We start from the raw sequence: 115343 nt of genomic DNA, 5'->3' as shown, positions 1-115343 counted from the left end.
ACATTATAGGTTACTGTATAAGTTCCTGCTGTAGTTGTATCAACTGTATCTCCTCCAATAGTAACTGCTAATCCTGTCTCACAATCTGTTACCGTAGCTCCTGCTTCTGTATACGTAGCACATGATTCTAAAGTGATTGCTGCTGCTCCTGTTAATGTAATTACCGGTACTGTAGTGTCTTCAACTGTTACAACTCTGGTTACTTCTGTTGCGATATTTCCTGCTGTATCAGTTACATTATAGGTTACTGTATAAGTTCCTGCTGTAGTTGTATCAACTGTATCTCCTCCAATAGTAACTGCTAATCCTGTCTCACAATCTGTTACCGTAGCTCCTGCTTCTGTATACGTAGCACATGATTCTAAAGTGATTGCTGCTGCTCCTGTTAATGTAATTACCGGTACTGTAGTGTCTTCAACTGTTACAACTCTGGTTACTTCTGTTGCGATATTTCCTGCTGTATCAGTTACATTATAGGTTACTGTATAAGTTCCTGCTGTAGTTGTATCAACTGTATCTCCTCCAATAGTAACTGCTAATCCTGTCTCACAATCTGTTACCGTAGCTCCTGCTTCTGTATACGTAGCACATGATTCTAAAGTGATTGCTGCTGCTCCTGTTAATGTAATTACCGGTACTGTAGTGTCTTCAACTGTTACAACTCTGGTTACTTCTGTTGCGATATTTCCTGCTGTATCAGTTACATTATAGGTTACTGTATAAGTTCCTGCTGTAGTTGTATCAACTGTATCTCCTCCAATAGTAACTGCTAATCCTGTCTCACAATCTGTTACCGTAGCTCCTGCTTCTGTATACGTAGCACATGATTCTAAAGTGATTGCTGCTGCTCCTGTTAATGTAATTACCGGTACTGTAGTGTCTTCAACTGTTACAACTCTGGTTACTTCTGTTGCGATATTTCCTGCTGTATCAGTTACATTATAGGTTACTGTATAAGTTCCTGCTGTAGTTGTATCAACTGTATCTCCTCCAATAGTAACTGCTAATCCTGTCTCACAATCTGTTACCGTAGCTCCTGCTTCTGTATACGTAGCACATGATTCTAAAGTGATTGCTGCTGCTCCTGTTAATGTAATTACCGGTACTGTAGTGTCTTCAACTGTTACAACTCTGGTTACTTCTGTTGCGATATTTCCTGCTGTATCAGTTACATTATAGGTTACTGTATAAGTTCCTGCTGTAGTTGTATCAACTGTATCTCCTCCAATAGTAACTGCTAATCCTGTCTCACAATCTGTTACCGTAGCTCCTGCTTCTGTATACGTAGCACATGATTCTAAAGTGATTGCTGCTGCTCCTGTTAATGTAATTACCGGTACTGTAGTGTCTTCAACTGTTACAACTCTGGTTACTTCTGTTGCGATATTTCCTGCTGTATCAGTTACATTATAGGTTACTGTATAAGTTCCTGCTGTAGTTGTATCAACTGTATCTCCTCCAATAGTAACTGCTAATCCTGTCTCACAATCTGTTACCGTAGCTCCTGCTTCTGTATACGTAGCACATGATTCTAAAGTGATTGCTGCTGCTCCTGTTAATGTAATTACCGGTACTGTAGTGTCTTCAACTGTTACAACTCTGGTTACTTCTGTTGCGATATTTCCTGCTGTATCAGTTACATTATAGGTTACTGTATAAGTTCCTGCTGTAGTTGTATCAACTGTATCTCCTCCAATAGTAACTGCTAATCCTGTCTCACAATCTGTTACCGTAGCTCCTGCTTCTGTATACGTAGCACATGATTCTAAAGTGATTGCTGCTGCTCCTGTTAATGTAATTACCGGTACTGTAGTGTCTTCAACTGTTACAACTCTGGTTACTTCTGTTGCGATATTTCCTGCTGTATCAGTTACATTATAGGTTACTGTATAAGTTCCTGCTGTAGTTGTATCAACTGTATCTCCTCCAATAGTAACTGCTAATCCTGTCTCACAATCTGTTACCGTAGCTCCTGCTTCTGTATACGTAGCACATGATTCTAAAGTGATTGCTGCTGCTCCTGTTAATGTAATTACCGGTACTGTAGTGTCTTCAACTGTTACAACTCTGGTTACTTCTGTTGCGATATTTCCTGCTGTATCAGTTACATTATAGGTTACTGTATAAGTTCCTGCTGTAGTTGTATCAACTGTATCTCCTCCAATAGTAACTGCTAATCCTGTCTCACAATCTGTTACCGTAGCTCCTGCTTCTGTATACGTAGCACATGATTCTAAAGTGATTGCTGCTGCTCCTGTTAATGTAATTACCGGTACTGTAGTGTCTTCAACTGTTACAACTCTGGTTACTTCTGTTGCGATATTTCCTGCTGTATCAGTTACATTATAGGTTACTGTATAAGTTCCTGCTGTAGTTGTATCAACTGTATCTCCTCCAATAGTAACTGCTAATCCTGTCTCACAATCTGTTACCGTAGCTCCTGCTTCTGTATACGTAGCACATGATTCTAAAGTGATTGCTGCTGCTCCTGTTAATGTAATTACCGGTACTGTAGTGTCTTCAACTGTTACAACTCTGGTTACTTCTGTTGCGATATTTCCTGCTGTATCAGTTACATTATAGGTTACTGTATAAGTTCCTGGAGTACTCATATCAACTCCACTTGCATCGATTGTTGCTGTTAAGCCTGTCTCACAATCTGTTACAGTTGCGTCTAGTTCTGTATAACTTCCACATGCCTCTAATACCTGTGGGTTAGCACCTACTAAAGTAATTACTGGCGCTGTAGTGTCTTGAACTGTTACTGTACGAGTTACTTGAGTCGCTGCATTTCCTGCAGTATCCGTTACATTATACGTTACTGTATAATTTCCTGGAGTACTCATATCAACTCCACTTGCATCGATTGTTGCTGTTAAGCCTGTCTCACAATCTGTTACAGTTGCGTCTAGTTCTGTATAACTTCCACATGCCTCTAATACCTGTGGGTTAGCACCTACTAAAGTAATTACTGGCGCTGTAGTGTCTTGAACTGTTACTGTACGAGTTACTTGAGTCGCTGCATTTCCTGCAGTATCCGTTACATTATACGTTACTGTATAATTTCCTGGAGTACTCATATCAACTCCACTTGCATCGATTGTTGCTGTTAAGCCTGTCTCACAATCTGTTACAGTTGCGTCTAATTCTGTATAACTTCCACATGCCTCTAATACCTGTGGGTTAGCACCTACTAAAGTAATTACTGGCGCTGTAGTGTCTTGAACTGTTACTGTACGAGTTACTTGAGTCGCTGCATTTCCTGCAGTATCCGTTACATTATACGTTACTGTATAATTTCCTGGAGTACTCATATCAACTCCACTTGCATCGATTGTTGCTGTTAAGCCTGTCTCACAATCTGTTACAGTTGCGTCTAATTCTGTATAACTTCCACATGCCTCTAATACCTGTGGGTTAGCACCTACTAAAGTAATTACTGGCGCTGTAGTGTCTTGAACTGTTACTGTACGAGTTACTTGAGTCGCTGCATTTCCTGCAGTATCCGTTACATTATACGTTACTGTATAATTTCCTGGAGTACTCATATCAACTCCACTTGCATCGATTGTTGCTGTTAAGCCTGTCTCACAATCTGTTACAGTTGCGTCTAGTTCTGTATAACTTCCACATGCCTCTAATACCTGTGGGTTAGCACCTACTAAAGTAATTACTGGCGCTGTAGTGTCTTGAACTGTTACTGTACGAGTTACTTGAGTCGCTGCATTTCCTGCAGTATCCGTTACATTATACGTTACTGTATAATTTCCTGGAGTACTCATATCAACTCCACTTGCATCGATTGTTGCTGTTAAGCCTGTCTCACAATCTGTTACAGTTGCGTCTAGTTCTGTATAACTTCCACATGCCTCTAATACCTGTGGGTTAGCACCTACTAAAGTAATTACTGGCGCTGTAGTGTCTTGAACTGTTACTGTACGAGTTACTTGAGTCGCTGCATTTCCTGCAGTATCCGTTACATTATACGTTACTGTATAATTTCCTGGAGTACTCATATCAACTCCACTTGCATCGATTGTTGCTGTTAAGCCTGTCTCACAATCTGTTACAGTTGCGTCTAATTCTGTATAACTTCCACATGCCTCTAATACCTGTGGGTTAGCACCTACTAAAGTAATTACTGGCGCTGTAGTGTCTTGAACTGTTACTGTACGAGTTACTTGAGTCGCTGCATTTCCTGCAGTATCCGTTACATTATACGTTACTGTATAATTTCCTGGAGTACTCATATCAACTCCACTTGCATCGATTGTTGCTGTTAAGCCTGTCTCACAATCTGTTACAGTTGCGTCTAATTCTGTATAACTTCCACATGCCTCTAATACCTGTGGGTTAGCACCTACTAAAGTAATTACTGGCGCTGTAGTGTCTTGAACTGTTACTGTACGAGTTACTTGAGTCGCTGCATTTCCTGCAGTATCCGTTACATTATACGTTACTGTATAATTTCCTGGAGTACTCATATCAACTCCACTTGCATCGATTGTTGCTGTTAAGCCTGTCTCACAATCTGTTACAGTTGCGTCTAATTCTGTATAACTTCCACATGCCTCTAATACCTGTGGGTTAGCACCTACTAAAGTAATTACTGGCGCTGTAGTGTCTTGAACTGTTACTGTACGAGTTACTTGAGTCGCTGCATTTCCTGCAGTATCCGTTACATTATACGTTACTGTATAATTTCCTGGAGTACTCATATCAACTCCACTTGCATCGATTGTTGCTGTTAAGCCTGTCTCACAATCTGTTACAGTTGCGTCTAGTTCTGTATAACTTCCACATGCCTCTAATACCTGTGGGTTAGCACCTACTAAAGTAATTACTGGCGCTGTAGTGTCTTGAACTGTTACTGTACGAGTTACTTGAGTCGCTGCATTTCCTGCAGTATCCGTTACATTATACGTTACTGTATAATTTCCTGGAGTACTCATATCAACTCCACTTGCATCGATTGTTGCTGTTAAGCCTGTCTCACAATCTGTTACAGTTGCGTCTAGTTCTGTATAACTTCCACATGCCTCTAATACCTGTGGGTTAGCACCTACTAAAGTAATTACTGGCGCTGTAGTGTCTTGAACTGTTACTGTACGAGTTACTTGAGTCGCTGCATTTCCTGCAGTATCCGTTACATTATACGTTACTGTATAATTTCCTGGAGTACTCATATCAACTCCACTTGCATCGATTGTTGCTGTTAAGCCTGTCTCACAATCTGTTACAGTTGCGTCTAATTCTGTATAACTTCCACATGCCTCTAATACCTGTGGGTTAGCACCTACTAAAGTAATTACTGGCGCTGTAGTGTCTTGAACTGTTACTGTACGAGTTACTTGAGTCGCTGCATTTCCTGCAGTATCCGTTACATTATACGTTACTGTATAATTTCCTGGAGTACTCATATCAACTCCACTTGCATCGATTGTTGCTGTTAAGCCTGTCTCACAATCTGTTACAGTTGCGTCTAATTCTGTATAACTTCCACATGCCTCTAATACCTGTGGGTTAGCACCTACTAAAGTAATTACTGGCGCTGTAGTGTCTTGAACTGTTACTGTACGAGTTACTTGAGTCGCTGCATTTCCTGCAGTATCCGTTACATTATACGTTACTGTATAATTTCCTGGAGTACTCATATCAACTCCACTTGCATCGATTGTTGCTGTTAAGCCTGTCTCACAATCTGTTACAGTTGCGTCTAGTTCTGTATAACTTCCACATGCCTCTAATACCTGTGGGTTAGCACCTACTAAAGTAATTACTGGCGCTGTAGTGTCTTGAACTGTTACTGTACGAGTTACTTGAGTCGCTGCATTTCCTGCAGTATCCGTTACATTATACGTTACTGTATAATTTCCTGGAGTACTCATATCAACTCCACTTGCATCGATTGTTGCTGTTAAGCCTGTCTCACAATCTGTTACAGTTGCGTCTAATTCTGTATAACTTCCACATGCCTCTAATACCTGTGGGTTAGCACCTACTAAAGTAATTACTGGCGCTGTAGTGTCTTGAACTGTTACTGTACGAGTTACTTGAGTCGCTGCATTTCCTGCAGTATCCGTTACATTATACGTTACTGTATAATTTCCTGGAGTACTCATATCAACTCCACTTGCATCGATTGTTGCTGTTAAGCCTGTCTCACAATCTGTTACAGTTGCGTCTAGTTCTGTATAACTTCCACATGCCTCTAATACCTGTGGGTTAGCACCTACTAAAGTAATTACTGGCGCTGTAGTGTCTTGAACTGTTACTGTACGAGTTACTTGAGTCGCTGCATTTCCTGCAGTATCCGTTACATTATACGTTACTGTATAATTTCCTGGAGTACTCATATCAACTCCACTTGCATCGATTGTTGCTGTTAAGCCTGTCTCACAATCTGTTACAGTTGCGTCTAGTTCTGTATAACTTCCACATGCCTCTAATACCTGTGGGTTAGCACCTACTAAAGTAATTACTGGCGCTGTAGTGTCTTGAACTGTTACTGTACGAGTTACTTGAGTCGCTGCATTTCCTGCAGTATCCGTTACATTATACGTTACTGTATAATTTCCTGGAGTACTCATATCAACTCCACTTGCATCGATTGTTGCTGTTAAGCCTGTCTCACAATCTGTTACAGTTGCGTCTAATTCTGTATAACTTCCACATGCCTCTAATACCTGTGGGTTAGCACCTACTAAAGTAATTACTGGCGCTGTAGTGTCTTGAACTGTTACTGTACGAGTTACTTGAGTCGCTGCATTTCCTGCAGTATCCGTTACATTATACGTTACTGTATAATTTCCTGGAGTACTCATATCAACTCCACTTGCATCGATTGTTGCTGTTAAGCCTGTCTCACAATCTGTTACAGTTGCGTCTAATTCTGTATAACTTCCACATGCCTCTAATACCTGTGGGTTAGCACCTACTAAAGTAATTACTGGCGCTGTAGTGTCTTGAACTGTTACTGTACGAGTTACTTGAGTCGCTGCATTTCCTGCAGTATCCGTTACATTATACGTTACTGTATAATTTCCTGGAGTACTCATATCAACTCCACTTGCATCGATTGTTGCTGTTAAGCCTGTCTCACAATCTGTTACAGTTGCGTCTAATTCTGTATAACTTCCACATGCCTCTAATACCTGTGGGTTAGCACCTACTAAAGTAATTACTGGCGCTGTAGTGTCTTGAACTGTTACTGTACGAGTTACTTGAGTCGCTGCATTTCCTGCAGTATCCGTTACATTATACGTTACTGTATAATTTCCTGGAGTACTCATATCAACTCCACTTGCATCGATTGTTGCTGTTAAGCCTGTCTCACAATCTGTTACAGTTGCGTCTAATTCTGTATAACTTCCACATGCCTCTAATACCTGTGGGTTAGCACCTACTAAAGTAATTACTGGCGCTGTAGTGTCTTGAACTGTTACTGTACGAGTTACTTGAGTCGCTGCATTTCCTGCAGTATCCGTTACATTATACGTTACTGTATAATTTCCTGGAGTACTCATATCAACTCCACTTGCATCGATTGTTGCTGTTAAGCCTGTCTCACAATCTGTTACAGTTGCGTCTAATTCTGTATAACTTCCACATGCCTCTAATACCTGTGGGTTAGCACCTACTAAAGTAATTACTGGCGCTGTAGTGTCTTGAACTGTTACTGTACGAGTTACTTGAGTCGCTGCATTTCCTGCAGTATCCGTTACATTATACGTTACTGTATAATTTCCTGGAGTACTCATATCAACTCCACTTGCATCGATTGTTGCTGTTAAGCCTGTCTCACAATCTGTTACAGTTGCGTCTAGTTCTGTATAACTTCCACATGCCTCTAATACCTGTGGGTTAGCACCTACTAAAGTAATTACTGGCGCTGTAGTGTCTTGAACTGTTACTGTACGAGTTACTTGAGTCGCTGCATTTCCTGCAGTATCCGTTACATTATACGTTACTGTATAATTTCCTGGAGTACTCATATCAACTCCACTTGCATCGATTGTTGCTGTTAAGCCTGTCTCACAATCTGTTACAGTTGCGTCTAATTCTGTATAACTTCCACATGCCTCTAATACCTGTGGGTTAGCACCTACTAAAGTAATTACTGGCGCTGTAGTGTCTTGAACTGTTACTGTACGAGTTACTTGAGTCGCTGCATTTCCTGCAGTATCCGTTACATTATACGTTACTGTATAATTTCCTGGAGTACTCATATCAACTCCACTTGCATCGATTGTTGCTGTTAAGCCTGTCTCACAATCTGTTACAGTTGCGTCTAATTCTGTATAACTTCCACATGCCTCTAATACCTGTGGGTTAGCACCTACTAAAGTAATTACTGGCGCTGTAGTGTCTTGAACTGTTACTGTACGAGTTACTTGAGTCGCTGCATTTCCTGCAGTATCCGTTACATTATACGTTACTGTATAATTTCCTGGAGTACTCATATCAACTCCACTTGCATCGATTGTTGCTGTTAAGCCTGTCTCACAATCTGTTACAGTTGCGTCTAGTTCTGTATAACTTCCACATGCCTCTAATACCTGTGGGTTAGCACCTACTAAAGTAATTACTGGCGCTGTAGTGTCTTGAACTGTTACTGTACGAGTTACTTGAGTCGCTGCATTTCCTGCAGTATCCGTTACATTATACGTTACTGTATAATTTCCTGGAGTACTCATATCAACTCCACTTGCATCGATTGTTGCTGTTAAGCCTGTCTCACAATCTGTTACAGTTGCGTCTAGTTCTGTATAACTTCCACATGCCTCTAATACCTGTGGGTTAGCACCTACTAAAGTAATTACTGGCGCTGTAGTGTCTTGAACTGTTACTGTACGAGTTACTTGAGTCGCTGCATTTCCTGCAGTATCCGTTACATTATACGTTACTGTATAATTTCCTGGAGTACTCATATCAACTCCACTTGCATCGATTGTTGCTGTTAAGCCTGTCTCACAATCTGTTACAGTTGCGTCTAATTCTGTATAACTTCCACATGCCTCTAATACCTGTGGGTTAGCACCTACTAAAGTAATTACTGGCGCTGTAGTGTCTTGAACTGTTACTGTACGAGTTACTTGAGTCGCTGCATTTCCTGCAGTATCCGTTACATTATACGTTACTGTATAATTTCCTGGAGTACTCATATCAACTCCACTTGCATCGATTGTTGCTGTTAAGCCTGTCTCACAATCTGTTACAGTTGCGTCTAATTCTGTATAACTTCCACATGCCTCTAATACCTGTGGGTTAGCACCTACTAAAGTAATTACTGGCGCTGTAGTGTCTTGAACTGTTACTGTACGAGTTACTTGAGTCGCTGCATTTCCTGCAGTATCCGTTACATTATACGTTACTGTATAATTTCCTGGAGTACTCATATCAACTCCACTTGCATCGATTGTTGCTGTTAAGCCTGTCTCACAATCTGTTACAGTTGCGTCTAATTCTGTATAACTTCCACATGCCTCTAATACCTGTGGGTTAGCACCTACTAAAGTAATTACTGGCGCTGTAGTGTCTTGAACTGTTACTGTACGAGTTACTTGAGTCGCTGCATTTCCTGCAGTATCCGTTACATTATACGTTACTGTATAATTTCCTGGAGTACTCATATCAACTCCACTTGCATCGATTGTTGCTGTTAAGCCTGTCTCACAATCTGTTACAGTTGCGTCTAGTTCTGTATAACTTCCACATGCCTCTAATACCTGTGGGTTAGCACCTACTAAAGTAATTACTGGCGCTGTAGTGTCTTGAACTGTTACTGTACGAGTTACTTGAGTCGCTGCATTTCCTGCAGTATCCGTTACATTATACGTTACTGTATAATTTCCTGGAGTACTCATATCAACTCCACTTGCATCGATTGTTGCTGTTAAGCCTGTCTCACAATCTGTTACAGTTGCGTCTAGTTCTGTATAACTTCCACATGCCTCTAATACCTGTGGGTTAGCACCTACTAAAGTAATTACTGGCGCTGTAGTGTCTTGAACTGTTACTGTACGAGTTACTTGAGTCGCTGCATTTCCTGCAGTATCCGTTACATTATACGTTACTGTATAATTTCCTGGAGTACTCATATCAACTCCACTTGCATCGATTGTTGCTGTTAAGCCTGTCTCACAATCTGTTACAGTTGCGTCTAATTCTGTATAACTTCCACATGCCTCTAATACCTGTGGGTTAGCACCTACTAAAGTAATTACTGGCGCTGTAGTGTCTTGAACTGTTACTGTACGAGTTACTTGAGTCGCTGCATTTCCTGCAGTATCCGTTACATTATACGTTACTGTATAATTTCCTGGAGTACTCATATCAACTCCACTTGCATCGATTGTTGCTGTTAAGCCTGTCTCACAATCTGTTACAGTTGCGTCTAATTCTGTATAACTTCCACATGCCTCTAATACCTGTGGGTTAGCACCTACTAAAGTAATTACTGGCGCTGTAGTGTCTTGAACTGTTACTGTACGAGTTACTTGAGTCGCTGCATTTCCTGCAGTATCCGTTACATTATACGTTACTGTATAATTTCCTGGAGTACTCATATCAACTCCACTTGCATCGATTGTTGCTGTTAAGCCTGTCTCACAATCTGTTACAGTTGCGTCTAATTCTGTATAACTTCCACATGCCTCTAATACCTGTGGGTTAGCACCTACTAAAGTAATTACTGGCGCTGTAGTGTCTTGAACTGTTACTGTACGAGTTACTTGAGTCGCTGCATTTCCTGCAGTATCCGTTACATTATACGTTACTGTATAATTTCCTGGAGTACTCATATCAACTCCACTTGCATCGATTGTTGCTGTTAAGCCTGTCTCACAATCTGTTACAGTTGCGTCTAATTCTGTATAACTTCCACATGCCTCTAATACCTGTGGGTTAGCACCTACTAAAGTAATTACTGGCGCTGTAGTGTCAACTTCTCCTATTGTTATAATTCCTAAATCTATAGGACATTGATTATTCCCCCAACGAACCCAAACATCATAATCACCTGGGGCTAACCCATTGTATGATGTACTTCCAGTATTATCCTGAACATATTTTTTATTATACCCTGAATCTAGATCCCCTTCTATACTAAACTCTATATGTGATCTACTTGGATTATCGGAAAATGTAAACGTAATTATTCCATCATCTTCACCACACTCACTATCCATTTTTGTAACAGTAACATCAGGAATTTTTGTATAAGTTACTTCAACCTCATCAGTATCAGAACAACCATTATTATCTGTAACAGTTACAGTATAAAAAACATTTTCATTAGCATCACCCGACATTACGTAAGGAAAAGAAATATTTTGCCCACTACCTACACCAAATCCTGTGCTAGAATTAGTCCATTCATATGTTAAACCTGTTCCATTTGCAGTTGCAGATAAATTTGTATCTTCGCCTGAACACACTCTAAAATTAGCTCCAGCACTTGCATTAATATCTTTTACAGTAATACTTACAGAATAGCTGTTAACACAAAGAGGGTCTTGACCTACCGAGTCACCAGCAAATAAACTCCATGTCCCTAAAGGGTTGGTACCTATGTATGACGCAAAACTACCTGATGGTGAAAAACTACCACTAACAGGTGTGCCTGAAGGTGTTGCAGCACCATCTAAAAAAGTTGTTGTAACATTACCTATATCAACTCCTCCTGACCAAGTATTTACTGGAGCAATAACCTCTGTATTTGTTGGACCAACTAAAGAAAAGAAAGTCTCATTATGATATGCGTTTCCATTTCTTGGATTCGCACATTGCCTATCTGTTTTTGTCCAATTAATCGTTACTGTTAAACTTTCTATAACACAACCATTAGGAAAATCTGTTGCTGTAAAATTAACTCCAGGTAAATTAGCTGAACTACCATCAAGAGAAATAGTAGCTCCTGAATATGTTTTTGTTACAGTGTAGCTCTGAGAGTAAGAAAATTGCAATGAAAAAACAAAAAACAAGAAAAAAAGCAACAGGGAACTTAATTTTTGAAGGGGTAAAGGGGTAATTTTATTCATAAAAAACACTTTAATTACTACTGCATTTACTTAGCTACTTAATAGCCATATATTATACGTACGCCAAAAGGTAGCAATTGGTTTTACAAAAGCTTTCTTTTATTTGTTAATTTCAAATTGCTTGTATTATAAAAAAGGTGTTTTTACTGAAAGCCACCCTCTTTTAAAGCCACAATACAATGACTAACATACTTTTAAAATTATTTATTTAAAGAGGGAATAAAATAAACAACTAACATAAAACCATGTAGATATATACTAGACACAGATTTTATTACGAGGTCACAAAAATAGTAAAAAAAAAGTTTTTACATTCATTCAAAAATTATTTATAATACTTTTTACTTATATCTCCTCGGTATTAAATAAGATTAAACTATGATTAAACACCGTTTAAAAACACCTTAAAAGCGCTTTTTTAAAAAAAACAAACCATTCTCTAATCGAAATAAAAAAAACCTCTTAAATCAGCTAATTTGAAGAAATAATTATTTTGTAATTTTTAAAAGAATATTTACCAAGGAATCTACTTCTTTTTTGGTATTTAATTTACTTAAAGAAACTCGGAGTGATGTTTTTTCAACATCATCATCATTTAAAAAAACTTGCAACACATGCGAACCTTTATTACTTCCGCTTTGACAAGCACTTCCTCCAGAAACTGCAATTCCCTTTAAATCTAAATCAAATAATAACATATTTTTACGAATAGGCAATCGCAAGCTCGTTATTAAATAACTACTATTATTTACATCAGCGGACAAACCATTAAAAGAGATATTAGTATTCTTATTAATTAATTCAGCAATTAAGTATTTTTTTAGATTTAGAATATACTCTTTATCCTTTTCTAGATTTATATATGCTACTTCCAACGCCTTTTCCATTCCTAAAATAGCATGTACGTTTTCGGTACTAGATCGCACTCCTTTTTCTTGCTCTCCACCATACAGCATTGGCTGTACAGCAATTCCTTTTTTAATATACACAAAACCCACCCCTTTTGGGCCATGGAATTTATGCGCACTTGCTACTATAAAATCGATCGGTATTTTTTGCAAATCTATTTGATAATGCCCTATCGCCTGTACGGTATCTGAATGAAAATAAGCTTGATAGGTTTTACATAAAGCCACAACCTCATCAATTGGTAATATATTTCCGATTTCATTATTTATATACATTAAACTTACCAATGTTTTTTCATCACCTTGCTTTAAAAGCTTTTCTAAGCTATCTAATACAACCGCTCCGTTTTCATCTAACTCCACGAAGTCCACTTTCACCCCATACTGTTTTTGCAAATAGGCAACCGTGCGTAAAACTGCATGATGCTCTATTTTAGAGGTAATAATTCTTGTTACCCCTAAATTTACGACTGCATTTTGCAAAATTAAATTATCTGCTTCGGTACCACCTGCCGTAAAAACAATTTCTCTTGCAGATACATTAAAGTGCTTTGCTATATTTTTTCTTGCTGTTTCTACTGCTGCTTTTGCCTTTCTACCAAACTGATGTGTAGACGAAGGATTTCCAAAATTTTGCAACATTGCTTGTTGCATTACCTCAATAACTTCGGGTAACATTGGTGTTGTTGCTGCATTATCTAAATAAACAGATTCCATAAAATATTCTTAATTTGAATTTTGATAAATATAAACCTCGGTAGCTCCTTGTCCGTATTTTTGGTAAGAGGCATCGTAATATTTTACTTCATAATTATTTAGTAAATAATACAATTCGCTTTTTAACACCCCTTCTCCCACTCCGTGAATTAACACTAATTTAGAGATGCTTTTAGCCATGCAATATTCTAATTTATGTTTAGCTGTTTGCAATTGTAAAGAAAGCACATCGTAATTATCCATACCACGTGTAGATTTTACTAATTTACTTGCATGCAAATCGACTTCCATCACCACTTCGTTTTTATCTTTTACGAATATTGATTTTTTCTTTTTAGGCGCCTGCTGAATCTTCTCTTTTAAAAAGCTATTATTTATGTTAACGTGCCTGCTTAACTCATTTTGATCTGTATGAATTTTAACCAACTCATTCTCAAAAAAGGAATACTCCATACCATCGACATCCTTAACAAAAAACATGTTATTTTCTTTTTTTGTTATGAATCCTCTAATATCGGCATCTAAAACCGCCACTTTATTACCTATTTCTAAACACATCCTTAACCTTTACTTAATTCAACAATAGTCTTTTACAGCGTATTTTTGCAGTATAATACCCTACAAAAGAACTGTAAAAAAATGATAAACACTAAAAATATTAGCACAAAAACATTCTTTGAAGAAGCTAACAAAGATATAACAATTAGTAATGAGCGTAAAGAGCTACTTACCAATATTGCGCTATTAATTAGTAATGAATATCAGGAAAGAGAAAAGATAAATTTAAATTTTATCTGCACACACAACTCTAGAAGGAGTCAGTTTGCACAAGTTTGGAGTTTTTTTGCTATTGAATATTTTAATTTAAAAAATATTTACACGTATTCTGGCGGAACAGAAACCACTGCTTTTCATAGAAATACGGTAAAAAGCTTACAAAAAACTGGTTTTAACTTTAATATTCTCGATTTTTCTCATCAAAACCCAAGGTATTTAATCTCTTTTGAAGGAACTAAAAAATCAATCATAGGTTTCTCTAAAACCTTTGATCATTCTCACAATAGCTATCCGTACATCGCAATTACAACTTGCGATAGTGCCGATGAAAACTGTCCGTTTATTGCGGATGCCATTGCGAGGTTTCACTTACCTTATTCAGATCCTAAAAAGGCAGATACTACTGATTTAGTTTCAGAAACCTATTTAAATACGAGCAAACAAATAGCTGGAGAGGTTTTTTATATTTTTGAAAGCGTTAAAAACAACATCGACACCGTATAAATCTATTTGCAAAAAACCAACCACTCTCTCTAAGATTGATGCGATGCTGAAATAAATTCAGTATAACGTAGAATGATAACATCTATATAAACTGCCATGTAGTTTCGGAAAACTACTTATAAAAACAGTATTAACTCTTTTCTTACTTGATGCGATGCTGAAATAAATTCAGCATGATGTAGAATGATAACACATATATATAAACTACTTATAAAAATCAGCATGACGTAGAATGGTAACATCTATATAAACTCCGATTTAGTTTCGGAAAACTATTTATAAAAACAGTATTAACTCTTTTCTTACTTGATGCGATGCTGAAATAAATTCAGCATGACGTAGAACGATACCATACACATAAACTCCGATGTAGTTTCGGAAACCTATTTATAAAAATAGTATTCGTGCCCTCCTAAATTGATGCAATGCCGAAATAGCTTCAGCATGACGTGAAACATAACAACATCCAAAGATTGCAAATTTTAAAATACAGTAATTTACACTACTGTATTTTTATCGTAAGGAATACTTTTTAAAATATGGTTTATAACATCAATACGCGCTAACGTTTTTCTGTTTGCTCTAATCACTTTCCAAGGAGATATTGACGTATTTGTTTTGGAAAACATTGCTCGTTTATACTCAGTATAATCATCCCAAAGCTCCTGCGCTCTTTTATCTACCGGTGTTATTTTCCATTGCTTTAATGGGTTATTAATAATATCCTTAAAACGTTTTGCCTGTTCTTTTTTATTGATAGACATATATATTTTCACCAATCGGATTCCAGATTCTAAAATCATTCTTTCAAAATCATTTACCTGATTCATAAAAACCTGATATTCTTCTTGCGTACAAAATCCGTTTACAGGCTCTACCACTGCTCGATTATACCAACTACGATCAAAGAAAACAATTTCACCTGCCTTTGGAAATTTTCGTACATACCGTTGAAAATACCATTGCGTTTTTTCATCTTCATTGGGCTTTGGTAATGCCACAATACGCATATGACGCGGATTTATTCTTTCTGTAATTCTACGTATTGCACCACCTTTACCCGCAGCATCTCTACCTTCAAAAATAACAATAATACGTTCATTATTATTAATCCCCCATTTTTGCAAACGAATTAACTCTACCTGTAATTTTTTTAATTTACGCTCATAATCTACATATCTAACCGCCCTTTCTATATTAAAAGGCTTCGACAAAAGTGCTTTAAGCCCTTTGGTAGTATTTAGTTTATTTACATCTTTTTGTGTTAACTTTTCCATATTAATCTAAGTGATTTACTGAGCGATAATAACGCATTACGATATTAGGATCTGGATTTGTTGACATTTTAACATCTTCTCTTTCTTGATAATCAAACTGTGACAACACATGACGCATACACTCAATTCTCGCTTTCTTTTTATCATTTGTTTTCACCACTATCCAAGGACTGTAAGAAGTGTGTGTTTTACTAAACATCTCTTCTTTATAGAAACTATAATCGCTCCACAATTCTTGTCCTTTTTTATCAACAGGACTAAATTTCCATCTTTTTAAAGGATCATCATTACGCGCATCAAATCTGCGCATTTGCTCGTCTTTAGATATCGACAACCAAAACTTAATAATTACCACACCATCTTCATACAACATATGTTCAAACTCAGGCACCTGTACTAAAAACTTATCGTACTCTACCTTTGTACAAAACCCCATTACAGGCTCTACCACAGCACGATTATACCAGCTACGATCAAAAAAAACAATCTCACCTGGATCTGGTAATTCTTTAATATATCGCTGAAAATACCACTGTCCTTTTTCGACAACCGTTGGTTTATTCAAAGCTACCAAACGCATAGAACGCGGATTTAAATGCTCCATAAAACGACGTATATTTCCGCCTTTTCCAGCAGCATCTCTCCCTTCGAAAATAACCGCTACTCGTTTGTTATTTTTAGCTATCCACTGCTGTAATTTCACTAATTCTATCTGAAGTTTTTTCAACTCCTTCTCGTATGCTATTTTCTCTTTAACTTTATCTACAGAAACTCCCTTCTCTTTAATTAAAGACAACAATTGATCGTTTGTTGAAACACTTTCAAAATCATCAATTGTAAGTTTTGCTTTCTTTCCCATGTAAAAAATACGTTGAATTGCTACTAATTTAACCCTAACATTGCTAAAATAAGACGATATTAGCTGCTATGAAACAAAAAATCTTTTTTTTATTCTCTTGTCATCTATCAGCCTTTTCTCACAACGAAAATACGCCAAAGAATTCAGTTTTTTAAACGATAATGATTTATATATCTCCCCTAATCAAGATAGGTATTATACCAATGGTATGTTTTTTTCGTATCGCTATTTAAGCAACAATACAACTGAAAAACTTGAAAAAAAGATTTTCGAGATTCAAATTGGCCATCATATGTATACGCCATTTAAAGCTACTGTTGAGCAAAGCAGTGATCACGATCGCCCATTTGCAGGTTATTTATTTGGTAGTTTTGGTATACATCGTTTTTATAAAAATGAAACTATTCTAAAAACAACATTACAGCTTGGTGCACTTGGTCCGTCTGCGCTTAGCAAACCGATGCAAGATTTTATTCACGAAATATATGGTTTTAAAAAGGCGATTGGGTGGGAAGATCAGATTTCTGATGCTCTCGCAGTGAACTTAAAAATAGCCTACATAAAAAAACTAGCAAACGACAACTACCTTGATGTTAACTGGGTTAACAATATCAGAATCGGAACCGTTTATACTGATTTCTCAACAGGATTTTATGGACGTATCGGACTAAAACCACTTCAGAAAATTATAAACTCCATTGCTTTCAATGCAAACCTAAACAATGAAAACACCAATTTCAACAACGAAATTGAGTCTTTTTTATATATAAAACCTATGTTTAGCTATGTTGCCTATGACGCAACAATTGAAGGTAGTTTTTTAAATGACAGCAGTCCCATTACTTACGACATTGAACCTTTTAAGTTTACAGCTGAAATAGGCATTCGTTTTACTGCCAATCGTTTTAATTTTGGTTATGCTATAAACTACCATACAAAAAAGCTGAAAAGCATGCGCGTACCAAAAGGTAATTTTTACGGAACCCTGCTTTTTAACTACCAGTTTAATTAACTTTTTTGATGATTGAAAAAATAATTTTTATAACCATCAAATTAAGATATATTTGTACATCTAATATACAGAAACTATACTAAATGAAATTTATCGTATCTAGCTCGCAGTTATTAAAACAATTACAAGTTTTAGGAGGGGTTATAAACAGCAATAACACATTACCTATTTTAGACAATTTTTTGTTCGAACTAGCTAACAACGAACTTCAAATCTCAGCATCAGATCTTGAAACAACAATGACATCGGTTATTGAAGTAGAAAGTACTGATACCGGATCTATAGCTATTAATGCTCGTTTATTATTAGACACTTTAAAAACCTTCCCAGAGCAACCACTTACTTTTAAAGCAGAAAGTGATAGTACTATAGAAATTATTTCTGAGCAAGGTAAATACGACATGGCTTATTTTAGCGGTGAAGAATTTCCTAAAGCTGTTGAATTACCTTCTCCTAGCAGTACTGATATTCCGTCTAACATTTTAGCCACGGCAATTTCAAAAACAATATTTGCTGCAGGAAATGATGATTTAAGACCAGTAATGAGTGGTGTATTTTTTCAGTTTAACTCAAAAGAATTAACTTTTGTAGCTACAGATGCTCACAAACTAGTTAAATATACGCGTACCGATGTTACTGCTGATAAATCTGCAGAATTCATTATGCCTAAAAAACCTTTAAATTTATTAAAAGGAATTTTAAGCGGGTCGGATAATAATGTTACCATAGAATACAACGATACAAACGCTAAATTCACTTTTGGCAATGTGGTGTTAGTTTGTCGTTTAATCGACGGGAAATACCCTAATTACGAAGCGGTAATCCCTAAAGAGAATCCGAATAAATTAACGGTAGACAGAGCTTCTTTCTTAAACTCTGTTCGTCGTGTTTCTATTTTCTCTAGCAAAACAACACATCAGATTCGTTTAAAAATGGCTGGAACGGAATTAAATATCTCTGCCGAAGATTTAGACTATTCAAACAAAGCAGACGAACGATTACACTGTGATTATCAAGGAGATGACATGCAAATTGGTTTTAACTCACGTTTTTTAAGCGAGATGTTAAACAACTTAAATGCAAACGATGTATTAATAGAAATGTCTTTACCAAATCGCGCTGGAATTTTAACGCCAATCGACGGAACTGACGAAGGTGAACAAGTTACGATGTTAGTAATGCCTGTGATGTTAAACGCATAAAACAGTTAACATAAAATCATAAAAGCCACATATTCAATTATGTGGCTTTTTTATATTCCTAAAGTTTGGTATTTCTTTTTGTTAACATCTTTCGCTTTTAAAAATGATAAATAATTGTAAATTTACCTCTTTCAAACTTTTTATAAATCACAATGGGTAAAATAATCGCAATTGCAAATCAAAAAGGTGGTGTAGGTAAAACTACTACCTCTATCAATTTAGCCTCATCATTAGGTGTTTTAGAAAAAAAGGTATTATTAATAGATGCCGACCCACAAGCTAACGCCACTTCTGGCTTAGGTTTAGATGTTGAAAGTATTGAGTTTGGAACCTACCAAGTTTTAGAACACACGATATCAGCTAAAGAAACTATTGTAAAAACGAGTTCTCCTAATGTAGATTTAATTCCTGCTCATATAGATCTTGTTGCTATTGAAATAGAATTGGTAGACAAGCAAGAAAGAGAATACATGCTTAAAAAAGCATTGGTAGATATAAAAGACGACTACGACTATATATTAATAGACTGCGCTCCTTCTTTAGGGTTAATTACATTAAACTCTTTAGTAGCTGCCGACGCTGTTATCATACCTATTCAATGTGAATATTTTGCCTTAGAAGGCTTGGGTAAATTATTAAATACGATTAAAAGTGTTCAAAAAATTCACAATCCAGATTTAGATATTGAAGGATTATTATTAACCATGTTTGATTCTCGTTTACGACTTTCTAACCAAGTTGTAGAAGAAGTTAAAAAACACTTTAGCTCAATGGTTTTTGATACAATTGTTCACCGAAATATTCGTTTAAGTGAAGCGCCTAGTTATGGTGAAAGTATAATTTCATACGATGCAACCAGTAAAGGTGCTGTAAATTACTTAAATTTGGCGAACGAAATTTTAACTAAAAACGCATAAGTACTGTAGCATGGCAAAAGCAACTAAAAAAAGAGCTTTAGGAAGAGGTTTATCAGCTTTATTAACTGAAACTGCTGAAGTAAATTCTGCTGATGATAAAAACGCGGATAAATTAGTAGGAAATATCATTGAAATTGGATTAGATTCAATAGAAATGAATCCTTTTCAGCCTAGAACCTATTTTGATGAAGAAGCTTTACGTGAGTTGGCGAATTCTATAGAACAATTAGGTGTTATACAACCTATTACCGTACGAAAGTTAGCCAATAACAAGTTTCAATTAGTTTCTGGTGAACGTCGTTTTAGAGCCTCTAAATTAATAGGTAATAAAACAGTACCCGCTTATATTCGTTTAGCGAACGATCAAGAAATGCTAGAAATGGCATTGGTTGAAAATATTCAGCGTAAAAACTTAGATCCTATTGAAGTAGCACTTTCTTACCAGCGTTTAATTGATGAAATTCAGTTAACCCAAGAAGAATTAAGTGTTCGGGTAGGTAAAAAAAGATCTACCGTTACCAATTACTTACGCTTATTAAAACTAGACCCAATTATTCAAACAGGTATGCGAGACGGTTTTATATCTATGGGACATGGCCGTGCGTTGATTAGTATTTTTAATACCGAAAATCAATTAACGGTTTATGAAAAAATCGTTAGAGATAAACTTTCTGTTCGTCAAACCGAAGAATTGGTAAAAAGTTTAAAATCGGGTATTGTAGCTAAAATCGCAAAAAAGAAAACAGTCCCTACTTTTATTACTGAAAGCGTAAAAGACATGAGTAATTATTTTGGCAACAAGGTAGCTGTTAGTGTAAATAATAAGGGAAAAGGGAAAATTTCGATTCCTTTTACCTCAGAAGAAGACTTTAATCGTATTAAAAAACTATTAAAGTAACTTGAATATTCGCACACTCATATTTGTTCTTTTTAGTTTTTTTTTGAGTCAACTCTTATTTGCTCAAAAAGATTCTACCGCTATACGCGCTAAACAACTACAATTAGGTAGTGATAAATACAATCCGCTATCTCCATCTAAAGCAGCTTTTTATTCAGCTATTTTTCCTGGAGCAGGACAAATTTATAATAAAAAATATTGGAAAGCACCAATCGTTTGGGCGGCAATAGGAACAAGTGCTTATTATTATTTAGATAATAGTAACGAATACGATCGCTATAGAACTGCTTTTAAACTTCGAAAACAAGGGTTAAAAGATGAATTTACCGACGAGAACGGAAACACTATAATTTCTAATGACGGACTTGAAAATGCTCAGAAAGTACTTAGAAAAAATAGAGATTTATCACTTTTAACAGGTGTATTAATATATGTTTTGCAAATTGTAGAGGCTAGTGTAAATGCACATTTATTACAGTTTGACACTGACGACAGTTTATCTTTAAAACCGATGGTATATCCAGATCCGCTTTTTATAGAAGCTCCTAAAGTAGGATTAACATTAAAATACTCTTTTTAAATGAAAATAGCCTTACTTGGTTATGGTAGAATGGGTAAAGAAATTGAAAAAATTGCTTTACAAAGAGGCCATGAAATAGTTATTAAAAGCTCAGGAAAAGACACGTATGATATTACAAAAGCTGATATCGCTATTGATTTTAGCGTACCTGATTCGGCTTACAATAATATCAGTAATTGTATACAAAATAACATCCCCGTAATTTCAGGAACCACAGGTTGGCTTGATAAATACGAATCGATTACCGCTTTATGTAACGAGAAAAAAGGTGCTTTTATTTATGCATCTAATTTTAGTTTAGGGGTTACTATTTTTTTTGAACTAAACAAACAATTGGCTAAAATGATGGATACTTTAAATACCTACAATGTATCTATTGAAGAAATTCATCATACAAAAAAATTAGATGCACCTAGCGGAACCGCTATTACCTTGGCTGACGGAATCGTAGCAAACTCCTCTAAAGAAAACTGGGAATTAGCTACTAAAACATCCGAAAAAAACATCCCTATTACCGCTGTTAGAACTCCAGATGTACCAGGAACGCATACCGTAAGCTACCAATCAGACATTGATACTATTGCTATTAAACATACTGCGCATAACAGACACGGTTTTGCTTTAGGTGCGGTTATAGCTGCCGAATGGCTTGTTCATAAAACAGGTGTTTACACCATGCGAGATGTGTTAAACTTAGGTTAATTGCGTAACAAAAAATAAAAAAAGCTCACTAATAACATTAAATTTTATTCCTTTTAGGAACACAAAATATACATATTATGACATTTACCGAATGGTTTTTATGCTTCTTAATAATTCAGGTTATCCATTTTTTAGGAACTTGGAAATTATACGTTAAAGCAGGAAGAAAAGCTTGGGAAGCTGCAATACCTGTTTACAATGCTGTGGTTTTAATGCAAATTATAAATCGCCCAAAATGGTGGGTACTATTATTATTTATTCCCATCGTAAACCTATTAATGTTTCCTATTATTTGGGTAGAAACGTGTAGAAGTTTTGGTTTTAATGAAAAAAAAGACACTCTTTTATCGATTTTCACTTTAGGTTTTTATATTTTTTATATCAACTACGCTACCGAAACACCTTATATAGCGAATAGAAGTTTACAACCACGCTCTGCTTTAGGTGAATGGGTTAGCTCTATTGCTTTTGCTATTATAGCAGCTACTTTAGTGCACACCTACGTTATGCAACCCTATACAATTCCTACTTCATCTTTAGAAAAAACCTTATTAGTAGGTGATTATTTATTTGTAAGTAAATTTCATTATGGTGCGCGCATACCTAGTACAACTATAGCTGCACCTATGGCACACGATACATTGCCTATTTTAGGAAGTAAATCTTTTATTTCTGATGATAAAAACAAAGAAGGGATTTTAAACAAATTGTCTCTACCCTACATGCGTTTGCCAGGTTTTCAGAACATCAAACGCAACGATATAGTTGTTTTTAGCTGGCCGGCAGATACATTAGCTCTAATGTGGGGAGATAGATCAGGAAAAGCAACTTACAAGCCTATTGATAAAAGAACCAATTACGTAAAAAGAGCCACTGGTATTGCTGGTGACACCTTAGAGGTTCGTGATGGCTATGTATTTATAAACGGAAAGAAAACGGTATTACCAGACAGAGCAAAACCACAATGGTACTTTAAAATTGATACAGACGGAAAAGAATTATCACAAACTATTATAAGAGAATACAACAAGAACAGAGAAGGTAAAATGTCTAACGATGGCGTTTACTATTTAAACCTTACTGATGATGAAGCTGCCTCTTTAAAGAAAAACCCACTGGTAAAAAGTATCGAGAAAAATTTAAGTCCGAAAGGCACATACGATCCTACTGTTTTTCCTCACAACCCAAAATACGCTTGGTCTTCAGACAATTTCGGACCGCTTTATATTCCTAAAAAGGGAGCTACAGTTGCTTTAAATGAAAGTACGATTCCGTTTTACGAGCAAATCATCCGAAGATATGAAAATAACGATTTAACTATTTTTGGTAACGACATATACATCAACGGTAAAAAAGCTAAAAACTACACGTTTAAGCAAGATTATTACTGGATGATGGGTGACAACCGTCAGCGTTCTTTAGATGCTAGAAACTGGGGATATGTCCCGTTTGACCATGTGGTTGGAAGACCTGTTATGATTTGGTTAAGTTGGGACCCAAGTATTTCAATCTTAGATTTTGGAGCAAAAGTAAAATCTATTCGTTGGGACAGAATGTTTACCACTGTTGGCGGTAGCGGAAAACCTACTTCTTATTTATGGCTCGTACTTGTTTTAATTGCAGGTTATAGCTTTTATAGTTACAGAAAAGGTAAAAAGAAAGCATAATGTCACTTTTTATTCCCACATATTTTGCGCCTATTTCACAATACGCAGCAATCAGTACATCTGATTCGGTTGTTTTTGAGCTTGATGATAATTATCAAAAACAAACCTACCGAAACAGGTGCTATATTTTTGGTGCTAACGGCAAGCTAAGCTTAAACGTTCCAGTAAAACACCTGCTTAAAACAAGCCGAAAAAAAACAAAAGACACTTTAGTCGAAAACGATTCACCATGGCAGCAGCAGCATTTAAAATCGCTGCAATCGGCTTATCGTTCTTCACCTTTCTTTGAGTTTTATGAAGATGATATTGTTAAAATATTTACTAGAGATTACAAATACCTGCACGATGTAAATATAGATACTCATTTGTTTATTGCGGATGCTTTGCAAATAGACACTTCTTTTGCTACATCCGAAAACTACGAGGTAAGTCCGACTATTACAGATTATAGAGATTTAGCAATTGCTAAAAAAGGGATTGAAGTAAAGATGGAGTCTTACATTCAGATGTTTGATGATAAACATGGTTTTATTCCCAACTTATCTATATTAGACTTACTTTTTATGGAAGGCCCTAATGCTATTAGCCTTTTAGAAAAAACGAGTATAGAATACTAAGTCGATATTGCTTTATAACCTAACTTTATTACTTGTACCTCATAAAGAAATTAAAAATAAATTTCTTTTGCTTTGATAAAAAATGTAGCTTTGGATAGAACCCAAATACAGTACTTTTATCATGGAATTTTTAAGAAATTTTGTTTACAGCGTCCATAATGTTTCTGAAAGCTCTTTTTTAGAGTTTTATAACATAATTGAAAACAAAACACTCTTAAAAAACCATAAGATAGTAAAACTTGGTCAGGTGCCTGTTAATTTTTATATTCTAAAAAAAGGCATCATGAGGTCTTACATAGTCGATGAAAAAGGCAAGGAACATACAAAGACAATTTTTACACCTATTGTAACTTCGGGGAATTTAGGTGCATTGATACAGAAAAAGCCTTCAGGTTTAATTTACGAATGTCTTACAGATTGTGAAGTTATAGAGTGCCATTATGAATCTTTTTATGATTTATCAAAAAAAAATCATGATGTAGCTATATTTCATTATAAGGTTTTAGAAAGTGTTTATCTAAGAGAAGAAGCTAAAGTATTAGAATTATCGATGCTAAGTGCTACAGAACGCTATGAAAAGTTAAGAAAAAGCCACCCTGGCATTGACAACTTAATTAACCAATATCATATTGCTTCTTTTTTAAATATTACACCAGTACAGTTAAGTAGAATAAGAAAAAACCATCATTTATAACATTATAAACATATGTTAATGCACACAAAGAGAAAACATTATACATTTGTAATGTAATTAACAAGTTACATTAATAAAAGTTCCCCCCAATATGAACTTTAAAAAATAATCAAACTTACTCCCCCTTGTGTAAGTTTGATTTTATGCGTTTATTTTTTTTTGTCGTTATTTTTCCTTAAATTTAAGTATCTCTATTTGAGATACAACTTGTTAATTACGCTTTTTATGAATAACGATATTGAAAAAACTCTTTCTCAGTACATCGACCTACCTAAAAATGTTATTTCAGATTTTTCGGTAGGACTTACGTATTGTGAGCTCGAACCTTTTGAATACTTTGCTAAAACAAACGAACACACTACTAGTTTTTTCATCTTAAAATCTGGCTTAATTAGATCTTTTTTAGAAACTGAAGACGGAAAACAGGTAACAAAATTCTTTTTTACACCTCCTAATTTTACAGGAAGCTTAGCCTCTTTAATAAAAAACATTCCTTATGATTTAAACTACCAAGCTTTAACTAAAGTTACTGGTTATAAAGGTTGTTTTCTGAAATTAAAAGAGCTTACCTTAAAAAATCATGATTTTAGCCTGTTTTATATAAAGGCAATGGAAAATTCTTACTTAAAAGCTGAGAACGTAATTATAGATATCTCTACGCATTCTGCTACTGAAAGATATTTAATTTTAAAGGAAAGAATACCTACCATCGATAATTTAATCGCACAACGCTATATTGCCTCTTATCTTAATGTATCGCCTGTACAGTTAAGTCGAATTAAAAAAAGTTTACTTAAATAACGTCCACATCGCTGTTATCTCTCCTTGAAAATATTATTTACAAAAAACCTAATTATTTAATATACCGATTAGCTAAATTATTCATTTGCTCTGAGACTGTTAGTTTTATTACCACAACTACATAAACCACTACTATTAAAACACTTTTTAAGATAATATTTATTATCGGATCAATCGGTGTGTTTTTAATAGAGAATTGAGGTATCGAGAAATTCCAATAATAAAATCCGAAAAACAATACGGCTATTATTAATAGCATTTTAAGAGTTTTCTTTGTGTACGGAAACATTTTTAATTTGCGATTAACAAACCAAAGCTTAAACGTATTAAAGAATAATACGGTTAACAATGTAGCTAAAGCCAAACCTTCGGTACCCATACCTATATCGTTATAAAAGAAAATATTTAAATAATACACCATAAATGCCATTCCTACTCCTACAGGCATGGTAATTTTATAAAATTTAGAGTTTTGAATTATCGCTCCGTTATTACCTAAAGACATTAAAAATAATTTAGCCGTAGATATTAGTAAAACCACCAATCCGCCACCTGCATAATTTTTATTTGGCATTATTTTAAACAATTCATCTACATTGCAGTTTACCAATATAAAGAACAGCCCACCAACTAATAATAAATTTATAGAGCTTTTTTCATACAAACTCTTTGTTTCTTTATCATTATTCTCATTAATAGATTTAGAAGTAAGCGGTTGTAATATTTGCCCCATTGCCCTACTCGGTGCTTCAATAAAAGTACCAATAAATAATGCAACACCATAATAAGCAGCTGTTGCCAAGCCGTCTTTACCAGGAATCATTACTTTGTCTATATCCAATACAAACGCACCTGCACTACCCGCTAAAACAATATAAAAAGTATACCTAAGAACCTCTTTAAAATTAAACGGTAACGATAGTGTTAACTTAGGTGTATATAGTTTAAGTGCATACAACATCATAAATATAGTTCTCGCCACGTAGGCAACTGTCATATAATACAAAAACTCTTGCTTGGTAATCAGCTCAAAACTTACTGCAAATAGCAATATCATAATCGCAGCTCTATTGTAAAGTTCTTTTAAAACATTACCAAAAACCGACTGCATTTGCACTTTTGCCCAAGAATAAAAAACTTCAAAATAAGCACAAGCTACTGCAATAATATAAATATAAACAGTATAATTCTCAATAATTAAGTTCCCTTCAACATTACTTTTTGCAACATATCCCATAATTAAATCATGAAAAAAGTCCCAACCAAAACCAACGGGCAATGCTATTAAAAGCGGTAAAAATAAAACCGAGCTTAAAAAACTATCTTTTTCTTTTTTAGTTTTGTAGGCTACAAAGAATTTGATAATTGTAAACTGAATACCTAAAGCAATTACAGGCATTAATAAATTTGAAGCAGCAAATACATACATTGCTAAACCATAATATTCATCTTTTAAAAAACGAGCATATAGATATATGGTGTTAATACCTCCTATTAGAAAACCTAAGTAAATTATAATGGTGTTTTTTAGCGACTGTCTTAATACGATTCCCAATTTATTCTTGAATTAATGCTACTATAGCTTTATATATTTTCTCCCCTACATTCTTACCATATAACGCTTCTTTAAATGTTTTTTCTGAATTTAAAAACTCGTTGAAAGCATTGGTTATTTTCTTCGGATGTGTTCCTGTAATTGTAGCATACTTATATGTTACCAGTTCTGTCCATTCGGTTTCCTCTCTCGCTATAATGCAGTGCTTTTTATTAAAAAACGCTTCTTTTTGGAGTCCTCCACTATCGGTAACCACCAAACTACATTTTTTTAACAATTCTAACATATCAAAATAACCAACAGGATCTATAAAAGTAATATTAGGCTGTAAATTATACTCAGCTAACATTTTTTTAGTGCGAGGGTGTAATGGCAATACTACTTTTTTTGTTGTGTTTATTGTTTCTAAAGCAGAAAAAACTTCAGTTAATTTCTCTTTAAAATCGGTATTTTCCTGACGGTGAATTGTCGCCAAAACAAATTCATTTTCTATTAGACCTAAATCGCTTATAATAGTCGATTTCTCTTCAGAAAACTGTCCGTAAAATCCAACAGCATCTTTCATAATGTCCCCATGCTGTTCTATCTTAATATCTAAATTATTAAAACCTTCTTTTTCTAAATTATCCATAGCAACTTGTGTAGGACAACTTAATAAATCAGCAATCCTATCTGTTATGATACGATTCACTTCTTCAGGCATTTGCATGTTAAAAGAACGTAAACCAGCCTCAATATGCACCACTTTTACATGTAATTTCTTAGCAGCTAAAGCTCCTGCAAGTGTAGAATTAGTATCACCATACACCACAACTGCATCCGGTTTTTCTGCTATTAAAATTTTCTCAATTTTTTCTAGCATCTGCCCTGTCATGGCACCGTGACTTAAACCGTTAATATTTAAATTATACTTTGGCTTTGGTATTTTCATTTCATCAAAAAAAACTGCACTCATATTGGCATCAAAATGCTGACCAGTATGTACAATTATCTCTTCAACCTCATTATATTTTTGTATCACTCGGCTTAACACAGCTCCTTTTACAAACTGAGGACGAGCGCCTAATATGGTAACTATTTTCTTCAAGAATTTATTACTTGTTTAAGTATTACTGATAGTTGTTTGGTTAGTTCTTTGCGATGGTATTGCTCGATATTTACAGATGAAACTTCTAACGAGTTTTGTTGGTATTTTTTATACAAATCACTAACTGTATTTTTTAATTGCTCTTTCTCATTAAAATCAACTATACTACCTGCGTTTGTTTTTGCTAAAATCTCCGCTAAATCACCATCTTCCGGACCAATTGCTAAGATAGGGCGTTTTGCTTGTAAATATTCAAAAATCTTTCCTGTTATAATTCCTTTAGCGCTTGGCACTTTATTTACCGCTAATAATAAAACCTGTGAAGCTCGCTGATACTGTTGTACTTCTTTATGAGGCACATAATTTATGCGTGTTACATTTTTAAAGTCGTATTTTTTTAAATCTGCTACAACATCATCAGATAACTTTCCAATCAGTTTTATTTCTAAATCGTTTTTAAAGTCGGTATTTTCTTCGGTTAATTCGGCCAATGCTTTCCATAACGTTTTCGGATTTCTATCTGCATTCATCAACCCGATATGTGTAATGGAAAATTTCGAATCTAAAACAGTTTGATTATTGGTGTTTTCATCAACATCATACCCATTTGTTACCACGTGTATGTTATCTGAAAACACCTCATAATTAGCCTTCATTGTTTTACCAACCACCAAACTTGCATCGGCATTTTTAAGGACTTCTTTTTCTAGTTGATGGTGTTTTTTTATCGCTTTTTTAGTTAATGGCAATTGATGAAAATAATCAATATCCGTCCAGGGATCTCGAAAATCTGCGATCCACTTTACATTTGTTTTTTTCTTTAAATGCAATCCGATTAAATGCAAACTATGTGGCGGACCTGTGGTAATAATTGCATCAATCTTATTTTCTGTCAAGTATTTTTCGAGGTATTTTACAGATGGTTTTACCCAATATTTTCGTGCATCCGGAATAAAATAATTAGCTCTAACGTATTGTAGTATTTTTCCGAAAAAAGTCGGATTCGGATTTAAAAAACCAGCACTTGTTTTGGTTTCTTTCTTTTTAAAGATTGATAAAAGATCATTTGGTTCCCAAATACCTTTTTTTATTACTTCAATATCTTTAGGAACGTCATTTGCTAAAGATTCGTCTATAATAGGATACTTAGCTTCATCAACCGTATATACTACAGGTTCTATATTAAAATCGCGTAAATATTTTACAAATTTTAACCAACGCTGCACACCAGAACCACCTGCCGGAATCCAATAATATGTAATAATTAGTACTTTCAAATTATAAATTATTGTATAAATCGATTAAACCTTCTGAAGTTTTATCCCAAGTAAATTCATTTTTAACAAAATTTTCTCCGTTTTTACCCAATTCTTCTCTTAAAGTAGGATTGTTATATAATGTTAAAACTTTATCCTCAAAATCTGCTACATTTTGTGCTTCATGCACCAAACCTCCGTTAATTTTTTCAATTAAATTTTTCTGAGCAATCGCGTTACTTACCAATAAAGGTTTTGCTAAACTCATATATTGAAACAACTTATTTGCATAAGCTACATCATGTTGAATATTACGTCGTAAAGGTGAAATACAAATATCGCTTGCTTTTATATAAGACGGAAATAACGATACGTTTTGCCAACCTTCAAAATCAACAAAACTCGATACTTTCAACTTTTCAACTTCTGCTTTTAAAATATAATCGGTGGTATTCTTACCTACAATTACCAATTTAACAGTCGGTATTTGTTCTTTTAATTTTACAACAGCTTTTATTGCCGTTAGTAAACCTCTACGAACATGCGTATCTCCCAGATAAAGAATTACAAAATTTTCTTTATACTTTTTGATGATGGCGGTATTCAGCTCAAAGGCATTGTAAAAAGATTTACGAATGGTATTTGGTACTAAAATTACTTTATTTCTAGCAATTTTAGTTCTAAGAACTACTTCATTAACGAACTCTTGAGAAACAGTAATTACTTTATCAGCCTTTTTAATAAATGCTTCTTCTTTTTGCTGCCATTTTTTTGGAGAAATGATATATTTTCCTGGAAATTTCTGCAAGTGCGGATAAAACTTCATCACCTCAGGCATATTATCATGCAAATCTAAAACGACAGGTAATTGCTGTTTTTTATTAGTTAAAAAAACTGAATCAGCGATTCGGATATCATGAATATGTATCGCTTCAATCTTATTTTGAAACAAAAAATCAGCAATCTTCTTTTTCATCAATAATGAATAAAAAGGAACGGTGTACGCTAAAGCGGATAGTTTATACTCCAACTTATTAGATTGGTATCGCTTAACATTAATTTGGTTGATCGTTTCTTCCTGCTGTTCCCCTCCATAAGTCAAACAAAACAAGAACACTTCATGTCCGTTTTTTATCAACTCAATTGCTTCATTCTCTACACGAGGATCTGGCGGAAAAACCTTATCCAATATCATTCCTATTCTCATTTACAACTACTTTCTTTCTGCGTAAACCGCATAATATCTCGGAATAAATTTCCTTAATATAGGTCTGAAACCTATTTTATTAACAGGGCTTGTCCATTTTTCTGACTCAACAATATTCCAGTCCGATTTGTCTAATAACCAATCAAATTGCCAATCTTCAAACTCATGATAATGTCTATCCCAAACATCCGTTTTACTTCTGTAGGCATTTGCGAACCATAATTTCAACGGAACAGTGGTAATTAATTTTGTTGCTTTTATTTCCTTTAAAATATTTAAAGGTGCCAACATGTGTTCGAAAATTTCAAACGATGTTACTGCATCTACTTCGTGCTCTTTTACAACATCAGTAATAAAATCTAAATCCTCACCTTTAGTATTAATCACGGTATAACCATGATTTTCCATAATTTCTGTAAACCTATTTCTAGTTCCTAAATCTAAAATAGTTGCTGGTGCAGGTAACACCTTCTCTAAAAATTTTATCGTGTGGTTATATCTCTTTTGAGGATAATATGTTTTCATTAATTTTTATTTAAAAAAATTGAATTCTAAATTTATTTTTGCTTTTTCTTACGAATTACAAACCAGCCAATCGGAATTAGCAATAATAACGCATAACAACATAATGTAATTATATTTCCGGTTCGTATTACGGTTGGTTCGTATTTAAATACAATTTCGTGTTTTCCTTTTGGTATATTCATACCTCTAAGTACATAATTAACTTGATAATGTTCAGTTTTAACGCCATCTAAATAAGCATTCCAACCATCTTTATAATAGATTTCTGAAAATACGGCAAACTGATTTTCTTGCGCAGCTGTTTTATAAACTAAGGTTGTTACATCATTTTTAATTAATGTAATTGTAGCTGTTGAATCTTTTTTGAATAGATTATTATAATCCATATATCCTTGTGGACTTCTTTTTAATTCTCGTCCATTAATTACAGCTGATGTTTTAGTATTTAAACTATCTAAAGCAAGTATCTCTTCATTTGCTGAATTTACTATTTTTAGAGAATTAACGAACCAAGCATTCCCGTTTGCATCGGTATTTTCCTGAAATTTATCATCACCAACAATAACGTATTTTGCATTTAGCATATTTAATATATTGATGTTATTTTTTGCTATTTGATAATCAAACAACTCTTGATAACGTTTCATTTTAGCAGCATGATAACCACCAATCGAATTATGAAAATACGATGTTCTACCATCTTGCATCGGATTTCCACCAAAATTGGCAACACGGTAATAACTTTTATCTTTTAAAATATCTTTATCAGCTTGGGTTGGTGTAAATGGTTTTAACACCTTTCTTGCTGATGTAAAATCTTCTTTATTTACGTATTTAATATCCACCGATACTAAATCGAAAACAATTAAACTCCCTAAAATAATTAAAAGCGGCACTTCTTTCAGTTTCCCTTTTAGATAAAACCACAACAAAGCTGCTGCTCCTGCAACTAATAAAAATGAGCGAATACTATCGTTAAATAACATTGTTTTTCTATCAGAAATTAAGGCATCTATTAAAGTTGGTAATTCTTGATATTGGCTATCTCTTAATCCTTCAAAAGCAAATAAACTAGATCCGAATATTGCGAAAAACAAAGTAATTCCGCCTAAAACATAAAATGCCTTTTTTAGCGCTTCTTCTTTTTCTTCGGATGTAGGTTTTGATGAAAAGAAATCTCTTAAAGCGATCATTCCTAATAACGGCACACACAATTCTGCAATTACCTGAATAGATGAAACCGCTCTAAACTTATTATATAACGGCACATAATCAATAAAAAAGTTTGTGATTACTGAGAAATTCTTTCCCCAACTTAACATGATTGAAAAAATAGTAGCGGCTACTAACCAATTTCTTAAACGTCCTTTTACTAAGAAAACTCCTAAAAAGAATAAGAAAAATAAAATAGCACCAATATATGCGGGCGCTTCAACAATTGGTTGCGTTCCCCAATAGGTTAAAACCTGATTTGAATAATCTTTGGCGACACTTTTACCTGCGTTTTGTTCTAAGACTTGATAAAAACTAGAATCTTCTCCTAATTTTTCAACCGTTCCTCCGCCCATAAAACGAGGAATTATTAAGTTAAAAGTTTCTGCAATTCCGTAACTATATTCGGTAATGTACGATTTATCTAATCCTGTAGATTTTTCTTTTGGTGATCCGTCAGAAGTAATTGTTAATTCCGATTTTCCTCGCGTACTAAAATCACCGTATTCCTTCATTGATAATAATCGGGTAGAATTTACGCCCAAACCGATAAACATTGCCACCAATAATACCGCTGCTTGTTTTGCGAATACTGGTAATGTTTTGGTTTTAAAAGCTTCTATAAATTCTACAATTGCCAATATCAACAAACAAAAACCTAAATAATAAGTCATCTGCGGGTGGTTTGTATATACCTCCAAAGCCATTGCCAAAGCTGTAATTACAAACCCGACTAAATATCGTTTTCTAAAAATATATAAAACTCCGGCTATTACCATTGGCATATACCCAATTGCATGTGCTTTTGCATTGTGTCCTGCTCCGAAAATAATTATTAAATATGTTGAAAACCCAAAGGATAAACTTCCTAAAATGGCAAGTTTCCAATCTACTTTTAAAGCAGTTAGTAACAAGAAAAATCCTAAGAAATATAAAAATAGATAATCTGCAGGACGTGGTAAAAAACGAATTGCTTTATCAATATAACGCACGAAATCATTCGGATAATACGCACTAACCTGATATGCAGGCATACCGCTAAAAGCATTTCCTAGCCAATAAGGTTCTTCGCCATTGGCAATTCTATAGTCTTTTACCTCTTTCGACATTCCTATAAATTGGGTAATGTCGCTCTGTTTTATTTGTTTTCCGCTTAAAACCGGATTAAAATATAGCAGCGATATAATTGCAAAAACAACAATTGTTATCGCATACGGAATCATTTTTTTATAATTCATGCTTAATCTATTTCTTCAAAATCAACATATTCTCCTACAGAATTATTGCTTTGTTTTGAATCTTGTGGTTTTTTATCTACAACAGTTTTTCCTTCATCAACAGTGCTTTCTTGTTGATTATTATATTGTTGCGCTGCTTTTTTCTGAACTTTATCTACCGCTTTTTTTAATAAATAAGGAGCAAATAACTTCACCAAAAATTTTAGCACGTAATAAACAAGTATAATTATTAATATAGTTCTTAAAAAATTCATAGGTCCAGCTTCATTTATATGTGTCATCTTAACTTTTAATAAAAAATTAATCAAAAATAACAATTTGAAGCAAAACGAAGCGTTAAGACTTTACAAAACTTATATTATATAGTAATTTGTATTTTATGTATGTTTGTACTAATTGTATTAATTGAATTTACAACATGATTAAGAAACTTCTTTTGTTTATTGCTTTTTTGTCAACTTTGGTTGTAAATGCCCAATACACAACGGTTATAAACTCTAACCGTCCGGGGTTTTCTGAAAGTCCGTACAGTGTAGGTTCTGGTGTATATCAGTTTGAAACTAATTTGTTTTTTAGAAAAATAAACGCAACACCTACTTTTAGCAATCCAGAAGCTTTTGGTTTGAATTTATTATTTAGAACTAGTTTTTTTTCTGAAAAATTAGAATTCAACTTAAACACGAGTATTCAAAGAGATAAAATAGCTTTTAAAAACCTATTCGAATCCTCTTACAACAAGGTAGGATTAGGAAACTTAACATTAGGTGCTAAATATTTAATATACGCACCAAAATACAACGACAAGAAAAAAGAAATTAGAAGTTGGAGAGCAAGACATTCTTTTGATTACAAAAGATGGATTCCGCATATCGGTATTTATGCTGGATTAAATTTTGGAAGTCTCTTAAATGAACCACATAAAGAAGGAGGTATTAGTCCGAAGGTTGGATTATTACTTCAAAATGAATTTTCTAGTAAATTAAATGTGGTAACAAATATTTACTATGATAATATAGGAACCGATTTTAGCGAACTGTCATATATTGTTACGGGTACTTATAATTTTAATGATTATTGGTCTGGATTTGCGGAATGGCAAGATATTTTTGAAACCTACGAACGTAAAAATAATATTGGTGTTGGTGCTGCCTATCTTTTTAGTGAAAACATGCAATTTAATGCAGCTGTTAGAAGTAACTTTAATCAAGACGAAATAGGTATTACAACAAGTATTGGAGTTTCGTACAGATTAAACAGACACAAAGACAAATTCCTTGAGGTAGATGAGTTTGGTAATAAAATTGAAGCACAAAAAACTACTAAATACACTCAAAATAAAGGTTTCTTTGGCCGCTTGTTTGATAACATAAAAGGACTATTTAAAAAGAAAGACAAACAAACTATAACGATAAAAGAAGGCGAAAAAGAAGAGGAAATAACTATTGACAAACCAAGAAGAGAACGCTCTAAATCGTTAGTTGATGTTATTGTTAAAGAAGATATAAAACAGAAGAAAAAAACAACAAAAGCAGAAAAGAAAGCAGCTAAAAAAGCTAAAAAAGATGCTGAAAAAGCTGTTAAAAATAAAGAAAAAGAACGTTTAAAGCTCGAGAAAGAAATAAAAAAACTTGAAGAGAAGGAAGCCAAAAACAAAGAAAAAGAGCGACTTAAACTCGAAAAAGAGGCTATAAAAGAAGCCAAACGTAAAGAAGAAGAACGTTTAAAGCTTGAGAAGGAAATAAAAAAATTAGAAGAAGACATAAAGAAGGAAGAAGAAAAAGAGCAGAATAAGGACAATTAAAAATCTTACATTTGCTGTATGATTAAAATTAAAGAAATAACATCAAAAAAGGAAATGAAACAATTTGTTAAATTTCCTTTTTCTCTTTATAAGAATAATAAAAACTGGGTTCCTCCTATTATAAGTGATGAAATTGACAATTTCGACTCAAACAAAAATCCTGTTTTTGAAAACGCAAAAGCTAATTTTTTAATAGCTTTAAGAGATGATAAAATTGTAGGAAGAGTTGTTGCTATTATAAACACGTACGAAGTCGAAAAACAACACATTAAAAAAATACGATTCGGTTGGTTTGATGTTATTGATGATGTAAAAGTTACAGAAGCTTTACTCGATAAAGTTAAAGAAATAGGAAGAGCGCACAACCTCGAATATATGGAAGGGCCTGTTGGCTTTAACAACTTAGATAAAACCGGAGTACTTGTTGAAGGTTTTGATCATATTGGCACCATGATTACTTGGTACAACCACCCTTATTATTCGAAACATTTTGAGCAGCTAGGACTAAAGAAGGAAAAAGAATATTTAGAAAATAAATTTCTTTTTAAAAATGTAGATGGCGTAAAGTACGGAAAAGCAAGTAACATCATTCAGAGAAGGTACGGTTTAAAACCGTTAGATTTTACATCGACCAAGGCTATTATGCCTTATGTTGATGAAATGTTTGAATTGTTTAGCAAAGCCTACTCAAAATTATCCACTTATGTACCTATTTCCGATGCTCAAGTAACACACTTTAAAGAAAAATACATCAGTTTTATCAATCCAGAATACATAAAGTTTGTGGTAGATAAAGATCATAAACTCGTTGCTTTTGCTATTGTAATGCCTTCTTTCTCTGTAGCTTTACAAAAAGCAAACGGTAGCCTTTTTCCTTTCGGACTTTTTCATTTATTAAACGCTAGAAAAAATTCAAAAGACGTTACCTTTTATTTAATAGGTGTAGCGCCTGAATACCAAAACAAAGGTGTTTTTGCTATTATTTTTAAACAATATTGTGATACTTTTTCTAAAAAAGGAATCGTAAATTGTATTAGAACTCCGGAATTAGAAGACAATACCGCTATCCATCAAATATGGAAAGACTTTAATCCGACTACACACAAACGACGAAGAACTTATAAATTAAATTTATAATGCAGTTATTTTTTAATCCCAATATCACTCCAGACACTAAACAGATTAGGTTTGACAAAGAAGAGAGCAGGCATATTGTGCGTGTTTTAAGAAAAAAAGAAGGTGATATATTACACATTACAAACGGTAATGGTTTTTTGTTTTCAGTAGAAATAGCAATTGCAAGTGATAAAAAATGCCTTGCAACGGTAATAAAAAAAGAAGAAAAACCTAATAACAGGGATTATTATTTACACGTAGCTATTGCACCAACTAAGAACAATGACCGGTTAGAATGGTTTTTAGAAAAAGCTACCGAAATTGGTATTGATGAAATTACCCCAATTATTTGTGATAATTCGGAGAGAAAAGTAATTAAGATTGAGCGATTATCTAAAATTGTACAATCTGCCATGAAACAATCTTTACAATTTACCTTACCAAAACTTAACGACCCTGTAAAATTATCAACGTTTATCAAACAAGATTTTACAACACAATTATTCATAGCACATTGCGAAGAAAAAAAGATGAGAACTTCTTAAAAGATGCTGCTACTAAAAGTGCTGAATACACTATTTTAATTGGACCGGAAGGTGATTTTTCAACAAAAGAAATAGCGCAAGCTTTAACGGCTAAGTTCACTCCTATTTCACTAGGAAAAAACCGTCTTCGTACAGAAACTGCTGGTTTAAATGTGGTTCAGAACATTGCTTTTATAAATCAATAATTCTTTTTTGTATATTTGATTTAAAACATTGCTTTTGGATACCTCCACCCTATTTAATTTCTTTTTACTTATTAGTGCTTTGCATGGTTTTGCTTTTAGTATTATACTTTTCTGTTCAAAAAACGGAAGAGAAAAAAGTATGCTTTACTTAAATTTATTGATACTTACCATATCCTTAAATAATATTCAGTCTTGGGCTTTAGAATTAAAACTATTTCAACATAAATTCTCATTAGATTACCTACAGATACCTTGGCATTTTTTAGCAATGCCATTTTTGTACATGTTTCTAATAAACTATTTAAGCCTATCTAAAAAATCATACAATATCTTAAAGGTAATGATTCCTTTATTTTTTGTGATAATAGCGGCACAAATTACTTTTGTTTTCAATTACAGTAATTCTCCTTCTCAAGAAAAGTTAAACTACATATATGAACGCTATACATCTTTCGAAGAGATGTTTAGTCTATTTACTTCTTTAGGTATTTTTATATACTCCTTTTTTATTCTTTATAAAAAAGAAAAATTTTTTACCAAAATACTATCTTTTGATAATTTAAAGTGGATACATACATTTTTTCAACTTACGGCTGTAGGTTATATATTATGGATACTTGCTTTAATTATTAAAGTAAATATGAATTTTACCGGTTTTATATTTTCATATTATCCGCTTAGAGCTTACACTACAGTACTTATTTACTGGTTAGGTTACCAAGGATTTAAGCAAATAAGAATATTAAAAGAACGTAAACACATAAGAAAATCATTATTAATTAATTTAAATAATGATGTTGCTGAAGATTTTAAATTAAAATCAGAAGAAGTATCTTCAGAGAAACACAAGGAGCAATTTATAGAAATAGATGCTTTTATTGATAAAAAAAGAAATACTTATTATCAAAATATACGCTACAAAACCTAGCAAAGGACACTAAATTAAGTTCAAGTACACTTTCTTTAATTATTAATAACATAGCTGGTAAGTCTTTTACCGATTTTTTAAATGAAAAAAGAGTTAAACAAGCTAAACTACTTTTATTAGACACTGATTACGCTAAATATACAATAACCTCTATAGGTTTAGAATCTGGTTTCAACTCTAAATCAACATTTTACACCGTATTTAAAAAACATACAGGTTGCACACCTGTACAGTTTAAAGAATCTAAAATAACAGTAAGTTAGCCTTAAAAAAAGAACAAACAAGTTCGAAATCATCCAAATTGGATGATTTCGAACTCTTATTTTTTAAATTGAAACTATATTTGACGTAGATATGAAATATTTAAGAACTTAAAATTTTTGAAGGGGTTTTATTTTTTAAAAATCATATTTGAAAAACGTATTTGGGGTAATTCTCAAAGATGAAAAAGAACAAGAAAATTAAAACACCAATATCTTTATTGGTGTTTTTTGTTATTTGTAAAACAAACACATTTTAATTATTAAATTAACAAAAAAAAGTTAATAAATTTTTATTTATTCAAAAAAACACATATATTTGACCTATAATTTATATTATATGTTGAAACATTTAAGGGGAATTTTCAACTATGCATAATTCCTTAACAGGAAAAATTTAAACACCAATAGAAATATTGGTGTTTTTTGTTATATTGCTGTTAAAATTCTAAATGAAAAACAGACTAACTCTTATCCTTTTATTTTTTTGCTCTGTTAATTTCTCTCAACAAATTGCTATTTTAAAATACAAAGGAGGCGGTGATTGGTATGCAAATCCAACGGCATTACCTAACTTAATAAAATTCAGTAACACTAACACAAATACATTTATTGATACTGATATTAATACCATAACACTAGAGGATGATACCATTAATAATTATCCTATTATTTTCATGACCGGTCATGGCAACGTATTTTTCACAAATGAAGAAGCCACCAACCTTAAAAACTATTTAATCTCCGGTGGTTTTTTGCACATATCAGACAATTATGGATTGGATAGCTATATACGAAGAGAATTAAAAAAAGTTTTCCCAAAAAGTGAATTTCAAGAAATTCCGAATAACCACCCAATCTATAATCAAACATTTAACTTTACTAAAGGATTGCCAAAAATTCATGAACACGATAAAAAACCGGCTCAAGGATTTGGTCTTTTTCATAAAGGTCGTTTAGTTGTTTTTTATGATTATGAAAGCGATTTAAATGATGGTTGGGAAGATGCTGCAATTCATAACAATCCTGAAGAAACTAGAATAAAAGCTTTTAAAATGGGATCAAACATTATAGAATATGCTTTTAAAAATTAATGACCTACAAATAGATAGTATCAAAATAAATTTTGATACTGAAGGTTTATGGCTTTTAAATATTGCCATTGCTATAATTATGTTTGGTGTTGCGTTAGGTATAAAATTAGAAGATTTTAAACGGCTTTTAAAAAAACCAAAAATTGTTTTTGTAGGTGTACTTTCTCAGTTTATATTGTTGCCTGCTGCTACTTTTTTAGCTATTATTTTAATACAACCACACCCTAGTTTTGCCCTAGGAATGATGATGATTGCAGCCTGTCCTGGCGGAAATGTATCTAACTTCTTTAGTAAGATGGCTGGTGGTAATGCTGCTTTATCTGTCAGTTTAACTGCTTTTGCAACACTTTTATGTATTGTAATGACTCCTCTTAACTTACATTTTTGGGGAAGTTTATATGAACCTACAAACGCTATTTTAAAGACGGTAGAGTTGAATCCGTTTGAGTTATTTAAACTTGTTTCTTTAATTTTAGGTATTCCATTACTATTAGGAATGCTTATAAAACATTATCATTCTGAAATGGCTAATAAGATAGAGAAGGTTTTAAAGCCACTCTCTATGACCGTGTTTATCTTATTAATTGTAATTGCTTTCTCTCAGAATTTATCCATTTTTACGAATTATATTCATCATGTATTATTCTTAGTGGTTTTTCATAATATCTTTGCATATGTACTTGGATACTCAACTGCCAAAATTTTTGGTTTAAACAAATCTGATTCTAAAACAATTGCCATAGAAACCGGCATTCAGAATGGTGGATTAGGTTTACTATTAATATTTGGATTTTTTGAAGGCTTGGGTGGAATGGCGCTACTAGCTGCCTTTTGGGGTATTTGGGATGTTTTCTCTGGAATGCTATTAGCCACCTATTGGGGAAGAAAAAAACAATAACAAATGAAGTTTTTATTATACTATTTTTTAAAAATTTATATTAAAATAGGCTTATTCTTTTATGCTAAAAAGACAACAGTATTGGGTAGGGAAAATATCCCTAAAAAAGGAGCTATTTTGTTTGTAGCCAATCATCCGAATGCCTTAATAGATCCTTTATTAATCGCTACAAATACAAAAAGAAAAATTCATTTTTTAGTACGCGCAGCTGTATTTAAAAAACCAACAATTGCAAAAATTCTAAACGTAATTGGTTTAATGCCTGTCTATCGTATTAGAGATGGTATTAAGCAATTATCTAAAAATGATGCTATTTTTAATAATTGCCAAGAACTACTAAAAAACAATAAAACTTTACTAATTTTCCCTGAAGGAAGTCACAATAGAAAACGAACAATTAGACCTTTAAGTAAAGGTTTCACCCGAATATTATACGGCGCTATAGAAAAATATCCTGACTTAAAAATTCATATTGTTCCGGTTGGAATAACTTATCAAAACTCTTCTAACTACCCATCAAAAGTTGCGCTTATTTTTGGCGAACCTATTCTAGCTAATAATTTTTATGCTATTGATAACAAAAATACGTTGATAAAAGAATTGAAAAATAAAATTAGTGATCAATTAAAAAATTTAACGGTTCATATTAACGATGATGAAAACTACAACACCATAATAACGGCATTAAATAAAACAACTATAGATTATACTGATGTAAATAACAGCAATTATCTTATAAAAAAAGATACCTACCCTAGCAAAAAGAAGATTGAAAAAGAAAACAAGTTGTTATACTACTTCGTTATTCTAAATAGTTTCATTCCTTATTTAATATGGAAATCATTAAGTAAAAAGATTCCAGAAATTGAATTTACCGACACTTTTCGTTTCGCATTAGGTATTACGTTGTTTCCTTTTTTCTACGCTTTACAAAGCTTTGTCATCAGTTTGTTTTTTAGCACAGAAATAGCGCTAACATATTTAGCTGGTTCACTTTTATTAGTATTATTATATACCAAAACAACTGCGACTAATGCAGGATAGCATCTTGAATATCTTGTTGAATTTTAGTACGCATGTTACTTCTAACCAACCCTCTATTATTCATATTAGGATATACTCTGTTTGATAAAAAAACATATAACAAACCCGACTTAGGATCTACCCAAGTATAGGTTCCTGTAAAACCGCTATGCCCGAAACTCTCTTCAGAAACACAACCACAAGTTGCCTTAACTTTAGGATTTAACTGAGGCTTATCGAAACCTAAACCTCTACGCACTTTTTTATCAGCATAATATCTTTTATTAAATTTATCAAGCGTCTCCGCTTTTAAATATTCCGTACCACCGTAAGTTCCTTTTTGCAAATACATCTGCATAATTTTAGCCACATCATTGGCGTTAGAAAACAAGCCTGCATGACCGCCAACACCTCCTAACATAGCCGCACCCATATCATGTACATAACCATGTACTAATTGATTTCTATAGTAATCATCTTTCTCTGTAGGAACAATTTCTGTTTTATAATATTTCTGAAGCGGTAAATACGTCATTCTATCAGCTCCTAATGACTTATAAAACTCTTCATCCACTAACTCATTTAAAGGTTTTTGATATTTTTTTTCTAAAATTTCCTTAAAAATATAATACCCCAAGTCACTATACTTATATCCCACTCTATCTCTTTGATCGGCATCCACAATATGTTTATATATAGTATCTCTATAAGACTTACTTAAATATAATTTTGGAGCTACTTTTATGTTATACTTTCTTGTTCTTTTTTTTCGATAATATTTAAATGAATTTCTTCCAGTAGCTTCATCTATTGTGTTCTTGTAAAAAGGAATCCAAGAAGGAAGACGGCCATAGTGAGATAATATTTCTTTTAATAATAAAGTGTCTTTATTAGATTTTCTGAACCTTGGTAAAACATCACCTAAGCTAGAAAACAAGCTTATTCTTTGAGTTTCTTCTGCCTTCATAATCATAGGTAAAGAGGCTAAGATTTTGGTTAAGGAAGCTAAATCATATATGTCGGAATTCTTAACAGGTTGATTTTTTAATGCGGTATGATACCCGAAACTTTTATTGATAAAAACTTTTCCGTTTCGAGCTACTAAAATTTGCCCTCCTGGTGTCATTTTTTCATTTAAAATAGTATCGATTCTTTTATTTATAATCGATAATTTCTCCGAAGACATTCCTGCTTCTTCCGGAATCGTATACTCTAAAACATTATTATTTTTTAATAAAACACCGTCTCCTGCATTAAATTCGCTATTAATTGACACAGGTAATTTTCCTTTTACATCAAAAGCCCCAAACAACGCTTGTGCAGAAAGTTCTTGTGCTAATTTGCTATTTTGATAAGAAACAACGAGCGCTTCTATATTTGTAAATGATTTTAGTTTTAATAAACTATAAGGACTTGCAAATACATCTAAAATAACTTTTTTCGTTCTCGCTATTTCTTGTAACCAAACCAACTCTTTATTTGAAAACTTATAACTCTTCCATGGATGATCATTCGACTTATGAAAACCAACAATAACCACATCGTATTTTGTTAACTTTTGCATTAAAACACTCAAGTGCTTATCAGAAACAGCTTCTATCTTTGCATAATTCTTTAGCATTCCTAAAAAATCATCTCCTTTAGAGTCTCCCAAAGAAACATAAGCTACTTTCTTATCTTTTAAGTTTCTAATCGGTAAAATAGTTGCTTCATTTTTTAGTACAGTTATAGAGTTTTTAATCAATTTTCTGTGTAAAACCTCATCATAAGGGTTATTTAAATCTTCTTGAAGATTATCTAAAAGTAACGAATTATACTTATTTAAACCAACTAAATATTTTGCTTTTAGTATTTTTTTTACAGAGTAATTTAATCGCGCTTCAGTTAAAGTTCCTTTTTCAATAGCTTCTTTTAACAGTTTTACAGAACCAGGAACATCTTGCGGAATTAATAACAAATCGTTACCCGCCAAAATGGCTGCTAAATCTATTGCTGCTGGAGAAGAATAATTGGCAGCTCCTTTCATATTTAATCCGTCAGTAATCACCAAACCTTTAAAGCCTAGCTTTTCTTGCAACAAATCGGTAACAACACTTTTTGATAATGACGTTGGTAGTTTTTCATTTTTTTCTAAAGCTGGAATACTTAAATGTGCTGTCATAACACTTGCAACCCCAGCTTTAAATATTTTTTTAAACGGATACAACTCAATAGAATCTATTCGCTGCTTACTAAAATTAATCGTTGGTAATGTGTGATGAGAATCTGTTGCAGTATCTCCATGACCAGGAAAATGTTTTGCGTTTGCTAAAACATTAACACTTTGCATTCCTTGACTAAAAGCGATTGCTTTTTTAGTAACATTTTCTTTACTTTCTCCGAAAGAACGATTTCCAATAATTGGATTGTTCGGATTTGTATTTACATCTACTACAGGTGCAAAATTTATGTGAATTCCTACTCTTTTACAATGCTCGCCTATTCTTTTACCGGTTTCTCTTAAAAGCGCTTCATCTTCAATTGCGCCTAAAGTCATATTCCAAGGAAAGCGATAGGTATTTTTAAGACGCATATCTAATCCCCATTCGCCATCAAAACCAATTAGCAAGGGCACTTTAGATTCTCCTTGATACTTGTTATTTAAAATGACTTGTTTTTCTGGTGTTCCTTGCATGAATATTAAATTCCCAACATGATATTTAGTAATCATTTCAGTTATTGATTGTTCATGCTTCTTGTCTTTATTCGAATAGGCTTGTACCATAAACAATTGTCCGATTTTTTCATCAATCGACATTGAATTCATAATACTATCTACCCAAACATTTTGTGCATCTGCATCTTTCGCTAAAAGCGGATCTTGTTGCTGCGCATTTACAAATTGAATAAAAACAAACCCTAAAAAAACTAGTATCTTTTTCATAATGTCTTAATCATCTATACTTTAATGGAAAATCAATTGCTATACCAAAAATCGTTTGTGCCAACTTTTATCGGCAGTAACTTCCCAATTAGTTTCAAAGTCTGCTTTTGTATCTATCATATTGTTAAATACAATTGTTTTTGAGGTTATCTTTTTATCTTTTGCTAATTGCTGAAAATCAGCTAATTTAACAACATTAATATTATCACCGTCTTTAAATGAAACGTTCATTTTGTTCATTAAATCGATTCTTAATTCTTTTTCTAATTCTTGTACAAAGTGTACCGAAGAATCTATAGAACAACCAGATACATTGTTAAAACCTTCATCTACACCCAATACTAAAAATTGATTGTATTTTATGGTAAAAGAGCCTTTTAAGTCGTCTCCATGACGCGTCCAATTATCAATAAAAAGTATTGCTTTTGCGCAAATATATTCGACTTCTTCTATGCTAAATTCTCTATCTGCTTGATAGACCCAAACTCTTGAATTACTTGGTAAATTGTTATATTCTGTAAACATTTTTTTATTCTTTTTTTATAATCTCTAAAGTAAAAATTAATATGATTACTTCGCTTAAACCTATGTTAAAGATTATCTTAAATTAAACTTTTGTTGTAAAGCCTCTAATTTCTCTCCATCTGTCATTTTCTTTTTCGGCACTGCCATTCGTTCTTTAATTTCTCGCAATACTTTTTTTGTGTACAACGGAAAATCTGCATTCTGAATCCATGAATTATACCCTGGGTTTTCTTTAAACACATCTTCAACAGTTCTTCCCTTATATTTTCCGAAAGAGAAAATTTCTTGATCCTTGTCATTCATCAAAATAAAACCAGCAAAATCTGCTCTTTTACCATGTGTTGAATATTCGCTTAAAGCATCAACAGTGTTCTCAATATCTTCATATTTATCTAACTGTGCTAATAAAATTTCGTAAGTAGCATTGGTATCGGCTTCTGCACCATGCGCGCCAATTAATTCTTTGCCACAGTAAAATTGATACCCTGCACTTAAAGTACGCTGTTCTTTTTTATGAAAAATTACTTGAACATCTACCGCTTTACGTTCTTTCATATCAAAATCGATTCCTGCGCGCATTAACTCTTCTGCTAAAACAGGAATATCGAATCTGTTTGAATTAAAACCAGCCAAATCGCAACCAGCAATCATTTCGTTTATACTAACAGCTAAATCTTTAAAAGTTGGCTCGTTGGCAACTTTTTCGTCTGTAATTCCGTGAATTTCTGATGATTCTTTTGGTATTGCTACCTCTGGATTTACCAACCATGTTTTACTTTCTTTATTTCCGTTCGGAAACACTTTTAATATTGATATTTCTACCACTCTATCTTTCGCAATATTGATTCCTGTTGTTTCTAAATCGAAAAATATAATTGGTTTTGTTAAGTTTAATTCCATCTTTTTTTTGGCAATTATTCGTTATTTAACTGAGCTTTAAACTCGTCTAATTTATCTAAATCTTTTTGAGCTAATGCAGGTTCTTTAAAACCGTATTTTTTAAGCTCTTCACTAATTGTTTTACCTACAATATATCTTGCCGTTGGTTTATCATCTGCAGGCACTACATACCAAGGCGCATAATCTGTATTCGTTTTGTTTAATAAATCCTCATAACATTCTTGATATTTACTCCACAACTTGCGCTCTTTTAAATCGCCAGAAGAGAACTTCCAGTTTTTCTCAGGAATATCTAAACGACGTAGCAATCTGTTTTTTTGTTCTTCTTTAGATACATTTAAAAAGAATTTTAAAATAATGGTTCCGTTAGCTGAAATATGTTTTTCAAACTGATTGATTCTTTCCATTCTATCATGATAAAAAGCATCATTTAAATCTTCTAAACTTTTAACTGTAGGAATGTTCTCTCCAAAAACATACTCAGGATGCACTCTTGTTACCAACACATTTTCATAATGTGTTCTATTAAAAACACCTATTTTTCCTTTTGCTGGTAAAGCAATATAATGCCTCCATAAGAAATCGTGCTTCAACTCTAGTTCGGTTGGTACTTTAAAACTATGCACCACTACTCCACGTGCATTCACATCTTTAAACACTTCACGAATTAAGCTATCTTTACCAGAAGTATCCATTCCTTGTAAGCAAATTAACATACTATACTTACCTTCAGCATACATGGTATCTTGTAGCTCACTTATTTCTTTTCGTACTTTTTTAAGTTTCTTTTTTGCCTTTTCATCTACTTCTTTGGTAGTAAAATGACTTAATGTTACTTCTTTCGAAAACTTGTAGGTGTCTGTATTCATTTACAACTGTGCATTGGTAGCATAAAAATACAAAAAATATACTCTTTTAGTATTGATTTTTTCTTGAGAATTATCAATTTTTACAATTGAAGTTTAAATGCTGTTCTAATTAAATTTAAGAAATTTAACTTCTAAATAAGAATACACATGAATACAAAGGTAATTATACAAGCAAGCTCTAAAAGCAACGGAAACACAAATAGGATTGTTCGTTATTTGAATAAAAATAATGATTTTAATGTTATCGATTTAAAGACTAAAAGTATTGGTTCTTTTGAATATGATTTTAGCAATGCGAATGACGATTTTATTCCTTTAATGGAAACTATTATACAAAAATACGACACCATTATATTTGCTACACCCGTTTATTGGTATAGCATGAGCGGAACTTTAAAAACATTTTTCGATAGATTATCCGACCTTTTACACTACAAAAAAGAACTAGGAAAACAAATGAGAGGCAAAAAAATGGCTATGATTAGCAACTCAGGAGAAAATGATTTAAAGAACGGATTTACAATGCCTTTTATAGAAAGCGCCAATTATTTAGGCATGAATTACCTTGGCGATACGCATACTTGGTTTACCAAAGATGGTTCTGAAATTGATTCAAATGCTTTAAAAAATATTGATACTTTTAGAGGTTTGTTCTAAAGAAAAGGTTGCTGGTAAAACAGACAACCTTTTCCTTTTATTGAATCGGAATACAAATATCTACAATACATTTTCCTTCGGGATGCTCTTCTGGGTTGTTATAGTAAATTCCAAACGGATCTTGATCCGCTTTTTTAAAACCATGTTCACTCATCCATACAAAGTTATTTTCCCAAGCTTTTTGAAACTCTGAAGGATGAATCTTTAAATGAGAAACAATACACTTCGTTTTAGTCAACGTTCTTAAATTTATTTCACCATCCGTTTTCACTAACCTATTTAATGTCATACAAGCACTCATACGTATTTTATCTTCGTCAGTAATTTTTGGGCTATCATGATAAATTGTTACCATTCGTAAATCTTTTTGTTGCATTAAACCTTTCGGAAAAGCCCATTTCATTAACCTCTTATAAACACCTTCGATTAAATCCATCTTTCCTTGATGACTTATATATGCTAGCTGCAATTCAGGTACAATTTTAACTTCAGTAGTTGCATTCATTTTTAACCAATTTAAAGAATTATGTATATTACAAATATACTTTTCAAATAACGTTACCACTTGCCCATTCTTGCTTTCTGCTTTACAAATCTTGCTAAAATTATTTTGACTTTCTTTTTTGAACTCTGCAGGACTCATCCCATAGAATTTTTTAAATGCTCTTGAAAATGAAGATAAACTTGTAAACCCTACTTTTTCGGCAACTAAGGTTATTGGTGTTTCTTTTTTATGCAATAAAAATGATGCTGCTTTTTCTATTCGTTTTCTAGTTATAAAATTATTTAATGTTTCTCCTGTTACTGTTAAAAAAAGTCGATGAAAATGAAATCTAGAAAAACAAGCTTTGCTTGCAACCTCTACTAGCATCAACTTTTTATGTAAATTATCTTCAATATAAGTAATTGCTTTAGTTATTCTTATAATTGTTTTTGAAGTTTTTTTTTCTGGATTCATTATTTCTTTTAGGTTTTTTTCTGGAGGATAAAAAAGATGAATCCACTTATAAAATATAAAAATACATCTATTATATCTGCCGTGTATCTCGGATTGTATTTAGGTAAGAAATACTCATATAATAATGCGTAAAAACTACAAATGTATAAAACAATCCAAATAGAAATTTGATAGTTTTTATTGCTTTTACTCCACCTTAAAATAAATAAGCAAACTGATAATACTATCGGAATAATTAAAAAATCATTTACATAAAACTGTACTAATTCTGGTAATTTATAATCGTTTTTTTGCATAAAATAAACACCAGTTCCTATAAATAGCGAAAATACAAAGTAAATATATATTACTTTTTTCATTTTATCCTGCAGCTACCATTGCTATAAACCAAGCTAAAGCACCTCCTATTAAACTTACCAACAAAAAAGCGGAGTACAGAATCCATCCTACAACTTTATACAAGAAGAAAGGGTGTTTTTTTAAACGCTCTGCTAAATTAGGGTTGGCAATTTTATGCTTCACCTTTTCTATTTCTACTTGCTTATATGCCTCTTCTTTTAAAGCTCTTTTTTTTTCATGAGAAATTAAAGTATTACAATTTTCACAATACTCTTTGTTTGTATTAAACAATCCGCATTTAGGGCATTTTATATTTCTTGTAATACTCATTTTCTTATTCTTTAAAACTGTATTTATTTTTATTCTTATAAGGTCTTATTATAAGTCTTGTTTCCCTATCAAATCGAATATAGTTATACATCCAATTCATAAATACAATTACTTTATTTCTAAAACCTATTAAAGAGAATAAATGCACAAACATCCAAACAAACCAAGCAAAAACTCCTTGAAATTTTAATTTTGGTAAATCTACCACTGCTTTATTTCGCCCAATAGTTGCCATGGCTCCTTTATCATTATATTTAAAAGGCTTTAATTTTTTCCCTTTAAACTTGGTTAAGATATTTTTAGCCAATAATGTTCCTTGCTGAATAGCAGGTTGCGCCATCATCGGGTGCCCATATTTATATTTTTCGGTTTGCATGCACGCAACATCTCCAATAGCATATACATTGCTATAACCTACAACTTTATTGTATTCATCAACCTTAAATCGGTTAGCTCTTTCTACCAAACACTCTTGTTGTAAACCGTTAATAGATTCGCCTTTTACTCCGGCAGCCCAAATCACAGTTTCTGCCTTAAAATGGTCATCGCTGTTGGTTGTTACCGTAGTACCGTCATAATTTAAAACCCGAAGATCTTTCCAAACATCAACGCCTAATTTTATTAAGAAATCTTCGGCTTTTTCTGAAGCCTTATTACTCATTCCTTTTAACAACTCGCCTGAACTCTGAATTAAATTAATTTTCATTTGACGGATATCTAAATCAGGATAATCTTTAGGTAAGATTCCTTTTTTCATTTCAGCTAAAGCACCGGCTAACTCAACACCTGTTGGTCCACCACCAACAATTACAAAATTCATTAAAGCCCTTCGTTTCTCTAAATTAGTTTCTAACAATGCTTCTTCAAAATTTTCTAATACCAAGCTACGAATATTTAATGCCTGTGGAACAGACTTCATTTCCATCGCATATTTTTCGATATTCGTATTTCCGAAGAAATTAGTTTTAGATCCTGTGGCTATAATCAACTCATCATACTCTAAATTACCAATAGTTGTTTCTATTCTGTTTTTATCAGCATTGATATTTAAAACTTCTGTTAAACGGAAAAAGAAATTTTCTACATCGTTAAATCGTTTTCGCAACGGAAAAGCAATACTATCTGGCTCTAAACCGCCAGTTGCAACTTGATAAAGTAATGGTTGAAAAGTGTGATAGTTATGTTTGTCGATTAAAACAACTTGAAGTTCTTGTTCTTCTAATCCTCTTGCTGCAGCTAAGCCAGCAAAACCTCCTCCAATAATTATGACTCTAGGAAAACTTGTTTGAGGGATATTCATTTTCAAATGATTTTATTTCAGAATAGCAAATTTACTTAAAAGTTGAATTTTATTCTTTAAATTTGTATATTATCTCATATAACTATTCCCTTACTAAAAACACAATACCATGTTTAAATTTTTAAAAAAGAAAAAAGTAAAAGAATTAGTTATTAAATGTGATACTGATACCGTTCTTATTAATGAAAAACCTATTATTTTCCCTACCAATTACGATACATTAATAGCTGTTTTAGGCAAGCCAGAAAGGGAACTTACCAAAACTAATCATTATATGATTTGGGACCAGTTTGGTATATTTTGTGGCTACACAGATAAAAATGAAATTTTATCTATTAATGTATACCAAAGTAAGCAAGATAGAAGTGAGTATAATAGTAAAAAACAATTTAAGGGTAAACTTCTGTTAAATGACGAAGAGATTACAAATAACGAATTCAGTAAAATTGCTTTAGGTAAAGTTGCCATTCATAGGCTTGGAAGCGAAAATGAAATCCGTTTTGGTTTTAGTTTAGGTATTAATAAAATATACACAAATATTTAAACCTAAAGCTCTCTTTTTAACTGCTGAATCGTTTTAGTGGTTGATATTAAATCATTTATTAATATTTCTCTTAAATCATCTATATCATCCTCATAATAGGCAGCCCATTTATATTCTTTAAACAAGATTTGAATTTGTTTTAAACGTTGGTGTGCAAATTCTGATGTCATTAAAAAAACAATTTTATTTTCTTCTTCTTTTAATCGTTTAATTTTAACTTGTTTTGTTTTAAAATTCACCTCTAAATAAAATACTTTATCAGTATTATTTAACAGATAAAAATCTGACCAATTTGCAAAACCAACATAATAATTTTGACTTTTATATTCTTCTACTTCCTTTATTTTCCATCGACAATTAGCTACACGCCCCCAATGATTTGAGTAACGGTAAACACCTTCATCTGCATAGAAATATAAGCTCCCAGATTTGCTTTGATAATGTGCTGATTTATCTTTAAAAAAATCTATAGATCGCGATTCGAACTCGCAATAGGTATATCTAAAAAAATTATATTTATGAAACTTCATTATTCAAAAGTAAATAAAGAGATTGGGATATAATGAAATATTTTAATCAAAAAACCGAATTACTTTGCAGAAATTCGATTAAGATTAATAAAAATCAAAGAAGTTTTTTTTAAAAAAAACATTCTTAAAATTAATGGTTCCCCCAGAACCTTCTTTAAAATTAAAAACTTATACTTTAAAATAATTCTCTAAAATTTGACACCCATAATTACAACTAACTATAACATTCTATTTACAAGCGTTTTAATAGAAAATGACATTCTTTTAAAAATAGAATTTAACCTTATTTATTTTTAAATCTACATGCAATTAACTTTTTATTATCTTGTAAAGAACACAAAATCTTCCTAATGAAGTGTTTTTATTTCCGAATGAAGAAAACAACCAATATATCTTACTTTAATTACTTTTGATAAGTCTATCAAAACTATATTAATCTTAATAATTTATGCCATCTTATCAATATTTTTACTTTTATTAACGCAAGGTTTAATCTCAACAATATTCTCAAGTCTCTCATTCTATTCTTATTATAATTCAAATATTAATAAAAATTCATAAAAACAGGTTATTTACTTTCCGAAAACGCATTTTATCTTTCCTAACTAAATAAGGGGTACTTATAATTAATTTTATGTATTAAGCATAAAAAAGAATTTCAAAATTTTCTTTATAACTCTTACTTACTGGAACTTTAAATTCAGTTTTCAAGGTTATTTCTTTTTCTTTTTTAGAATATGTTGCTATTTTATTTACATTAATTATCCAAGACCTATGTACTCTTATAAACTGAGTATTATCACATAGTAAACTTTCATAATAACTTAATTTTTTAGCTACCATATATTTTTTATCTTTTTCTATATGTAAGATAGAATACATCCGATCGGCCTCTATACTAACTATATCTTTTGTACTTACAATTGCATAATCTTTTTTATATGGTATTGCAATTTTAGTAATTATCTTTCTGTTATCCTCTAATAGATTAACTCTTAAAGATGCTGTTTTATTTGCTATTTGTTCTTTAGCTTTTTTTATTGCCGACTCTAAATATGACACGTCTATTGGTTTTAATAAATAGTCTATTGCCGCGACTTGAAAGGCTTTTACGGCATAATTATCATATGCAGTTACAAAGATTATGTGAAAGTTAATTTCATCAAATTCTTTCAATAATTGAAAGCCATTTTTCTGAGGCATTTCAACATCTAAGAAAACTATTTGTGGTTTGTATTTTTTTATAGCCTCTATAGCTTCATCTACATTTTTTGCTTCTGCTAAAACATCAACATCATTACAAAATTCGCTTAATAAAAACCTTAAATTTTCTCGCGCATTAACTTCATCATCGACTATTATTGAGCTAATTTTATTCATCAATTAAAATGTGAATTATTTATATTATTACAATTATTAATTAAAACCTACTCTTGTTTCACACTATTATTCTTCTTAAAAACATCTAAATTTCATCATAAAAAAAACCTTTTAGATATGTAAGTATTAACTTTCATTTTAAAGCAATTAATAAAAATTTCTGATTTTCATAAATACTTTTTAACAAACAGTATTTAAAAAGTAAAAGGTATTTTAATAACCAATTTTGTTCCCATACTTATCGCTTGATATTCAAAACCAATATCGGTTCCGTAATGTTTTTTTAAAATTTTTAATTTATCCTTTATCATTTTGGTTGAAAAAGACTCCCTTTCTTCTTTTATCTTTTTATTTATTTTATGAGATTCATCAAGTCCAACTCCGTTATCGGTTATGATGCATTTAATAAAATTCTCCTGAAAGAACTCAATCTTTATTTTACCTACACCATCTACTTTATGAAACAACCCATGCTTTATAGCGTTTTCTATAAATGGTTGAATTATCATAGTTGGTATTTTAATGTTCTCTATAAGTTCTTCTCCTATTATTTCATATGTAAAATTATCTCTAAACCTTAATTTTTCTAGTTCTAAGTATTTTTTTAAAACAGAAATCTCTTCTTCAAAGAAAACAAAACTTTTATTACTTAAAGCAAGACTTTCTCTTAATAATGAAGAAAATTTAGTCAAAAAATTATAGGCATTATTTTTATCACCTTTTAACACTAAATTTTGAATAGAATTCAGCGCATTAAATGTAAAATGCGGATTCATTTGACTTTGTAATGCTTTTAATTTTGATGCGATTAACTCTTTCTGCATGCGTTCATTCGCTATAGCTTCTTCTTGTTTCTTTTTTACTCGTTTTAACCTCAAGTAAAAAATTAACCAATATAAAAAGATAATAAAAACAGTTGTAATTACGTAAAACCATTGCCGTTTATAAAAAGGTTTATTTATTGTTATCTTAATAACCTTCGCTTTAGTTTCTTGCTCTCCAGATAGACTTACCTCCTTTAGCTTAAAAATATAATTTCCGGGTACCAGGTTATTAAAAGTAATTTGATTTATTCCTTTATCTAATACATTCCAATTATCTGGATTAGAATACTCTTTTAAAACATACTTATAAACTACGTCTTCATGTGATAGAAACCCATTAGCATGAAAATTAAATTTTATTTTTTTTACATTTGATTCAAAAGAATAAGTTTCTTTTTTAACTATTTTCTCTCCATCAACCTCTATGGAAGTGAAATAAAAATCTAAAATTTTATTATTTTTAAAAGCTTTTTCTTTATCAATTTTAAACAACCCTTTGTTTGAAGTAAAGAATAATACTTTTTCATCAGGCATAAAGCCTGATATATTAAATGAAGCTACCCCATCTTTTCTAGTTAAGCTTTTAATTTTGTTATTATTTGTATTTAATAACTGTAAACCTTTATTTGTAGATATCCATAAAAATTCTTTTTCTCCTTTAATTTCATCTACCTGATTAGATAATAACCCGTTTTTTTTCTGAAAAATGTTTTACTACTTCACCTCTTTTAAATCCAATAATCCCATCTTTTAAAGTTGATACCCAAACAACATTATTAGTTGTTTCTGTTATATTATTTGCAAATACTGGTTGTTCATTAAATTTAAGTTGTATCGCTTCATTTTTTTGATTGTACATTTCTGTACCATCTGTATAGCCTATATATTTTTCTTTTTTGCTGCTATAATAAACAACTTTTGTTCTAGTAGCCCTAAGTTCTGTTTTCTTCCTTGATCTTATATTAACAGCACTTGCTGTAGAGTGCGTTGCATACAGTAAATTATTTTCATCTAAAAAGGTTACATCTTTCGCATTGTATAAAAAATTATCTCTAGTTAGCTGTTTACTATCCTTATTATAAATTAAAGATCCGTTTGCAAAACTTAAATACATATTGTTTTTACCTTCAACAATAGCGTATAGTTTATTATTTATTTTTTTTATTAAATGTGATATTTCATTTGTATTCTTATCAAGAATCATTAAATCTCCTTTAATAGACCCCATCATTAAAGCATCAGTTCCTAAAGCACTTATTGCCATTAAATTTTCCTTATCTTTTTCAATACTATATTTCTCTATATACAAATTAGGTATAATGAAAACGCCGTCTGTTAATGTTGTAAACCAATAATTATTGTTTCTATCTTTTAAAAACCTACTTATCGGCACACCTTTAAAATAAGTTTTTTCATAATGTAATTTATTATCTAAAAACTGATAAATAAAAACCCCTTTCTTTGTGCAAAACCATAATTTATCGTCTAAACTATAAAACTTTATTACGCCATTATTAAGTACTAGTTCTTTTGGCAACAATACCTCCTTTAACTTTTTATCAACTCCATAGTATAATTTTGGTGTAGCCGATAAGTTTTTAGTGTTATATGCAAATATTAAATCGATATTATTTATTGTAGTTACATCCCAAATATTAAAATTAAATTCTCCGTACTTTTTTAAATCATACTTTACTTTTAACTTTTTATTTTTTGCTCTTACGAGTATTTTATCCTCGTCAAAACTCAATAAGGAATCTTTTTTTGGTAAAGATGATAACAATCGAATATTTTCATCGAGAGTTTTATACTCAAACAAACCTTTAGAATCTACTTCATAAACACCTGTTTCTGTACTCACAACAACATTATTGTCTACAAATGTAAAAACAGCCAGTTGTCCATTTACTTTATCCTGAAAATCATAAAACAACAGTAATTTACCATTATCTAAATAAAAGATTTGTCCTGAAATATTGTTACACCAAACTCTACCTTTGGCATCTAATTTTAAACCAAAAACAGATAAACCTCTTTTTTGCGGGTGTGAAAAGTTCTTAAACTTTTTACCATCATAACTAAAAAGACCTTTATCTGCTGCTAGCCAAATTACCCCTTCATTATCCTCAATTATATCATAAAATTCGATATCTGGTAAGCCGTCTTTTTCGGTTAAATGAGTATAAACCGGATGCTGTGCTATAATTTTATTAGCAAGCAATAAAAAGGTTAAAAACAGGTATATACTTATTTTTTTTACAATATATTTTTAAACATACATTTTCAAATGTAGTTATTATTAAAATAATGAAAATAAAAAAATCCATTACAATTTCTTGTAATGGATTTTATATTTATAAAACGTTATGTTTTAACTTCTATTCAGTAAATTACTTTACTTCTTCGAAATCTACATCCTCAACATTGTCTTCCTGAGCAGTATTTGCTTCTGGTTGCGCTTGTTGAGCTCCTGCGGCACCTTTATCAGCATACATCTCTTCAGACGCAGCTTTCCATGCTTCATTAATAGTAGTTAAAGCACTATCAATTCTAGAAGTATCTCCAGATTCATGAGCAGCTTTTAATTCTACTAAAGCAGCTTCAATTGGCGCTTTCTTATCGTCAGATAATTTTTCACCAAATTCTTTTAATTGCTTTTCTGTTTGAAAAATCATAGAATCTGCTTCATTGATTTTTTCAGCAGTTTCTTTTGCTTTTGCATCTGCATCAGCATTTGCTTCTGCATCAGCTTTCATTTTTTCGATTTCTTCTTCTGATAATCCTGAAGAAGCCTCAATCTTAATATCTTGAGTTTTCCCTGTAGCTTTATCAGATGCAGATACTTTGATGATTCCGTTTGCATCGATATCGAAAGTTACTTCAATTTGAGGAACTCCTCTTTGTGCTGGTGGAATATCTGTTAATTGGAAACGACCAATTGTATTGTTATCTGCTGCCATTGCTCTTTCACCTTGTAAAACGTGAATATCTACAGATGGTTGATTATCTACAGCTGTAGAGAATACTTGAGATTTTTTTGTTGGAATCGTAGTATTCGCATCGATTAACTTTGTGAATACGTTACCCATTGTTTCAATTCCTAATGATAAAGGCGTAACATCTAATAATAATACGTCTTTTACATCTCCAGATAAAACTCCACCTTGAATTGCAGCTCCTAAAGATACTACTTCGTCAGGATTTACTCCTTTACTTGGTGATTTTTTAAAGAATTTTTCAACAGCTTCCTGAATTGCAGGAATACGAGTTGATCCACCTACTAATACGATTTCATCGATTTCATCGATTGTTAAATCCGCATTTTTTAAAGCAGTTGCACAAGGTTCAATAGTTCTTTTAATTAAATCATCGATTAAAGCTTCAAACTTAGATCTTGTTAATGTTCTAACTAAGTGCTTTGGTCCTGAAGCAGTAGCAGTAATATATGGTAAGTTAATTTCTGATGAAGTTGTGCTAGATAATTCAATCTTCGCTTTTTCAGCAGCTTCTTTTAAACGTTGTAAAGACATTGGATCTTTACGTAAATCCATTGCTTCGTCAGCAATAAATTCTTCTGCTAACCAGTTAATAATTCTTTCATCAACGTCATCTCCACCTAAATGTGTATCACCATCAGTAGCTAATACTTCAAATACACCGTCTCCTAATTCTAAGATAGAAACATCATGTGTTCCACCACCAAAATCAAAAACAACGATTTTTTTATCATCGTGAGATTTATCTAAACCATAAGCTAAAGCAGCTGCAGTTGGTTCGTTAATAATTCTTCTAACTTTTAAACCTGCAATTTCACCAGCTTCTTTTGTAGCCTGACGTTGTGCATCGTTAAAATATGCAGGTACAGTAATTACAGCTTCAGAAACATCTTGACCTAAATAGTCTTCAGCTGTTTTCTTCATTTTCTGTAATACCATTGCAGAAATTTCTTGTGGCGTATATAAACGACCATCGATATCTACACGAGGCGTATCGTTATCTCCTTTTACTACTTTATAAGGTACTCTTCCTGCTTCTTTTGAAGAATCAGAAAATTTATTACCCATAAAACGTTTAATAGAATAAACTGTTTTTGTTGGGTTAGTAACTGCTTGACGCTTTGCTGGATCACCAACTTTACGTTCTCCTCCTTCTACGAATGCTACGATAGATGGTGTAGTTCTTTTTCCTTCTGCGTTAGGAATAACAACTGGTTCATTCCCTTCCATTACAGAAACACATGAATTTGTGGTTCCTAAATCAATTCCTATAATTTTACTCATAACTAATAACTATTTATCTTAAATTTTTAATTCAATTTTACGATTAGTAATAGTCAAACTGTGTGCCAACTAGTTTTTACTTTTGTTTTGGCAGAAAAACTAATGAAGTTATTTAGCAACAATGACAGAGTGTCATTTTTTTAATGATTTTACATAAAATTTATAAACCATAACAATGTTAGAAAATGTACTTTTTAACGCTTTATTTGTAGCCTCAGCATCCTTAAACATTACTTTGGTTATACCTTCTTCTAACTGCGGAGTTAGTATACCTTTGTAAGATGAAGACATTAAGTACCAATGTGTTTCTTTTAATCGATGTTTTCCTTTCTGAATAAAAAAGTGATATGTTTTAATTAGTTTTTTATCTATTTTAAGGTTTGTAATACCGCATTCTTCTTCAACTTCTCTTATTGCTGTTTCCTTTATATTCTCTCCTTTTTCTTGTCTTCCCTTTGGCAAATCCCATTTACTACCTCTGTAAATAAATAAAATTTCTTTTTTATCGTTTAAAACGAGTCCGCCTGCGGCAACAAGAACCTTAAATTTCATTTTAAAGATCTCCCAATCTTCTTCCAAATTACTAGTACAAAGATAAACACCTTTTAATTTGCCTAGTTTTAACTTATAAATAAGTTCTTCTATAATTGTATTTTTGTAAATATAAACAACATAATCTTCTTCATTTTTTACTGAAGTTGTAAAGATTATTGGTTTATCATTAACAAAAACTTTATACATTTGCGTTATGGATTTTAACAAAGATACAGCAAAAAAAACTGCCGAACTTCTTCTGCAAATAAAAGCTATTAAATTAAGCCCTCAAGAGCCTTTTACATGGGCTTCTGGTTGGAAATCACCAATTTACTGCGACAATAGAGTAACCTTATCTTACCCACCAGTTAGAAATTTCTTAAAAGAAAAGATTGCTAAATTGGTTGAAGAGAAACATGGTAAACCTGATGTAATTGCTGGTGTTGCTACCGGTGCAATTGCAATTGGTATGTTAGTTGCTCAAGAACTAGGAGTTCCTTTTATATACGTACGACCAGAACCTAAAAAACATGGCCGTAAAAACCAAATAGAAGGACATTTAGATAGCGGTCAGAATGTGGTTGTTATTGAAGATCTTATTAGCACAGGTAAAAGTAGCTTAAATGCGGTTAAAGCTTTAAAAGAAGCAAACGCAACAGTTAAAGGTATGATTGCAATTTTTTCATACGGATTTGACATTGCTACCGAAAACTTTAAAAACGATCGTGTAGAACTAACTACCTTAAGCAATTACGAATACCTACTTGAGCAGGCTTTAGATAGTAAATATATTACTAGTGAAGAATTAAGATTGTTAGAAGACTGGAGAGTAGCACCTAGTAAATGGAAACAAAACGAAAAATAAGATATAATGAATATTGAAGGAAACAAAGTAATTGTAAAGAAATCACCTAAAGAAGTATTTGATTTTTTAATCAAATTAGAGAACTTCGAACAATTAATGCCAGAAAACACTCAGAAATTTGAAGTAGATGGCGATAGTTTTATTTTTGGTTTAAAAGGAATGCCTGAAATAAGATTGGTAATGAAAGATAAAACAGAGTATTCTAATATTACATTAGGTGCTGCTAGTAGTAAATTACCTTTCACTTTATCAGCAGATATTAGTGAAATTTCTGACAATGAAAGTGAGGTTACTTTAAAGTTTGACGGTGAATTTAATGCGATGATGGCAATGATGGTAAAAAAACCATTAACTAAGTTTATTGAAACTTTAACTGAGAATATAGCAAAAATATAAATTAGGCAAACGAAACTTCTTTAATTCCAAATTCTTTAATCGTTTCGTTTTCTAATTCGATTTGGAGATTACCAGTATCGGAAACTCCAACAATTTTACCCATAAATAAAATGTTTTGAGCTGTTTTAAACATGCTCGGAACATTTTTTTTATACAATACCTTTAAATATTCCTCTTCTAAAAAAGCATACTCCTTTTTATTCAGCAATGCTATATTTTGTTTTAAGCACTGTAAAGCTTTGTCAAATAACAATTCTAAATCTACTTCTCTACCAATAATCATTTTTATGGAAGTAGCATTTGGCAAATCAATTGAAAAACTATTTTGATTTACATTAATACCAATCCCTATGACAGATGAACTAATTTCGGATAAATTAAAAGTGTTTTCAATTAAAATACCTGCTATTTTTTTGTTTTCTGACATAATGTCGTTGGGCCATTTTATAGCTAATCGAGGTAGTTTCAAATCTTTAACTGCTTCATAAACACTCAAAGAAACACAATAATTCAAATACTTAAAATCAGCAATACTAAGGTTAGATAACTCACAAAAAACACTAAAAGTCAAGCTCTTACCTGCATCTACAATCCAGTTAGCATTCATTTGTCCTCTGCCAGCTGTTTGAGTTTTTGCAATTACTACAGTAAAATCACCGACCTTTACTTTTGCTGCCATATCCTTTAAAAAAGAATTAGTTGAATCAATGGCATTAAGTTTGATTATTTTCATAGAAGTTTTGTGAGTAAAACAAGTATCAATATTAAGCAAATAACTCACAAAAAAATAATAACTTTGCTAAAAACTTAATTTTTTTTGATGACTAAAAAACAAGCAAGCACAGACGATTTAATCGCTGTGATTATAAAAGGTATTGATGAGGTAAAAGGAGAAAACATCCAATTACTAGATTTAAGAGGAATAGAAAATACTGTATGTGATTATTTTATAATCTGTTCAGGAAATTCAAACACTCAAGTAAACGCCATTTCAGGTTCTGTACAAAAAATGGTAAGCAAAGAACTTAAAGATAAACCTTGGCATATTGAAGGGCAAGGAAACTCTGAATGGGTTTTAATGGATTATGTGAATGTTGTTGTTCATATTTTTCAAAAACAAGTACGTGACTATTACGATATTGAAAGTCTTTGGGGTGATGCTAAAATCACTGAAATTAACCCAGCTTAATTGCTAATAATTTACACATATTATTTATGAGTGATAAGAAAAAAAATCCTCCAAAATTTAGTTTTAATTCATTTTGGATATACATTCCGATATTAGTTGTCCTGTTAGGATTGAGTTTCTTTAACTCAAACGACTTAGGTTCTAGAAGCATTTCTAAGAACGAGTTTCATAAAATTTTACAAGAAAACGATATTCAAAAAATCGTTATTGAAAATAATAATGTTGCTCAGATATTCTTAAAAAGCGAAGCTGAGAAGAAAGAACAGCACAAAAAAATAACAGATTCTCCTTTTTACAGAAAAGGATCTCCTTTGTACACTTATAATTTTGGAGATTTACAAAATTTCGAAAATGAAATTAAAAAAGAGAAAGCCGAAAACAATCTTGATTTTGATAGAACTAATGTAGAGCCTACAAGTTTGGTAAAAACATTGTTCGACTTTCTTCCTTTTATTTTATTAATCGGTATCTGGCTTTTCTTTATGAAAAGAATGTCTGGTGGTGGATCTGGAGCCGGTGGCGGTGGTCAAATATTTAATATTGGTAAATCAAAAGCTAAATTATTTGATGAAAACACCAAGGTAAAAACAACCTTTAAAAATGTTGCTGGTTTAGAAGGAGCAAAAGAAGAAATTCAAGAAATTGTAGATTTCTTAAAAACACCTGAAAAATACACAAAACTTGGTGGTAAGATACCTAAAGGAGCCTTATTAGTAGGACCTCCTGGAACAGGTAAAACCCTCTTAGCAAAAGCTGTTGCAGGTGAAGCTGGAGTTCCTTTTTTCTCTTTATCAGGATCTGATTTCGTAGAAATGTTTGTAGGTGTTGGTGCGTCTCGTGTAAGAGATTTATTTAAACAAGCGCAACAAAAATCTCCTTCTATAATTTTTATTGATGAGATTGATGCTATTGGTCGTGCAAGAGGTAAAAACAGCATGACAGGTGGTAATGATGAACGCGAAAACACATTAAATCAACTTTTAACAGAAATGGATGGTTTTGGTACTGATACAAATGTTATTGTATTAGCAGCTACTAACCGTGCTGATGTATTAGATAAGGCTTTAATGCGAGCGGGACGTTTTGACCGTCAGATATATGTTGACTTACCTGATTTACATGAACGTAGAGAAATCTTTGAAGTACATATTAAACCATTAAAATTAGCCGAAAATGCTGATTTAGAATTGCTAGCACAGCAAACTCCAGGGTTTTCTGGTGCAGACATTGCTAACTTATGTAACGAAGCTGCTTTAATCGCTGCAAGAAACAATAAGGAGGCTATTGAGCATCAAGATTTCTTAGATGCTGTTGATAGAATAGTTGGTGGTTTAGAAAAGAAAAACAAGGTAATCACGCCAAAAGAAAAGAAAGTTATTGCTTTTCATGAAGCTGGTCATGCTACCGTAAGTTGGATGTTAGAACACGCAGCTCCGTTAGTAAAAGTAACTATTGTTCCTCGTGGCCAGTCATTAGGTGCTGCCTGGTATCTACCTGAAGAAAGAAAGATTATTCAAACAGAGCAAATGCTTGACGAAATGTGTGCTACAATGGGTGGTAGAGCTGCTGAAAAGTTAATGTTCAATAAAATTTCTACTGGTGCATTAAGTGATTTAGAAAAAGTTACCAAACAAGCTCGCGCTATGGTTACTGTATATGGATTAAACGAAAAAGTAGGTAATATTACCTATTACGACTCATCAGGAAATGATTCTTTTGTAAAGCCATATAGTGATGATACTGCTAAGACCATTGACGAAGAAATTTCTAAAATGATTGAATTTCAATATCAAAGAGCTATTGATCTTTTAAGTGAACACAAAGATAAACTTAACTTACTTGCTGATTTATTGTTAGAAAAAGAAGTTATGTTTAAAGCTGATTTAGAAAAGATATTTGGTGAAAGACCTTTTGAAAAGAAAGAAAATAAAACTAATCCAGTAATAGAAGAATAGTTTTTATTTGAATGAATTTTTTTAAAAAAATATACAAATCATATAAAAAATCATCTGAAGAAAAGTTAATTAACGAACAGGAAGTTAACTTATCTTTAGATGATTCTTTTGTTCACAATTTTATTAATAAAGGAGGTAAATTTTTATACTCTACCTCTATTGATGAAGTGTCAAATAATTTAAAACATATTTTACAAGAAAATAATTGGGATACAATTACATGTTCTGATTTTGACTTATTAAAAATAACTAAAAATATAGATGTTAATATTCAGAAATACCCTTCTGAATCTGTTCCTTTTTTCACTTCTTGTGAACACCTAATAGCTAATAACGGAAACATATTGTTTTCTTCTCACCAACTCGGAAGCAATAAACTAACATCCCATTCAGAACACTTTATCGTGTATGCTACTACTAGCCAATTAGTAAATAATATGGGTGAAGGTTTAACGGGTATAAAAACGCACTTTAGTGGTAATATACCTACCAATATTAGTTCAACCACCAACTACAAAATAGATGTTGACGATGATAGTTTTTTAAGTTATGGTAATAGTAACTCAAAAAACTTATATTTGCTGCTATTTGAAGATTTATAAACTATGCGCAACCTTATAACAAGAAGTATTTCTGGACTTGTTTATGCTGTACTTTTTATTTCCGCTATCCTTTTCTCTAAAGAATCATATATAGGATTAATGGCGATATTTTCAGCAATATGTGTTTTTGAGTTTTCGAGAATGCTAAAATCGAAAAATATTATACCTTACATTCTTTTAATCGGATTTATATATTTATCTACGATTGAAATCCCCAATAATTATACAAATTATTTGACAGGGTTTTCTTTCTCTGGTTTATCAATACTACTTTATTTATTAATAAGTACAAAACCTATAAAGACAGATAATTTAACACAAAAAATATTTTTACAACTAATATACTTAATACTGCCTTTTTACTTCTTAATAAAACTACCTCTTATAGATAACAATTACCATCCAAATGTAATTATCTATATTATTTTAATGATTTGGACGAATGATAGTTTTGCTTTTATCGTTGGTAAAAACTTTGGTAAACATAAATTATTTGAATCGGTATCTCCCAAAAAAACGATTGAAGGTTTTATTGGCGGATTATTATTTGCTGTTTTAGCCGGATTTTTAATTGGTTATTACTCTGGTATATTTTCAATATTAAATTGGATTATTATTGCGATTATTGTTGCCGTTCTTGGTTCTTTAGGCGACTTGGTAGAATCTAAGTTTAAGAGACAATCAAACGTAAAAGACAGTGGTACAATTATGCCCGGGCATGGCGGTTTATTAGACAGGCTTGATAGTTTGTTTTTCCTTGCTCCTTTCGTATATTTGTATATACACTATATAATATAATTACTTTCTTACCTGATTCTTCTTTATATGATGAGTGATTTAGATATACAGTTTAATAAAGCTTATAAAAAAGCTTCTAGTTATAAAAAAAAGCTGCCACCTGATATTATGCTTAAATTCTATGCATATTACAAACAAGCTGTAAAAGGAGATAAATTTACTTTTAATAGCAATCATGACTTACGAAATGCGTTTAAATTTAATGCATGGATTCAATTACAAGGCATGACAGAAGATGAAGCTAAACAAGAATACATCAACTTAGTTAATTCAATTATAAAATAAATATCATGAAAAAAATCATTTATTCTTTATTCGTATTTGCTGCTTTAGCAAACTTTACTTCTTGTAAATCAGAAGCAAAAAAAGAAACATCTGAAAAAGAAGAAATTAAACTAGAAAACAATGCACCTTTCTCTTTGCAAGAAGCAAACAATGAAATAAACTTTACAGCCTATAAAACAAGTGAAAAAATACCTGTAGGTGGTTCTTTTAAAAAAGTAACAATAACCGCTAATGGTGATGGAACAACAGCTAAAGAAGCAATTAATAATGCTGAATTTTCTATTCCGGTAAGCAGTCTTTTTACTAAAGATTCTAGTAGAGACTTTAAAATAAAAAAGTTCTTTTTTGGAATTATGGACAAAACAGAGTTACTTTCTGGGAAATTAGTTTTAGAAAACGATTCTATTGGTTATTCTGATTTAACAATGAACGGTGTTACCAAAAAAATGGATTTTAAATACAGTATTGATGGTAAGGTTTTTACTTTAAAAGGTAATCTTAAAATTACAGACTGGAATGCTGATAAAGCTTTAAACTCTTTAAACGAAGTTTGTAAAGATTTACATAAAGGAGCTGACGGTGTTTCTAAAACTTGGGACGATGTTGCTATTAACATTACATCTACTTTTAAATAAAAATTATTTTTATACTTATAAAAGAAAGCCTTAGATTTTATCTAAGGCTTTCTTTTTTACGTTAATATCCATTCTAATAAATCATCAACATTTACAATAGACCAACTATGAGGGTTCCGCTTTCCGTTCGCTCTATACCCTTTATTATTTGTTTCTATTAATGTTACTTTTTTCCAACTATTGGCGACTAATAAATCATTTAATTTTCTGATTCGGTATGCATTGGTCGATTCATAATCGGTTTTACGAACTTCTTTCCACCAACGTTCATCTGGTTCTGTATATAAACGGAGTTTCGCTTTTTTCAAACTATAAATATTATTAAAGTTTTCTGTTTTATAAGTAAAAGGAGAAACCTGCTGAATATTACTTAGCAACGAATCTTTAGTAAATCGTTCTTCAAAAAAACTGACAATCCATTTTGGTTCCGCCAAACGTTCTTCAGAAAAATCCTTTCGCTGAATGTCTTTTACAGAACTTTCATACAACCCAAATAAGTCGATAGGAGAATCTACTATAAAAGCTCCTTTAACAGCTACTATTTTATTTTTTAGTAAATAATCAGACAATGTTAATGCCACATTACCACCTATAGACATCCCTCCAACATAAATATTGTCGGTTTTTAAGTTATTCTTTTTGATGGTTTCAAGAATTAAGGCAGTTAATTTTGCGCTGTCTTCTTTCTCTATCCATAATTTTCTCGCAAAGTTTATTAGCAGTAATGAAACTCCTTTTTCGTTTGCTTTCTGTACAATATCAAACTCTTTTTTAATGTTTTCTGCACTACCTCCTCCTCCGGGAAATAAGATTAATAATCCCTTTTGTTGCTTGGAAACAAGTAATTCGAATTCATCGGTTTTTATGTTTTTAAACGCCACATTGGCAACCTCTTTTTTACAGCTTATTAATAACAGTAAACAAACGATTAGTACTATTCTCTTTTTCATGTATTAATTATTTTAATGAATATTATGCATTCTTCTTTTTATTGATGATGAAAACATGATGACTAAAACCCCTACAAAAGATGCCATTACTCCGAAACTTGCATACACCGAAACATAAGAGTATAATTGCTGAAAAATAACACCTTTTTCTAAAACTACACTATTTGATAAACCTGTTATAAACTGAGTAATTTCACCAAACATACCGGTCGAAAACAGCCCTAAATCGCCTTCTGAAACAGTTGTTAGTTTTGCAATTTTCCCTGCGAAGAAATGACCATAAAAATTCGCCGAAAACCAAACTCCCATAATAAAAGAAACATATTTAATTGGCGATAATTCTGTCATTTTAGACAAACCTATTGGTGATAAAAATAACTCACCTATTGTTAGCACTAAATAACCAACAACCAAATAAAGCATTGGTGTTTTTGCAAATTCATCTACTTGATTTGCCGACATACCAAAAATAATAAAACCAAGTCCAAGAAATAATAACCCAAGTCCGAATTTAATTACCGAATTAGGGTTCGTATTTATTTTACTCAAAAATGTCCATAAAATAGAAAACGGAATTGCTAACAAAATTATAAAACCCGAGTTAATACTATTGGTTCCTGCTGCGCTCATACCTACTAAATTTACATTTCTATCTGCAAAAAGAGTTAACGAACTACCTGCTTGCTCAAAAATGGCTGCGAATAATGTATATAAAACTGTAAAATACAAAGCAACCAATAAACGCTGTTTTTCTGTTTTACTTACTTGTTTTAAAATATAAGCGATGTAGACAATTAAAAATGCTGAAACTACCCAAACTAAATAATGCTCAAACTGATGAAATCGCATAATCAAAGCAAAAATTGGCACCGATAAAAATGCGGCAATAATAATGGCAGTTCCTTTTTTTAATCCGAAGATTGGTTCATTATACAACTCCTTATTTGTAACCAAACCTTTATCTTCAAAAGTATTATTTTTAAGACCTCTTTGAAACACAAGCAACCCTAACAGCATACCAATTCCTGCTAATACAAAACCATAATGCCAACCATAAGTTTCGGCAAACCATGCACAAGCTAAAGGAGCAATTGCGCCACCAATATTTATTCCCATATAAAAAAATGTAAATCCCGCATCTCTACGCACATCTCCTTGTTCGTATAAATTACCTACAAACGAAGAAATGTTTGGCTTAAAGAATCCGTTTCCTACAATAATTAAAGCCAATGATCCATAGAAAAAAAATGGTTGCTCGAAGGTTAGTAGGAAATGACCTAATGCCATTAATACACCTCCTAATAAAATAGCTTTTCTAAAACCTAGTATTTTATCAGCAAGAATACCACCAATCATTGGTGTTACATATACGAGTGACATGTATGCCGCGTATACTCCGAATGACATTTCATCAGAATACAATAAATGCTTTGTCATATAAAGAACAAGTAGTGCTCGCATTCCGTAAAACGAAAATCGTTCCCATAGTTCAGCAAAAAATAAATATAACAATCCCTTAGGATGTCCTATAAAATCGGATGTAGATGTGTGTGTTTTCATAAAATAAATATGTTTTTACAAATGTATTTTTACACCAACCGTTTAAAAAGCTTTGTAGTTAATTGTACTAAAAAATAAGTGTTTGTGAGTTTTTGTTATTGACAATAATATCAATTTTAAAATAAAATAACATACATACTTTCTTTTATAATAGTATTACTATTATATTTGCACGTGTAAATATTATTTTATGAAAAGTTTATTAGCTAATATTAAAATTGAAATTCCTTGTGGAATTTATATCAAAGACCCTGAAACATCTGATTTAGGGAAAAGAATTGTAGAAAACAGTATTAAGTTAATAGAAGAGGTTGGTTTTGAAAACTTTACTTTTAAAAAGTTGGGAAAATTAATTGGCTCTAATGAAAGCTCTATATACAGGTATTTTGAAAGTAAACATAAGCTTTTAGTTTACTTAACTTCATGGTATTGGGGTTGGGTACAATATCAATTAGTAATAGAAACTTATAGCATAAATGATCCGAAAGAAAAATTAGTTAAAGCCATAAGTATAGTTACTAAAACAACAGAACAAGACAGTAACTTTTCACATATAAATGAAATTTTACTAAATTTAATTGTAATTAATGAAAACTCTAAATCATATTCTACAAAAGAAGTAGACTCAGAAAATAAAGAAGGTTTCTTTAAACTATATAAAGAAGTAGTAAAGCGTTTCGCCGATATTGTTACCAATTATAAGAACTCTTATCAGCATCCTTTAACATTGGCTAGCACTGTTATTGAAGGCGCTCTACATCAGCAATTTATTAAGCAACATTTTAAGTCATTAACTAATTGTAATGATACTATTTCTATTACTTCATTTTTTCTTAATCTAACATTAAATACTCTTTCAAATGACAGATAATAACCCATTAACTCCTTGGCAACGTTTTTTAGGCCTTTTAAAACTAGAGAGAAAAGATGTTTTACAAATATCATACTATGCCGTTTTTGAAGGTATCGTTGCTTTGTCACTTCCATTAGGAATACAAGCTATTATAAATTTATTACAAGGTGCTCAGGTTTCTGCTTCATGGATTGTTTTGGTAATATTGGTTACAATAGGAGTTGCTTTCAGTGGCGTTTTAAAACTAATGCAAATAAGAATTATAGAAACCATACAGCAACGTATTTTCACCAGAGCATCTATAGAGCTTAGTTATCGATTTCCTAAAATTAAAATGAGCGAGTTAAGAAATTATTATCCACCTGAATTGGCTAATCGTTTTTTTGATACACTTACAATTCAAAAAGGAATTTCAAAGATCTTAATTGATGTTCCTTCAGCATTTTTACAGATTGTTTTTGCCCTACTTTTGCTATCTTTTTATCACGCTTTTTTTATATTATTTGGTTTTCTATTATTATTATTAATCTATATTGTCTTTAAATATACCGCAAAAATAGGTTTAGAAACAAGTTTAAATGAATCTAAAGACAAGTATAAAGTAGCACATTGGTTACAAGAAATAGCAAGAACAATTATTAGTTTTAAGTTATCTGGAAAAACAAAACATGCCTTAGAAAGAAGTGATGTATTGGTTAATGATTATTTAAACTCGAGAGAAAGTCATTTTAAAATATTAATTATTCAATATATTCAAATGATTAGTTTTAAAGTTATTATTACAGCTGGTTTATTACTTATGGGTGGTTTTTTAGTATTAAATCAACAAATGAACATTGGTCAGTTTGTTGCTGCAGAAATAATAATATTATTAGTAATTGCTTCTGTAGAAAAACTTATTATTGGTTTAGAATCCTTTTACGATGTTCTTACCGCTATTGAAAAATTAGGTCAAGTAATAGATAAACCTATTGAAAATCAAACAGGAAGTAAGATTAGTAAAGCAACACCTTTTAAGCTTGAGATTCAGAACCTTTCATATAATGTTGATAAAAAAGATTTCACTATTTTAAATGATATATCTTTTAATGTTAATCCAAAAGACCGAATATTAATTCAAGGTGAAAGTGGCTCTGGAAAATCGAGTTTAATTCACTTAATTTGCGGACTTATAAAACCTACATCGGGAAATATATTTGTGAATGACTTATCATTAGAGAGCATTAAAATTAACGACTATAGAGCTAATTTAGGTTTATCATTGTCTGAAGAAACACCTTTTAAAGGAACGGTAAGAGAAAATGTAACTTTCGGTGATCTTTCAATTACGGATGATGAAATTTACTCGATATTTAATATCGTTGGTTTAACAGATTTTTTAAAACATCAGCCCAATGGTTTAGACACCCATTTAAAACCAGAAGGAAAACTTATTGGCTATACTATTTCTAAAAAAATAATTTTAGCAAGAGCTATTATTAAAAAACCTCAACTTTTAATATTAGAAGATCCTTTAGATCAATTAGAAAAACAAGAAGCCAAAAAAATTATCGATTTTATAACAAAACCATCACAAACATGGAGCTTAATTATTGTTAGTAGTAATGATAATTGGAAAGAAAAATGCAACAAGCTAATTACCCTTAAAAAAGGTATTATTGTTAATAATTAAATAAGATACAATGTTAAATATATCTAATAATTCGGTTTCTAATCAACTAAATTTATCTAATTTTAAATCAGGTAAAAAAGTATTTAGAAAAGAACATCATAAATTATTTCGAAAACTCCTTCTTTTATTTTTACTTATACTACTTGTTACGATGTTTTTACCGTGGACACAAAACGTAACTAGTTCTGGTAACGTAACTACTTTAAAACCTAACCAAAGACCACAAACATTGCAGTCTCAAATACCAGGTCGTATAGAAGAATGGTTTATTCAAGAAGGTGACTTTGTTAAAAAAGGCGATACAATATTAAGAATATCGGAAATAAAAAGTGACTATTTCGATCTTAAACTTGCAGAAAGAACAGGAAGTCAATTAAACTCTAAAAATCTTTCAGGTGAATCTTATATTAATAAAATAGCAGCATTAAAAAGACAAATTAATGCTTTAAAAGATGAACGAGGATTAAAATTACAACAAGCCAAAAACAAACTACAACAAGCTTATTTAAAGGTTAAAAGTGATAGCATCGATTTAGAAACTATTGTTATAAAACAAGGCATTGCTAAAATTCAATACGACAGAACACTTACTTTACAAGAAGAGGGCTTAAAAGCTGTTAAAGAGGTAGAAGAAAAGAGAGCTAAGCTTCAAGAATATACCGCAAAAGTTATCTCTCAAAAAAACAAATTTTTAACATCTAAAAATAATATTATTAACGCAAAACTTACCATTTCAAGCATTGGAGCTTCTTATATGGACAAGCTTTCTAAGGCTGAAAGTAGTTTATATTCAGCCGAATCAGGAGCTTATGAAACAGCAATACAAGTTTCTAAATTAGAGACAAGTTTAGCGAATTACAACAAAAGAAACTCTTTGTTATACGTTACGGCACCGCAAGATGGCTACATAAACAAAGCTATAAAATCTGGTATAGGAGAAACCTTTAAAGAAGGCGAGCAATTGGTAAATATTATGCCTGCCGTATACGACTTGGCTGTAGAAATGTATATAAAACCGATTGATTTACCACTGATACATATTAACGAAAAAGTTCGTGTTCAGTTCGATGGTTGGCCTGCTTTAGTTTTTAGTGGCTGGCCAAACATGTCTACCGGAACGTATGAAGCAAAAATAATTGCTATCGAAAATTTTATTAGTAATAATGGTAAATACCGAGTTTTAATTGCTCCAAACAACGAACTAGAACCTTGGCCAAAAGCGATTAGAATTGGTTCGGGTGCAAAAACAATAGCTTTATTAGAAAATGTACCGATTTGGTATGAATTATGGAGACAAGTTAACAGCTTTCCTCCTAATTTTTATCAACCAGAAAATACTAAAAACAGTTCAAACAAAAAGAAATAATGAAAAAATTACCCTTTTTATATCTATTTATAAGCTTTATTTCTTTTTCTCAAAATAAACCGATCAACACACTTTCTTTAGAGGAAAGTTTGGGTTATGTAAAAAAACACCATCCTGTTTTAAAACAGGCTAAACTTATTACAAATACAAACGAAGCTAAATTAATGAAAGCGCGTGGTGCTTTTGATCCTAAAATAGCAATTGACTATGATAGAAAAGAATTTAAGGATACCGATTACTACAAAAATTTAACCTCAACATTTAAAATACCAACTTGGTACGGAATTGAATTAAAAGCTAGTTATGAAAACAATTCAGGTCAATTTTTAAACCCACAATCTAAAACCCCTAAAAATGGGTTATACAATGTTGGTGTCGCCATTCCATTAGCCAAAAACTTATTTATTAATAAAAGAATGGCTACTTTAAAACAAGCTAAACTGTATGCCAAACAAGGTAAACTAGAACAACAACTTCTTATAAATACCATTTTATTTAATGCTATTGATTCTTATTTAAACTGGACTTTGTATTACCAACAACATACTATTTATAAGGATTATTATACCAACGCACAGGTGCGGTTAAAAAACGTAATTACCAGTTTTAAAGCTGGTGATAAAGCTGCGGTAGATACTTTAGAAGCTAGTATTAATTTAAAAAGCAGAAAGTTAGATTTAGAAAAAGCCAATATCAAATACATAAAATCGAAATTAGAGTTTTCTAATTATTTATGGATTAACGATAATATTCCGATGGAGTTAAAAGATGAGATGATACCTGATGTTACAACTTTTAGCAAGATGGATGTACTTTTAAAATCGACAGCAAATGCCATTGTTCAGAATAATTTAAATGATCATCCTAAAGTAAAATTATTAGAATTAAAGAGAAGAAACCTTGAAATCAACAAACAATTAAAGGTAAATAACTTACTTCCTAAAATTGATTTTCAATACAATTTACTAAGCTCTAAAGTGGATAATTTAGATGCTTTTAATGTGTCTAACTATAAAAACTCACTACAAGTTAGTGTTCCTTTATTTTTAAGAAAATCTCGCGGAGAATTAAAATTAGCGAAACTTAAATTACAAGATTTAAATTTTGAAATATCATCTACAAAAACAAGTTTACAAAATAAAATTAATGCTATAAGGCAACAAATAGTTTCGTACGAAAAGCAAAAGAATATATTAGAAGACTTAGTTAACGGTTATCAAAAAATTGTTAAAAGCGAAGAAAGAAAATTTTCATTAGGAGAAAGTTCGCTTTTTCTAATTAATTACCGCGAAGTAAAATTAATCGAAAGCAATTTAAAAGAAGCAAAAAATAACTATGAATACGCCAAAACAAAAAGTGCTCTTATTCAGTTACTAGGGCAGCTAAATACGTTATAATTATTCTTTATATTCCTTTAACAAAGCTTCGTCAATAAAAATATGTTCAGGTAAAACTCGCAAACGATATTTACTTTCACCTATAAATGTAATTAAATCTTTGCGCTCTAATCGATCATTTTCTTCTAACTGAAGTATCGAGTTTATATTATCAACGATTCTCGTTAAATAGGTTTGACTCTTAATCTCTCCTCCCGAATTTACCATAATCGATTGGTTTGTAGCTTCCGAAAACTTTCGGCGATAGGCAAAATTTAATAAGTTTTTGTACTGTGTTGTTTTAGAACCAAAATCGATTTTTTCTTCATAAATACCTTTAGATGGCACACTTAATTGAATTAAAGACCAATCTAAAAATTTAATTCGAATCTCATTAGGCTTTGGTGTATGTGCTAATTGAATTACCCAACTTGTTGCCAACACTAAAAAGACAGAAACCAAAGAGGTTTTGGCGATAATACGAATCATAAGATTTACAAAATCGTTATCTAAACCAACAAAAACATCATATAATTGTGACAAGAATAATAGCGAAATTACAACCACTGAAATAATTGCCACCAACTTTAAATCTCGATGCATAAAAGTTCTAAAAAAAGAAACTCCCATTAAATAACACAAAAAAGTAGTTAGTAAAACATCCGGAATTGCAGCTATTTTTACACCGTAATAAACCTTATTACCTACAAAAAAAGATAATAACATTGTTAGTGAAGCTACCGCTACGATTATAACGCCTATAATTTTTACATTCTTTTCATTCTGATAAATAAATTTTGGTGCATCATGCACATAATACAAAGCCAATAACCAAAATAAATTATTAATGGTAGATAAAATATTTACTCCTATTTGATAGCTGGTTGTTTCTGTATAACTAAAATAGCCCGCAGCATAAGCCCAAATACCAGAAACTACCCAAACTAACATTCCAAAACTTAAATACAACAAGCCTTTATCTACACGCTTTATTGTGTTTCCTTCTTCTAATACTTGTTTAAATCTATTTCTAATATTATAATAAATTGCTAACAGTAATATTGCACCAATAAAGGAAATAAAAATGTGTGATACATTATGAAATTGAGTAACATCAGACATCTTACTTCAAAATTTTCGAAATCAAATCTTGTTTCGCTTTTTCATCATCACCAAACAACCAACGTAACGTATTATCTTCCCAAATTTCATGGTATTGTTTTTCATTGATAATATCTCTCTCTATCGCTAAATCTAACAATTTTCCTGGATACGAAGATTGTGCATCGCTTTCCATTTCTCCTAACGGATACGGATCATCTAAGCCCATTATTACTTGGTTAGATCCTTGTCGGTCGATCATTAATTTTAACGAATCGGTATCATGAACCAAGGTGTCAAAAAAGATATTTGGATGTCCAACTGCTTTTCTAGGATGTGTTTTTCCTTCAAATAAATCAGGTCTACCATCAAATCCTTGAATACGACGTCCTAAATTCATTTGTGCCAATTGACCTCCGTGCGCAAAACAAGTTCTGATATTAGGAAAACGCTCTTGCATACCGTTTAAAGTGTAAAAATGATACGCGTCACCACATTGTGCCAACATCCAAATTAAATGAAAACGCCAATTGGTGTTTTCTAACTTTATCATTTTATCTCCGTCATACGGATGAATTTCAATTGCCAATTTATATTTATCTGCCAATTCGAAAATGGCATCATTTTCTTTATCAAAAACACAACGCCATTGCCCAATAGAATCCATAAAATGTGTTGGCAAACACAATACTTTTAACCCCAACTCTTCTACGCAACGCTCCATTTCCCACAAAGCTCCTTGAATAAAGCCAGGATGTACCACAAAACCACATGTAAATTTACCCGGATGATCGTGCTGTACTTTTGCATTAAAATCATTCTGAAAACGCAAAGCTTTTTTCATTTCCTCCAAACGCAAACCATTTCCATAGAGTTGAGACAAATTTAAAACTACTGCATGATCTAACTTGTTTTTTTCCATCCAACGTAGTTTCTCATCCAAGAAAAAACTAGAATCTGTTACCGGTCGTTTCCAACCTTTTTGTAACATGTGTTTGCGCTCATCATCTACCCAAAAAATTTCTTTTTCCCTCATAAAAGCGGGTATTTGCTCTGGGTATGGTAATAAATGTGAATGTCCGTTTATGCGTAGTTTTCTTTTAGTCATCTTTCTGAATTAATTTCAGTGTTATGATGTCATTGCGAAGAAAGCTTTTCACTTGCTGTAGCAATCTAATTATCTGTAAAACGATTACTTCGTTCCTCGTAATGACGATAGTATTTTATTTAATCTTCTTTGGCGCTTCCATTATTGTCCCGCAATTAGAACAAGTACATTTCTGTTTATCAGAATAATATGTATCGAAAATAATAGGCATATCTGTTTCGATATTATCTAGTGCAAATTCTTCCCTGTATAACTGATTTCCACAGTTTTCACAATACCATTCTAAAGCATCTAACATTCCTTCCGAACGCGGATATTCAATTACCAAACCAACTGTATTTTCTTTACGTTGCGGTGAATGTGGCACTTTTCCTGGCAATAAATAAATATCACCTTCATTAATTTCAACATCTATCATTGTACCTTTATCATCTATGATTTTTAAAATCATATCCCCTTCAACCTGATAGAAAAATTCAGGTGTTTCATTATAATGGTAATCTTTTCTATTATTTGGGCCACCAACAACCATAACAATATATTCACCGTTATCCCAAACCTGTTTGTTACCAACTGGCGGCTTTAATAAATGACGGTTTTCATCAATCCACTTTTTAAAATTTAAAGGCTGTACTAAACTCATTTCTCTATTTTTTTGGCGTTCCCTAAAGGTCGGACTTTTCGCTGTATCTTTTTATATCATTGCAAAGAAAATTTTTATCTTTCTATGATATCATCTAATCTTCCAAGAGATTACTTCGTTTCACTCGTAATGACGCCGTTTTATTAACTTATAAAAAGGATGCCGCTGCAATCCCTAACACTAAATTTGGTTTCTAAATTACAAACTTGTTATCTCTTTATAAATAATCCTTCAATTCGCTTTTATAACAAACCTCAGCAAACAAGTTTAGCCCTGATTGAGTGGTTTGTTTGAGCTCTTTTTTGCTGTTAGTTCGAGTAAATTTGTAAAGTATGAACAAATTTGTATCGAGAACTGCAGCAAAAAAAGCGAGTAACGAAAGCAGGAAATAGCTTCTAAAAAAATTACAAACTCTTTGTTCTACCTCCATCAACCGGAACGTTAATTCCGTTAATAAAACTTGCTTTTTCACTTGCTAAAAACACAATTGCATTGGCAATTTCTTCTGGCTTTGCAAAACGTTTTGCTGGTGAAGCATTCATCATGTTTTCTGAAACCACCTCAACAGACATTCCTGTTTTAGCTGCTTTATTATTTATAATTTCTTTTAAACGCTCAGTTCCTGTTGCACCTGGCAACACGTTATTTACAGTAATATTAAACTGTCCCAGTTCGTTTGCCAATGTTTTAGACCAACTCGCAACGGCTCCACGAATAGTATTCGACACTCCCAAGCCGTCTAAAGGTTGTTTTACTGAAGTAGAAATCACATTAATTACCCTACCAAAACCTGCTTCTTTCATAAACGGAACCACCGCTTGCACTAACACATGATTGCATTTTAAATGTTGAGTAAATGCAAGTTCAAACTCATCTAATTGCGCATTAAATACCGGTCCTCCTGCTGGGCCACCTGTATTGTTTACCAAAATGTGAAAATTTAAATCACTTGCTTCAATCTTTTCTTTTAATTCTGATGGATTCGAAAAGTCAGCAACAATATAATTGTGATTTTGGTTGTTATTTGGCAATTCTGCCAAAACGGCTTTCAACTTTTCTTCGTTACGAGCAATCAACGTTACGTTTACACCTTCTGATGCCAACCCTATTGCCGATGCTTTTCCTATTCCTTGTGTGCTTCCGCAAACCAAGGCGTTTTTATTTTGTATGTTTAAATTCATTTTTTTCTATTATATTATAGTTGTCAGATCGAGCGCAGTCGAGAACCATTTATAGTTGATTTTTAATAACCTCTCGACTGCGCTCGAGGTGACAAATCTATTGCCAATTTTTTTATTTTCTAATTGTTATTCTGGATCATTGTTTTAATTTTAACCGCTTTTTCAAAGTGATCTAACTCATGAGTTTCAATCCACCATTTTGCGACTTCCATCAATAATTTCGGATTGTCATTTTTATTTTTAAAAAACGCATAAAAAGATACCCCTACATTGGTTCCTTTTTTTGTAATCTTCTCATCACAAACATCAATAATTTTTTGTTGTATTTCTTTATTCATAACTAATACAAATATTTTTAGGTTCTGTAAAAAAACGCAAGGCTTCAAAACCACCTTCACGCCCTACTCCGCTTTCTTTTTGGCCGCCAAAAGGCGTTCTTAAATCTCGTAACAACCATGTATTTACCCATACAATTCCTGCATGAACTTGTTTTGATATTTGCATGGTTCTGTTTAAGTTATTCGTCCAAAGTGTAGCTGACAATCCGTATTTTACATCATTTGCCAAACGCAAAGCTTCTGCATCTGTTTTAAACGGCATTATGGTAACCACAGGCCCGAAAATCTCTTCTTGATTCAGCCTGCATTTATTATCGGAAACCTCAATAATTGTTGGTTGTAAATAGTATCCATTTTCACTGTCTGTGACAGTAACATTTTTCCCTCCAAAAAGGATTTTTCCGCCTTCTTGCTCGGCGATATCAATATATGATTTTACTTTTTCTAAATGTTGTTTAGAAACTAATGCGCCTATATTTGTATCTACTTCGGATGGATTACCAACTTTTAATTCGGATACTTTTTGAATAAAATCTTTTTTAAATTTCTCATAGATTTTCTCCTCTACAAAAATTCTACTTCCGCATAAACAAATCTGACCTTGATTGGCAAATGAAGAGCGAACCGTAGTATTTAACATCTTTTCGTAATCGCAATCAGCAAAAATTAAATTCGGATTCTTACCTCCTAATTCTAATGATAGTTTCTTAAACATTGGTGCCGCCACTCGTGCAATGTGTGCCCCTGTAGCCGTGCCGCCTGTAAAAGAAATTGCTTTAATATTCGGGTGCTCTACAATTGCTTGCCCTGTGGTGGTTCCCAATCCGTGAACGATATTTAAAACACCTTTCGGGAGACCTGCCTCCGTACAAATCTCACCCAATAAATAAGCAGTCATTGGCGTTACTTCGCTTGGTTTTGCAACAACACAATTACCTGCAGCAATTGCCGGAGCAATTTTCCAAGTAAATAAATACAACGGTAAATTCCACGGAGAAATACAACCGACCACTCCGATTGGCTGACGCATTGTAAAATTCATCGCATTTAAACCAACACTTTCATGCGCTTCGGATGAAAACTGCGTAATTGCATTTGCAAAAAACTGAAAATTACTTGACGCTCTCGGAATATCTATCTGAGTAGCTAAGCTTACTGGTTTTCCGTTATCTTTAGATTCTGCTGCTGCTAAAAAAGATAACTTTTCTTTTATCAATGTTGCAATCTTTGATAAGATGTTACTTCTCTCATCTAAAGATGTATTTGACCAACTAGGAAAAGCATCTGCTGCTGCTTTATAAGCTAACTCAACATCTTCTTTTGTTGAATTCGGAATTTGAGAATATACTTCTCCATTTGATGGATTGTAATTATCAATCCATCTGTCAGCAACAGGAGAAATGAGTTTACCGTTTATATAGTTTTGTATATTCACTTTATTTTTTTTATTAATCTATTTATATTCAATAATTAAAAAAACGGCAGTTTCATCACCTATATTTAAAACTTCGTGTGATGATCTCTCATCTTTTGAAAAACTAGAACCTGTTGGCACATTAACTTCTCTAGTCCCTTTAGCATCTTTAATTTTAAATCTACTTCCAGCCAGCGTATAACCAAAATGTTTGTTATGATAATGTTTCTCATGGCCAACTCCCGGTGGAAAAGTACATTTTAACACTCTTAATTCAGCATTATCCTTTAGTACTTCACAAACCTTTTCTCCTTTCCAACCAGCTTCTAAAGGATCTGGAAGCGTAGTTTTAGGCTTACATGATGATAAACCAATAATTAAAAAACAAAAAACTATCTTTTTTATATGGATACTTCTTTTTAATATAACCATCTATTGTTTTTTATACGCCATTACTTTAATCTCCACTACTAAATCTGGATGTGGTAATTGATGTACAGCAACTGTTGTACGTGTTGGGCCTGTTTCTTTCTCAAAAAACTCTCCGTAGGCTTTATTATAACCTGCAAAATCATTCATGTTTACCAAAAAAGAAGTTACATCAACCACGTCTTTAATACTTGCCCCAACGGTTTGTAATGTCTTATCGATATTCTTTAAAACTTCGCGTGTTTGTATTTCTGCATCTAACTTTTTAGTATTCATTTCGTCAATCAACTCCACACCTGCTATCGTATTGTCTGAACGCCTTGAACTTGTTCCCGAAACAAAAATAAAATCTCCCACAACTTTTACATGTGGATATGCGCCTCTTGGTGTTACTTTTTTTCCATACTTACTTTTTGTCTGGTCGAGCGCAGTCGAGACCTTTTTATATTCTTTATTTTAAAAACCTCTCGACTGCGCTCGAGGTGAAATTTTAGTTATTTTTCTGCTAACTCCAACAACTTAAGCGTTGTTCTTAAATTCCGCGTTGTTGCAATTGCATTAAGCTTTTTCTCTATAAGATTATTTGTCAACTTTGTTTTTCCAAAACCTGTCGGACAATATAAGTACACAACATCATTATCTATTTTGCACTTATCTTCTTCTATATTCTTAACTACAATTTCAGATATTTCTGTTTTTCTATCTAAGAATGTAAAGGCTACTATTTTTTCATTTTCAAGTGAAAAAGGATAGTTATTAATCGCTTTTTTCCATTCAGAAACTGTTCTAATAATCACAGGAACATGGTAACCGAATTCATCAAAAATTCCGTCTTTTATCTTTTTACAGATTGTTCTTTTATTTTCATCTGATTCTAAAATAATATTCCCACTCTGAATATACGTTTGTATATTTTGAAACTGTAAATCGTTTAATAACTCACGTAAATCTACCATCGGGAGTTTATTTTTTCCCGACACATTTATTCCGCGTAGTAAAACAATGTACTTTTTCATTTTTATTTTTGTTAAGCTCTCGACTGCGCTCGAGGAGACACATTTTATTTGATTTTACTTTTTTCTTCCTCTCAACTGCGCTCGAGGAGACAATTTTATCCTCTTTCGTAATATCAGTTCGAACTCAGTCAATAACTATTTATTTTATTAACCTCTCGACTACACTTAAGGCGACATTTTTATCCTTTTCCGCAATGTCAATTCGAGCGCAGTCGAGAACTATTTATTACCTGGATTGTATTTATGATGAGTTGCATTTCTACATTCTGATAAAATCCCTAACATGTCAAAATCTTTATTTGCTAATGCTAACTTCTTTTTACTGCTCCACTGTTTTATCTTTTTCTCGAAATAAATGGCTTGTTCAACGTCATTAAAAACCTGTTTAAATATCAATTCTAAAGGTCTTCTTTTAAAAGTAAAACAAGTTTTATTTAAACCTTTTTGATGCTCTTCATATCTTCTATTTATATCATTAGTCATTCCGGTATATAATAAACCATCCGCACATTTAATAATATAAACATAATACGTTTTCATAATTAACCTCTCGACTGCGCTCGAGGAGACACATTTTATTTGATTTTACATTTTTCTTCCTCTCGATTGCGCCCGAGGAGACATTTTAATTTATTTACAATCCTGCTATTTTATCCTCTTCTAAAATATCGTTTGTTTCTTCTTTTACTTTTTCTAAAATAACCTTTAACTCTTCTTTTATCATATTTAAATGTGTGTGAACTTCATCATCTACAATTAAATTTAATAAAGCTTTGTCTTGCGCTCTTCCTCGTTTCATAGCTTCATTATAACTAATTTCTTCGTTAAAAGTTACCAATGAATATTTAGAAAAATATTGATCCGGGAAATTTTTCTCTAAATCCTTTTCTATTTTTTGTTTTTCTTTAAATAACGGATTCGCCACATGATCTTTCATTTCATGAAAATTATCAATTGCTAAATCGGCAATTGCATCTGTATCTTGTTTTCTTGCTTTTTCGTACCTTTTAAAAACTGTTTCCCAATCACTTATTTCTTCATCATCTTCGAAACTATTTAGTATCTCATCAAAAACAGTAACATCTTCAAAAGAAGCATTCATTCCTTGTCCGTAAAACGGAACAATTGCATGCGCAGCATCTCCTATTAAAATTGTTTTATTTTTATAATACCACGGCGAACATTTTACGGTTCCTAACGCTCCTGTTGGATTGTTTAAAAACTCGTCTTTTATACTTGGTATTAAGGCTAAAGCATCTGGAAATTGCTCTTCAAAAAAGGTTGATATTTTTTCTTCGGATGTTAAATTGTTAAAATTATATTCGCCTTCATCATAACTTAAAAACAAGGTTACTGTAAAACTTCCATCCATATTTGGTAAGGCTATTAACATATACTCACCACGAGGCCAAATATGTAAATGATCTTTACTTATTTGATGTTTACCTACTTTATCAGCAGGAATTTCCAATTCTTTATATCCGTGGGATAAATAATTTTGAGAATAGCTAAATAAAAATTTACGCTCTAAATAATAGTTTTTTCTCAAAATAGAACCAGCTCCGTCGGCACCAAAAATCACATCCGAGTTCACAGAAAACTCTTCTTTTGTAATATAGTCTTTAAAATGTGCAATTGTATTTTCAATATCAACCGATGCACATTTTTTATTAAAATGAATCGTTACATTTTCATGCTTTTCTGCTTCTGTTAACAGAATACCATTTAAATCGCCTCGTGAAATTGAATTGATATACTCTCCTTCTCTTCCTGAGTAATTAGATGCAAATGTATTTCCTTTAATATCATGCATTAATCGACCATACATGGGAATACAAATTTCTTTAGCTTTTTCTTCAACACCCGCTAAGCGCAATGCTTTAAATCCGCGATCAGATAGTGCTAAATTTATAGATCTTCCTGCAGAAATATCTGTAGTTCTTAAATCTGGTCTACTTTCATAAACCGTAACTTTAAAACCTCTTTGAGCTAAACGTAAAGCCAATAAACTTCCGCATAAACCAGCTCCTATAATTAATATGTTATCTTTTTTATTCATTTTATATTCGTGTCAGTTCGAGCGCAGTCGAGAACTAGTTAAAACCTCTCGACTGCGCTCGAGGGGACATTATATGTATATTGTAAATTATTATTTAACCATTTTATATAGCAATACTTTTCCTGAAAAAACATTAACGCTGAGACTTCAATAATCCCCATTTTTTTCTCACTAAGACGCTGCCTAGAATTAATAAACACCTCTCGACTTCGATAGAGGAGATCTTTTTAGTTTTACAGCAACCCTTTTAATATTGAAACCATTTTATAGACATCTTCAAAAGAATTATACATTGGCACAGGTGCACAACGTATAACATCAGGCTCTCGCCAATCGGTAATAATATTGTTTTCTGTTAGTTTTTTATGTAAATTTTTATCCGCATTTTTTACCTGAACAGACAACTGACAACCTCTTTCTTTTGGATTTGAAGGTGTAATAATCTTAATACTATCAGAAGCTATTTGATTGATTAAAAACTCAAAATATCCTGTTAATTTTTCTGATTTCTCACGCAAAGCTTCCATACCAACCTCAGCAAACATATCAAGCGAAGCTTTAATTGCCGTCATTGATAATATTGGCGGGTTAGATAATTGCCATCCTTCGGCACCTGGCATTACATCAAAAGGTTGACGCATGTTAAATCGTGTATCTTTATTATGATTCCACCATCCAGAAAAACGTGGTAACTCTTTATTCTCTGCATGTTTTTCATGCACGAACAATCCCCCTAAACTTCCTGGACCAGAATTTAAATATTTATAAGTACACCAAGCTGCAAAATCTACTCCCGAATCATGTAATTCTGGAGAAATATTTCCTGCTCCGTGTGCTAAATCAATCCCTACAAAACACTCTTTTGAATGCCCTATTTCAGCTATTCTTTTTAAATCTAAATATTGACCGGTGTAATAATTTACGCCACCGATTAATAACAACGCAATCTCATCTCCTTGTTTGGCTACAATCGTTTCTAAATCTTCAATATTTAATAATTCCTCTCCTGCTCTAGGTTTCCACTCTATCAATCCCTCTTCTACATCAAATCCGTGAAATTTTAATTGCGATTGTACTGCATATCTATCCGAAGGAAAAGCATCAGACTCAATTACAATTTTATATTTCTTTTTTGTAGGCTGATAAAAAGACACCATTAAGAGATGTAAATTTGTTGTTAAAGTGTTCATCACAACAACTTCTAGTGGTTTTGCACCCACTATTTCTGCCATATTCGCTGTTAAAAGTTCGTGATATGACAACCAAGGATTCTTGGCTTCAAAATGGCCTTCTACACCATAATTAGCCCAATCATCTAATTCTTGTTGAATATATTTTTGTGTACTCTTAGGTTGTAATCCTAATGAATTCCCTGTAAAATACAACCAATCTTTTCCTTCTTTATCTTTCGGTATATGAAATTGACTACGCAAATGCGCTAACTTATCTTCTTTATCTTGTTTTTGTGCGTACTCTAATGTATTACTATATGTCATTATTAAAAATAAAAAAATGATTGTTTTCAAATATAAAACAATCATTTTTTAGATAATAATATTTACTAAAGAGATTAATATAAAACTCTAAATTTTATGGTTCCTTCTATTTCGCGGAGCTTTGCGATTACTTCTTCATTATATTCTTTATCAACATCAGTAATTACATATCCTACTTTAGAGTCGGTAGATAAATATTGTCCTGTAATATTTAGCTCGTACTTTGCTAACTGTTTATTAATTTTTGCCATTACACCCGGTACATTTTTATGAATATGTAAAAAACGATGTGCATTGGTTTGGCGCGGTAATCTAATATTCGGAAAATTAACAGCATCTACAGTATCACCTGAGTTAATATATGCCATAATTTTACTCGGTACAAAATCAGCTATATCTCTTTGTGCTTCCTCTGTACTTCCACCAACATGTGGCGTTAGAATAACATTACTTAACCCTTTTAATTCCGTTAAAAAATCACCATTTTTAGCTGGTTCTTCCGGATATACATCTACTGCACAACCTGCTATTTTACCTGATTTTAATCCAGCAACCAAGGCTTCAATATCTACTACAAAACCTCTAGAAAGATTTACAAAGTGAACTCCGTCTTTCATCTGAGAAATTTCTTCTTTACCTATATAATTTTTATTAGCAGCATTATCATCAACATGTAAAGTAACTACATCAGAAATATTTAACAACTCTTTTAAGGTTGCTACTTTAGTTGCATTACCTAAAGCCAGCTTATCTTCTACGTCGTAATAATAAACGTACATTCCCAGAGCTTCTGCTAAAACAGATAATTGTTTACCGATGTTTCCGTAACCAACAATTCCTAATTTTTTACCACGAACCTCTCTTGATCCTTGTGCTGTTTTATTCCATTGCCCGTTATGCAACTCGGTACTTCTTTGAAAAACACTACGCATTAGCATAATGATTTCTCCGATTGCTAACTCAACCACAGAACGTGTATTGCTATAAGGCGCATTAAAAACTACGACTCCGTTTTCTTTGCAAGCTTCTAAATCGATTTGTTTTGTGCCGATACAAAAAGCTGAAACAACCATTAATTTTTCGGCAGCTTCAATTACTCTTTTTGTGACCTGTGTTTTAGAACGAATTCCTAAAACATGCACATCTTTAAGTTTTGCAATTAACTCATCTTCTGATAAGCTTTTAGAAACTGTTTCTACAGAAAAACCATCTCCAGATAACTTCGTAAATGCATCTGGATGTACGTTTTCTAATAATAAAATTTTAATTCTGTTCTTTGGATATGATATATTTCTTGGCAAATCGTTTAGGTATAAAAATTCGTCTAAATTAGGTGTAATATGATCAGCATTGGCAACTGTTTTTTCTCTAGATACATTTTCGGTGTATGCAAAAAAAGTGTCAGCCACACCTGCTTTTTTTGTTACTGCATCACTATAACCGTCACCAATTACTTGTATTTCTCCTGGTAAATTTAAGTTTTGTAGGCACTCAATTTTTCCATCGTGTTTGGAAAGCGGATTCTCTGCATCAAACCCAATAATTAAATCGTTTTTATCAAATTTAAAAGAATTTGCAAAAACTCTTTCAGAAGGAATATTATATGCTGCAACAATCGGATCTATAAACTCTTTAAATCCGGCAGAAATAACATATATATCATCAGAAAATTTCTCAAAAAACTCTTTATTACTTTCAATAGAACGCGAAACCTTTTGTTTTAATTCTTTTATTAAAATAGGTAAATCTGTTTTTTTAGCGTTCAGTAATTTAATACGTTTTTCTAAAGATTCAGGAAAGGAGATTTCTCCATCAATACCTTGGTTTGTAATTTCTATTATTTCATTAATAATATCCGTTTTTTTAGGATTACCTACTAAAGTGATTTCAGCTAAAACATCTAACGCCTCTACTCGCGTAAGTGTACTATCGAAATCGAAAACAAAACTTCTTTTTGGTGCCATTATGTTGAATTACTAGTAAGTAACCAAAAATACAAATGATATTAAAAAAGAAGCTGATTATGAAAGAAGATTTTTATTTTTTATCAACATTAATTTAAACGATTGATAAAAGCAACCACCAAACTATGGGAATTGATTCCACTATAAAGGCACTATAATATTTAGATTTTTTTTCTGATGACCTCATCAACAGTATTAAAATGGTCATAAAAATCAATAAAAAAACTGTTCTAAAACTAGCGTTTGGTGCTATCATAAACTCTAATAGCAGGCAAAAAACTAATAATATATATCCGAGTTTTTTTGTTTTTTCTATTCCTATTTTTTTGGGTATTGTTTGCAGTGAAACAGCATCATATTTTACATCTCTAATATCAAAAGGTAAAATTAAAACCATCACTAATAAAAAACGCTGTATAATAGTTATATAAAATTGATTTGATAAATCAACATTTGCATCATAAACTGGTAAAAACACCGTTGCTCCCGCCCACACAAAAGCAACTATTATAATTTTTAAATACCCAATACTTCTTAAATTTTTTTGAAATCCACTAAAAAAAGGAACTGCATACAAAAATGTTAAAAGTCCGAAAGGCACAAAAACAAGCAATGTTTTTACATTTAGTTTAATGGCATAAAAACACATCAACAAAAAACAAATCAAAGAAAATATTTGAATTATTTTTAAATGTGTCGTTAAACTTCTGTGGTGCAATTTGGCAACTCCTACATATTTAACAAAGTTATAGCCAGTAATTGTTCCGAAGAAAAGAAAAAAATCTAACGATTCATTATAAGTTAACCCAAAATATAATTCAGTAACCTTAACAAAAGCGCACACGGCTAAAGCCACATGAATACTAGCGTTTATATAAAAATCAAGCACTTGTTTTAAAACCCTCATTACACAAAAATAGTTTTTATGTTTATAACCCTTCAATTTAGTTAATAAAATATCAGTTTAAAAATAAAAACATACTATAAAAATTATACAATTTCATTATTTTTGAACCACTAAACACAAACAACACAGAATGAACACAAATTCATTTCAACTAAGACATATTGGTCCACGTGTAGCGGATCAAGAGCAAATGTTAAAAACAATCAAAGCAGATAGCTTAGATCAATTAATTTATGAAACTATTCCTGATGATATTCGTCTTGAAAGCGGATTAGATTTAGCGCCTGCAATGAGCGAATATGAGTATTTAAATCATATTAATGAGCTTGGTGCTAAAAATAAAGTTTTTAAAAGCTACATCGGTTTAGGATACCACGAAGCAATTGTACCGAGTGTTATTCAACGTAATATATTAGAAAACCCGGGTTGGTATACAGCTTACACGCCATACCAAGCAGAAATTGCTCAAGGACGTTTAGAAGCCTTATTAAATTACCAAACAATGGTTTGTGATTTAACAGGAATGGAATTAGCAAATGCTTCTTTATTAGACGAAGGAACTGCTGCTGCCGAAGCAATGGCTTTATTATTTGATGTACGTGAACGTGCACAGAAAAAAGCTGGCGTTAACAAATTCTTTATTTCTGAAGAGATTTTACCACAAACATTATCTGTTCTACAAACACGTGCAATTCCTATCGGAATTGAGTTAGTAATTGGAAATCATGAAGAGTTTGATTTTTCTTCAGCGTTTTTCGGAGCTATTATTCAATACCCAGGAAAACATGGTGAAGTATTTGATTATACTGCATTTGTTGCCAACTGTAACGAAAAAAACATAAAAGTAGCTGTTGCTGCGGACATTTTATCTTTAGCTAAATTAAAAGCTCCAGGTGAATTTGGCGCTGCAGTTGTGGTTGGAACCACACAGCGTTTCGGAATTCCTTTAGGTTACGGCGGACCTCATGCTGGCTATTTTGCTACGAAAGAAGCTTACAAACGTAGTCTTCCTGGTCGTGTAATTGGTATTACCAAAGATGTTGACGGTGGTCGTGCTTTACGTATGGCTCTACAAACTCGTGAGCAACATATAAAGCGCGAAAAAGCAACTTCAAACATTTGCACCGCCCAAGTTTTACTAGCTGTTATGGCTGGTATGTATGCTGTATATCATGGGAAAGAAGGAATACAATATATTGCTGATAAAGTACACGCTACAGCAAATACTTTAACTGCAGCCCTAGAAAGTTTAGGCTTTAAACAAAAAAACAAATCATATTTCGACACTATTTTAATTGAAGTTGAAGCTAATAAATTACGCCCTGTTGCCGAGGCAAACGGAATTAACTTTAACTATATTGACAACAATCATATTTCAATTTCCGTTAACGAAACTGTTAGCTTAAAAGAAATCAATGCCATTGTTGATTGTTTTGAACAAGCCTTCAATATTCAAGATATTACAGTAACTGAATTTATTTCTTCGGATATAATCACAGAAAATGTAAAAAGAAATACTTCATTTTTAGACAACGAAATATTTAATACGTATCAATCAGAAACTGAAATGATGCGTTATATTAAAAAACTAGAACGTAAAGATTTAGCTTTAAATCATTCTATGATTTCTTTAGGATCATGTACAATGAAGCTAAATGCAGCTTCTGAAATGCTACCTTTAAGCAACCCTCAATGGGGAAATATTCACCCTTTTGTACCATTAAATCAAGCAGAAGGATATCAAACAGTTTTAAAAAACCTTGAACATCAATTAAATGTAATTACAGGTTTTGCAGGTACTTCTTTACAACCAAACTCTGGTGCACAAGGAGAATTTGCTGGATTAATGGTTATTCGTGCTTATCACGAGTCTAATAACGATTCTAATAGAAACATTTGTTTAATTCCTGCTTCTGCTCACGGTACTAATCCTGCGTCAGCAGTAATGGCCGGCATGAAAGTAGTTGTTACCAAAACTGATGAAAGAGGTAATATCGACGTAGAAGATTTACGCGAAAAAGCAGAAAAACATAAAGATAATTTAGCCGCTTTAATGGTTACATACCCATCAACACATGGGGTTTACGAAAAAGCTATTAAAGAAATTACCAAAATTATTCACGATAACGGCGGACAAGTTTATATGGATGGTGCGAATATGAACGCTCAGGTAGGATTAACAAATCCTGCAACTATTGGTGCAGATGTTTGTCACTTAAACCTACACAAAACCTTCGCTATTCCACATGGTGGTGGTGGACCAGGAGTTGGTCCAATTTGTGTTGCTCCTCAATTAGTGCCATTTTTACCAACAAATCCTTTAGTTGCAACAGGAGGCGAAAAAGCAATTACAGCTATTTCTGCTGCCCCTTGGGGATCTGCTTTAGCTTGTTTAATTTCTTACGGATACATAACAATGCTTGGCGCTAATGGATTAACGGACTCTACTAAATTAGCTATTTTAAACGCAAACTACATTAAAGAACGTTTACACGGACATTACGAAACATTGTACTCTGGAGAAATGAACAGAGCTGCACATGAAATGATTATTGATTGTAGAGATTTTAAACAAAACGGAATTGAAGTTGTAGATATTGCGAAACGCTTAATGGATTACGGTTTTCATGCACCGACTGTTTCTTTTCCCGTAGGAGGAACTATGATGATTGAACCTACAGAATCTGAAAGCGTTGCAGAATTAGATCGTTTTTGTGATGCAATGATTTCTATTAGAAAAGAAATTTCTAGCGCAACTAAAGATAACGCTAACAATCCTCTAAAAAATGCACCACATACACAATATATGTTAACTACTGATGAGTGGATTTTACCGTATACTCGTAAGCAAGCTGCTTTTCCTTTAGATTATATTGCTGATAATAAATTTTGGCCTACTGTACGTAGAGTTGATGATGCTTTTGGAGATAGAAATTTAATTTGTTCTTGTAATCCTATTGAAGATTATATGGATTAATTAATACCCCATACTAAAACTAAAAAATCCCACTCCTTAAAAGAGTGGGGTTTTTATTTTTAAGCTACAGCAATAATATCACTGTACGAAACTTCTTTTGTATTCTTAAGAATAATTGATTTTTCACAAACAGTCCAAATTGAAGTCTCAACTTTCTTTAAACCAGTATCATCGGTAAAAAACACTTCAATTTTCTCTCTGTTTAAGTTTCTTGAAAAGAAAACTTTTCGTTGCCTTATAAACTCGTTTACTTGCTCTATTTGATGTTCAAGAATGTTAATCTTTGGAAACTCCAAAATTTTATTTTTCTTTTTATCTGCAAGTGCTGTTTTTTCTAAAAACATATTAATTGGGGATTTTGGGGATTATCGTAATACACAATACATTGTTAATAACATACAAAGATATAAATTTTATCAACAAGTGTTAATAACTATTTAAATAAATTGTTAATAACTTTTACCTTGTGATTATAATAATTAATAAACCTAACTAATTTTACTTAAATTTAAAAAGGGAGGTAAAATGCTAATACATTATACCTCCCTTTTTAAATACTTTTATTTTTTCTACATCATACATTCATAAACTACAAACTTCTTATTATCTGCCATTATTTCAACCGTATTAAAAAGTTTCTCTAAATGTGTTTTATAATTCAAATGCTTGTTTGCCACCAAAACAAAACGTCCGTCGGGTTTTAAACAACTCTTTACATCTTTAAAGAGCGATAAAGTTACTTCTATATTATTCTCATGTTCAAAATGAAAAGGAGGATTAGATACTATTAAATCAAAACTTTCCTTTTCTAAATCACTTAAATCATCCGCGCATACAAACCTAGCTTCTTTACCCTTTAAATTAAGCTGTGAAGAGGCAATCGCTAAATTAAAATCATCTACTAAAGTAATTTCAGATTCTGTATTTTGATTCGCTATTTCAAAAGCTATAATTCCGTTACCAGAAGCCACATCTAACACTTTTAATTCGCTAGGATGCACTTTTAAATTATCTAATAAAAAACGAGTACCAACATCAACCTTACCTCCAGAAAATACTCCGTAATATTGCTGAAGTATTTCTTCGTTCCAATTAATTTTATTTATTAATTCTTTCTCTTCTGTTAATTTCTTAGGATTTTTTAAAATCAACAACCTTGCTTTTTTCCATGCTTTACTCTGTTCAACTTCTTCAAAATACAACTCTGCAATTTTAAGAAAAGAAACAGAAAAATATTTAGTCATAAATCCGCAAACAACTATTGTTTTATTATCAGAAGCTTTATGTATCTGCTTTAAAAACAACTCAAACAATTCAAGAGATTTCGGAACTTTTAAAAGCGCCAATTCCACCTTATCTAAATCATCTAAAGGTTCTTTGTAATTTACATCTAACGAAAATTTGTTTAGCTTTAAATTGTTAGCAATTGCTTTTTGCTGACTCGCGTATGTCCAAACGGTTGTTAGCCTTACATCATTTAATAGCGTGTTAAAAACACCAAACCTATCATTATATAAATGAATGTTTACTGTTTTTTCATCCTTAATATAATCAAGCATTAATAACTCCGCATTACTCCATGAACGCAAGGCTTTATCTGTTGTTACCGGGTAACGCTCTAATTGATATTCTTTCAAATTAAACTCCAATGTTATCTTCAATACTTTTAATTTTATTAGCTCAATTTATGACCTGATATTTCTAATTACTTCTCTACTCCTGTAAATCGTAAATAACGTTTAGAGGTGTAATTTCTTCTTCCTTATTTCTTCTAAAAATATGTTTTGCTTTTATATCAGAAATTGATTCTTTACCCATCGCCGCAACCACCTCTTTTACTGCTGTTATTGTTTTGATATGATAATTTTTAACACGAACATTTTTGTCTTCAACAACCAAAGCTTCAACTAAATCCTCATCTTGCGTTGCTACACCAACAGGACAAGTATCTAAATTACACTCACGCGCCTGAATACAACCTAAACTAAGCATAAAACTACGTGCCATACCAATAACATCAGCACCTAAAGCTTTGTATTTAATAATATCAAAAGCATCAATTGCTTTACCACTTGCTATTATTTTTATCTGCTCTTTTAACTGGTACTTTTGCAATGTTTTATTTACAAAAACCAAACCTTCTAACAACGGAGTACCTATATAATTAGAAAATTCTAATGGTGCTGCCCCTGTACCTCCTTCTCCTCCATCGACTGATATAAAATCTGGATAATTATTAGCCAACGAAAATGCTTTTATCATTTCTTCTATCTCTTCATTATCACCCACACAAAATTTTATCCCAACAGGTTTTCCTTCGGATAAATCTCTTACTTCCTGAATAAAAACAATCATTTCTCCATAATTAGAAAAAGCTGAATGACCTGGAGGCGAATTCACATCTGTAAAAGGTATTACCGAACGTATTTTTGCAATTTCTTCAGTGTTTTTTTTAGCTGGTAAAATACCTCCATGACCTGGTTTTGCTCCTTGTGAAAATTTAATTTCAATCATTTTAACTTCCGGGCGAATTGCATTTTCCTTAAAAATGGCAGCATCAAAAACACGCTTGCCATCTACGCTTTTCCCCGCTCCAAAATAACCTGTTCCTACCTGAAAAATTAAATCTCCCCCTTGTAAATGATAGGGTGATATTCCGCCTTCTCCTGTATTATGAGCAAAACCAGCCATCTTTGCTCCTTGATTTAAAGCTTTAATGGCATTTTTACTTAACGAACCAAAAGACATTGCTGATATATTAACAATAGAAGCATCGTATTTTTGAATACATTTATCAGAACCAATTAATACTCTTTCTCCTTTAATATGATGATGATTTTTTGGAAACAAGGAATGCTTTACAAATTCATACCCTTTTTTATATACGTTATGCAGCGTACCAAAAGGCACTGTTTCTATCTCTTTTTTCGAACGTTGGTAAACAATACTTCTTTTTTCACGGTTAATTGGCACACCACTTAAGTCATCTTCAATAAAATATTGTTGGATTTTCTCTCTTTCATCTTCAAAAAACCAACGTAAACGAGCTACAACAGGAAAAGCACGTAATAAAGAGTGTTTTTTCTGAAAAAATGCATCATACAAAGCAACTATACTTAATGCAGAGGCAATTGTTAGCAAAATAAAATTACCTACATCTGGTACAAAATAAACCAGCACACCGCATAAAACATTAATTACAATAACAATTGCTAAAATAGTATCTCTCATTTTTGAAAATTTTCTAGGCTAAAATACAAGATTTTCAGCATAAAAAAAGCCCTAACTGTAGTTAGAGCTTTTAAATATCTTAGATACTTGAAATTATTTTTTAAATTTCGAGTATTTATTTTTGAACTTATCAATACGTCCTGCAGTATCAATTAATTTAGACTTACCTGTGTAAAAAGGGTGAGAAGTTCTTGAAATTTCTAATTTGATTAATGGGTATTCAGCTCCTTCTACTTCTAAAGTTTCTTTAGTGTTAGCAGTTGAACGTGTTAAAAATACATCTCCGTTAGACATATCTTTAAAAGCTACCATTCTATAATTTTCTGGATGTATTCCTTTACGCATCTTAAATGACTTTTAAATATTGTTTTGTTTTTTTATCAAACGTTGTAAAAATGGTAAAGTTTTACACTAAAATTGTTTTAGCTGTTTGAGGATGCAAATTTAACCATATTTTTTAATTTTCAAACAAATAAATTGTTTTAATTTGTAGTGTAAACGAATAAATTAGAAATCAAACTATAAAATATGCGTATTTATACATACTTCACTTTAGCTTTATCAACATTATTTATTACTTCTTGTAGTAATTCTGGATACAAATTTAAGTTAAATACTTCTAAAAAAACCACTTTAGGGCAAAAGGCTGCTATTAAATTCGAACAACTTAAAGGTGAAAAGATCGATTCTGTTCACTTATTCGTTAATAATAAGCGTGTAAATAAAAACGAAACAAGTTTAACAATTAATACAGCCGATTTTGGTGTTGGTAAACATGCGGTTACTGCATTGGCTTTTTATCCTAATAAATCTAAAAAAGTTAATAATTCTATTGAAATTTTAGCTAAAAACGCTCCTGCTGTTTATTCTTATACTATTATAAACACTTTTCCTCATGACAAAGATGCTTACACGCAAGGATTGGAGTATAAAGATGGGTTTTTATACGAAACTACAGGTCGTAAAGGCGAATCAACTTTAAGAAAGGTTGATTTAAAAACAGGTGATGTTCTTCAAAAAATTGATTTAGATAAAGAGTACTTTGGTGAAGGAATGACTATTTATAATAATAAAGTGTACTGGTTAACATGGCAAGCTCGTAAAGGTTTTATTTATAACCTAGATACTTTTAAGCAAATTGGTGAGTTTGACTATAACAAGAGTAACCAAGGTTGGGGGTTAACACACAACGAAACTGAGTTAATAAAATCTGACGGAACAAATAAAATATGGTTTTTAAATACCGAAAATCAAACAGAAAAAAGAAGTATTCAAGTATATACTAATAAATATTCTGTAGATAACTTAAATGAAATAGAATTAATTAATGGCAAAATTTACGCCAATAAATGGCAGCAAAACTCAATTGTAATTATCAATCCAGAGACGGGTGTTGTTGAAGGTGTTGCTAATTTAAACGGACTAAGAGATATCGTTGCTAAAAATCAACAATTAGACCCAAATGATGATGTTTTAAACGGAATTGCATACGACAAAGAAAACAACCGTTTATTTGTTACAGGAAAGCATTGGGGGAAATTATTTGAAATTGAGTTGATTAAAAAATAATATCTTTACCTTTTAACCGTTATTAACCTGCCTTCTTTTATATATGAGATACTCCCTTCAAATTTTAGCTTTCTTTATTTTAATTGCTGTAAGCTCGTGTAGAAAAGATTTTAAAACTGTTCCTAATTTTGGTAAATTAGAATTCTCTAAAGACACCATATTTTTAGACACCGTTTTTTCGAATATAGGATCAGCTACATACAATTTAAAAGTATACAACAGGAGTAATAAATCGATTACAATTCCGGAAATTAAATTAGAGAACGGAAACAGTTCTAATTATCGTTTAAATGTTGATGGAATATCTGGTAAGAATTTTAACGATATTGATATATTAGCAAATGACAGTATCTATGTTTTTGTAGAAACTACTATTGATTTTAGCACAACAACAGATCCTTTATACACAGATAAATTATTATTTGATAACGGAAATAATCAACAAGATGTTGATTTAATTACTTTAGTGCAAGATGCCACTTTTATATTCCCATCAAAAAATAGTATGGGAATTGAAACCTTAACTATAAATGGTACAGACTCTGAAATTCAAGGTCGTTTTTTAACAGATGCTGAATTAACTTTTACTGATGAAAAACCATATGTTATTTACGGTTATGCGGCTGTACCGTCAGAAAAAACATTAACAATTAATGCTGGTGCAAAAATTTACTTTCACAATAACTCAGGTTTAATAGTAGATAAAAAAGGAAGTTTAAAAGTAAACGGAACTCTTGACAGTAAAGTTATTTTTGAAAGCGACCGACTAGAACAACGATTTAACAATATACCGGGCCAATGGGGAACTATTTGGTTACGTGCAGGTAGTACTGAAAATGAAATTAACCATGCCTTAATTAAAAACGGAACCATCGGTGTACTTGTTGATAGTATTAGCACTGTTGCTTCACCTACATTGTCTATAAAAAACACAGAAATTTATAACAATTCTAATTATGGAATCTTAGGAAGGGATACTAATATTAAAGGAGAAAACATCGTTATTGGTAACGCCGGACAATCTTCTTTAGCTTGTACTTTTGGGGGAACTTATAATTTTACTCATGCTACTTTTGCTAATTATTGGAGCAATAGTTTCCGTCAGCTACCTACAGTTTTAGTAAATAATTACACTAATTTTCTTAATAGTAATAATGATGAAGTAACAGCTACAAGAGATTTAATTGCTGCTACCTTCACCAACTGTATTATTGAAGGTAACAACAATATTGAATTTGTTTTAGATAAAAATGACGGTAGCGATTTTAATTATAATATTGAAAACTCTATGATTCAGTTTAATGATTTTAATGATTCGTTTGCTAGTAATACAGAGTTGAATTTTGATGATGCTACTCATTATAAAAATATTATTTTAAATGGAGAACCTAACTTTAAAAACACCTCTTTAAATCATTTTATAATTGGTGAAAATTCTGAAGCTATTAACAAAGCAAAAGCATCCGCTATTTCTGAAGATATTTTAGGAATTGATAGAACAACAAATCCTGATATTGGTGCATACCAACACATAACATTTTAATAAAAAGAGCGGTTTTAAAACCGCTCTTTTTATTTATTTCTTATAAACGATTCCGTTTTTCATTACAAAAATAACGTTTTCCATTGTTTTAATATTTTTAGTTGGATCTTCGTCTACAGCTATAATATCTGCGAAGAAACCTTTTTTAATTTGCCCTATTTCATTCTCCATCTTTAATATTTTAGCATTGGTAATAGTTGCTGCCTGAATCGTTTCTATCGCTGGCATACCTGCTGCTACCATATAACCAAATTCTTTACCATTGTTACCGTGTTTAAAAACTCCTGCATCGGTACCAAATGCAATTCCTACACCTTTCTTATATGCTTTTGCAAATGTTCCTTGAATTTTTGGACCAACAGCTAATGCCTTTGGAACTACAATATCTGGATAAAATCCTTTTATTTTAGCTTTCTCTTCTACCTCTTTTCCTGCAGTAATTGTTGGCACTAAAAAAGCGTTGTGCTTTTTCATCAATTCCATCGTTTCATCACTCATATAAGTTCCGTGTTCAATAGTTTTTACACCACCAATTATTGCACGCTGCATTCCCTCATCACCGTGAGCATGAGCAGCTACATGCATTCCATAATCTTTAGCCATATCACATATTGCTTTTACCTCCTCAATTGTAAATTGTGGATTATCGCCAGATTTAGCCACACTTAAAACGCCACCTGTTGCTGTAATTTTAATACAATCTGCTCCATTTTTATAACGCTGACGTACCGCTTTTTTAGCGTCTTCAACCGAATTTACAACACCTTCTTTTGGCCCCGGATTACCAGTTAAAACTCTACTACTTCCGTTTGTAGGGTCTGCATGACCACCCGTTGTTGCCAATGATTTACCTGCTGTAAAAACTCTTGGCCCAGGTATTTTCCCAGCTTCGATTGCTTTTTTTATTGATATATTTACTCCAGTTCCACCCAAATCTCTTATCGTTGTAAATCCGTTTAACAAGGTTGATTTTGCAAAACCAACAGAATTATAAGCTACATCTGCTTCGTTTAAAGTATATTTGTTTAAGCGCGTTTTAGCATCAAATTCCATTTCAATATGTACATGCATATCTATCAAGCCAGCCATTACAACTTTATCTCTTAAATCTATTATTTTAGATGTTTTATCTCTTGGCATAATGTAGCCATTTTTAACATGTGTGATTTTATTGTCATTAACAACAATTGTTTTTTCTGTTTGAATTTCTCCAGAAGCTGTATCAATTAACTTTCCGCATAAAACATAAGTGTTCTGACTAAAAGAATAAGTTACAATCAATAAAAACAAAAGTAAAAAGCTATTTTTTTTCATGATAAAAATTTAGTTTGAACTATAAATGTATGAAAATTTTAAGTAGCTTGCTTGTTTAACTTATCCTATTAAATGAAAAATATTGTAATTACAGGAACCAGTAGAGGTATTGGTTTTGAACTAGCACAACAGTTTGCAAACGAAGGACATAAAGTACTTGCTTTATCAAGAAACACAAGTCCGTTAGAAAAAATAAATCATAAAAACATTACTACGATAGCTGTCGATTTATCTAATAATGACGATTTAAACAAAGCAACCTTATTCATTAAAAAAGAATGGAAAACTGTTGATGTTTTAATTAACAACGCAGGAAAACTAGTAAATAAGCCTTTTACAGATTTAACTACGGCTGATTTCCAGGAAGTTTATAAAGTAAATGTATTTGCTGTTGCCGAATTAACAAAGCTATTGATTCCATTTTTCAAAAAAGGAAGTCATGTAGTTACCGTTAGTTCTATGGGCGGAGTACAAGGAAGCATGAAATTTCCAGGTTTAGCTGCTTATAGCTCTGCTAAAGGAGCCGTAATTACTTTATCTGAACTATTAGCTGAAGAATACAAAAAACAACAAATAGCCTTTAATATATTGGCTTTAGGCGCTGTACAAACCGAAATGTTAGAAGAAGCTTTTCCTGGTTATGTTGCTCCATTATCAGCAAAAGAAATGGCAAGTTATATTTTTGATTTCGCTTTAACAGGAAACAAGTTTTACAACGGAAAAGTACTAGAAGTATCTAGTTCAACGCCATAAAAAACTTTCATTGTACAAAACACTTATAAAATATATCCCTGAAAAAGCAATTCCGTTAGTTGAGTATTTAATTAACGAGCATAAAATCAATCTTAAAATTGTAAATCAGCGACAATCCAAACATGGTGATTTTAGGACTTTTCCGAACGGACAAACACAGATTACTGTTAATAATAACCTGAACGAATTTCAGTTTTTACTGACTTTAATTCATGAAATTGCGCATCATGTTACGCATAAAAGGTTTGGGCGAGTACAACCTCATGGCAAACATTGGAAAACAGTTTTTCAGCATTTAATGTTGCCATTTTTACAACCAGATATTTATCCGAAGGAAATATTACCTTATTTGGCTAACTATCTTAAAAACCCGAAAGCAAGTACCGATACGGATGTTAATTTATCTTTAGCGCTACGTGGTGGTGAAGCTGAAAACGGAAAGAATTTTATCTTTCAAGTTCCTGTTAATAGTGTTTTTCAGTTTAAAAATACTTTATACAAAAGAGGAAATAAACGCAGAACTCGTTATGAATGTTTAAATTTAACGAACAAAAGAGTATATCTTTTTAATCAAAATGCAGAAGTAAAGTTAGTAGATTCAAACATATAAATAAAACGTCTATCTTTAAGGAATTATAACTAATTATTATGAATAAAAATTATTACGCAATAGTTATGGCCGGCGGTGTTGGTTCACGTTTTTGGCCAGTAAGCACGCAAGAATACCCGAAACAGTTTCATGATATGTTAGGAACTGGTGAATCGTTAATTCAGCGTACTTTTAATCGAATTAATGCTTTAATTCCGGCTGAGAATATTTTAATTGCCACAAACGAACGTTATGAAAGTTTGGTTTTAGAGCAATTACCAAAAACTACCAAAAAGCAACTTTTATTAGAGCCGGCAATGCGCAACACAGCTCCTTGTATTTTATATGCGGCTTTAAAAATTCATAGCCAAAATAAAGATGCTGTTATGTTAGTTGCACCTTCTGATCATTGGATTGAAGATGAAACTGAATTTTTAAATAACATCAAAACTTCGTTTGAAACATCCGCAAAAAACAGCTCTTTAATGACGCTAGGTATCCAACCAAATACACCAAATACTGGTTATGGATATATTCAGTTTGAAGAAAGTTCTTCGGATACAAAGAAGGTAAAAAACTTTACAGAAAAACCAAACCTAGCAACTGCAAAAGAATTTATAGCTAGTGGTGATTATTTATGGAATGCAGGAATTTTCATTTGGTCTACCAAAAGCATTTTAGCCGCTTTTAAAAAGCACTTACCAAATATGTTAACGGTTTTAGAAGGCACAAATACTATTTATAATACTGATTTAGAAGCTGACTTTATTAAAAACAATTACGAAAAATGTGAAGATATTTCTATTGATTACGGAATTATGGAACGCTCGAATAATGTACATATTTTACCGGTAGATTTTGGTTGGAATGATCTTGGTACTTGGGGATCTTTGTATAATAAATTAGAAAAAGACGATCAAAAAAATGCTGTTGTAGGTGCTGAAACCATTTTTAGAGATGCAAACGGAAATATGATTCGCACCGAAAGCGGTAAAAAGGTTATTATTCAAGGTTTAAATGATTTTATTGTGGTTGAAAAAGATGGAGTGCTTTTAATTTGTCCTCGAAAAGATGAGCAAGATATCAAACAAATAAGCGCAGCCGCTACTAAGAAATTTTAACTCTACACCAAGCATCACACTAATTAATGAAGTATTCTAACATTCTTAACATAGGTATTCTGGCGCATGTAGATGCCGGAAAAACCACATTAACAGAACACTTATTATATCATGCTGGTGCTATTAGAAAAATAGGAAGTGTAGATAAAGGATCTGCAGTTACCGACAATTTAACTTTAGAAAAAGAACGCGGAATTTCGATTAAAGCTGCTACGACTTCTTTTAATTGGAAAAACACGAAAATTAACTTAATTGACACTCCTGGCCACGTAGATTTTTCTAGTGAGGTTGCAAGAACTCTTTGTGTTGTTGATGCTGTTATTTTAGTAATTTCTGCTGTTGAGGGCGTACAAGCACATACCTTAACAATAGTAGATGCTTTGCATAATTTAAAAATACCTACACTAATTTTTATCAATAAAATAGACAGACCAAGCGCAAACACAGAAGCCGTTTTACGACAAATAAAAAAAGAGCTCCAATATAAAACGGTAGCTATTTCTACGAGTTATGATGAAGGTTTAACTTCTGCGTATATAACCGAGGTTTTTAACAATAATAAAATTAGTAAGGAGCAAAAAGAAGCTATAACTGAAGAACTCATAGAAACTGATGAAAAGCTGTTGACACAATATTTAAACGGAATTCATTTTTCTGATGAAGTCTATTTAAACACAATTGCAAAAAGTACTTCAAACAATATGATAGTTCCTGTTTTTACAGGTATTGCTAAAAACAACATTGGTGTTGAGATTTTATTAAACGGATTGGTAGATTTTATCAAACCAAAAAAGAGAAATATTTCTGAAGAAGTTGCCGCTTACGTATATAAATTAGAGCATAATAAAGTTCATGGCGCAATGGCACATGTAAAAGTTTTTTCAGGTAACTTATCTTCCAAAACAACTATTTACAACCACACACAAGCATTAGAATCTAAAATAAATCAAACAAAAGTATTTCATCATACAAAACATTTAGATACTAATATTACAGCAGGAGACATCGGTATAATTACTGGAGTTTTAGGTACAAAAGCAGGTGATATTTTAGGAAATCCTTCAGAGATTCCAACCTTACCTGAATTAAACATTCCCGTTTTAAGCGTACAAGTAATTGCCTTTAACGATAAAGATTATAATGCCCTTGCTCAAGCATTACAGCTTATCGATAAAGAAGATCCGAGTTTACAATTTAAATGGCATAAACCCGAAAAAGAATTGATTCTTTTATTAATGGGAGATATGCAAATAGAAGTACTCACCCACTTATTACAAGAACGCTTTAATATTGCTGTAAATTTTACAGATCCTCAAATAGTTTATAAAGAAACCATTACTAAAGCTGCCGAAGGTTATATTCGTTATTGGATGCCAAAACCTTGTTGGGCAATTATGACTTTTTTAATTGAACCTGCAGCGTTAAACTCAGGCATCACGTATCAATCAATTGTTTCTAAAAATGATGTTCATAATAAATATCAAAATGAAATAGCAAAAACAATTCCAAAAGCTTTAGAACAAGGTCTTTTAGGCTGGAATGTTACCGATGTAAAAATCACTTTAATTAAAGGAGAAGATCATAATGTGCACTCTAGACCTGGAGATTTTAATTTAGCCACTCCAATGGGAATAATGAAAGGTTTAGAAAATGGCGGAACTCATTTGCTGGAACCTTTATTACGCTTTGAAATAAAAACCAATGAAGAGTTATTAGGTAAATTAATTTCTGAACTTACTCATAGAAGAGCAACTATAAACACACCTACTTTTGAGCAAGATTTGGTAATATTATCGGGTACGATTCCTGTTGCTACGTCTTTAGATCTTAGCATAAAACTAAATAGTATTTGCAGCGGTAGACTTCGTTTAAGAACCGTTTTTCATGAATATGCTGTTTGTCCTGAAGGAGAAGGAAAAACAAAGAAGTTTAAAGGTGTAAATCCGTTAGATGAAGCGCAATGGATTTTACATCGCCGTGGTGCTTACAAGGCCGATGAACGCGTTATTTAATGTTTTTTTTATCTTCTATATGACCAATTACCAACTGCTTAAACTTTTCTTCTTCTGATAAAAAAGTGCTTTTTATAGTTATATAACACATGTTTTTAAGCTTACCTTGTAAACGCATATAATCTTTTTCTGTTGTTAAGATCATCTTATTTTTAGATGGTAAATCATTAAATTCTTTTTCGATTTTTAAAATATCTTGCGCATTAAAATCATAATGATCTGCATATTCTAAATGCTTATAATTGATATTTTCTTTTGATAAAAAACTTAATAACGAGCTAGGCTTTGCAATTCCTGTAACTAACAAAACATCTTTATGCTTTAAATCAGCAATAGTAAGTTCAAACTCTGCTCCTTTTAAGTTTTTATCGTAAGAAATAGTGGTAAAAAACAACTGTTGATTTTTACTAGGATTAATTTTTATTTTGATTTTTTCTTTAGTTACTTCTGATAAATTCTCAGGACACTTCGTAACAATTATTATCGCTGCACGATTTGCCCCTCTTCTACTCTCTCTTAAATTTCCGGTAGGTAAAATAAAATCATCCACGTACAAATCGTCATATTTCGTTAACAAAATATAACTACTACCCTTTATTTTTCTATGCTGATAAGCATCATCTAATAAAACAACTTGCGGCGAAACATCACTTTTTAATAATTGTTGAATTCCGTTTGTTCTATCAGCATCAACAGCTATGGTTACTTCATTTTTAAACTTTTTATAAAACTGTAAAGGCTCATCACCAACATCAGCTGCAGCATGTTTGGAATTTACAATCTGAAAACCTGTTGTTTTACGCTTGTAACCTCTACTTAAAACTGCAACCTTATGTGTATCTTTTAGTAAACGAATTAAATATTCTATTTGTGGCGTTTTTCCTGTTCCACCAACGCTTAAGTTTCCGACTACAATAACAGGAATATCAAAAGAGGTAGATTTTAATACACCTAACTCAAAAAACCAATTACGAATCGTTGTAACAACGTCGTATAAAACAGCAAACGGAAATAATAAAAATCGAAGTAATTTCATTACATCAAAAGTAAAAATTATTTCGTTATTACGAACAAAGTGAAGTAATCTTTCAAGGTTAATTAGATTACTTCGTCATTCTTCCTCGTAATGACAAGTTTTAGTAACTTAGCGGTATCCATTAAATCAAGAAAATGCAAATAAAAGACGTTACTGACCATATTGAAAAACTAGCACCACTTTCGTATGCTGAAGATTTTGACAATGTAGGTTTACTAATTGGAAGTTATAACACAAAAGTAACTGGAGTTTTAGTTACGCTTGACACTTTAGAAGAAACCGTTGATGAGGCTATTGCCAACAACTGCAACTTAATTGTAAGCTTTCACCCGATTGTTTTTAGTGGATTGAAAAAAATAAATGGAAATAATTATGTAGAGCGTGTTGTTTTAAAAGCAATTCAAAACAACATTGCCATTTATGCTACACATACTGCTTTAGATAACGTTAATAATGGAGTTTCAGCTAAAATGTGTGAAGTTTTAGGCTTACAAAACTGTAAAACATTAATTCCTAAAAAAGGAATTATAAAGAAACTTACTACGTATGTTCCGATTGCTGAAGCTGAAAAATTACGCACCAAACTTTTTAATGCCGGAGCAGGAAGTATTGGTAATTATGAAAATTGCTCTTTTAATGTAGAAGGCAAAGGAAGTTATAAAGGCGGAGAAAACTCAAACCCAACCGTTGGCGAAAAAGGTACATTCATGTTTGAAGAAGAAACCTGTATTTCGGTAACTTTTGATAGTTATTTAGAAGGTAAAATATTAAAAGCTTTGTTCGATTTTCATTTGTATGAAGAAGTAGCTTACGAAATTATTACTTTAGAAAACAGTAACCAACATATAGGTATGGGAATGCTTGGTGAATTAGCAAACCCTATGAATGAAAAGGAATTTCTAACTTTTGTTAAGAAAACTTTTAAAACTGATTGCGTTAGACATTCTGATTTATTAGATAAACCAATTAAGAAAGTAGCTGTTTTAGGTGGTTCTGGTAGTTTTGCTATTAGTAATGCCATTAAAGCTAAGGCTGATGCTTATATAAGTGCTGATTTTAAATATCATGAGTTTTTTAAAGCTGAAAAAAAAATATTATTAGCTGATGTTGGACATTATGAAAGTGAGCAGTTTACAAAAAACCTTTTATATGATTATCTTCGTGAAAAATTTAGTACTTTTGCGATTATTTTAAGTGAAAAAAGTACAAATCCAATACACTATATATAACAGATGGCAAAAAAAGAAGTAACGGTAGAAGAAAAGTTAAGAGCGTTATATGATTTACAGTTAATCGATTCTAGAATTGACGAAATCAGAAATGTTCGTGGTGAATTACCTTTAGAAGTTGAAGATTTAGAAGATGAAGTTGCCGGATTAAACACAAGACTTTCTAAGTTAAAAGAAGAAGCTACAAGTATAGATACTGATGTTAGCAATAAAAAATTAGCTATTACAGAATCTAAAGCTTTAATCGAAAAGTATGCAGAACAACAAAAAAATGTTCGTAACAATCGTGAGTTTGATTCTTTAACAAAAGAAGTTGAATTTCAAGAATTAGAAATTGAATTGTCTGAAAAGAGAATTAAAGAATACAAGGTTAAAATAGCTCAGAAGAACGAAGTTATTGAAAAAACTAAAGAGAAATTAAAAAAGCAAGAAAATCATTTAACTCACAAGAAAAATGAATTAGATGCTATTTTAAAAGAAACAGAGAAAGAAGAGCAATTATTAAAAGATAAATCTATAGAATATGCAAAATCTATAGATGACCATTTATTAACTGCCTATAACAGAATTCGTACAAAAGTAAGAAATGGTTTAGCCGTAGTTGCCATTGAACGTGGTGCTGCAGGAGGTTCTTTCTTTACAATACCACCTCAGGTACAGTTAGAAATTGCTAATCGTAAGAAAATTACAATCGATGAGCATAGTGGTCGTATCTTAGTAGATGCTGCTTTAGCGCAAGAAGAAAAAGAAAAAATTGACAACTTATTTGTTTAATATTTTACTTTTAAATATAAAAAAAAGCTCTCGAAAACGAGGGCTTTTTTTTATGCGTAATAATAACAGTTTAATATTTTAACTATCGTGAATTGCTATATGCGCAATCGCATCTCCCTGATTTACGATTGGAGAATGGTTTAAGCAAATAATATAACCCGATACAGATGCTTTTATTTTTCTTTCAAAAAAACCATATGGATCGGTTATCAAACCAATAACGGCTCCTTTTTCTACAGGATCTCCATTACGTAATAATGACCTATACATACCAGAAGCACTAGCTCTTATCCATTTTGAATCGCTAAAAACAACTTGCTCGTCATCTTTATCAAAAGGCTTATATCTGGCTGGAAATTTTTTAACACCTAAATGATCTAAAACATTTAAAATTCCTGTAACCCCAACATGCGTTACTTTATTATTTATATCTAAAGACTTTCCTCCTTCATACAATAATACTTTTTTTCCTATTGCAACAGCCGACGCTCTAAAAGACTTATCACGCTCAGAAGAGTATTTAACAAACTTAGCTCCGAAAATCTTAGCTAAATTAAAAGTATCCGTATCATCTTCAGAAATTCTTACCTGCGGATAATTAAATCTATCATCACCACCTGTATGAAAATCAATACAATAATCCGCATACTCAACCACCTCATTCATAAAGGAATACGCAAAATTACTTGCTAAAGAACCTTTTTTAGTACCAGGAAAACTTCTATTTAAATCTTTACCGTCAGGAAATTCTCTTGTCTTAATGATAAACCCAAATACGTTTACCACAGGAACGCATATAATCATCCCTGCATCTGGCACATTGTATTTATTAGCAACTATTTGTCTAACAATCTCAATTCCATTCACCTCATTACCATGAATACCTGCACTTACTAATACGCAAGGTCCATCTTTTTTGGCTCTACTTACAATAACAGCAACTTCTATTTTTGTTCTTGTATGTAATCGAGCAATATCCATTTTTATTTGATACGACTTACCAGGTAAAATTTTTTCTCCTAGTATGGTAATTTCTTTAGACATTTCTTTCTATATAACGAATAATGTTTTTAGCAATATCTAATTTAGTTGCTTGCTCTATACCTTCTAAACCAGGCGAAGAATTTACTTCCATTATCATTGGTCCTGAATTAGATTGTAGCATATCTACCCCACAAACACTTAAACCTAATTTCTTTGCAGCTTTTAACGCAGCGTTTTCTTCTTCTTCTGTTAATTCAAATAACTCGGCAGTTCCTCCTCTATGTAAATTAGATCTAAACTCACCTTCTTTACCTTGTCTTTTCATTGCTCCAACTACATTTCCATCAACTACAAAAACACGTAAATCTGCTCCTTTAGCTTCTGCTATAAATTCCTGAACAATAACACGTGCTTGCAAACCATTAAAGGCTTCTAATACCGATTCTGCCGCACTTTTTGTTTCTGCCAAAACAACACCTACACCTTGCGTACCTTCTAATAATTTAATAATACAAGGAGCTCCCCCTACTTTATTTATTACGGCACTAACATTTTTAGAGTTATTTGTAAAGGTAGTTTTAGGCATATTTAAACCAGCCTTAGATAGTACTTGCATGCTTTGCAACTTATCTCTAGAACACACCAAAGCTTGAGAGTTTAATGTAGAAAAAACATTCATCATCTCGAATTGGCGAACAACTGCAGTACCATAAAAAGTAATTGATGCTCCAATTCTTGGAATTACTGCATCTATGTTTTCTAAAAGTTTACCTTTATAATATATTTGCGGCTTTTTTTTCTCAATTAACAAATCACATTTTCCATGATCTATCACCAACATCTCATGTCCGCGTGCTTCTCCTGCAGCGACTAATCTTTTTGTTGAATATAACTCTGGATTCCTTGATAATACTGCAATTCTTAATTTTTGCATTTTCATTAAATTATTTAATTTTCAGACAACAAACATAGAGCATTTTATATTTTATATAGTAAAAAAAATAAAAATAAAAAACCTAAATAAATAAGGGTTTAATAATTCATTTACAAAATTCTAATATTCATTGAGTATTTATATTTTCTTAATATAAGAAATTAAATTATTGGTAAAAAATTATCGCTATACTATATAAAAAAACTCGAATCATAAGATTCGAGTTTTATAGTAATTATTAAAAAAGTTAAATTAATAATCTAACTTTTTTACATATGATAATTTAGATTTCCAAATAGCTAATTGGTCTTTAAATTCCTGAATTCCTTTGCGAACATTTAAAACCAAAGGGTTGTCATCTTTAGCATTCGATATAAAACTTAAGTTATTCTCTAACTGCTGCATATCGCGAACAGATTCATCTATTTTTTTACGAATAAAGTACTGCTCGTTATCTAATTTCTTATAATCTTCTTGCAACAAGTAAGTATCAACAACATTTTTAAACTTCATCATTTCGATATCAACTTTACTCATATTTAGGTTTCCTAAATGAGCGTCTATAGCCTTGTTAAATTTCTCATCTAAATGACGAGCGTTTCTTGGCAAAGAACCTAAATTTCTCCAATTAACAATGCTTTCTTTAATAGCTTCTAGCGTTAAATCTTCGGATGTTTTAAGGTTCTCTAAAAATTCTTTTTTAGTTTCTACAACAACTAACTGCTCTTTATTTTGTTCGTCTTTTTGAGCATGTAATCTATCGAAGTAGAAATTACATGCATTTTTAAAACGTTTCCATATATCATCAGAAAACTTTCTTGGCACATGACCAACCTTTTTCCAATCAGACTGAATACGCTTCATTGTATTGGTCGTTTCTTCCCAATCGTCACTATCTTTTATACTTTCAGCAAGCTCTATTAAGGCTATTTTTCTTTTTAAATTCTCATTTTGAGTACTTTTCTCTGCTTTATAAAAAACGTTTTTAGCGCTGTTAAACTTTTTGGTTGCGTTTTTAAATTGTTGCCAAACAGCTTCACTTTTATTATAAGGCAATTTACCTATGTCGAAATATTTTTTTCTTAATTTTTCTAACTCTACAATACTTTTCTGCCAATCGTTATGTGATTTATTCTTAGAAGTATCAAATGCATCTATCTCTGCTATAACTACTAATTTAGCATCAATCATTTCTTGATACTTAGATTTTAACTCTTTAAAATATAAGTGTCGTTTGTCGTGTATTTTTTTGGTAGCTTCACTAAATTTACCCCAAACATCTTCTCTATGTTCTTTTCCTACAGGGCCTATTTCTTCTTTCCACAAACGGTGTAAGTCTTGTAAATCTTTAAATGCAACATTTACATCTGCTACCTCGTTTAATTCTTCTGCTCGCGTAATTAACTTTAATTTCTCTTCTAAATTATGTTTAAAGTCAAGCTCTCTAAAGTCTTTATTTAAGTTTAATAAATCATAAAAACGCTCTACATGATGATGGTAAACCTTCCAAGTATCATTATATTTTGTTTTGGGTACAGGTCCAATCGTTTTCCAGCTTTTTTGAATTTTTTGAAAATCGTTGTACATCGTTTTTGCATCGGCAGTTACAATCAACGTTTTTAACTCATCTATTAAAACATTCCTTTTAATAAGGTTTTCTTTTAATTGATTTTCTAATTGTGAATAATAAGCATCTCGTTTTGTTTTATACTCTCCTAGTAACTTATTGTATTCTGCTTTTACAGGACTTGAGAACTGAAAATCGATTGAATTTCCACCCTCAGCCAGGAAAACTTCTTTTTTCTCTGCTAATAATGCACCAAACTTAGCATTAAATGCATTTTTAAGCGAATCGATATTCGATTTTAACTGCTGTACTTGATAGTTAGCTAATAACTTTTTTAATTCTTCAACCAATGAATCTAACTCCATAGAAGTATATTCTAACATTGGTATTTCGTGCTTTTCATCTGCTTTTTCAGCATCGTTAGCCACTTCATTCTCTACTTCGTTTACTGCATTTTCAGTTTCTGCTTTTACTACAGTATTTTCTTCAGTAATTGGTTGTTGTAATTTTTCTTCGTTATTTTCTAACATATCTACAATGTTTAAGTTCCTAATAATTAATTTTATAAATATACGGATTCTAATAGAATACCAAATTTTATTTTCAAGTAGTTATCGTTAGTTATCATTCCATATTTTCCAAGCTTTTTCTGCTTGCTGCTCTAACATTTCCAATCCGTTTTTTATTACGGAACCATTCTCTTTTCCTTTTCTTAAAAAAGTTGTTTCGGATGGATTATATATTAAATCAAACAATAAATGTTCTTTTGATATAAATTGATAAGGAATATCTGGGCAATCACTAATATTAGGATGTGTTCCTAAAGGTGTACAATTAATTATTAAGTGATGAGATTTAATCATTTTCTTTGTTACATCTTGATATGCAATTTGCCTATTCCCTTGCGGATTTCTTGAAACAAATTTATATTTAATATTTAATTTCTTAAGCACATAAGCAACCGCCATAGACGCACCACCTGTACCTAAAATTAAAGCTTTTTTATGATGATTTTTTAATAACGGTTTTAAAGACTTTTTAAATCCATAAACATCCGTATTAAAACCTTTTAACTTTCCTTTTTTAGATATTTTTATAGTGTTAACTGCGCCTACTTTTTGTGCTTTTCTATCTATTTTATCTAAATAATTAAAAACATCTAACTTATAAGGAATCGTTACATTCATTCCTTTTAATTGTTTTTTATGTGCTTTTATTTTTAAAGGCAGTTCTTTTATTTCTTGAATATCAAAATTTACATACTCATTACTATCAAGCCCTAACTCTTTAAATTTATTTGTAAAATATCCTTTCGAAAATGAATATGAAATGTTTTTACCCACTAAAGCATAAACATTGCTATTTTCTTTTTCTTCCATAAAAATCTATAATTAAAATTAAGGCAATACCAAAAATGATATAGCCTATTGAAATCCACGTTTCTACTATCGAAAAATCTGGCATAAATCGCTCGTAGTTTTCAACAACTCTATTTCCTTGTTGATCTAATAAAAAATCGTCGTTATTTACTTTGTATATTGTTTTTTTCCATGGCCATACAATACCTAAAGATCCGGTAATAAAACCTATAATAACTGCTGTTACTATTTGATTCCACCTTTTTAAAACATAGCCTAATATATGCGACATAGAAACTAACCCAAATGCAGAACCTGCTGTAAAAACACTTATAATTTTTAAATATCTAATTTTTGTTTGATCTTTTAAAACTTCAAAATCTCCCGACAAAATATTTGTAACAACACTTCCTAGAACATTTACACTGTCAACCAATAACAATACATAATTACCTAATAAAATTAGAATAAATGAACCCGAAAGGCCTGGCAATGTCATACCAGAAACACCTATAATTCCGCATATAAAAACAAACCAAAGATTGTCATTTTCTTTTGCAGGTGTCATAAAACTAATAAATACGCCTATTGCCACTCCTATTACTAAAGCTACTAAGTTTTTTGGCCGCCAATCTTTAAAATCTTTTGAAATATAATAAATAGACCCTATAATCATTCCAAAAAACCACGCCCAGACATATAATTCGTAATTTTTTAAAAAATAATCTAAAATTAAAGAAACGCTAAAGTAACTAAACATGCTACCTAACATTACCGAAACTAAAAACTGTAAATTGATATACGCTGCAAAACTTTTAAATCTCCCTTTAAAAAGCAACATAAAGGCCTTGCCATTTATTCTTTGAAAAGAAAAAATAAGCTCTTTATAAAACCCCATTACAAAAGCTACCATACCACCAGAAACTCCCGGTACTTTATTGGCACTTCCCATAATTAACCCTTTAAAAAAAAGGTTTATTTTTTGTAATAGTGTACGTTGTATATACATTCTATGCTATTAGAGCTCTAAGATACTTATTTTCTATTGCTCTTTTACAGCAAGTTTTTCTAGTAGTAAGATTAATACAAAACCGATGATGATTAATATTGATGCATACATTAATTGCGGATTTCCATCATATGCAAAAGGTGAAACTGATAACTCATTAAAAGGCACTTGCTCTCCGTGAGAATTTGTTCTAAATGTTAATGCTTTTTTCCAAGGCCAAATTTTATTTAACGAACCTATTATAAACCCTGTTAAAACAGCTAGTGTATAATTTTTATAATTTGCAAATAAGTATTTTAAAACTCTAGAAAAAGATAACAATCCTATAATTGCTCCTGCACCAATAGCTGCTATCGTTGTAAAATCACGATTATTTACTGCAGCTAATACAGGTTTATAAGCTCCTAAAAGCACTAATATAAACGAACCTGAAATACCTGGCAAAATCATAGCGCAAATTGCTATTGCACCCGCAAAAAACATAAAAAGAGTTGATGAATTTTCGGATATCATCGGATTTAAAGTTGTTATATAATATGCTACAACGGCACCTAGAGCAACCAAAAAAAAGGCTATAATATTCCACTTTGTAATTTGTTTTGCAATATAAATTACACTTGCTAAAACCAATCCGAAGAAAAAAGACCACAATAAAATTGGATGGCTTGTTAATAACCAAGAAATTACTTTTGCTAAAGAAATAACGCTAATAAACATCCCAACAAATAGCGATGCTAAAAAATTACCATTTAATTGTTTCCAAGCAGCTTTTAAACCATCATTTTTTAATGTCTTAAATAGGCCTAAATTAATATTACTTATCGATCTTAACAATTCCTCGTAAATTCCTGAAATAAAAGCAATGGTTCCTCCAGAAACTCCAGGAACAACATCTGCTGCTCCCATGGCAATTCCTTTTAACATGATTACCAAGTAATCTTTTTTGGTTCTGTTCATATAAATATGGTTATTCTTTCTCTTCTTTTGCCTTAAAGCGTATTAATTTTTTCTTTTGGGGTTGTAAACTGTCTTTTTTTACGTTTTTTTTCTTTAAACCTAATTTTTTACCTAAATCTGATAAATTATTAAAGTTTACTTGATATGAAAGACCAATACCTTGTGTATAGCCTTCTTCTTCTGTAGAATATTGCACTTCGTTTTGTCGGTTAAAAACAGTTCCTCTTAAATTACCTTCTTCATTTAATAAAACTTCCACCTTTACCTCACCTACAACACTTGTTTGTGTATTTGCTCCCACCGGAACCCCTACTTTACCATTAACAAGAACACGATCGCTTAATTGCGTTGAGATAGATACATCTACCTGATCATCTGATCGCAAACTATTAACATCACCTCTATCTCCTTGGGTATAACCTAATCCTAATTGAAACTTATTTCCTTTACTATTTAACATATCTGTTAAAATACTTGAGGCTATTTCTGATGCCGTACCTGTTAATCCTGATGCTGCGCTATTACCTATTGTTTCTTCATTATAAAAAGTACCAAAGGCTAACAAAAATGTAAAGTGTTGCATTTTTGTATTTAAATCATTTCCGTTTAAAATAAATTCTAACTCTGATGCTACTGTTGAATTTGCGTTCGGAATTTTAATATCAAACTCTTGCTTTGAACTAAATAAACCTCCTGTTATTTTAGTATATAAATCAATAGGTATTTTTCGATTCGAGTTAATATTATCTAACAATTGTGACGGATTTGCTTTGGTCTTATAAATTGCAGTTAAATCTAACTCTGCATCATAAGGACTTCCGTTCCAAGCAATCGTTCCTCCCTTTTGAACCGTAAAAGGTTTTGTTATTCCGGCATATTTAAAATTATATAATCCTTTATCTATTTCAAAGTCTCCATACATTTTAAATTTACCAAGCGTATTAATATCAATTCTTAAATTTCCTTCTCCACTCCCTTTTAACTCACTTCCCGAAACTTTATCTATCACTACCTGAGCAATAGCATCTTTGGTTACTGCTAGATTTATTTTTAAATCGAGTCCTTTTATATCCTTTATTGTCTTATTTATATTTTCATCTTCGGGCTTACCTGTTTTAAAACGGATTAACCTATAATTATCTATTGTTTTTACGTTGTTTAAAGGAATTACAAACACAGTTCCTTTGTTTGTTTTACCTTCTACAATAATATCTAAATTACTAGTAAGTCCTCTAATTTCTGCACTTCCATCTAAAAATCCTGTACCGTAATAAGAAGACTCCTCAGTTTCTGAGGTATCTAATATTAATAAATTTCGAGTTTTTATATCTAGTTTTAAATACCAATCTTTAAAATTTTGATGCGCAATATATCCTGATAAAGTTCCTTTCGTCTTGTGTTTTGTATCTTCTAATAAGAAATTATTTAGTGTAAACTGCTGCTTATCTAAAGTAATGCTTGTTTTACCTTTAAAGTCGAAATCGATATTTAAATACGGAAAAGTTAAACCAGCATCTTTAAATTTTAATACTCCCTGAAAATCAGGGTTATTTAAAAACCCTTTGGCTGTAAAATCTCCAGTAACTTTTCCTCGTAACTTACTTAAAACTTCTTTTCCTAAAGGACTAAAAGCAGCTAATTCGTATTCTTTTAAAGACACATCCAAATCAATTGTTGATCTCTTTTTTGATAAATCAATCTCCCCTTTTGCCGAAATATTCTTAGCATTTTCACTAACTAAAGAAAGATTTACGTTGTATTTTTCGTAAGAATTGTTTCCAGTAACATCTAGCGCTAAATCACCTTGCGAAAACTCATTTATTTTAAAATTATCTATGGTTAAATTTCCTTTTGGTGCTATTTTATTTCCTTCTTGCTTAAAATCTATAACTCCGCTTAAATCACCATCTAAACGCAAACTATCAACCAAGGGCAAAAAACTCCCTAATTTAACCTTATCAAAAGTAGCTTCTAAATCTTTATATGTACTGTCTCTAACAACTCCCTTAAATTCAATTTTTTGTGCTGCGGATTGAAATACAAATGGACTAATCTTAAAATTATTCTTCTTTAAATCGAACGCTACTTTATGATTTCTATCTTCTTTTTCATTTATAACCCAATCAAATCCTTTGTAATTAAGAGTAGATTTTTGAATTCCCACAACCGATTTTTGCAATTCATTAATGGTATAATAAAAATCTAAATTGAAACTTTCAGAATACTCCTTGCCACCTTTAAAAACAGATTTAAAATACAAAGTATCATTTTCTGTTCTGTTTAAAAGATTCAGTTTTTCTATATTATAATGTTTTGTGTTAATTTTACTTGCCGTTAACTGCGTATTATATAATGGATTTTTATTATCCATTCTTAACACTATATTTTCTATAACATTCTTATAAACATCAACTTCGGGTGAAGTAAAAATTAGTTTTAATGCATTCTTATCTGAATTTATTTTTCCTTTTAACCTTGTGTTTTTACCTATAGATATGTTTGGTAAAAAGATATCTATAATTTGATTATAAATAGTGAAATCGAAATCTAAAAACTGATTTGGTGCTACTTTATTAGGTTGGTAATTTGTATAAACACTTCCTAGAGCATTTTGAGTTATCGGAATTAATTCTTCAAATGAAAACTTACCTTTTAATGCTCCTGTTACAATATCTTCAGAGTTTACCTCTATTGTTTTGATACTGTCTTTTACCGATGAGTTTATTTCGAATATTTTAAAAGGATATTGTTGTTTTTGATTTGTATAAATTAAGTTTTCGAAAGTTGCTTTTCCTACAATATCATCAAAAGTATTTCCTGATATATTTAAATTGATAATACCCTTTAACTCAGAAATACTATCGCGAGTAAATAAATTTATTCTTTTTAGATCTATCTTATCAATATTCGCAATAAAATCAAACTTATTTATTTCTGATGAAAAATCTGCTAATCCTTCAAATCTCAAATTAAAATTATCATCTTTAGAACTTAGCAAACCATCAAATTTCTTGTTCTGAAATTGTCCGTTAACGTTTAAGTTTTTGTAATTATAATCATTAAATTCTAGGCTACTAACTTTACCTATAATAATAGTATTTATATTATTTACATTAAAACCACTTCCATTAACATCTGCCTTTAATGATACTTTTCCTAATACAGCATCATTTGCAAAAACTCCTAAATCTAAATTTTTAAATTCTACTTCACCAATATAAGTAGCGTCTTC

Annotated in this window: 96 protein-coding genes and 2 pseudogenes (2 of these 98 cut by a window edge); 42 read left to right on the top strand and 56 right to left on the bottom strand. The window is 31.8% G+C overall.

Going from position 1 to position 115343, the window contains the following annotated elements:
- The 3 genes from RRF68_RS00785 to RRF68_RS00775 all read right to left on the bottom strand — a co-directional run.
- Positions 1 to 11966, bottom strand: partial view of an immunoglobulin-like domain-containing protein gene (locus RRF68_RS00785; RefSeq protein WP_315944663.1) — the 5' portion only. Its footprint begins 10621 nt before the window's first position; 11966 of the gene's 22587 nt are visible here — the first part of the coding sequence; the start codon lies at positions 11964 to 11966; its stop codon lies beyond the left edge, outside the window.
- Positions 11967 to 12529: 563 nt separating this feature from the next.
- Complete coding sequence (locus RRF68_RS00780) at positions 12530 to 13666, bottom strand: cysteine desulfurase family protein (protein ID WP_315944662.1); 1137 nt, start codon at positions 13664 to 13666, stop codon at positions 12530 to 12532.
- A 9-nt stretch (positions 13667 to 13675) separates the two neighbouring features.
- Positions 13676 to 14224, bottom strand: coding sequence for a Smr/MutS family protein (locus RRF68_RS00775; RefSeq protein WP_275316948.1), 549 nt, complete (start codon positions 14222 to 14224; stop codon positions 13676 to 13678).
- An 81-nt stretch (positions 14225 to 14305) separates the two neighbouring features.
- Between RRF68_RS00775 and RRF68_RS00770 the strand changes: the two genes are divergently transcribed.
- Complete coding sequence (locus RRF68_RS00770) at positions 14306 to 14947, top strand: hypothetical protein (RefSeq protein WP_315944661.1); 642 nt, start codon at positions 14306 to 14308, stop codon at positions 14945 to 14947.
- Positions 14948 to 15444: 497 nt separating this feature from the next.
- On the opposite strand, the gene ppk2 (RRF68_RS00765) is transcribed toward RRF68_RS00770, so the two are convergent.
- Together ppk2 (RRF68_RS00765) and ppk2 (RRF68_RS00760) are read right to left on the bottom strand one after the other, a co-directional pair.
- Entirely contained in the window at positions 15445 to 16224 is a 780-nt protein-coding gene (ppk2, locus tag RRF68_RS00765) for a polyphosphate kinase 2 (protein ID WP_275314612.1), read from the bottom strand.
- 1 nt (position 16225) lies between these two features.
- Positions 16226 to 17083, bottom strand: coding sequence for a polyphosphate kinase 2 (ppk2, locus tag RRF68_RS00760; RefSeq protein ID WP_218772915.1), 858 nt, complete (start codon positions 17081 to 17083; stop codon positions 16226 to 16228).
- 58 nt (positions 17084 to 17141) lie between these two features.
- Here ppk2 (RRF68_RS00760) and RRF68_RS00755 point away from each other — a divergent pair, with 58 nt between their 5' ends.
- From RRF68_RS00755 to RRF68_RS00710, 10 genes are all read left to right on the top strand, one after another.
- Positions 17142 to 18095: a lipid A deacylase LpxR family protein gene (locus tag RRF68_RS00755; RefSeq protein ID WP_410016849.1), complete on the top strand. Its 954-nt coding sequence runs from the start codon at positions 17142 to 17144 to the stop codon at positions 18093 to 18095.
- An 83-nt stretch (positions 18096 to 18178) separates the two neighbouring features.
- Positions 18179 to 19297, top strand: a complete 1119-nt coding sequence (gene dnaN / locus RRF68_RS00750) for a DNA polymerase III subunit beta (protein ID WP_315944658.1) — start codon at positions 18179 to 18181, stop codon at positions 19295 to 19297.
- Between the two features lie 152 nt (positions 19298 to 19449).
- Entirely contained in the window at positions 19450 to 20214 is a 765-nt protein-coding gene (locus RRF68_RS00745; RefSeq protein ID WP_275314624.1) for a ParA family protein, read from the top strand.
- Positions 20215 to 20224: 10 nt separating this feature from the next.
- Entirely contained in the window at positions 20225 to 21112 is an 888-nt protein-coding gene (locus RRF68_RS00740; protein ID WP_275314625.1) for a ParB/RepB/Spo0J family partition protein, read from the top strand.
- A 43-nt stretch (positions 21113 to 21155) separates the two neighbouring features.
- Positions 21156 to 21692 (top strand): DUF5683 domain-containing protein, encoded by a 537-nt coding sequence (locus RRF68_RS00735; protein WP_275314628.1) that lies wholly within the window; start codon positions 21156 to 21158, stop codon positions 21690 to 21692.
- The gene (gene dapB, locus RRF68_RS00730) at positions 21693 to 22394 is read left to right on the top strand and encodes a 4-hydroxy-tetrahydrodipicolinate reductase (RefSeq protein WP_275314629.1); all 702 of its coding nucleotides are present in this window, start codon (positions 21693 to 21695) and stop codon (positions 22392 to 22394) included.
- A gap of 77 nt (positions 22395 to 22471) precedes the next feature.
- Positions 22472 to 24061 (top strand): signal peptidase I, encoded by a 1590-nt coding sequence (lepB, locus tag RRF68_RS00725; protein ID WP_315944657.1) that lies wholly within the window; start codon positions 22472 to 22474, stop codon positions 24059 to 24061.
- Positions 24061 to 24678 carry a WbqC family protein gene (locus RRF68_RS00720; protein ID WP_315944656.1) on the top strand — a complete coding sequence of 206 codons (618 nt, stop codon included), beginning with the start codon at positions 24061 to 24063 and terminating at the stop codon, positions 24676 to 24678. The genes lepB and RRF68_RS00720 overlap by 1 nt, the downstream gene beginning before the upstream one ends.
- A 121-nt stretch (positions 24679 to 24799) precedes the next feature.
- Positions 24800 to 25372 (top strand): Crp/Fnr family transcriptional regulator, encoded by a 573-nt coding sequence (locus tag RRF68_RS00715; RefSeq protein ID WP_275314633.1) that lies wholly within the window; start codon positions 24800 to 24802, stop codon positions 25370 to 25372.
- 225 nt (positions 25373 to 25597) lie between these two features.
- Complete coding sequence (locus RRF68_RS00710) at positions 25598 to 26173, top strand: Crp/Fnr family transcriptional regulator (protein ID WP_315944655.1); 576 nt, start codon at positions 25598 to 25600, stop codon at positions 26171 to 26173.
- Between the two features lie 52 nt (positions 26174 to 26225).
- On the opposite strand, the gene RRF68_RS00705 is transcribed toward RRF68_RS00710, so the two are convergent.
- From RRF68_RS00705 to RRF68_RS00675, 7 genes are read right to left on the bottom strand one after another with little or no spacing between them, the layout of a single operon-like run.
- A complete protein-coding gene (locus RRF68_RS00705) occupies positions 26226 to 27728 on the bottom strand; it encodes a lipopolysaccharide biosynthesis protein (RefSeq protein ID WP_275314636.1) in 1503 nt (500 codons plus the stop codon).
- Between the two features lies 1 nt (position 27729).
- Positions 27730 to 28815, bottom strand: a complete 1086-nt coding sequence (gene wecB / locus RRF68_RS00700; RefSeq protein ID WP_315944654.1) for a non-hydrolyzing UDP-N-acetylglucosamine 2-epimerase — start codon at positions 28813 to 28815, stop codon at positions 27730 to 27732.
- The gene (locus tag RRF68_RS00695) at positions 28812 to 30092 is read right to left on the bottom strand and encodes a glycosyltransferase family 4 protein (protein ID WP_315944653.1); all 1281 of its coding nucleotides are present in this window, start codon (positions 30090 to 30092) and stop codon (positions 28812 to 28814) included. The genes wecB and RRF68_RS00695 overlap by 4 nt, the downstream gene beginning before the upstream one ends.
- Before the next feature lies 1 nt (position 30093).
- Positions 30094 to 31266 (bottom strand): glycosyltransferase family 4 protein, encoded by a 1173-nt coding sequence (locus tag RRF68_RS00690; RefSeq protein WP_315944652.1) that lies wholly within the window; start codon positions 31264 to 31266, stop codon positions 30094 to 30096.
- An 18-nt stretch (positions 31267 to 31284) separates the two neighbouring features.
- The gene (locus RRF68_RS00685) at positions 31285 to 31803 is read right to left on the bottom strand and encodes a methyltransferase domain-containing protein (RefSeq protein ID WP_275314643.1); all 519 of its coding nucleotides are present in this window, start codon (positions 31801 to 31803) and stop codon (positions 31285 to 31287) included.
- A gap of 32 nt (positions 31804 to 31835) precedes the next feature.
- Complete coding sequence (locus RRF68_RS00680; protein ID WP_315944651.1) at positions 31836 to 34253, bottom strand: YfhO family protein; 2418 nt, start codon at positions 34251 to 34253, stop codon at positions 31836 to 31838.
- 2 nt (positions 34254 to 34255) lie between these two features.
- On the bottom strand, positions 34256 to 34534 hold the full coding sequence (locus RRF68_RS00675; protein ID WP_275314646.1) for a DUF4834 family protein: 279 nt from the start codon (positions 34532 to 34534) through the stop codon (positions 34256 to 34258).
- A 137-nt stretch (positions 34535 to 34671) separates the two neighbouring features.
- Here RRF68_RS00675 and RRF68_RS00670 point away from each other — a divergent pair, with 137 nt between their 5' ends.
- From RRF68_RS00670 to RRF68_RS00640, 8 genes and pseudogenes are all read left to right on the top strand, one after another.
- Entirely contained in the window at positions 34672 to 36054 is a 1383-nt protein-coding gene (locus RRF68_RS00670; protein ID WP_315944650.1) for a transporter, read from the top strand.
- Positions 36055 to 36072: 18 nt separating this feature from the next.
- Complete coding sequence (locus tag RRF68_RS00665; protein WP_275314649.1) at positions 36073 to 37191, top strand: GTP cyclohydrolase; 1119 nt, start codon at positions 36073 to 36075, stop codon at positions 37189 to 37191.
- A pseudogene (locus RRF68_RS00660) lies at positions 37191 to 37900 on the top strand (16S rRNA (uracil(1498)-N(3))-methyltransferase). The gene RRF68_RS00665 and the pseudogene RRF68_RS00660 overlap by 1 nt, the downstream one beginning before the upstream one ends.
- 34 nt (positions 37901 to 37934) lie before the next feature.
- Positions 37935 to 38828: a hypothetical protein gene (locus tag RRF68_RS00655; protein WP_315944649.1), complete on the top strand. Its 894-nt coding sequence runs from the start codon at positions 37935 to 37937 to the stop codon at positions 38826 to 38828.
- Positions 38829 to 38866: 38 nt separating this feature from the next.
- Positions 38867 to 39091: a helix-turn-helix domain-containing protein gene (locus RRF68_RS12795; protein WP_410016848.1), complete on the top strand. Its 225-nt coding sequence runs from the start codon at positions 38867 to 38869 to the stop codon at positions 39089 to 39091.
- Positions 39092 to 39540: 449 nt separating this feature from the next.
- Positions 39541 to 40182, top strand: coding sequence for a DUF4159 domain-containing protein (locus RRF68_RS00650; protein ID WP_315944648.1), 642 nt, complete (start codon positions 39541 to 39543; stop codon positions 40180 to 40182).
- Positions 40166 to 41080: a bile acid:sodium symporter family protein gene (locus RRF68_RS00645; RefSeq protein WP_218772937.1), complete on the top strand. Its 915-nt coding sequence runs from the start codon at positions 40166 to 40168 to the stop codon at positions 41078 to 41080. Before RRF68_RS00650 ends, RRF68_RS00645 begins: the two co-directional genes overlap by 17 nt.
- A 3-nt stretch (positions 41081 to 41083) precedes the next feature.
- Positions 41084 to 42124: a lysophospholipid acyltransferase family protein gene (locus tag RRF68_RS00640; RefSeq protein ID WP_315944647.1), complete on the top strand. Its 1041-nt coding sequence runs from the start codon at positions 41084 to 41086 to the stop codon at positions 42122 to 42124.
- On the opposite strand, the gene RRF68_RS00635 is transcribed toward RRF68_RS00640, so the two are convergent.
- The 4 genes from RRF68_RS00635 to RRF68_RS00620 form a co-directional block, all read right to left on the bottom strand.
- Entirely contained in the window at positions 42111 to 45026 is a 2916-nt protein-coding gene (locus tag RRF68_RS00635; RefSeq protein ID WP_315944646.1) for a glycoside hydrolase family 3 N-terminal domain-containing protein, read from the bottom strand. The two genes, RRF68_RS00640 and RRF68_RS00635, sit on opposite strands and share 14 nt — an antisense overlap.
- A gap of 39 nt (positions 45027 to 45065) precedes the next feature.
- Complete coding sequence (locus RRF68_RS00630; RefSeq protein ID WP_315944645.1) at positions 45066 to 45551, bottom strand: ABC transporter ATPase; 486 nt, start codon at positions 45549 to 45551, stop codon at positions 45066 to 45068.
- Positions 45552 to 45623: 72 nt separating this feature from the next.
- On the bottom strand, positions 45624 to 46451 hold the full coding sequence (locus RRF68_RS00625; protein ID WP_315944644.1) for a 3'-5' exonuclease: 828 nt from the start codon (positions 46449 to 46451) through the stop codon (positions 45624 to 45626).
- A 14-nt stretch (positions 46452 to 46465) separates the two neighbouring features.
- A complete protein-coding gene (locus RRF68_RS00620) occupies positions 46466 to 47320 on the bottom strand; it encodes a PPK2 family polyphosphate kinase (RefSeq protein ID WP_315944643.1) in 855 nt (284 codons plus the stop codon).
- 147 nt (positions 47321 to 47467) lie between these two features.
- On the opposite strand from RRF68_RS00620, the gene RRF68_RS00615 reads away from it, so the two are divergent.
- Positions 47468 to 47977, top strand: a complete 510-nt coding sequence (locus RRF68_RS00615) for an NAD(P)H-dependent oxidoreductase (protein WP_315944642.1) — start codon at positions 47468 to 47470, stop codon at positions 47975 to 47977.
- A gap of 37 nt (positions 47978 to 48014) precedes the next feature.
- Here RRF68_RS00615 and RRF68_RS00610 read toward each other — a convergent pair whose 3' ends face one another.
- From RRF68_RS00610 to RRF68_RS00595, 4 genes are read right to left on the bottom strand one after another with little or no spacing between them, the layout of a single operon-like run.
- Positions 48015 to 48935, bottom strand: coding sequence for an AraC family transcriptional regulator (locus tag RRF68_RS00610; protein ID WP_315944641.1), 921 nt, complete (start codon positions 48933 to 48935; stop codon positions 48015 to 48017).
- Positions 48936 to 48943: 8 nt separating this feature from the next.
- Positions 48944 to 49294: a hypothetical protein gene (locus RRF68_RS00605; RefSeq protein WP_315944640.1), complete on the bottom strand. Its 351-nt coding sequence runs from the start codon at positions 49292 to 49294 to the stop codon at positions 48944 to 48946.
- A 1-nt stretch (position 49295) separates the two neighbouring features.
- Positions 49296 to 49604 carry a hypothetical protein gene (locus RRF68_RS00600; RefSeq protein ID WP_315944639.1) on the bottom strand — a complete coding sequence of 103 codons (309 nt, stop codon included), beginning with the start codon at positions 49602 to 49604 and terminating at the stop codon, positions 49296 to 49298.
- Positions 49605 to 49608: 4 nt separating this feature from the next.
- The gene (locus RRF68_RS00595) at positions 49609 to 50904 is read right to left on the bottom strand and encodes an NAD(P)/FAD-dependent oxidoreductase (RefSeq protein WP_315944638.1); all 1296 of its coding nucleotides are present in this window, start codon (positions 50902 to 50904) and stop codon (positions 49609 to 49611) included.
- 109 nt (positions 50905 to 51013) lie between these two features.
- On the opposite strand from RRF68_RS00595, the gene RRF68_RS00590 reads away from it, so the two are divergent.
- Positions 51014 to 51448, top strand: a complete 435-nt coding sequence (locus tag RRF68_RS00590; protein WP_218772949.1) for a hypothetical protein — start codon at positions 51014 to 51016, stop codon at positions 51446 to 51448.
- A gap of 2 nt (positions 51449 to 51450) precedes the next feature.
- Here the strand turns inward: RRF68_RS00590 and RRF68_RS00585 are convergent, their stop codons facing one another.
- The 6 genes from RRF68_RS00585 to RRF68_RS00560 form a co-directional block, all read right to left on the bottom strand.
- Entirely contained in the window at positions 51451 to 51978 is a 528-nt protein-coding gene (locus tag RRF68_RS00585; protein ID WP_315944637.1) for a hypothetical protein, read from the bottom strand.
- 639 nt (positions 51979 to 52617) lie between these two features.
- On the bottom strand, positions 52618 to 53358 hold the full coding sequence (locus tag RRF68_RS00580; protein WP_315944636.1) for a LytTR family DNA-binding domain-containing protein: 741 nt from the start codon (positions 53356 to 53358) through the stop codon (positions 52618 to 52620).
- Positions 53359 to 53552: 194 nt separating this feature from the next.
- Complete coding sequence (locus RRF68_RS00575) at positions 53553 to 54716, bottom strand: histidine kinase (RefSeq protein WP_315944635.1); 1164 nt, start codon at positions 54714 to 54716, stop codon at positions 53553 to 53555.
- A gap of 142 nt (positions 54717 to 54858) precedes the next feature.
- On the bottom strand, positions 54859 to 56403 hold the full coding sequence (locus tag RRF68_RS00570) for a hypothetical protein (protein ID WP_315944634.1): 1545 nt from the start codon (positions 56401 to 56403) through the stop codon (positions 54859 to 54861).
- A 169-nt stretch (positions 56404 to 56572) separates the two neighbouring features.
- Complete coding sequence (gene dnaK, locus RRF68_RS00565; RefSeq protein WP_315944633.1) at positions 56573 to 58462, bottom strand: molecular chaperone DnaK; 1890 nt, start codon at positions 58460 to 58462, stop codon at positions 56573 to 56575.
- Between the two features lie 132 nt (positions 58463 to 58594).
- Positions 58595 to 59203, bottom strand: coding sequence for an NUDIX hydrolase (locus tag RRF68_RS00560; RefSeq protein WP_218772954.1), 609 nt, complete (start codon positions 59201 to 59203; stop codon positions 58595 to 58597).
- A gap of 7 nt (positions 59204 to 59210) precedes the next feature.
- Between RRF68_RS00560 and pyrE the strand changes: the two genes are divergently transcribed.
- The gene (gene pyrE, locus RRF68_RS00555) at positions 59211 to 59861 is read left to right on the top strand and encodes an orotate phosphoribosyltransferase (RefSeq protein ID WP_218772955.1); all 651 of its coding nucleotides are present in this window, start codon (positions 59211 to 59213) and stop codon (positions 59859 to 59861) included.
- Between the two features lie 6 nt (positions 59862 to 59867).
- Complete coding sequence (locus RRF68_RS00550; protein WP_315944632.1) at positions 59868 to 60257, top strand: SRPBCC family protein; 390 nt, start codon at positions 59868 to 59870, stop codon at positions 60255 to 60257.
- A gap of 1 nt (position 60258) precedes the next feature.
- Here the strand turns inward: RRF68_RS00550 and RRF68_RS00545 are convergent, their stop codons facing one another.
- Positions 60259 to 60990 (bottom strand): biotin--[acetyl-CoA-carboxylase] ligase, encoded by a 732-nt coding sequence (locus RRF68_RS00545; protein WP_315944631.1) that lies wholly within the window; start codon positions 60988 to 60990, stop codon positions 60259 to 60261.
- 87 nt (positions 60991 to 61077) lie between these two features.
- Here RRF68_RS00545 and rsfS point away from each other — a divergent pair, with 87 nt between their 5' ends.
- The 6 genes from rsfS to RRF68_RS00515 are packed head-to-tail and all read left to right on the top strand — an operon-like array spanning position 61078 to position 65721.
- A complete protein-coding gene (rsfS, locus tag RRF68_RS00540) occupies positions 61078 to 61446 on the top strand; it encodes a ribosome silencing factor (RefSeq protein ID WP_218772958.1) in 369 nt (122 codons plus the stop codon).
- Between the two features lie 26 nt (positions 61447 to 61472).
- Positions 61473 to 63401: an ATP-dependent zinc metalloprotease FtsH gene (gene ftsH / locus RRF68_RS00535; RefSeq protein ID WP_275314679.1), complete on the top strand. Its 1929-nt coding sequence runs from the start codon at positions 61473 to 61475 to the stop codon at positions 63399 to 63401.
- 11 nt (positions 63402 to 63412) lie between these two features.
- Positions 63413 to 64003, top strand: coding sequence for a hypothetical protein (locus RRF68_RS00530; RefSeq protein WP_218772960.1), 591 nt, complete (start codon positions 63413 to 63415; stop codon positions 64001 to 64003).
- A gap of 3 nt (positions 64004 to 64006) precedes the next feature.
- Complete coding sequence (locus tag RRF68_RS00525) at positions 64007 to 64801, top strand: phosphatidate cytidylyltransferase (RefSeq protein ID WP_315944630.1); 795 nt, start codon at positions 64007 to 64009, stop codon at positions 64799 to 64801.
- A 30-nt stretch (positions 64802 to 64831) separates the two neighbouring features.
- Positions 64832 to 65086: an acyl-CoA-binding protein gene (locus RRF68_RS00520; RefSeq protein WP_218772962.1), complete on the top strand. Its 255-nt coding sequence runs from the start codon at positions 64832 to 64834 to the stop codon at positions 65084 to 65086.
- A 5-nt stretch (positions 65087 to 65091) separates the two neighbouring features.
- Positions 65092 to 65721 (top strand): YceI family protein, encoded by a 630-nt coding sequence (locus tag RRF68_RS00515; RefSeq protein WP_275314683.1) that lies wholly within the window; start codon positions 65092 to 65094, stop codon positions 65719 to 65721.
- A 56-nt stretch (positions 65722 to 65777) separates the two neighbouring features.
- Here the strand turns inward: RRF68_RS00515 and RRF68_RS00510 are convergent, their stop codons facing one another.
- Together RRF68_RS00510 and RRF68_RS00505 are read right to left on the bottom strand one after the other, a co-directional pair.
- Positions 65778 to 66671, bottom strand: coding sequence for a hypothetical protein (locus RRF68_RS00510; RefSeq protein ID WP_315944629.1), 894 nt, complete (start codon positions 66669 to 66671; stop codon positions 65778 to 65780).
- A 12-nt stretch (positions 66672 to 66683) separates the two neighbouring features.
- Positions 66684 to 68231 carry a peptide MFS transporter gene (locus tag RRF68_RS00505; RefSeq protein ID WP_315944628.1) on the bottom strand — a complete coding sequence of 516 codons (1548 nt, stop codon included), beginning with the start codon at positions 68229 to 68231 and terminating at the stop codon, positions 66684 to 66686.
- A gap of 190 nt (positions 68232 to 68421) precedes the next feature.
- Between RRF68_RS00505 and RRF68_RS00500 the strand changes: the two genes are divergently transcribed.
- From RRF68_RS00500 to RRF68_RS00485, 4 genes are read left to right on the top strand one after another with little or no spacing between them, the layout of a single operon-like run.
- A complete protein-coding gene (locus RRF68_RS00500) occupies positions 68422 to 69102 on the top strand; it encodes a TetR/AcrR family transcriptional regulator (RefSeq protein ID WP_218772966.1) in 681 nt (226 codons plus the stop codon).
- A complete protein-coding gene (locus RRF68_RS00495) occupies positions 69092 to 70756 on the top strand; it encodes a peptidase domain-containing ABC transporter (RefSeq protein WP_315944627.1) in 1665 nt (554 codons plus the stop codon). Before RRF68_RS00500 ends, RRF68_RS00495 begins: the two co-directional genes overlap by 11 nt.
- Positions 70757 to 70766: 10 nt before the next feature.
- Positions 70767 to 72122 (top strand): HlyD family secretion protein, encoded by a 1356-nt coding sequence (locus tag RRF68_RS00490; RefSeq protein WP_315944626.1) that lies wholly within the window; start codon positions 70767 to 70769, stop codon positions 72120 to 72122.
- Complete coding sequence (locus RRF68_RS00485) at positions 72122 to 73519, top strand: TolC family protein (protein WP_315944625.1); 1398 nt, start codon at positions 72122 to 72124, stop codon at positions 73517 to 73519. The genes RRF68_RS00490 and RRF68_RS00485 overlap by 1 nt, the downstream gene beginning before the upstream one ends.
- Here RRF68_RS00485 and RRF68_RS00480 read toward each other — a convergent pair whose 3' ends face one another.
- The 14 genes and pseudogenes from RRF68_RS00480 to RRF68_RS00415 all read right to left on the bottom strand — a co-directional run bounded on the left by RRF68_RS00480 (position 73520) and on the right by RRF68_RS00415 (position 87154).
- Positions 73520 to 74620 carry a hypothetical protein gene (locus RRF68_RS00480; protein WP_315944624.1) on the bottom strand — a complete coding sequence of 367 codons (1101 nt, stop codon included), beginning with the start codon at positions 74618 to 74620 and terminating at the stop codon, positions 73520 to 73522.
- A 1-nt stretch (position 74621) separates the two neighbouring features.
- Entirely contained in the window at positions 74622 to 75707 is a 1086-nt protein-coding gene (locus tag RRF68_RS00475; RefSeq protein WP_315944623.1) for an amidohydrolase family protein, read from the bottom strand.
- 115 nt (positions 75708 to 75822) lie between these two features.
- The gene (locus RRF68_RS00470) at positions 75823 to 76350 is read right to left on the bottom strand and encodes a 3-hydroxyanthranilate 3,4-dioxygenase (RefSeq protein ID WP_315944622.1); all 528 of its coding nucleotides are present in this window, start codon (positions 76348 to 76350) and stop codon (positions 75823 to 75825) included.
- 404 nt (positions 76351 to 76754) lie between these two features.
- Positions 76755 to 77531, bottom strand: coding sequence for an SDR family oxidoreductase (locus RRF68_RS00465; RefSeq protein WP_218772973.1), 777 nt, complete (start codon positions 77529 to 77531; stop codon positions 76755 to 76757).
- A gap of 119 nt (positions 77532 to 77650) precedes the next feature.
- Entirely contained in the window at positions 77651 to 77869 is a 219-nt protein-coding gene (locus RRF68_RS00460; RefSeq protein ID WP_218772974.1) for a DUF6500 family protein, read from the bottom strand.
- On the bottom strand, positions 77862 to 79304 hold the full coding sequence (locus RRF68_RS00455) for an aldehyde dehydrogenase (protein ID WP_315944621.1): 1443 nt from the start codon (positions 79302 to 79304) through the stop codon (positions 77862 to 77864). Before RRF68_RS00455 ends, RRF68_RS00460 begins: the two co-directional genes overlap by 8 nt.
- An 18-nt stretch (positions 79305 to 79322) precedes the next feature.
- Positions 79323 to 79715, bottom strand: a complete 393-nt coding sequence (locus RRF68_RS00450) for a cupin domain-containing protein (RefSeq protein WP_218772976.1) — start codon at positions 79713 to 79715, stop codon at positions 79323 to 79325.
- Positions 79716 to 80111, bottom strand: a pseudogene (locus RRF68_RS00445) (RidA family protein); the annotation flags it as partial.
- Between the two features lie 95 nt (positions 80112 to 80206).
- Positions 80207 to 80728: a DUF1697 domain-containing protein gene (locus RRF68_RS00440; protein WP_218772978.1), complete on the bottom strand. Its 522-nt coding sequence runs from the start codon at positions 80726 to 80728 to the stop codon at positions 80207 to 80209.
- A gap of 219 nt (positions 80729 to 80947) precedes the next feature.
- Positions 80948 to 81268 (bottom strand): GIY-YIG nuclease family protein, encoded by a 321-nt coding sequence (locus RRF68_RS00435; protein WP_218772979.1) that lies wholly within the window; start codon positions 81266 to 81268, stop codon positions 80948 to 80950.
- Between the two features lie 94 nt (positions 81269 to 81362).
- On the bottom strand, positions 81363 to 82787 hold the full coding sequence (locus RRF68_RS00430) for an FAD-dependent oxidoreductase (RefSeq protein ID WP_315944620.1): 1425 nt from the start codon (positions 82785 to 82787) through the stop codon (positions 81363 to 81365).
- 233 nt (positions 82788 to 83020) lie between these two features.
- Positions 83021 to 84283: a kynureninase gene (kynU, locus tag RRF68_RS00425; protein ID WP_315944619.1), complete on the bottom strand. Its 1263-nt coding sequence runs from the start codon at positions 84281 to 84283 to the stop codon at positions 83021 to 83023.
- 74 nt (positions 84284 to 84357) lie between these two features.
- Complete coding sequence (serA, locus tag RRF68_RS00420) at positions 84358 to 86247, bottom strand: phosphoglycerate dehydrogenase (protein WP_315944618.1); 1890 nt, start codon at positions 86245 to 86247, stop codon at positions 84358 to 84360.
- Between the two features lie 94 nt (positions 86248 to 86341).
- Positions 86342 to 87154: a hypothetical protein gene (locus tag RRF68_RS00415; RefSeq protein WP_218772982.1), complete on the bottom strand. Its 813-nt coding sequence runs from the start codon at positions 87152 to 87154 to the stop codon at positions 86342 to 86344.
- Between the two features lie 130 nt (positions 87155 to 87284).
- On the opposite strand from RRF68_RS00415, the gene gcvP reads away from it, so the two are divergent.
- Complete coding sequence (gene gcvP / locus RRF68_RS00410) at positions 87285 to 90131, top strand: aminomethyl-transferring glycine dehydrogenase (protein WP_218772983.1); 2847 nt, start codon at positions 87285 to 87287, stop codon at positions 90129 to 90131.
- Between the two features lie 59 nt (positions 90132 to 90190).
- On the opposite strand, the gene RRF68_RS00405 is transcribed toward gcvP, so the two are convergent.
- The 4 genes from RRF68_RS00405 to RRF68_RS00390 form a co-directional block, all read right to left on the bottom strand.
- Positions 90191 to 90475, bottom strand: coding sequence for a hypothetical protein (locus RRF68_RS00405; RefSeq protein WP_218772984.1), 285 nt, complete (start codon positions 90473 to 90475; stop codon positions 90191 to 90193).
- Positions 90476 to 90700: 225 nt separating this feature from the next.
- Complete coding sequence (locus RRF68_RS00400) at positions 90701 to 91792, bottom strand: class I SAM-dependent methyltransferase (RefSeq protein WP_218772985.1); 1092 nt, start codon at positions 91790 to 91792, stop codon at positions 90701 to 90703.
- 52 nt (positions 91793 to 91844) lie between these two features.
- Positions 91845 to 93362: an FMN-binding glutamate synthase family protein gene (locus tag RRF68_RS00395; protein WP_218772986.1), complete on the bottom strand. Its 1518-nt coding sequence runs from the start codon at positions 93360 to 93362 to the stop codon at positions 91845 to 91847.
- A 93-nt stretch (positions 93363 to 93455) separates the two neighbouring features.
- Positions 93456 to 93707, bottom strand: coding sequence for a type B 50S ribosomal protein L31 (locus RRF68_RS00390; protein WP_218772987.1), 252 nt, complete (start codon positions 93705 to 93707; stop codon positions 93456 to 93458).
- 183 nt (positions 93708 to 93890) lie between these two features.
- On the opposite strand from RRF68_RS00390, the gene RRF68_RS00385 reads away from it, so the two are divergent.
- Together RRF68_RS00385 and RRF68_RS00380 are read left to right on the top strand one after the other, a co-directional pair.
- Complete coding sequence (locus RRF68_RS00385) at positions 93891 to 94931, top strand: glutaminyl-peptide cyclotransferase (protein WP_218772988.1); 1041 nt, start codon at positions 93891 to 93893, stop codon at positions 94929 to 94931.
- A gap of 43 nt (positions 94932 to 94974) precedes the next feature.
- Complete coding sequence (locus tag RRF68_RS00380) at positions 94975 to 96474, top strand: hypothetical protein (protein ID WP_218772989.1); 1500 nt, start codon at positions 94975 to 94977, stop codon at positions 96472 to 96474.
- Between the two features lie 33 nt (positions 96475 to 96507).
- On the opposite strand, the gene RRF68_RS00375 is transcribed toward RRF68_RS00380, so the two are convergent.
- Positions 96508 to 97788, bottom strand: a complete 1281-nt coding sequence (locus RRF68_RS00375; RefSeq protein ID WP_218772990.1) for a metal-dependent hydrolase family protein — start codon at positions 97786 to 97788, stop codon at positions 96508 to 96510.
- A 72-nt stretch (positions 97789 to 97860) separates the two neighbouring features.
- Between RRF68_RS00375 and RRF68_RS00370 the strand changes: the two genes are divergently transcribed.
- Genes RRF68_RS00370 through RRF68_RS00355 form a run of 4 tightly spaced genes read left to right on the top strand, consistent with a single transcriptional unit; the run spans position 97861 to position 102263 of the window.
- Complete coding sequence (locus RRF68_RS00370; RefSeq protein WP_218772991.1) at positions 97861 to 98541, top strand: SDR family NAD(P)-dependent oxidoreductase; 681 nt, start codon at positions 97861 to 97863, stop codon at positions 98539 to 98541.
- A gap of 10 nt (positions 98542 to 98551) precedes the next feature.
- Positions 98552 to 99151 (top strand): SprT-like domain-containing protein, encoded by a 600-nt coding sequence (locus RRF68_RS00365; protein WP_218772992.1) that lies wholly within the window; start codon positions 98552 to 98554, stop codon positions 99149 to 99151.
- A 38-nt stretch (positions 99152 to 99189) separates the two neighbouring features.
- Complete coding sequence (locus RRF68_RS00360; protein ID WP_315944617.1) at positions 99190 to 100251, top strand: mannose-1-phosphate guanylyltransferase; 1062 nt, start codon at positions 99190 to 99192, stop codon at positions 100249 to 100251.
- Between the two features lie 26 nt (positions 100252 to 100277).
- Positions 100278 to 102263, top strand: a complete 1986-nt coding sequence (locus RRF68_RS00355) for a TetM/TetW/TetO/TetS family tetracycline resistance ribosomal protection protein (RefSeq protein ID WP_315944616.1) — start codon at positions 100278 to 100280, stop codon at positions 102261 to 102263.
- Here the strand turns inward: RRF68_RS00355 and lpxK are convergent.
- A complete protein-coding gene (lpxK, locus tag RRF68_RS00350) occupies positions 102256 to 103299 on the bottom strand; it encodes a tetraacyldisaccharide 4'-kinase (RefSeq protein ID WP_315944615.1) in 1044 nt (347 codons plus the stop codon). The two genes, RRF68_RS00355 and lpxK, sit on opposite strands and share 8 nt — an antisense overlap.
- Before the next feature lie 134 nt (positions 103300 to 103433).
- Here lpxK and RRF68_RS00345 point away from each other — a divergent pair, with 134 nt between their 5' ends.
- On the top strand, positions 103434 to 104528 hold the full coding sequence (locus RRF68_RS00345; RefSeq protein WP_315944614.1) for a Nif3-like dinuclear metal center hexameric protein: 1095 nt from the start codon (positions 103434 to 103436) through the stop codon (positions 104526 to 104528).
- Between the two features lie 3 nt (positions 104529 to 104531).
- Positions 104532 to 105302 carry a zinc ribbon domain-containing protein gene (locus RRF68_RS00340; RefSeq protein ID WP_218772997.1) on the top strand — a complete coding sequence of 257 codons (771 nt, stop codon included), beginning with the start codon at positions 104532 to 104534 and terminating at the stop codon, positions 105300 to 105302.
- A gap of 78 nt (positions 105303 to 105380) precedes the next feature.
- On the opposite strand, the gene RRF68_RS00335 is transcribed toward RRF68_RS00340, so the two are convergent.
- The 7 genes from RRF68_RS00335 to RRF68_RS00305 all read right to left on the bottom strand — a co-directional run.
- Positions 105381 to 106346, bottom strand: coding sequence for a succinylglutamate desuccinylase/aspartoacylase family protein (locus RRF68_RS00335; protein ID WP_315944613.1), 966 nt, complete (start codon positions 106344 to 106346; stop codon positions 105381 to 105383).
- A complete protein-coding gene (gene rimK, locus RRF68_RS00330) occupies positions 106339 to 107220 on the bottom strand; it encodes a 30S ribosomal protein S6--L-glutamate ligase (protein WP_218773465.1) in 882 nt (293 codons plus the stop codon). The genes RRF68_RS00335 and rimK overlap by 8 nt, the downstream gene beginning before the upstream one ends.
- 252 nt (positions 107221 to 107472) lie before the next feature.
- Positions 107473 to 109317 carry a DUF349 domain-containing protein gene (locus RRF68_RS00325; protein WP_315944612.1) on the bottom strand — a complete coding sequence of 615 codons (1845 nt, stop codon included), beginning with the start codon at positions 109315 to 109317 and terminating at the stop codon, positions 107473 to 107475.
- A gap of 87 nt (positions 109318 to 109404) precedes the next feature.
- Positions 109405 to 110166: a shikimate dehydrogenase family protein gene (locus RRF68_RS00320; protein ID WP_218773000.1), complete on the bottom strand. Its 762-nt coding sequence runs from the start codon at positions 110164 to 110166 to the stop codon at positions 109405 to 109407.
- Positions 110147 to 111154, bottom strand: a complete 1008-nt coding sequence (locus RRF68_RS00315) for a DUF368 domain-containing protein (RefSeq protein ID WP_315944611.1) — start codon at positions 111152 to 111154, stop codon at positions 110147 to 110149. The genes RRF68_RS00320 and RRF68_RS00315 overlap by 20 nt, the downstream gene beginning before the upstream one ends.
- 33 nt (positions 111155 to 111187) lie before the next feature.
- Positions 111188 to 112111, bottom strand: coding sequence for a DUF368 domain-containing protein (locus RRF68_RS00310; protein WP_315944610.1), 924 nt, complete (start codon positions 112109 to 112111; stop codon positions 111188 to 111190).
- 10 nt (positions 112112 to 112121) lie between these two features.
- On the bottom strand, positions 112122 to 115343 hold the 3' portion of the coding sequence (locus tag RRF68_RS00305; protein WP_315944609.1) for a translocation/assembly module TamB domain-containing protein. The gene runs 1173 nt beyond the window's last position; the window shows 3222 of its 4395 coding nt (coding positions 1174–4395); the start codon falls outside the window, past its right edge; its stop codon occupies positions 112122 to 112124.

The sequence above is a fragment of the Tenacibaculum sp. HL-MS23 genome, from assembly GCF_032463465.1.
Taxonomy (GTDB): Bacteria; Bacteroidota; Bacteroidia; order Flavobacteriales; family Flavobacteriaceae; genus Polaribacter; species Polaribacter bernardetii.
The sequence above is the reverse complement of the archived record's forward strand: the minus strand, read 5'-3'. Positions and strand labels throughout refer to the sequence as shown.

Coding starts and splice junctions, on each gene's coding strand:
- dnaK (WP_315944633.1), bottom strand. CDS start 58,462: ATGAGTAAAATTATAGGAATTGATTTAGGAACCACAAATTCATGTGTT.
- RRF68_RS00520 (WP_218772962.1), top strand. CDS start 64,832: ATGAGTGATTTAGATATACAGTTTAATAAAGCTTATAAAAAAGCTTCT.
- RRF68_RS00475 (WP_315944623.1), bottom strand. CDS start 75,707: ATGACTAAAAGAAAACTACGCATAAACGGACATTCACATTTATTACCA.
- RRF68_RS00340 (WP_218772997.1), top strand. CDS start 104,532: ATGGCAAAAAAAGAAGTAACGGTAGAAGAAAAGTTAAGAGCGTTATAT.
- RRF68_RS00440 (WP_218772978.1), bottom strand. CDS start 80,728: ATGAAAAAGTACATTGTTTTACTACGCGGAATAAATGTGTCGGGAAAA.
- RRF68_RS00375 (WP_218772990.1), bottom strand. CDS start 97,788: ATGAAAAAAAATAGCTTTTTACTTTTGTTTTTATTGATTGTAACTTAT.
- RRF68_RS00415 (WP_218772982.1), bottom strand. CDS start 87,154: ATGAGGGTTTTAAAACAAGTGCTTGATTTTTATATAAACGCTAGTATT.
- RRF68_RS00345 (WP_315944614.1), top strand. CDS start 103,434: ATGCAAATAAAAGACGTTACTGACCATATTGAAAAACTAGCACCACTT.
- RRF68_RS00715 (WP_275314633.1), top strand. CDS start 24,800: ATGGAATTTTTAAGAAATTTTGTTTACAGCGTCCATAATGTTTCTGAA.
- RRF68_RS00675 (WP_275314646.1), bottom strand. CDS start 34,534: ATGACACATATAAATGAAGCTGGACCTATGAATTTTTTAAGAACTATA.
- RRF68_RS00490 (WP_315944626.1), top strand. CDS start 70,767: ATGTTAAATATATCTAATAATTCGGTTTCTAATCAACTAAATTTATCT.
- RRF68_RS00610 (WP_315944641.1), bottom strand. CDS start 48,935: ATGAATCCAGAAAAAAAAACTTCAAAAACAATTATAAGAATAACTAAA.
- kynU (WP_315944619.1), bottom strand. CDS start 84,283: ATGACATATAGTAATACATTAGAGTACGCACAAAAACAAGATAAAGAA.
- RRF68_RS00665 (WP_275314649.1), top strand. CDS start 36,073: ATGATTAAAATTAAAGAAATAACATCAAAAAAGGAAATGAAACAATTT.
- rimK (WP_218773465.1), bottom strand. CDS start 107,220: ATGCAAAAATTAAGAATTGCAGTATTATCAAGGAATCCAGAGTTATAT.
- RRF68_RS00370 (WP_218772991.1), top strand. CDS start 97,861: ATGAAAAATATTGTAATTACAGGAACCAGTAGAGGTATTGGTTTTGAA.
- RRF68_RS00315 (WP_315944611.1), bottom strand. CDS start 111,154: ATGTATATACAACGTACACTATTACAAAAAATAAACCTTTTTTTTAAA.
- RRF68_RS00320 (WP_218773000.1), bottom strand. CDS start 110,166: ATGGAAGAAAAAGAAAATAGCAATGTTTATGCTTTAGTGGGTAAAAAC.
- RRF68_RS00625 (WP_315944644.1), bottom strand. CDS start 46,451: ATGGAATTAAACTTAACAAAACCAATTATATTTTTCGATTTAGAAACA.
- serA (WP_315944618.1), bottom strand. CDS start 86,247: ATGGCACCAAAAAGAAGTTTTGTTTTCGATTTCGATAGTACACTTACG.
- RRF68_RS00775 (WP_275316948.1), bottom strand. CDS start 14,224: ATGTGTTTAGAAATAGGTAATAAAGTGGCGGTTTTAGATGCCGATATT.
- RRF68_RS00325 (WP_315944612.1), bottom strand. CDS start 109,317: ATGTTAGAAAATAACGAAGAAAAATTACAACAACCAATTACTGAAGAA.
- RRF68_RS00495 (WP_315944627.1), top strand. CDS start 69,092: ATGACAGATAATAACCCATTAACTCCTTGGCAACGTTTTTTAGGCCTT.
- RRF68_RS00530 (WP_218772960.1), top strand. CDS start 63,413: ATGAATTTTTTTAAAAAAATATACAAATCATATAAAAAATCATCTGAA.
- RRF68_RS00385 (WP_218772988.1), top strand. CDS start 93,891: ATGCGTATTTATACATACTTCACTTTAGCTTTATCAACATTATTTATT.
- dnaN (WP_315944658.1), top strand. CDS start 18,179: ATGAAATTTATCGTATCTAGCTCGCAGTTATTAAAACAATTACAAGTT.
- ftsH (WP_275314679.1), top strand. CDS start 61,473: ATGAGTGATAAGAAAAAAAATCCTCCAAAATTTAGTTTTAATTCATTT.
- lpxK (WP_315944615.1), bottom strand. CDS start 103,299: ATGAAATTACTTCGATTTTTATTATTTCCGTTTGCTGTTTTATACGAC.
- RRF68_RS00720 (WP_315944656.1), top strand. CDS start 24,061: ATGTCACTTTTTATTCCCACATATTTTGCGCCTATTTCACAATACGCA.
- RRF68_RS00740 (WP_275314625.1), top strand. CDS start 20,225: ATGGCAAAAGCAACTAAAAAAAGAGCTTTAGGAAGAGGTTTATCAGCT.
- RRF68_RS00390 (WP_218772987.1), bottom strand. CDS start 93,707: ATGCGTAAAGGAATACATCCAGAAAATTATAGAATGGTAGCTTTTAAA.
- RRF68_RS00595 (WP_315944638.1), bottom strand. CDS start 50,904: ATGAATATCCCTCAAACAAGTTTTCCTAGAGTCATAATTATTGGAGGA.
- RRF68_RS00470 (WP_315944622.1), bottom strand. CDS start 76,350: ATGAGTTTAGTACAGCCTTTAAATTTTAAAAAGTGGATTGATGAAAAC.
- RRF68_RS00670 (WP_315944650.1), top strand. CDS start 34,672: ATGATTAAGAAACTTCTTTTGTTTATTGCTTTTTTGTCAACTTTGGTT.
- RRF68_RS00545 (WP_315944631.1), bottom strand. CDS start 60,990: ATGAAAATAATCAAACTTAATGCCATTGATTCAACTAATTCTTTTTTA.
- RRF68_RS00480 (WP_315944624.1), bottom strand. CDS start 74,620: ATGTCTGATGTTACTCAATTTCATAATGTATCACACATTTTTATTTCC.
- RRF68_RS00685 (WP_275314643.1), bottom strand. CDS start 31,803: ATGAAAACATATTATCCTCAAAAGAGATATAACCACACGATAAAATTT.
- RRF68_RS00485 (WP_315944625.1), top strand. CDS start 72,122: ATGAAAAAATTACCCTTTTTATATCTATTTATAAGCTTTATTTCTTTT.
- RRF68_RS00745 (WP_275314624.1), top strand. CDS start 19,450: ATGGGTAAAATAATCGCAATTGCAAATCAAAAAGGTGGTGTAGGTAAA.
- RRF68_RS00780 (WP_315944662.1), bottom strand. CDS start 13,666: ATGGAATCTGTTTATTTAGATAATGCAGCAACAACACCAATGTTACCC.
- RRF68_RS00620 (WP_315944643.1), bottom strand. CDS start 47,320: ATGAATACAGACACCTACAAGTTTTCGAAAGAAGTAACATTAAGTCAT.
- RRF68_RS00575 (WP_315944635.1), bottom strand. CDS start 54,716: ATGCCTGATGAAAAAGTATTATTCTTTACTTCAAACAAAGGGTTGTTT.
- ppk2 (WP_218772915.1), bottom strand. CDS start 17,083: ATGGGAAAGAAAGCAAAACTTACAATTGATGATTTTGAAAGTGTTTCA.
- RRF68_RS00585 (WP_315944637.1), bottom strand. CDS start 51,978: ATGAAGTTTCATAAATATAATTTTTTTAGATATACCTATTGCGAGTTC.
- RRF68_RS00640 (WP_315944647.1), top strand. CDS start 41,084: ATGAAGTTTTTATTATACTATTTTTTAAAAATTTATATTAAAATAGGC.
- RRF68_RS00310 (WP_315944610.1), bottom strand. CDS start 112,111: ATGAACAGAACCAAAAAAGATTACTTGGTAATCATGTTAAAAGGAATT.
- RRF68_RS00380 (WP_218772989.1), top strand. CDS start 94,975: ATGAGATACTCCCTTCAAATTTTAGCTTTCTTTATTTTAATTGCTGTA.
- RRF68_RS00465 (WP_218772973.1), bottom strand. CDS start 77,531: ATGAATTTAAACATACAAAATAAAAACGCCTTGGTTTGCGGAAGCACA.
- RRF68_RS00335 (WP_315944613.1), bottom strand. CDS start 106,346: ATGTCTAAAGAAATTACCATACTAGGAGAAAAAATTTTACCTGGTAAG.
- RRF68_RS00430 (WP_315944620.1), bottom strand. CDS start 82,787: ATGAATAAAAAAGATAACATATTAATTATAGGAGCTGGTTTATGCGGA.
- ppk2 (WP_275314612.1), bottom strand. CDS start 16,224: ATGGAAAAGTTAACACAAAAAGATGTAAATAAACTAAATACTACCAAA.
- RRF68_RS00515 (WP_275314683.1), top strand. CDS start 65,092: ATGAAAAAAATCATTTATTCTTTATTCGTATTTGCTGCTTTAGCAAAC.
- RRF68_RS00635 (WP_315944646.1), bottom strand. CDS start 45,026: ATGAAAAAGATACTAGTTTTTTTAGGGTTTGTTTTTATTCAATTTGTA.
- RRF68_RS00500 (WP_218772966.1), top strand. CDS start 68,422: ATGAAAAGTTTATTAGCTAATATTAAAATTGAAATTCCTTGTGGAATT.
- pyrE (WP_218772955.1), top strand. CDS start 59,211: ATGGATTTTAACAAAGATACAGCAAAAAAAACTGCCGAACTTCTTCTG.
- lepB (WP_315944657.1), top strand. CDS start 22,472: ATGACATTTACCGAATGGTTTTTATGCTTCTTAATAATTCAGGTTATC.
- RRF68_RS00645 (WP_218772937.1), top strand. CDS start 40,166: ATGCTTTTAAAAATTAATGACCTACAAATAGATAGTATCAAAATAAAT.
- RRF68_RS00550 (WP_315944632.1), top strand. CDS start 59,868: ATGAATATTGAAGGAAACAAAGTAATTGTAAAGAAATCACCTAAAGAA.
- RRF68_RS00615 (WP_315944642.1), top strand. CDS start 47,468: ATGAATACAAAGGTAATTATACAAGCAAGCTCTAAAAGCAACGGAAAC.
- RRF68_RS00770 (WP_315944661.1), top strand. CDS start 14,306: ATGATAAACACTAAAAATATTAGCACAAAAACATTCTTTGAAGAAGCT.
- RRF68_RS00360 (WP_315944617.1), top strand. CDS start 99,190: ATGAATAAAAATTATTACGCAATAGTTATGGCCGGCGGTGTTGGTTCA.
- RRF68_RS00450 (WP_218772976.1), bottom strand. CDS start 79,715: ATGGTTATATTAAAAAGAAGTATCCATATAAAAAAGATAGTTTTTTGT.
- RRF68_RS00395 (WP_218772986.1), bottom strand. CDS start 93,362: ATGAGAGATACTATTTTAGCAATTGTTATTGTAATTAATGTTTTATGC.
- dapB (WP_275314629.1), top strand. CDS start 21,693: ATGAAAATAGCCTTACTTGGTTATGGTAGAATGGGTAAAGAAATTGAA.
- RRF68_RS00560 (WP_218772954.1), bottom strand. CDS start 59,203: ATGTATAAAGTTTTTGTTAATGATAAACCAATAATCTTTACAACTTCA.
- RRF68_RS00690 (WP_315944652.1), bottom strand. CDS start 31,266: ATGATATTGGATAAGGTTTTTCCGCCAGATCCTCGTGTAGAGAATGAA.
- RRF68_RS00650 (WP_315944648.1), top strand. CDS start 39,541: ATGAAAAACAGACTAACTCTTATCCTTTTATTTTTTTGCTCTGTTAAT.
- RRF68_RS00680 (WP_315944651.1), bottom strand. CDS start 34,253: ATGAATTATAAAAAAATGATTCCGTATGCGATAACAATTGTTGTTTTT.
- RRF68_RS00600 (WP_315944639.1), bottom strand. CDS start 49,604: ATGAGTATTACAAGAAATATAAAATGCCCTAAATGCGGATTGTTTAAT.
- RRF68_RS00580 (WP_315944636.1), bottom strand. CDS start 53,358: ATGAATAAAATTAGCTCAATAATAGTCGATGATGAAGTTAATGCGCGA.
- RRF68_RS00590 (WP_218772949.1), top strand. CDS start 51,014: ATGTTTAAATTTTTAAAAAAGAAAAAAGTAAAAGAATTAGTTATTAAA.
- RRF68_RS00605 (WP_315944640.1), bottom strand. CDS start 49,294: ATGAAAAAAGTAATATATATTTACTTTGTATTTTCGCTATTTATAGGA.
- RRF68_RS00460 (WP_218772974.1), bottom strand. CDS start 77,869: ATGAATAAAGAAATACAACAAAAAATTATTGATGTTTGTGATGAGAAG.
- rsfS (WP_218772958.1), top strand. CDS start 61,078: ATGACTAAAAAACAAGCAAGCACAGACGATTTAATCGCTGTGATTATA.
- RRF68_RS00510 (WP_315944629.1), bottom strand. CDS start 66,671: ATGAAAAAGAGAATAGTACTAATCGTTTGTTTACTGTTATTAATAAGC.
- RRF68_RS00505 (WP_315944628.1), bottom strand. CDS start 68,231: ATGAAAACACACACATCTACATCCGATTTTATAGGACATCCTAAGGGA.
- gcvP (WP_218772983.1), top strand. CDS start 87,285: ATGAACACAAATTCATTTCAACTAAGACATATTGGTCCACGTGTAGCG.
- RRF68_RS00355 (WP_315944616.1), top strand. CDS start 100,278: ATGAAGTATTCTAACATTCTTAACATAGGTATTCTGGCGCATGTAGAT.
- RRF68_RS00405 (WP_218772984.1), bottom strand. CDS start 90,475: ATGTTTTTAGAAAAAACAGCACTTGCAGATAAAAAGAAAAATAAAATT.
- RRF68_RS00525 (WP_315944630.1), top strand. CDS start 64,007: ATGCGCAACCTTATAACAAGAAGTATTTCTGGACTTGTTTATGCTGTA.
- RRF68_RS00710 (WP_315944655.1), top strand. CDS start 25,598: ATGAATAACGATATTGAAAAAACTCTTTCTCAGTACATCGACCTACCT.
- RRF68_RS00630 (WP_315944645.1), bottom strand. CDS start 45,551: ATGTTTACAGAATATAACAATTTACCAAGTAATTCAAGAGTTTGGGTC.
- RRF68_RS00435 (WP_218772979.1), bottom strand. CDS start 81,268: ATGAAAACGTATTATGTTTATATTATTAAATGTGCGGATGGTTTATTA.